Here is a 113,974-nt window from a genome sequence, read left to right on the forward strand (position 1 = left end):
AGCCGTTCAAGAGTTTGGGTACAGTTGGGCATTGAGGTCAGGTCAAGTCAAACGCGGCGCGTCTAATTGAGTTTTACTCGAACCGTTCGACACGCCAAGTTTTCCAATCGCCGCTGCCAGAGGCGCCATGATCCCGTTCTTCGAGAATTGCAAAAGCTCGTTCAGTCCATTATCGCTGCTTAGATAAACGCTTTCATATAAACAAATCGGTATTTCCCGATTGTCTTTGAAACGCCTATCAGGCCCTCCGCTTTTGTTGGGATGCTTCCAAGTACGTCCGACAATCTGCGTGTCGGAGGGCACGACGCCCTCTTCGATAAAATTTGAGTCTTCCCATCGAATTTTTAGGCGATCGTAAGGCACAGCCCCAACACTACGATCGTGAACCACCAATAGAAAATCCGGCAACAGATAAAGATACTCTTTTCCGCTCTTTATAAAAGGCGGCGTGATGTTACTTTTTATTACTCTTGGTAAAGAGTACCCTAATTCCGTTAGCCGCTTGTCCACCAAGTGGCTTGCGCCCGCGTTTCTTTTCCAAGTGTGAATGTCTTGTACGGCACCACCCGAATCGACATGCCAACAGCCTTCACAGGCTGCCAGCGCGTCGAAACGCTCGGTCATCTTACCGTAGTCCTCAGCAGCATCGTGGTCGAGTTCATACATTAACACTGACGTTCTTTTCACATCATCGAAAAAAGTTCCCGCTACAATTCCTACCAATATGAGAACAAGGCCAAATATGAAAGCTGGCGCGCCCGCTGTTATTGCTAGTAAGAAGGCGATCCCCGCAGCTGACCAACCGAGTACCGCCTTGATCGATGTCGACCGTTGCTTTTCATTCAGCTCATTGAGTAGATTGGAAAAGCGAGAATCTTCCATTTGCAGAACGTTTACAGACGAGACGTTGATCATCTCGACCTTTTGCTCATTGAAGCTTGGGGCAGGCGATTTTGGTGCTGGCTTGATCTCGAAATTCTGCTTGCGGCCATTTCGAGGTATTGACGCGCGATAATACAGGCCGCCGCGACCTGCATGAATGTAGTGGCCGCGAGGCCCCGTTCCTACACGAAAGCCTTTGACACCAGTCGAAACGCCGATGCCGCTTTTCGATAAGTTAAAGCGAAATGGACCGGCTTTCACCGATTTGCGAATATAGAACGGCAAGCGAATCTCCCCCCTTGGCATTACTGCCTGGCGACAGATTGCTTCGTGCTTACGTTAGCGACAAGCAAAACCTAACTTGCAAGGAGACTACCATGATCACCCTTCACCATCTGCGCATCTCGCGCTCTTCGCGCATCATCTGGCTGCTGGAGGAGATGGGTGCCAACTATGAGCTGAAATGCTATGACCGGACGCCGGAATTCCGCGCGCCGCCGGAGCTGGCCGAAGTTCATCCGCTGGGCAAGGCGCCGACAGTGGAGGTCGACGGCCGGGTGATGGTGGAGAGCGGCGCGATCATCGAATATCTGGTCGAGCGCCATGGCGGCGGCAAGCTGACGCCGCCGGACGATTGCCGCGCCGAATATCTGGAATGGCTGCATTTCGCCGAAGGCACGCTGGCGATGCCGCTGATCCTCAATTCGCTGGAGCCCATGTTCGGCGGCTATAGCGACCGGTTGAAGGGGTTCGTTTCGGCCGAAGTGACGAAGCAGCTCGATTATCTCGAAGATCACATGAAGGATCGGGACTGGTTGCTCGGCGATGTCTTCACCGGCGCGGACGTGAACATGGGCTATCTAGCCGAGCATATGCACGCGACCGGCCTCTTGAAGGATCGCCCGGCGCTCTCCGCCTATCGCGAACGCATGATCGCGCGCCCGGCTTATCAGACCATGCTGGACAAGGGCGGCCCGCTGCGTCCGTAAGCGAGAGAGAACAGCCCTTCCTTCCCCCTGGATGGGGGAAGGATACGAAGCCTTGCCCGCTTGCTGGCTAGGCGCAGTTGGACGGGGGTGGAGCCCCACTGAGCGACCGCTGGCGCAAATACCAACGTCATTGCGAGGCGCCCGTAGGGCAACGAAGCAATCCAGAGCGTATGCAGCGCCATGACGGCCCTGGATTGCCGCGTCGCTACGCTCCTCGCAATGACGAGGTGATCGAGGCCTTGCTTGGCTCTCCCCTTCCAAAGTAGGAATTTGTCTGTCACTCCCGACAGCATGACCCACCGTCCTTCCCTCCTCCCGCCTTTTCGCGCCGCGCCGCGGGCGGTTTGCGGGAAGGCAGAAAAACGCATCAGGACAGTGTGAAGCACTGTGAAGCACCGGAGACCCCTATGACCCGCACCGGCGGCCAGATCCTCGTCGACCAGCTTGCCATCCAGGGCTGCGATCGGCTGTTCACCGTACCCGGCGAAAGCTTCCTCGCGGTGCTGGACGCGCTGCACGGGCAGGACGCGATCGAAACCGTGGTGTGCCGTCAGGAGGGCGGCGCGGCGTTCATGGCGTGCGCGGACGGCGCGATGACGGGGCGGCCCGGCATCGCCTTCGCCACCCGCGGCCCGGGCGCCACCAACGCCTCGATCGGCGTCCATGTGGCCATGCAGGACAGCCAGCCGATGATCCTGTTCATCGGCGATGTGGACCGTAAGATGCGCGGGCGCGAGGGCTTTCAGGAAATCGACTTCCCGGCCATGTTCGCGCCCATGGCCAAATGGGCCGCGCGGATCGAGAGTGCGGCGCGCATTCCGGAGTTCGTCGCCAAGGCCTATGCCGTCGCCACATCGGGCCGCCCCGGCCCCGTGGTGCTCGCGCTGCCCGAGGACATGCTGCGCGACGAGGTGGAAGCGATCGACCGTCCGCTCGTCCAGCCGCCCACCCAGCCGCTCTGCGCCGAGGCGATGATGGCGCTGGTCGATACCATCCGCGACGCGACCGATCCGGTCTGCATCGTCGGCGGCGCGGGCTGGAACGCCAAGGCACGCCACTACTTCGCCGAATGGGCCGAACGGCTGGGCCTGCCCGTCGCTTGCGCCTTTCGCCGTCAGGACGCGATCGACTGGCAGAGCCCGGTCTATGCCGGCAATCTGGGCTACGGCCCCAATCCGAAGCTGGTGGAGCGTGTGAAAGCGGCAGACCTCGTCATCGCGGTCGGCGCGCGGCTGGGCGAGGCGACGACCGATGGCTATGAACTGATCACGCCCGACCATCCGGACCAGATCCTGGTCCATATCCATCCCGATCCGGACGAGCTGAACAGCGTCTACCGCGCGGACCTGCCAATCTGCGCGGCGATGGACGAATTCGCCGAGCAGGCCGCCTTGTGGGAGGACGATCTGCTCAGCTTCGATGCGGGCAAGGCCGCGCATGACGAATGGCTCGCCTGGAACGAACCGGAGGCTAATGACGCAGCGCTGGACCTCGGCCTGGGCGTCAAGGCGATGCGCGAGAGCTGGCCGGCGGATACCATTATCTGCAACGGCGCGGGCAACTTCTCCGGCTGGTGGCACCGTTTCTGGCGCTATGGCGACATGCCGAGCCAGCTTGCGCCGACCGCGGGCGCGATGGGTTATGGAGTCCCCGCTGCCGTCGCTGCCGCGCTGCGTTTTCCGGAACGCGCCGTGGTCGCGGTGGCGGGAGACGGCGACTTCCTGATGAACGGTCAGGAGCTGGCGACCGCTGCGCAATATGGCGCGAACCTCACCGTCATCGTGGTCGATAACGGCAATTACGGCACCATCCGCATGCATCAGGAGCGCGAATATCCAGGCCGCGTTTCAGGCACACAATTGACCAATCCCGACTTCGCGGCCTTCGGCGCCGCATTCGGTGCGCAGACATGGACAGCAGAAACCACCGACGCCTTCGTCGAGGCGCTGGAAGCCGCACGGGCGGCGAGCGGCCTGCGGCTGATCCACGCCAATACAGATATTGAGAAGTTGAGCGCCGGCGGAGCCACAGTAAGCGGGCTGCGGGCACGCGCCTAGCGCTCGTACCGTTCGCGGATAACCAGACCAGGCACGACATCCACACCTAAATCGGCAGGACCGCGCCCCTACCGGTAGCCAAGACTTCTGACGAACCCGAAGGACGCGAGCCTGAACGAAAAAAGCCGCCCCAGATGGAGCGGCTTTCTTCGAGACATTTCTCAGCCGATCAAATGTCGTCGCCGAGCTTGCCCTTCACTTCGCCCTTGAACTGCTGGCCCTTGCCCTGGGCCTGCTGTGCATTGCCTTCGGCTTCCATTTCCCGGTCGTTCGTCGCCTTGCCAACGGCGCTCTTGACCTTGCCGGCAGCCTCGTTGGCGTTGCCTTTGATCTTGTCGGTCAGTTCACCCATGGGGAAAATCCTTTCTCTCTCTGGATCACGTCGATCCATGTCAAAAAAAACGTCGATCTTTCCCCTTTGTTCCCGGTTTGCGGCCAACGGTTTGTCGCATTTATCCCCGGTTCTCCGCCATCCTCAGGATGATTTCCCATTCCTTCGCGCGAACCGGCGCTACCGAAAGACGCGACTGGCGGATGATCGCCAGATCGGACAGCGCGCCCTCCCCCTTCATCGCTTTCAAGGTCACCGATCGGGCCAGTTTGCGCACCGGCTCCACGCGTACCGCGGGCCACTTGCCACTCTCGTCGGTGGGATCGTCGAACGCCGCTTCGCTCACCTTCATGATGCCCACCGCCGCGGGCTGAGAGATCGCGCTGTGGTAGAAGAACGCTTCGTCGCCAACCTCCATCGCGCGCAGGTTGTTCGCAGCCTGATGATTGCGCACACCCTCCCAAATGGCAGAACCGTTCTCCACCAGATCGTCCCAGCCATATTCGTCGGGCTCAGACTTCAGGAGCCAAAATTGGGGCATGATTCAATCCTTCGATTTGCTATGGCGCGGCGATGACACAGATACCGCTGATTTCGCTCGATACACTGGATGCCGACGCGCTGGGACAGGCGCTTGGTGACAGTTTCCACCGCTTCGGCTTCGCCATGGTCAAGGATCATGGGCTGGACGCGCAGCTGGTGGAGAAAGCCTGGGACCTGACGGAACGCCTTTATGAGCAGGAAGATGCGGAAAAGCGCAAGTTTCACGATCCCGCAATCGGCGGCGCGCGCGGCTATACTCCCTTCAAGACGGAAATCGCCAAGGGCGCGGCACATCACGATCTCAAGGAGTTCTGGCATATCGGGCGTGAGCTGCCCGAAGGGCATCGGCTGGCAGGTTCGATGCCGCCCAATATCTGGCCGGATCGTCCGGACGGCTTCCGCCAGACGTTCGAGACGCTGTTCGCGGACATGGACGCGGTCGGCGCGCGTATCCTCACCTCGATCGCGCGCTATCTCGATCTGCCTGCCGACTGGTTCGACGACGCGATCGAGGACGGCAACAGCGTCCTGCGCTTACTGCATTATCCGCCCATCGAGGGCGATCCCGAAGGTGCGATCCGCGCAGGCGCGCATGAGGACATCAACCTCATCACGCTGCTTCTCGGTGCCGAAGAAGCAGGCCTGGAAATTCTCGGCAAAGATGGGGAATGGATCGCGGTCGATCCGCCCGAAGGCGCACTGGTAGTGAATGTCGGCGACATGCTGCAGCGGCTCACCAACCACGTCCTGCCCTCGACCACGCACCGCGTGCGCAACCCCAGCGGTGAGCGCGCGCATCACCACCGCTATTCGATGCCCTTCTTCCTGCATGCGCGCTCGGACTTCGCAATCGAGACGCTGCCCGGCTGCATCAGCGAGGATCGGCCCAATCGCTATCCCGATCCGATTACGGCAGACGAATATCTGCAACAGCGCCTGCGCGAAATCGGGCTGATCAAGGCGTAAAGGCGGAGCCCAAGCCCAACAGATTGCCTGCGCGGGGGTCGGCCAAAAACTGAACGAGCTGCTGGCCCCCGTCCGTCAGGACTAAAGCACGCTTTCCAGGGCATGCACGACGCCGTTTGTCGCTTCCATATCGGTAGCGGTCACCAGAGACGTGCCGCCGCCTTCCTCGCTCACCTGAAGCTCGTTCGTTGCTTCGCTGGGCACGGCTTCGGGCACGTCCGCCTCGCCCGCAGGCGGCGCTCCTGCCGTATTGAGATCGGTGCGCGTGACAGTCATCACCTTGCCCGCGAGCGTGCGGAACTGTGCGGGTTGACCCGTCTGCCCGGCGCGGCGGATTGCTTCCGAAAGATCGCGCGCACTGGCTCTCCCCACCAGGATATGGGCAGCCACGAACGCGGCGAGTGCCGGACGTTGCGCCGGATCGAGCAGCGCCTTGCGTCGCTCCTCGCTCAGCTTGTCGAAGGCGCTGTCGGTCGGCGCAAACACGGTGACCGGTGCCTTGCCGGTCAGCCGCGGCGTGAGCCCGGATCGACGGACAAGATCCGCAAAAATAGTAAAATCGGGGTGCTGCCGCAGCGTCGCGAGCGCATCCACAATCTTGATTTCGTGGACCACCGGCGTGACGACATCCTTGTCCTTGGGCTGCGCATTGGCGCCGCTGCCCGCCTCGATCGGGTCTCCGCCGCAAGATGCCAGCGCGCAGGCCCCAACCATCAGCAGAAACGCGCCTTTCATGACGGCTTCATATGCACGAAATCGCGCGTAAAATGAGTAAGATGCGCGCCGCCATCGACGAAGATCGTCTGTCCGGTCACCGCCCGTGCGCGCGCCAGATAGAAAACCGCCTGCGCAATATCCTCCGGATCGGGCAGCACCCCGAGCGGCATCTTGCCGGCGATATAATTGAGCTGCCCCTCCTCATAATCATCCGTCGGCAGGACGAGGCCGGGTGCCACTCCGCCGACGCGTGCGCGCGCGCCGAATTGTACCGCCAGCGTGCGCACCGATTCGGCCAGCGCCTGTTTGGACAAGGTGTAGCTGAGCTGATCCCGGTTGGGATTGCGCACACGCTGATCGAGGATGTGGACGATACACGGGGTGCTATCGTCCGGCGCAGCCTTCACCAGCGCGCGGGCGAGCAGCACCGGCGCATAGAGGTTCACCGCGAACAGATCGTCCAGATGGTCCACCTCGATATCGGTCCAGTCATCGTCTTCGAAACGCGACACGCTGTTGACGAGCAGGTCCGGCGCGCGGCCGAAATGCGTTGTCACCTGCCCTATCAGGGCCTCGGTCTCTTCGGTTACGGAAAGGTCGCAGTCGAAAAGCTTCCAGTCGGTTTCTTCGTCCTTCAGCACCGCCGCCAGATCGTCCTCCGGGTCGCTGCCGCTATGGCTGGTGAGCGCCAGTGCATAGCCCTCCCGCGCCAGCCGCGCCGCGATCGCTGCGCCCACGCGCTTGGTGCCGCCCGTTACAATGGCAAGCGGAGCTGCTCGGACTTCGCTGCTCATTTGCGCACCCTCTCCATGGTGATGCCGATCGCCTCGCCCGCTTCTGCGATGGCAAGCTTGATGATCTTCACCTTCACCCGCTCCACACGCTCGTCCCCTTCCATCACACGGTCGATGATATAGTCCGCGACGGCCTCCACCAGCGTGAAATGCACGCCCTTGGGCAGCTCAGTCGCCGCCTCGCGAAGGTCCATATAGTTTTTGGAGGCGGACAGCGGTGTGGCGGGCTCGTAATGCGGATGGATCGCCAGGTCCGCACTGATCGAGATGCGCAGCGGCTGCGGCAGGTGCGTTTCCTGGCTGTAGATGCCGGTCAGCACATCCACGTCGAGATCATGCACTTCAAGGGTGAGGCGGTCAGTCAAGGATTACCCGTTCGGATGGCGGTTGACGAAGCGCCACCGCTTAGCCGTTCGGGCCCGGTTTTGAAACTCGCTTCACCACCTTCTGAAAGGCTTCAGTCCCGGCTCCACCGCGCGAAGATGGCGGTCGGCAACAGCCGCCCCCTCGCCTCTTCGCGCACCGCGAGTTCGCCAAATTCCACCTTGCCGGGAAGATCACCGAAATGATCCTGCATCAGCCCGCCAATGGCGAGCGCGGACATGCGCACCGCATAAACGGTGAGGAAGCAGAAGCGGCTGTCCGCATCCAGCAGCGCGCGGCAATCGGCGATCAGGCCGGGCAGGCCTTCTTCCAACTGCCACACTTCGCCGCCCGGCCCCCGGCCATATTTGGGCGGATCGAGGATGATCCCGTCATAGCGCCGCCCGCGCCGCACTTCACGCGCAGCGAACTTGGCGGCGTCCTCGACGATCCAGCGGACGGGCCGGTCTTCCATGCCGGACAGCGCGGCATTCTCGCGCGCGGCCTTCACCGATTTCTTGGACGCATCGACATGCACCATGCGCGCGCCCGCGGCGGACAGCGCAAGCGTGCCGACACCGGTATAGCCGAACATGTTCAGGCATTCCGGATCGGCCTTGTCCGCGATGCGCGCACGCATCCAGTGCCACACCGGCGCCATGTCCGGGAAATAGCCGAGATGGCGAAACGGCGTGCAGTGCGCGGCGAAACGGACCTCTTCCCAGCCGAGCGTCCATTCGCCCGAGGCCTTGCCCCCGTGATGCTCCCAGCGTCCGCCGCCATCCTCGTCCGCGCCGGGCACGAACTCTGCATCGGCAGGCCAATCCTCCCCCGCCGGTGCCCACAGCGCCTGCGGCTCCGGGCGGATCACGCGGACGTCGCCATAGGCCTCCCATTTGCGACCACCGCCGCTGTCGAGCAGCCGGTAATCGCCGCGCGGCTCGGAGATCATTGTCAAAAAGTCGGCCATTAGACGGACGGCACGGCCTTGCCGGTGATGAAATCCTTCACCGCGTCATAGTCGGCGGGCAGGATATCGAAGCGCTCCTCTCGCTCGAACAGGTGGCCGACGCGGCCCGGCAGCGCGGGACGCACGCCCGTGGCACGCTCAACCGCCTCGCGGAACTTCGCGGGATGCGCGGTCGCCAGCGTCACCACCGGCACACCGTCCGGCAGATCGGCAGCGCGCGCGGCCTGGAGGCCGGCGGCGGTGTGCGGATCGATCAGCTCGCCGCAATGTTCCTGCGCCCAGCGCATCGCCATGGCCATATCGTCTCCGTCCGCACGCGCGGAGGAGAAGAGCGCGGCCTTTTCCAGCAGATCGGCACCGATCGCCATCTTCCCGCTGCCGTCGAAATCGGCCATGCGCGCCTTGGTCTTCCCGCCGTCGCGACCCTCCATATCGAACAGCAGCCGTTCGAAATTGCTGGCGATCTGGATGTCCATGGACGGCGCGACGGTGGCCTGCACGTCGCCCTTCGAGTAGTCGCCGCTCGAAAAGGCGCGGTGCATGATGTCGTTGGCGTTGGTTGCGACGATGATGCGCTCCACCGGCAGGCCCATTTGCGCTGCGGCATAGCCGGCGAACGCATCGCCGAAATTGCCGGTCGGCACGGAAAAGGCGATGCGCCGATGCGGCGCGCCCAGCTGAACGGCGGCCCAGACATAATAGACGATCTGCGCCATCAGCCGCGCCCAGTTGATCGAATTGACCGCCGAGATGGTGAACTTCGCGCGCATGTCCTCATCGCCGAAGACGCGCTTCACCATCGCCTGCGCATCGTCGAAGCTGCCCTGGATCGCGATATTGTGGACATTGGGCGCGTGGATCGTCGTCATCTGGCGGCGCTGCACGTCGGTGATCCGCTCATGCGGATGCAGCATGAAAATCTCGATATTCTCGCGGCCTGCCAGCGCCTGAATGGCCGCGGAGCCAGTATCGCCGGACGTCGCGCCGACGATGGTCAGCGCCTTGCCGCTGCGCGCCAGGAAGGTCTCGAACAGGCCGCCCAGCATCTGCAGCGCCACGTCCTTGAAGGCCAGCGTGGGGCCGTGAAACAGCTCCAGCAGCCACTGCCGCCCGTCGAGCTGCTTCAGCGGCGTGACCGCATCATGCGCAAAACCGGAATAGGCTTCGGTTGCCAGCGCCCGCAGTTCCTCTTCGGTAAGCGCATCGCCAGTGAACGCGCCCATGACGCGCACCGCGGTTTCGATATAGGATAGGCCGTGCAGCGCTTCGAAATCGGCCGCGCTCCATTTTGGCCATGTGCGCGGGACATAGAGTCCCCCATCGCTCGCGAGCCCCGCCAGCGTCACCTGCTCGAAATCGAGCGCCGGTGCGCTCCCTCTGGTGCTGATATAGTCCATGCGCGCCGGACTAGCCCCGACTCACCGGAGCGGCAAGTTTGCGCTTCATTCGGGTGCTATCGTCACGGCTGGTCGCTGCCGGAAGCTATGCTTCGTCCCGCTGTTTACGCCGCAGCGCCAATACGTAAATCAGCGCTGCAATCGCTGCGAAGAGGAACCACTGCACGGCATAGCTCAGATGGTTGTTCGGCACATCCTCCAACGAAGGCGGTGCCAGAGGTTTGGTGCCGGGGACCGCGCTATCGGAGACCAGCTTGATCTCCTTCCCGAAGGGAGCGATCACACCATCGACGATGCCGCCGGTCCATTTCGGCTGCTCCGGCCGCTCGGTCCAGCCAACAGCCACCTTCGCGCCCGGCCCTTCCATACCGCCGGTGCGACATTCCGCGATTTGCGCGAATCCCGCCTCCCCATCTACGCTGCGCCCGGCCACCGTCTGCCAGCCGACGACGCCGATGCAATTGACGCTGCTGCGGCGATAGAGTTTCGGCTCAGCGGGCGGCAGGCTCGCCTGCCAGCTGACCGGCGGCTGATTTTCGGCAGCGGCGTAGCTGGCGAGCAGCGCTTCCTTTTCAGCCTTGCGCTGGAGTTGCCAGATGCCGAGGCCGATCATCAGCGCCACCGCAGCGCCGACCAAGATCGTTGGAACCAGCGGGAACTTCATCCCGAGCGCCCCTCACCCGCATCATTCTTATATTCCAGCCACAGCATCGCGGCCTTGCTGCCGCGCAGCGCAAGAATGGTGGCTGCCGTCGCGAGAGGCACCCACAGGATGATGTGCACCCAAAAGGGCGGCGAAAAGCTGAGCTGAACGATGATCGCGGCGATCACGAACAGCGTCTCGATCAACAGGATCAGCGCGGCGGACGCGCCGTCGCCGACATTGAAGCGGCTATAGTCCAGGCCGCAGTTCGAACATTTGGGCGCGAAGCGCAGCAGCCCTGCATAAAGGGTCCGCGCTCCGCAACGGGGGCACAGACCCTTCAGGCTTGCATCGATCAGGCGTGGCGGCTCATCCGCCATCAGGCATTCCGACGCTGCGCGATCACCCGCCGTAGACGGGTGCGCCCCAGCCGCCCCACACGTAGATCACGATGAAAAGGAACAGCCAGACGACGTCAACGAAGTGCCAGTACCAAGCCGCCGCTTCGAAGCCGAAATGCTTTTCCGGGGTGAAGTCACCGCGGATCGCGCGAACCAGGCAGACAATCAGGAAGATGGTGCCGATCAGAACATGCGCGCCGTGAAAACCCGTCGCCATGAAGAAGGCCGAGCCGTAGTTGAGGCCGGCGAAGGAGAACGGCGCCTCGATATATTCGACCAGCTGGAAGGTCGAAAAGGCGATGCCCAGAATGATGGTGAGGCCCAGGCCGCGGATCAGGCCCTGACGATCTCCGTGCAGCAGCGAATGGTGCGCCCAGGTAACGGTGGTGCCTGAGCATAGCAGGATCAGCGTGTTGAGCAGCGGCAGCTTGAGCGGATCGAGCACTTCGACGCCTGCCGGCGGCCACTGGCCACCAACCACTTCTGCGGCCGACGGGAACAGGGAAAAGTCGAACCAGGCCCAGAACCAGCCCACGAAGAACATGACCTCGGAGGCGATGAACAGGATCATGCCGTAGCGCAGGTGCAGCTGAACCACCGGCGTGTGATCACCCGCATGGCTTTCCGCGATCACATCACCCCACCAGGCGAAGAAGGTGTAGATCACGCCGACGACGCCGACCGCCCAGATCGCCACACCATAAGGCATGTCGTGCATCCAGCGGACGAGCCCGAAGAACATGACCATCGCCGCCACGCTGCCGATCAGCGGATTGGGCGAGGTCGGCAGAATATGATAATCGTGGTTCTTGGTACCAGCCATGGTCTGTGTCGCTTCCCTGTGGTCCTTTTTCGCGCGTTCGTTCGATGCGCGCGTGCTGTGTTAATGGCAGCCTTAGCCGCCCTGTTTGTCCGGGTCTACCGGGTAGAAGGTGTAGCTCAGCGTGATCTCTTCCACCGTCTTGGTGTCAGGATCCGTCATGATCTTCGGGTCGATGTGAAAAATCACCGGCATGCGCACCTGCTCGCCGGGCTGCAGCGTCTGCTGGGTGAAGCAAAAACACTGAATCTTCGTGAAATATTTGGCCGCCTGCTCGGGCGTGACATTGTAGGTGGCCGTGCCGGTGACCGCATGGTCCGAATTGTTCTTGGCAATAAAGATCGCCATGTCGCGCGCGCCGATGGTGGCGGTGTCGGTCGGATGCTCGGGCCGGAAATTCCAGGGCAGATCGCCGCGATGATTGGCATCAAAGCGCACCTGCATGGTGTTGCCTTCAATGGCCTTGCTGAAGTCCAGCTCGCTCGCCTCGGCGCGGCTTACCGTGCCGTTGAGGCCGGTCGCCTGGCAAAAGATGCGGTAAAGCGGGACGGATGCAAAACCCAGGCCCACCATGCCCGCGGCAACCGTGGCCATGACGAAGCCGGTGCGCTTGTTACGGCGCGCGGCGGCGGAATCGACGGGCTGTGTGCTCATAGCCACCCTCCGATCTTGACGCAGGTGATCGCGAAAAACAGCACGGCGAGCGCCAGCAGGACAATGGCCAGCATGTTCGCGCGCGACTGCTGTCCGGCACGGATCCGCTCGGACTCTTCGCGGGTGAAGTCGTGATCGTCCGGTTCGGTCATGCAAAGATCATCCGGTCCGCCGCGAGCAGGGCGAACAAAGCGAAAAGATAAAGGATCGAATAGCCGAACAGCTTCTTTTCCGGCTTCATCTCGGACGTGCTTTCCGCCCGGTTGCGCCAGACGGCAAAAGCATAGACGAGGAACACCGCGTTTAGCGCGATCGAACCACCCAGATAAAGCCAGCCCGTCATGCCAAGGAGCCCGGGCGCGATTGCCGCGGCGGCCATGGGGAAGCTGTACCAGAAAATCTGATGGCGCGTCGCCTGACGGCCCTTCACCACCGGCAACATCGGAACACCGGCTTCGGTATAATCGGCGTTCACGAACAGCGCGAGCGACCAAAAATGCGGCGGCGTCCAGAGGAAGATGATCGCGAACATCAGGATCGGCAGCAGCGTGACGTCCCCCGTCACCGCGGCCCAGCCGATCACCGGCGGAAATGCGCCCGCCGCGCCGCCGATCACGATGTTCTGCGGCGTCGCGCGCTTCAGCCACATCGTATAGACGACAGCATAGAACCAGATCGAAAAGGCCAGCAGTCCGGCGGAAAGCCAGTTCACGGCCAGCCCCATCGTCGCGACCGAGAAGCCGGAGAGGATCAAGCCGAATTGCAAAGCGGCATCGCGGTTCATGCGGCCAGCGGGCAGCGGACGGCCCTTGGTGCGCTTCATCCTGGCGTCGATATCCGCCTCGTACCACATATTGAGCGCGCCGCTGGCCCCGGCGGCGACTGCGATACACAAAATCGCGGTGAAACCTAGAATCGGGTGGATATGGCCCGGCGCCGCAAGCAGGCCGCAAAGCGCCGTGAACACGACGAGGCTCATCACCCGGGGCTTGGTGAGCGCCCAGAAATCCCGCCAGTGAGACGGCATTGCGGCGTCGCGCGCCGACACGCCCGTCATGGCAAAAGGTTTCTCGCCTGTGTTCATACCTGTCGTACCGTAACCGCCGATGCCGGGCCTGTCGAACCTCTCACTCTCTGAAGAGTGAGCAGACTTCGACAGACCCGGCCCGAACGGCTTTAACTAGCGTTCGAGATGGCGCCTCACTTGACGTGCGGCAGCGTCTCGAACTGGTGGAACGGCGGCGGGCTGGACAGCGTCCATTCCAGCGTCGTTGCGCCTTCGCCCCAAGGATTGCCCTCAGCGCGGCGGCCGGCAGCCAGCGAATAGATGATGTTCACGAGGAAGATCACTACGCCCACCGCCATGATCATGTAACCGATCGAAGCGATGTTGTTGAAATAGGCAAAGGCCTGCGGATAGTCCGGGATACGGCGCGGCATACCCGACTGGCCAAGGAAGTGCATCGGGAAGAAGATGATGTTCACGCCGATGAAGAACACCCAGAAGTGCAGCTGACCGAGGAACTCGCTGTACATCTTGCCGCTCATTTTCGGGAACCAGTAGTAGAACCCGGCGAAGAGCGAGAACACCGCACCCAGCGAGAGCACATAGTGGAAGTGCGCGACCACATAGTAGGTGTCGTGCAGCGCATCGTCGATGCCGCCATTGGCGAGCACGACGCCCGTCACGCCGCCCACGGTGAACATGAAGATGAAGCCCAGCGCCCAGACCATCGGGGTCTTGAAGCTGATCGAACCGCCCCACATCGTTGCAACCCAGCTAAAGATCTTGATGCCGGTGGGCACCGCGATCACCATCGTCGCGGCCGTGAAGTACATCTTCACGTTCACGCTGAGGCCGGTGGTGAACATGTGGTGCGCCCAGACGACGAAGCCGATCACGCCGATCATCACCATGGCATAGGCCATGCCGAGATAACCGAAGACAGGCTTGCGGCTGAACGTCGCCACGATCTGGCTGATCATGCCGAACCCGGGCAAGATCATGATGTAGACCTCCGGATGGCCGAAGAACCAGAAGAGGTGCTGATACAGGATCGGATCACCGCCGGCAGCGGCATCGAAGAACGCACCGCCGAAGTTACGGTCCACCAGCAGCATCGTGATCGCCGCGGCGAGCACCGGAAGCGCCAGCAGCAGCAGGAAGGCGGTGACCAGAACCGACCATACGAACAGCGGCATCTTGTGCAGGGTCATGCCCGGCGCACGCATGTTAAGGATGGTGGCGATGAAGTTGATCGCACCGAGGATCGAGGCCGCGCCCGCAAGGTGGAGCGAGAAGATGGCCATATCCACGGCCGGTCCGATCGAGCCCGAGGTGGAGAGCGGCGCATAGACCGTCCAACCGGTGCCCGCACCCAAGCCCGTACCGCCCGGCACGAAGCTGGAACCCAGCAGCATCACGAATGCCACCGCAGTCAGCCAGAAGCTGACATTGTTCATGCGCGGGAACGCCATGTCCGGCGCGCCGATCATCAGCGGAATGAACCAGTTGCCGAAGCCGCCGATCATGGCTGGCATCACCATGAAGAACACCATGATCAGGCCGTGCGCCGTGATCAGGACGTTCCACATGTGATAGGCTTCGTCCAGGCTGGCGGCAGCACCGCCCATCATGCCGTTATGCCAGCTTGCCCAGGTCTGGAGATACTGGATGCCGGGCTCGGCGAGCTCGGCGCGCATCAGGCCGGAAATCGCGCCGCCGATCAGTCCCGCGGTAATCGCGAAGATCAGATACAGCGTTCCGATGTCCTTATGGTTGGTGGACATGAACCAGCGCGCGAAGAAGCTAGGCTTGTGGTCCGCGTCATGATGGTCGTGTTCGTGCGAAAAATCGCCCGGAGTGGCAGCGATGGTGGTCATGGCTTGCGGTCCTTACTCGGCTACGTTCGTGGCAGCGCCGGGCTGCCCGGCTTCCTGCTGGAGAGCCGCGGGATTGCTGGTGGAAACGCCTCCTTCCTTGGGCAGCGCATCGGCGGCCTCGGTGGTCGGCTGATCGGTCTCGTCGCCGGGCATGGTACCGCCCTGCGCGCGAACCCAGGCTTCGAATTGCGGCATCGGCAGCGCTTCGACCGTGATCGGCATGAAGCCGTGGCGGGCGCCGCAAAGCTCGGAACACTGGCCGTAATAGACGCCAGGCTTGGTGATGGTCAGTTCCTTCTCGTTCAGACGGCCGGGAACGGCATCGAGCTTAAACCAGAGCGAGGGAACGGCAAAGCTGTGGATCACGTCCGCACCGGTGGTCTGAATACGCAGCGGAACGCCGGCGGGCACGACCATGCGATTGTCAACCGCGAGCAGATAAGGCTCACCGCGCGCCTTGGCCTGGTCCTCGGGCAGCATGTTCGAGATTACCTCGAAACCGCCATTATCGGGATAGCTGTAACCCCAGTACCACTGATAGCCGGTCGCCTTGATCGTCACCGCATCCTTTGGCGCGGGATCATATTGCTTGGCCAGCAGGTCGATCGATGGGATCGCAATACCCACCAGGATCAGTGCGGGAACCAGCGTCCAGATCACCTCCACCAGCGTGTTGTGCGTGGTGCGCGAAGGCTCCTGATTGGCACCGCGGCGGTAGCGCACGATCACCCAGGCCAGAAGGGCAAGCACCACCAAAGAGATGATGATGCAGAGCGGCAGCAGCACATAGGTATTGATGTTCTTGGCATATTTGCCGTTGTCGCTGAACTGTTCCTGGAAGTTCAGCTCCTGCGATTCCGGCATGCCGATGCCGGGCGTCGGCTTCATCGGCGTATAACCGGGCAGCGCGCCGTCGGCCGCGGGATTGTCGCCAGGATTTTCCGCCGCAGGCTGCGTATCGATCGAACCCTCGGTAGCCTGGCCCGGCTGCGGCAACGGCGCTGCCGTTTCTTGCGGCGCAGCCTCAGCCGGCACGCTGTTGGCCGGCGAGACCGTGGCGCCAGCGGCCGCGGGCATCAAGGCCAGCGCGAAAGCGATCAATAGCGTCTTTGGACTTTTCATTCGGAAGATCCCGGTTCCCCGTTTTGATTCGTTGCCGCTTCCGACGCACCCATCCGCAGCCTTCAGGCGCGGACCATGGCACTGATGCGGAAGCGGAAGGCAAGCGGCCTATAGCCACGGTTGCATCCCGTCTCAAGCTTAACTAGGCGTTTTTTCGTCGGCGGGTAACCCCCGACTTTCCGCTGAAATCCGCGACTCGTTCCGTTGCGGAAACGTCATGAATCTTAATGGAGCGACGCTCTTACCATGGACGAAACCGAGGTCCTTGCCGAATTCCGCGCCTGCGATGCGCTGCTGGAAGGACATTTCCTCCTTTCCTCCGGTCGCCACAGTGCGCACTACCTTCAATGCGCGCGCGTGCTGATGAATCCGGAGCGTGCCGCTCGGCTTGCGCTGGCGACAATCCAGAAGATCCCGCGGGACATTCGCTCCGAGATCGACGTGGTGGTGTCACCCGCCATGGGCGGCCTCATCATCGGGCACGAGATCGGCCGCGCGCTGGGCAAGGACGCTATCTTCCTGGAACGACCGGAGGGTACGTTCGAGCTGCGCCGCGGTTTCTCGCTGGCGACTGGCGCGAAGGTGCTGATGGTGGAGGACGTCGTCACCACCGGCAAATCCTCGCGCGAGGCGATTGCCGCGGCCGAAGCTGCCGGCGGACGAGTAATCGCAGAGGCTTCTCTGGTCGATCGTTCTGCTGGAAGCGCAGACCTGGGCGTGCCCTTCTTCCCGTTGGTGGCGATCAACATGCCCACCTACGCGCCCGAAGAAGTGCCCGAAGAGCTTGCCGCCATCCCGGCGGAAAAGCCCGGAAGCCGCAAGAGCTGAGCCGGGACATCCTGCATGGCTAGCCCGGATCGCCTGCGCCTCGGCGTCAATATCGATCATGTCGCGACGGTGCGAAATGCGCGCGGCGGCGATCATCCTGATCCTGTACGCGCGGCCGAGATCGTGGCGCGCGTGGGGGGCGACGGCATTACCGCACATCTGCGTGAGGACCGGCGTCATATCCGCGATGCGGATATCGCGCGCATTCAGGAGGCCACCGCCCTCCCCCTCAATCTGGAGATGGCGGCCACCGATGAGATGCTGGAGATCGCGCTGCGCCACCGGCCGCATGCCGCCTGCATCGTTCCTGAAAAGCGCGAGGAGCGCACAACCGAGGGCGGCCTGGACGCTGCCGCCATGCACAACACGCTGGTGCGCTATGTCGATCGGCTGGGCGCCGCCGGCATCCGCGTAAGCCTGTTCATCGAACCCGAGGCCCGCCAGATCGAGGCGGCGATCCGTTTGGGCGCGCCCGTCGTCGAGTTCCACACCGGCGCCTACGCGCTCGCAGAAGGTGAAGAACGCACGCAGGAACTCACCCGGATCGCGAATGCCGCCGCATTGGCCGCGAAAAACGGTATCGAGCCGCATGCCGGCCATGGCCTGACCTATGACAATGTCACGCCGATTGCTGCGATACCGCAGCTCGCCGAACTGAATATCGGCCATTATTTGATCGGAGAGGCGATCTTTACCGGGCTCGAGCCCGCCGTGCGCCGTATGCGCGAACTGATGGACGAGGCACGCTGATGATCGTCGGCCTAGGTTCGGACCTCTGCAATATCGAGCGAATCCAGAATTCTCTGGACCGTTTCGGCGAACGTTTCGAAACTCGTGTATTCACCGAGACCGAGCGCGCCAAGGCGCGGCGGCGGCCGTTCACGATCGCAGGCACCTACGCCAAGCGCTTCGCCGCCAAGGAGGCGTTCTCCAAGGCGGTGGGCACCGGTTTTCGCCGGGGGGTGTTCATGAAGGACATCGGCGTGATCAACAAACCCTCGGGCGCGCCCACGCTGCATCTCGAAGGCGGCGCTAAAGCGGCGCTGGACAAAATGATACCCGATGGTCACGAAGCGCATGTTCATTTGACGCTCACCGACGATCATCCATGGGCGCAGGCCTTCGTGATCATCGAAGCGTTGCCCAAAGGGGGCTGATGCCGGTAAAGCGCGCGCTCCCCATCTTCTAGAAGGCTCGCAATTTCTTGTCGGACAAGGCCACAGACATCGAAACGACCGACGGCTCCGCGCCGACCGGGTCGAAAGGCGCCAAGAAGGAAAAGGCGCCGATCGACTGGTGGAGCGAGATCAAGGGACTGCTGATCCTGGTGATCGCGGTGCTCGCCTTCCACACGTTTGTGGCAAAACCGTTCTACATCCCGTCTTCTTCGATGATGAACACGCTCTTGGTGGGCGACCGTCTGATCGTTTCCAAATTTCCCTATGGCTATAGCTGGGTTTCGCCCAGCTTCCGCATCCTGCCGCCGATGAAGGGCCGACTGTTCGGCAGCGTACCGGAGCGCGGCGATATTGTGATCCTGAACCCTCCGGGGCCGCGCAAGGAAGACTGGATCAAGCGCGTCATCGGCCTGCCGGGCGACATCCTTGAGGTGCGCGAGGGGCAGATCATCCTGAACGGCAAACCCGTACCGCAGGAATCGGTGGCAAGCGATCCCATCCCGGTGGATGAAAACAATCCCTGCACCGAACAGGAATTTCCCGGCGCGCGTCAGCCAGGCCCGGACGGCAAATTGCTGTGTTATGTCAACACGGTGCGCGAGACTCTGCCGAATGGCGCCACCTACAATATCCTTGATGCACGCCGCCAGAGCACCGACAACGTGCCGCCGGTCGTTATTCCGGAAGGCCATGTCTACCTGATGGGCGACAATCGCGACAACAGCGCGGACAGCCGCGTACCTCTGCCCGAGGGACTGGGCGGACCGGTGCCGATCGAGAATATCGGGGGGCGTGCGGAGTTCATCACCTTCTCGCTCGACGGCAGCGAGACCTGGAACCCGCTCACATGGTTCGGCGCGCTGCGTGAGGGTCGCGCCTGGCGCAGCCTCCATCCCGCGCATGTGCCCGTACCGATAGACAATGGTCCCCAAGGCCAGGGGCAGCTTCCCGGATCGCCGCAGTGAACGAGCCGGAGGAGGCCGACGACCATATCGAATCGGTCGGCCCTACTGAGCTCTACGATCCGGTCCTGCGAACGGAATTCAAGCGCGCGCTCGTCTGGCTCGGCACCGCGCTGGCCATCGGCGTTGCGGCCTATCTCGCCCAGCCGATCCTGCTGATCATCGGCGGCATCGTCGTCGGTTCGATGCTCGACGGAGGCACGCGCCTTCTGGGACGCGTCATGCCTGCCCCGCGCGGCATACGCCTCGCCATCGTCGTGCTGGCCGCCACCGCCTTCATTCTCTGGACGGTGTTCCGCATGGGATCGGAGCTGAGCGCGCAGGCCAGCTCGCTGCAGGAGGTGATGCTCGTGCAGATGGAAGCGGCGGGCGACTATGCTCGCTCTCTGGGCTTCGCGTTCAAGCCGCAGGATCTGATGGGCTTTGCCGATCAGGCGTTCAGCTCGCTGGGCCCCGTCACCGCCGCTGTCACCAGTTTCGTGGGCGCGGTGGCCGGCCTCTCCATGATGCTGGTACTCGCGATCTTCTTTGCCGCCGAGCCGCGTCTTTACGAACATGGCCTCGCATGGATGCTGCCGATGGCCGAGCGCGAGCATTTCTACGGCACGATGGAAAAGATCGGCTGGACGCTGCGCCGACTCATGGCCGGCCGCCTGATCGGCATGGCGGTGGAGGGCATCGGCACCTGGGTGCTGCTGTGGGCGGGCGGAGTGCCGATGGCGGCGCTGCTCGGCATCCTGACCGGTCTGCTGGCGTTTCTGCCCAATATCGGGGCCATCATATCGGGAGCGCTCATCATTCTCGTGGGATTTTCCACCAGCACCGAAACAGGCCTCTATGCGCTTGTCGTCTATCTGATCGTGCAAGGGATCGACGGCTATGTAATCGTGCCGATGGTGGCCAAACGGGCGGTCGACCTTGCTCCTGCGCTGGTGCTCGGCGCGCAGATTCTTTTCGGTACGCTGTTTGGCCTATTGGGGCTCGCGCTGGCCGATCCGATCGTCGCGATGCTAAAGGTTTTCCTCGAGCGCCGTTCCAGCCGTGCCAAGCAGCGCGCGGCCGAGCGCAGAGCAGCGATCCGCAAGCGAAAACAACGCGAAGCGGTCAAGGCGGAGCTTGCCGCCGATAGCACAGGCTCCCTGCCCGCCACTTGAGCACGGCACCCCGCCGGTTTACCGCCCCTTACCATATGCGGATCCTTACCGGCCATTATGGCCGCCATCGGGGCGGCTCGGAGCGCGCGCTCGAACGTCTGGTCGCGGCATGGCGCGATCTCGGCCACGACGTGCGATGTCCAGTGGAGCAGAGCGCCAGTGCGCTAAAACTGGCGGCGCAGCTGCGTCATGACGCACAGAGCTTTGTCCCCGATATTCTGTTCGCAGGCGGCCAAACCTATGCGCTCCCCTTTGCACTGGCGCGGCGGCGCGGGGCGATCGGCAAGCTGCCCTTTGCCATGAAGTTATCCAACGCGCCGCTGCACCCCGGTCATCCCCTTGCGACGCGCGCGAGCCAGCTTTGGCTGAAAGCCCAAGGCGCCTGGACCGATTGCTTCGTCGCGCCAGATGGTGCGAGCGCGGCGCTGCTGGCAGATATCGGGATCGTCCCCGGCAAGATTGCTATCGTCGCCAATCCTGCGGCGGATGCGGTGCATCTGGAGAGGCTGCACAATGCCGGTGGCGGCTTCGCCGACACACCGAATGCCCCTCTATGTCTACTGACTGTGGGCCGCCTCGCCCCGCAAAAGAATGTCAGCCTGCTGATCGAAGCTTTTTGCCGCATTGCACGGCCCGATGATCGGCTGACGATCGTCGGCGATGGTCCTTTGCGCGAGCAACTCGAGGCGCAGGCCGCGCGGCATCAGGGCGATATTCGCTTCATCGGCCATCATCCCGACCCGGCCCCTGCTTTTGCGCAAGCCAACGCTTTCGCCCTTGCCTCGAATTATGAAGGATTGCCGGCGGTACTGGTCGAAGCGCTTGCCGCTGGCTTGCCGATCGCAACGACCAACAGCGCGCTAGGTATTGCGGACCTGATTGCCGGTTTCGGGACGCTCACGCCGGTGCAGGACGCAGCCGCCCTTGCCCGCGCCCTCGAATCGCTTCGCCATGCCAAGCCGGATCACGCAGCCATGCTGGAGCGGGCCATGCAATTCACCGCGCAGCGAGCCGCGCCGCTTTATATCGACCTATTCAAAAGATTGACGCTGTATTGAACTAGGTGAGACTGACCTGCCGAGCTGCTCAGGCCGCGTGCGTTCTTACGGTTGCGAAACCACGCAGTTCTGCAGCGACATGCGGATCGCAACCGGTCGTCAGACGCTCCACGCACTGCTCGAGATTTTCGCCGGGCGACATATAATGGCCCGCCATGGACCATTGGCCGAACTGGCGGCGGTCGGTTTCCTTCTCGCTCAACACCACCAGCGCGTAATGGCGTTCGTCCGCGCGGATGCGCGCGAGGGTGCGGCGCACTTGTGCCTCTTCGCCCTCCAGATACTGGAAGAAACGCTTTCCGTCGTAGATAAGCAGACCGGTCAGGCCGGCGCGATGATTGTTCTCCTGCGATTTGCGCAGGATCACATCAATCTCCGCATTGGATTGAACCCGGCGGCTGCTGCTGATGTAGATGACGCGATAGACCATAGGTCTTGTTCCTTCGAGATGCCGGCATCTGCGATATTTCAAGATGGTTTACACCCCCTTACCGATGCGCCACTTCTCTTCTTTGACACATGACCCGGCTTGCGCTTTAAGTCAGTTTCAATCCGCAATCGGTTTTAGGAGAGCCCATGTCCCTTCCCTCCCCGCTGTTCGACCATCTGCGCCTGCCGGTCATCGGATCGCCGCTGTTCATCGTTTCATGCCCGGAAATGGTCATCGCGCAGTGCAAGGCGGGGATCGTGGGGAGCTTTCCGGCGCTGAATGCCCGTCCGCAGGCGCAGCTGGACGAATGGCTGCACCAGATCACCGAAGAACTCGCCGCGCACAACCGAGACAATCCCGATCGACCGGCCGCGCCCTATGCGGTCAACCAGATCGTGCACAAAACCAACAACCGGCTGGAAGAAGACCTCGTCACCTGCGCCAAGTGGAAGGTGCCGCTGACGATCAGCTCGCTCGGCGCGCGCGAGGAAGTGAACGCGGCGATCCACGATTGGGGCGGTATCGTGATGCACGACGTGATCAACGACAAGTTCGCGCACAAGGCGATCGAAAAGGGCGCGGACGGACTTATTCCCGTGGCAGCGGGCGCAGGCGGCCATGCCGGCACGCTCTCCCCCTTCGCCCTTATGCAGGAAATTCGCGAATGGTTCGATGGGCCGGTGGCGCTCTCCGGATCGATCGCGCACGGTCGCTCGGTGCTCGCCGCGCAGGCAATGGGCGCGGACTTCGCCTATATCGGCAGCGCCTTCATCGCGACGGACGAGGCCAATGCGGCCGAGGGGTACAAGGACAATATCGTGGAGGCCAACGCCTCCGACATTGTCTATTCCAACCTCTTCACGGGCGTACACGGCAATTATCTGCGCCAGTCGATCGAGGCATCGGGCCTCGATCCCGACAATCTGCCCGAGAGCGATCCTAGCAAAATGAACTTCGGTTCGGGCGGCAACAGCAAGGCCAAGGCGTGGAAGGACATCTGGGGATCGGGCCAAGGCATCGGCGCGGTGCGCTCACGTGGCAGCGTGGCCGAGCTGGTGGATCGCATCGAGAGCGAATATCGCGCGGCCAAGGGTGCGCTCGACACCGCCTATCGCGCATGAAACTTTGCTGCCTCCGGCACATTGTGACGATGGGGCAACGGTGATGCGGCGAGAGGAAAATCACGTGATCAGGAAGAGCATGCTGGCGGCCGCGCTGCTGGCAATGACCTTGAGCAGTTGCGGCGATTCGCCGGCGATGAAAGCCGAGGACGCCAAGGACAACAGTGACATGACCGCGCTCGGCCCGGTGCCGACGCAGGCCGCGAAGGAGGAGCTGAACTTCCAGCAGAAGCGGCTGGAAGGCTGCACCGCACGCCAGAAATATTATCAGGATCTGGGCGTCTGGATCTCGGGGGGCGTCAATCCCATTGTCGACCGGGAGAGCTGGGATGCGCTGAGCCAGGATGCGCGTGACGAGATCTTCGAAATCGCCGCCTGCCTTGCCGCCAGCGGCAAGACCGGCCCACAGCAAATCACCATCGGTGCGCAGGGGTTCGATGCCCCGGTCGTGACGCGGATGGTGCCCAACCAACGCGAATGGCAGGTTCCTCAATGATCGATTTCTACACCGCCGCCACGCCCAACGGGTACAAGATCGCCATCTATCTGGAGGAAGCGGGCATCGAATATCACCCGCATTTCCTGTCGCTGTCCGACAATGATCAGAAGACGCCGGAATTTCTGGCCATTAATCCCAATGGCCGCATTCCGGCCATCGTCGATCGGGACGCGGGCGATTTCGCAGTGTTCGAGTCCGGCGCCATTCTGCTCTATCTCGCCGAAAAGACAGGCAAATTCTGGCCGTCCGATCCCAAGGAACGCTCGGTCCAAACGCAATGGCTGATGTGGCAGATGGGCGGGCTTGGCCCCATGATGGGCCAGCTCAACGTCTTCAGACGCTACTTCCCGGAAAAGCTACCCGCCGCGATCGAGCGTTATGAGCGGGAGAGCTACCGGCTCTTCGGCGTCCTCGAAAAACATCTCGGCGAAGACGGCTATATCGGTGCCGATTACGGCATCGCCGATATGGCCTGCTTTCCTTGGGTCGCGGCCTATAAGTGGCCCGAATTGTCTTTGGAAGACTATCCCAAGCTGAAAGCCTGGCATGATCGCATCCGCGCCCGCCCCGCCGTTGAGCGGGCGATGCAGGTGCCGCCGCGTGCCGATGTTTCGAGCAAGGAAGGCACGGACAAATTCGTGAAGGGCGCGCGCTCGATGCTCGCCTGAGCGGGGCGCGTCCTTTCGCCATGATCCTGCGCGACGCCCGCCCCGAAGACGCCCCCGCTTTGGCCGATTTGGGCCGCGACAGCTTCCGCGCTGCGTTCGAGCATCTCTACGACCCCGCCGACCTTCAGACCTTTCTGGAGACGGTTTATGATGTCGACGCGGTGGCGAGCGAAATTGCCGATCCACGGCTGCTTCATCGACTTGCGGAAGATGGCGGCGGCCTGGCGGGCTTCTGTAAGATCGCGCTCGACAGTGGATTTCGCGAACATAGCGACGCCGCGCAGCCGATTGCGCTGAGCCAGCTTTATACTGCACCGAATCGCACCGGACAGGGCATCGGAGCATCGCTTACCGCCTGGGCGCTGGCTGAAGCGCGGCTGCGCAGCGCGGACGCGGTACAGCTCTCTGTCTGGGCGGAAAATGTGCGCGCGCAGGCCTTCTACGCGCGCTTCGGTTTCAAGAAGATCGCCGATATCGACTTCTGGGTCGGCAATCACCGTGACGACGAGTTCCTGCTGGAACTGCGGCTGTAACGCTTCCCCCCGAACGCGCGGGGAAGCCTTCTTTAAATCCGAACCTGGCTGCCCAATTCCACCACGCGGTTAGTGGGCAGACGGAAGAACTCCATCGCCGTGGCCGCATTGCGGAGCATCCAGGCGAACAGCTTTTCGCGCCATACCGCCATTGCCGGCTTTTCGGACGGCAGCAGCGTCTGGCGTGACAGGAAGAAGCTCGTCTGCATCATGTCGAACTCGCCGCCGCAATGGTCGATGTTGAGCAGCGCCAGCGGCACATTGGTTTCCTGCATGAAGCCATAATGCAGGATCATGCGATAGAAGCCGTCGCCCAGATCGGTCATATTGTACCGCTCGCTTTCATCGACGAACGGCACGTCCTGGATTTCCACGGTCAGGATGACCACGCGCTCATGCAGCACCTTGTTGTGCTTGATGTTGTGGAGCAGCGCCGATGGCACGCCGCGGGTGCTCGACGCCATGAAGATGGCGGTGCCGGGCACGCGCGTCGCGCTGCTTTTCGCGGACTTGGTGAAGATCTCGATCGGCAGCGCAACCTCCATCATCCGCTCCCGCATCAGCTTGCGGCCCTTGGACCATGTGGTGAGCAGCGTGAAGGCGAAGGCACCGACCAGCAGCGGGAACCAGCCGCCATCGGGGATCTTGGTGGTGTTGGCGGCGAAATAGGCGCCGTCGACGATGAAGAAGATGCCGACCAAGGGTACCACCCACCACAGCTTCCAGCGCCATACGCTGACGAGCAGCACCGCGAGCAAGCAGGTGTCGATCAGCATCGCCCCCGTCACCGCAATGCCGTAGGCCGAGGCGAGGTTGGAGCTGTTGCGGAAGGTAACGACCAGCAGCAGCACCGCGATCATCAGCACCCAGTTGATGATCGGGATGTAGATCTGGCCCTGTTCGGAGACGCTGGTGTGCTGCGTCGAAAGGCGCGGCACGAAGCCGAGCTGGATTGCCTGATGGGTGACGGAGAACGCGCCGGAGATCACCGCCTGGCTGGCAATGAAGGTGGCCATGGTGGCAAGGATTACCATCGGCAGGCGCAGCATATCGGGCGCCAGCAGGAAGAACGGGTTTTCCATCGCCTGCTGCGCCGCCGCGCCGTCCAGCGCGTCGATCATCGCGCCCTGGCCGAAATAGTTGATGAGCAGCGCGGGCATCACGAAGCCGAACCAGCTGAGGCGCAGCGGCCCTTTGCCGAAATGGCCCATATCCGCATAGAGCGCCTCTGACCCGGTCACCGCGAGGACGACCGACCCCAGCGCCAGGAACGCGATCCACTTGTCCACCAGGAAGAACTGCAACGCGTAATAGGGGTTGATCGCATAGAGGATCACCGGATTCTGGACGATCTGGATGATCCCCAGCACCGCCAACGTCACGAAATAGACGATCATTACCGGCGCGAAGAGCGCACCCACTTTGCTGGTGCCGCTCTTTTGGATCATGAACAACATGATCAACAGTACCACCGCGATGGGCACTACCAGCGGCTCCATGCCAGCCTGCACGACGGTGATCCCCTCGACCGCCGATAGCACCGATATGGCCGGCGTGATCATCGAGTCGCCATAAAACAGGGCAGTCGCGAAAACACCCAGGATCACGATCAGTGATCCGCGCTTGGCCGAATTCACCTGCCGCATCAGCAGCGCGAGCAGGGCGAGCGTACCGCCCTGCCCCTTGTTGTCGGCGCGCATCAGGATGATGACATATTTGATCGCCACCACCAGCACCATCGACCACAGGATCAGGCTGACGACGCCGAAGATATGGATGCGGTCAATCGCGAGCGGGTGCGGCCCGACAAAGGTTTCGCGAAAGGCGTAGATCGGACTGGTGCCGATATCGCCGAAAACGATGCCCACCGCACTGAACGCGAGCTTCGCCTTGGCACTGGGGGCGTCTCGGCGCGTGTGGGCGCTCACCATCTGCGAATCGTCAGGCACGAAGTGTCCAGCCAGTCATGTAAGAAATTGCCCCGAGGACCATGGATCGGCTCGCTTTATCGCTTGCCATTGCGTTGCGCCGCCAAGGGCGGAGAAGCGCGGCAATTAGCACGCCGCGATGGTCTGTGCAATTGCGCGCTAACGGGGGCTGTCCGCGGCTGTCCCGCTCTGTGACGGCGCTTGCTGTACGGCCTGTTGGGCCGCCATGGCGCCCGATAGCATCTGTGCCAGCGCCTCGGCCTGCGGCCGCACCTTTTCGCGCCATTCGCCCGCGCGGTAGTCGCCGCTGAGCAGGCTGGACCAGAGGATCAGCGCATCCTCCGGATTCCCATCGCGCAGGGCGGCAAGCCCGGTGAAATAGACAGGGCCGGGATGGCGCGGATCAAGTGCACGGGCGCGCTCGAAAGCGAGCTTGGCTGCTGGTGGCAACTTACCGTCCGATGCCATCATGAGATCGAGGCCCACGGCCGTCCACAGGTCCGCATTTCGCGGATCGGTCTTGAGGCCGCCACGCAGGATTTGCACCGCCCCCTCATAATCCCCGCGCCGGGCATAGCCGTCCGACGGCAGAATATAGCGTTTGGCCGGCGTGAAGTTGCGATCCATCAGGCTGCGCATGTCGATGAGCGAGGCCGTCACCTCTTCGCGCGCTTCTTCGGGCTGTCCGGGCGCGCCGGGAAGACTAGGCCGTCCCTGCCATTGATAACCGGCAAAAGCGAGCAGGATGGCCGCGGCGACCAGCTGGAACACCGGGCGCGTCATGCCGCCGACGAGCCAGAGGCCCGCAAACACCATGAGCGCCAGCGCAATCATGATGGCCCAGCCGATCATCGCTTGAACCGTCCCCAGGCAAGCCAGATGCCGAAGCCGATAATCAGGATCGGCGCGAACCAGAGCGGCCAGGTAAGCGGGCTGACCGGCGGATCGTAAGTGATGTAATCGCCATAGCGCTGGATGAGATAGCCGCGCACATCGTCGGCGGACTGCCCCGCGGCGATGCGGCTGCGCACCTCACTGCGCATGGCACCGGCAATCGGTGCGTCGCTATCCGCGATCGACTGGCTCTGGCACTGCACGCAGCGGATTTCATACATCAGATCGCGCGCGGCAGTTTCCTGCGCGGGATCGGACAATTGTTCATTGGCGAACGGCGCGTCGACGCCGCCGTCATTCTGTGCGGCCAGCGGCGCGGCGACGCAGAAGGCGAGCGCCAACAGGGCGAAAAGCCGCATCATGCCGCGTCCTTCCAAGCCCGGAGGAGTTCGGGCACATCCTCCGCTCGGATATCGCCGATATGCTGCAGGAGGATCGTGCCGTCGGGCGCGACGAGATAGGTTTCCGGCACACCGCTGGCGCCGAAGACCACCTGCAAGCGCCCGTCGCGATCTGCGCCGATCCGCGTGAAGGGATCGCCATATTGATCGAGGAACTTACGGACGTTCGCCGGATCGTCGCGCAGGGCAATCCCGGTGATCGGCACGCCCGCCGCCGCCAGCGCCGCCAGTTGCGGAGCTTCAGCGCGGCAGGGAATGCACCAGCTGCCGAAGAAGTTCACGAACTGCGGCTTGCCATCATCCAGATCGCTGCTGGCAAGGCCCGGCTTGCCCTCTACGGCGGGCGGCAGGCTGAATTCGGGAACCGGCTGTCCGATCAGGCGGGATCGCACGAAGTCATCGCGATCCCGGTTCATACCCCACAGAACCAGCATGACGATCAACCCGAACAGGACGAGCGGGAACCACAGGACCCAGCGGCGGCTCATGCGAAACCCTCCTGCTGCGTCTTCGGGAAGCGGGCGCGGAAACCGCGCCAGACACGGCCAAGCAACGCCAAGCCGCCGCCCAGCGCGATCATTACACCGCCCAGCCAGATGAGCGAGACGAACGGCTTCCACCAGAGGCGGAGCTGCCAGCGTCCTTGTTCATCCTGCGCGCCCAGAGTGGCGTACAGCTGCCCGTTCCAACGGCTCAAAAGCGCCGCCTCATTGGTCTGCATGACGGGCGAGGAATAGCTGCGCGACTGCGGGTGCAGGATCCAGCGCGCGTCGCCGTTCTTGGCGAGCACGCGCGCCTCGATCGCGGTCCAATTCGGCCCTGCCACCGGATCGAGACCGAGCAGCTGCACCTTCCAGCCGCCAACTTGCAGCTCCTCGCCGTAACGCACGGCAGCAAGACGTTCCTGCGTGAACCCGCTTTCAGACGCCATGCCCACAACCGAGACGGCAACGCCCAGATGCGCCAGCACCATGCCCCAGATGGGCAGCGGCGTGCGCAGCAGCTTGCGGCCCCATAGCGGCACGATGCTCGCCACCGCGAGTCCGGCGGCAAAGACCAGCCCGAGCAGCGGCAGGATCCCCGTTCCGGGCGCCAGCACCAGCAGCAGGATCAGCGCGACGACGCTCGCCCCTGCGGGCAGCACCAGCTTTCTCGGCAAGCTGCCCGATCCGTCGCGCCGCCAGCGCAGCAACGGCCCGGCGGCCAAGAACAGCATCAAGACCAGCGCGACCGGCACCGTCGTCTTGTCGAAATAAGGCGGGCCGACCGAGAGCTGCTCGCCGAACAGACCCTCTGCAATCAGCGGATAGAGCGTGCCGATCAACACGATTGCCAAGATCGCGGACAGCAAGATGTTGTTGGCGACCAACCCGCCCTCGCGGCTGAACAAATGGAACGGCGCGCCCTGTCTTACACTGCCGATGCGCGTGCCGAAGAGGACGAGCGCCCCGCCGATATAAAGCGCAAGGAGGACTAGGATGAAGGTGCCGCGCTCCGGGTCCACGGCGAAAGCGTGGACGCTCGTCAGGATCCCCGAGCGGACCAGAAACGTGCCGATCATCGACATGGCAAAGGCGGTGAGAGCGAGCATGATCGTCCAGGCGCGCAGCGCATCGCGCGCGGCGAGGACGGAAACCGAATGCAAGAGCGCCGTCGCCGCGAGCCAGGGCATCAGCGATGCGTTCTCGACCGGGTCCCAGAACCACCAGCCGCCCCAGCCAAGCTCGTAATAGGCCCAGTAACTGCCCGCGGTGATGCCGAGGGTGAGGAATATCCAGCTGATCAGCACCCAGGGCCGCATCGCGCGGGCAAAAGCCGGGCCCGCCTTGCCGGTCAGCATCGCGCCCACAGCAAAGGAAAAGGCCACCGACAGGCCGACATAGCCGATGTAGAGCGTAGGCGGGTGGAAGGCGAGGCCAGGGTCCTGCAGCAGCGGATTGAGCCCCTGCCCCGTCGGCGCAGGCGGGCTGAGCCGCGCAAACGGGTTCGAGGAGAACAGCAGGAAGGCGTAGAATCCGAGCGCGATGACACCCTGCGCACCCAGCGTGGCGGCAAAGCTGCGCGCATCGAGCTTGCGCTCCAGAAGCGCGATCAATCCACCGGTGAGCGACAGCACCGTGACCCATAGCAGCATCGAGCCTTCATGATTGCCCCACGCGCCGGCGATTTTATAGAGCATCGGCTTGTCGATATGGCTGTTAAGCGCGACCAGTCCGACCGACAGATCCGTGCGCGCGAAAAGCCAGAGCAGCATCGCGAAAGCGGTCAGGCTCAGTAGCCCCTGCGCCACGGCGAAGCCGCGCAGCGATGCGGTTAGCTGGGCCAGCCGATCCCCAAGACCGCCAAAACCCGCGAAGGTCTGCAGCAGCGCCATCGCCGCGGCGAGCCACAGGGCGGCAAGGCCGGCCTCGGCGATCATGAGGTAGAGACCATCATTTGACCAGCGTCTGACTCTCGCTGATTACTGCCGCCTTGTCGATATTGCCAAGCTCACGCGGGACGTAATTCTCGTCATGTTTGGCAAGCAAGTTGTCCGCCACGAATGTGCCCGTACCATCCATGCGGCCGGTAGCAACCACGCCCGATCCTTCGGTGAACAGATCCGGCACGATGCCGCGATAGGTGACCGGCACCGTCGCTTCTCCGTCGCCCACGCGGAAATCGGTGGTGACGCCGTCTGCGGCATGTTTGATCGTGCCTGGCATGACGAGCCCGCCCAGGCGGATCGCCTGGCCCGGCGGCACGTCGGCCTTCACCAGCGCGGCGGGTTGATAGAAATAGGCGGCCTGATCCTTGAGACCGAGCATGGCAAGCAGCCCCGCGCCGATCAGCGCGACCACGGCGAGGACGACAAGCGTGAGACGCTGATGCTTCGCCTTCATTTGCGCTTCAAAGCCTCCGCGCTGCGCTCCGCCTTGCGCATCGCGCCATAGCTGGCGACCACCAGCCCGGCCATTCCGACCAGCACTGCGCCATAAGCGAGGATGACATAGGTCCACTGGGTCATGCCGCCGCGAGCCTCTGCAACCGCGCCTCGACGCGGATATCGGCTAGCGCGGCACGCATGCGCATCAGCACGATCGCGCCGAAAAGGAGCGAAAAGCCCAGCACGCTGGCGAGCAGCGGCCACAGGAAGGAGCTGTCGATCGTGGAGCCGGACAGGGTGATGCTGGGCGGCTGATGCAGGGTCTGCCACCACACCACCGATCGGTTGATAACGGGGATGTTGACCGCGCCGATGATGCCGAAAATAGCGGCGATGCGGCTGGTCTGCCCGCGCTCGCTGGTCGCGCTGACGAGCGCGATATAGCCGATATAAAGGAAAAACAGCACGAGCATCGAGGTCAGCCGCCCGTCCCACACCCACCAGGTGCCCCAGGTCGGCCGGCCCCAGATCGAACCGGAGAGCAGGCACAGCCCCGCAAACACCGCGCCCGGCAAGGCCGCCGCGCGCGCGGCGATGCCGGCCAGCGGATGCCGCCAGACCAGCTGGACCACGCTGGCAATGGCAATGGCCACCCAGCCGCCCATGCCAAGCCATGCGGTCGGCACATGGATGTAGAGGATACGCACCGTCTCGCCCATCAGTCTGTCCGCAGGTGCGACGGCCAGCCCCCAGATGCAGGCACCGACGGTCAATGCCAGCCCGCTCCAGAACAGGGCCGCGGTCATCGGACGGGCGATTTTCAGAAATCTGGCGGGGTTGGCGAAACGATGCATGAGCTTGCGCCGAAACTAGGCGGTTTTGCGCGCCAAGGAAAGGCGGATGGGGCGGAATCAACGACCAATCGAACGAAGCTGCCGTCATGGTCCCGCGCCGCCGCCGGAGCAGAGGCGCGGGGCATGGGTTCAGCGTCCGATCAATTCCCGTGCCATGCGGTCCGCGACATTGGCGGAGGGAACGCCCTCGGACTCGCTGCGCTGCCAGATCGCTTCCAGACGCTCGGGGATCTTGTCGATCCGCGCATTGACCTCGTCTACCGAGGCTTCGCCCAGATATTCCAGGCCGATATTGATGACGCCGCCGGCGTTGATCACATAATCCGGCGCATAGAGGATGCCGCGATCCATTAGGCGCTGCGCATCGTCGGGACGGGCGATCTGGTTGTTCGCGCCGCCAGCCACGATCGGCACGTTGAGGTTCGCAATCGAAACCTCGTCCAGGATCGCGCCAAGCGCATTGGGGCTGAACACATCCGCCTCCACGCGCATAATGTCTGACAGACCAACCTGCTCGGCGCCGGTTTCAGAAGCGAGCGCGGCGGCGCGGTCCTTGTCCATATCCGCGATGGTCAGCTTCGCGCCGTCCTTGGCGAGCAGACGGGCAAGCCCGCCGCCCACGCTGCCGACGCCCTGGATGGCGACATGCACGCCGTCCATCGATTCGCGGCCCAGCTTGTGGCGCACCGCTGCGCACACGCCCAGATAGACGCCGCGCGCGGTGAACGGGCCGGGATCGCCGCCCGCCTCGCTTGCATCTTCCTGCGGCAGGCCGGAGACATATTTGGTCTGCTTGGCGATCTCGACCATGTCGCTGTCGTTGATGCCGACGTCTTCCGCCGTGACGTAGCGACCGCCAAGCGAATCGATGGCGCGGCCATAGGCGGCCAGCATATCTTTGGTCTTCTCGCGCGCTTCGCCCGCCAGAATCACACCCTTGCCGCCGCCGAGCGGCAGACCCGCCATGGCGTTCTTGTAGCTCATACCGCGCGAAAGACGCAGCACATCGGTCAGCGCGTCGGCCTTGTCGGCATAATGCCAAAAGCGCGTACCGCCGGTGCCGGGCCCGAGATGGGTGGAGTGCACCGCGACGATCGCCGACAGGCCGGAGCCGATGTCGTTGGCATAATGCACGGTCTCGTGCGCGTCGTAATCCTTATGTGACCAGAGCGATTGCATCGGCGGGTTCCCTGTCGTGATCGAAATTAACGGTCTCGAACGCGCAATAATCATACCGACGCGGTTTGTCACCGCTTTGTCGCCATCCGTTGCGCACGGACGTCGTCATCGAAATCTACGAACAGGAGAAAAATGGGGCGATCGAGGGGTCTCGAACCCCCGACCTCCGGTACCACAAACCGGCGCTCTAACCATCTGAGCTACGATCGCCACGGGCAGTCCATGCTGCCGAGAAGGGCGCTCTGTAAGGCCGTGCGGGCCGGAGCGCAAGACCGTTGCCGAGCATGGGTGCATCAGGCTACCCCGAAGCGGGTTCGAACGAGGGGGCAGACAATGCAGAGGGGAACCGATGGCGCGCTATAAACCGGGGCCCGGCATGCTGGTGGCCGCCGCGTTCATCGGCCCCGGTACCGTCACCGCCTGTTCCGTGGCGGGTGTCGATTTCGGCATGACGCTGCTTTGGGCGTTGGTGTTTGCGGGCATCGCGACGATCACGCTGCAATATGCCGCCGCGCGGGTCGCCGTGCTGCGCGGACAGGGCTTGGCACGCGCCATGGTGGACAGCGCCGGTTCCGCGCCCACCAAGCTGGCGCTCGGCCTCCTCATCGTCGTCGCCTTGGGCCTCGGCAATGCCGCCTATGAAAGCGGTAATATCGGGGGTGCGGCGCTGGGCCTCGGCGCTATCGGCTGGAACGCGCCCGCCCCCTGGCCGGCGCTGTGCATCGGCGCGGTGGCCGCAGGCCTGCTCGCTTTCGGACAGGTGAAATGGCTGATGCGCCTGCTGGTGGCGCTCGTCATGCTGATGAGCCTCGCCTTCCTCACCGCCTGCATCGCAGTGCGGCCCGATCCGGGCGCGCTTCTGGCGGGCCTCGTGCCGCGCATTCCCGAAGGCGGCCTGTTCACCGCGATCGCGCTGATCGGCACCACCATCGTGCCCTACAATCTGTTCCTGCACGCCGCGGCCTCGCGCGAGCGCTGGAGCGCGGACGAAAACCCTGCCGAAATGCGGCTGGAGACGATCGTTTCGATCGGCCTCGGCGCGCTCGTCTCGATCGCGATCCTGATAACGGCGGCGGCGAGCGGCGTGGGCGGCGGCATCGGCAACGCCGCCGACATCGCGCGGCAGGTGGAGCCGGTCTACGGCCCCCTCGCCCGCTACGCCATCGGCGCAGGGCTGTTCGGCGCGGGACTTACCTCATCGGTCACCGCACCGATGGCGACGGGCTATATTCTGTCCGAACTGTGGCCCGGCGGCGATCCGAAGCGCCTCGTCTTCCGCATTACGGCGACGCTGATCGTCCTGATCGGTACCCTCGTGGCGGCAACCGGGGCGGATCTGGTGGCCATCATCCTGGTCGCGCAGGTGGCCAACGGGCTGCTGCTGCCGATCGTCGCGGGCATCCTCGTCTGGTTGATCCACCGTTCGCGCAGCACGGGCGCGCCTCTTCTATGGGGAGCGGGGCTGGTGTGGCTGATCTGCCTGCTTCTCGGAACCCGTCTCGTCCTCCGCGCGCTAGGGTTATGGCCATGACAGCACAGATCGATCTCAATGCAGACCTTGGTGAGATGCCCGAATCGGCCGCGCGCGACATTGCGATCCTGGACATCGTAACCAGCTGCAACGTCGCATGCGGCGGCCACGCCGGCGATGCGAAGAGCATGGCGGCGATGCTGGCAGCGGCGAAGGAGCGCGGCGTCGCAGCGGGCGCGCATCCGAGCTATCCGGACCGGGAGCATTTCGGGCGCCGATCGCTCGACATTTCTGCCGAGTCGTTGACGGACAGTCTGCGCGCGCAGATCGCCGCCTTTGCTGCCGCGGCAGATCAAGCGGAGGTGCCGATCCACCACATCAAACCGCATGGCGCGCTCTATAACGACATGGCAGACGATGCGGCGCTCGCGAAGCTGATGGCCGATATCTGCGCCGCCGCTTCGCCCGGCACGCCGCTGGTAGGCCTTGCCGATTCGCACGTTGAGGCGGCGGCGCGCTCTGCGGGCCTTCCGTTCATTGCCGAGGCTTTTGTGGACCGGCGCTACACCGATGCCGCGCGTCTCGTCCCCCGCGGCCGGGACGGCGCCGTAATCGCCGATCCCGCTGCCCGCGCCGCGCAAGCCCGCGCTTTCGCCACGGGCGATGCCATCGAGGCAGAGGGCGGTACGTCGCTGCGCATCCGGGCCGACACGCTTTGCCTTCACAGCGACAGTGATGCCGCGCTGGAAAGCGCCGCCGCGATCCGCGCGGCGCTGGAGGAGGCAGGCCTCACGATCGAACCGGCGGCCGGTCGATGAGCAGCTTCTTCACCGCCGACGACTGGGTTAGCGCGCCAATGCCGGATCGCAGCCGCCGTCACGCCGCCACCGAACATTTGCTGCGCGCCGATGACTGGGAGGAGGTCGTGCCCGGGCTGGACAGCCTGAGCGTCCGGTTCGATCCGGAACGCACCGATCCCGCTACGGCGCGCGCCCTATTCTCCCGGCAGCTCGATCGGTCCGATGCGCGTGCCGCCGCTGCGGCGCGCGAGCAGGTGATTGCAGTATGTTACGATGCGCAGTTCGCACCCGATGCGGGCATAGTGGCGGACCGGCTTGGCATCCCGGTGGACGATCTGCCCTTTTGGCACGCCGCGCAGGCGTGGACGGTGGACATTATCGGCTTCCAGCCCGGCTTCGCCTATTGCCGCGCGGAAGGCGATATTCCGGATATCGACCGCCTAAGCGAGCCGCGCCAGTCTGTTCCCGCCGGCTCGATCGGGCTGCTTGGCGGACTGTGCGGACTTTACCCGTTCGAGGGGCCGGGCGGTTGGCCGCTGATCGGACGGACGCCGATGGCGCTGTTCGATGCGTCGCGGGATCAACCCGCCCTGCTCTCCGCTGGCACTAGCGTGCGGTTTGAAGCGATCGATCGCGCGCAATTTGACGAAATGGCAAGCCGCTGATGGCGCGGATGCACATTCTTGATGGCGGCCTGCAGACCAGCCTGCAGGGTCGGCCAATGGCGGGGCGGCGGCACATCGCCCTCCCCGGCGCAGGCCCGGCCGACCCCATCAGCCATGCGCTTGCCAATTGGTGCGTGGGCAATGCGCCAGATGTGGCAGCGCTGGAAATCACGCTTTCGGGCGCCAGCTTCCGATTCGATTCGCCTGCGACCATCGCGGTCTGCGGCGCGGCCGACAGCGCGGATATCGATGGGCGCGGCGTAGACACGCAGCGCAGCCACCGACTCGACGCGGGATCGGTGCTGCATGTTCACAGCGCGCGACACGGCGTTCGCAGCTATCTGGCCATCACAGGCGGCTTCGACGCGCCCGAACTGCTCGGCGGCACCTCCTCCTATCTGCCCGCGGCTATCGGCAAGCCGGTGTTGCGCGCGGGAATGGAGCTAGGCTTTACCCGCGACGATGCGGGCGAGGAGCGGCATGTGCCGGACAGCTACCGACTGACAATGACGGACGAGATCGGGCTCCACGCCGTGCCCGGGCCCGAATACGATCGGCTGGATGCCGAGGGGCGGCGCGCGCTGTTCGAACATGCCATCACGATCGGCAACCGTGCCAATCGCATCGGTTGCGAGCTGGAGTGCACGGCCTTGCGCCCCGCCCCTTCGGGTATCGCCAGCGCGGCGGTATTTCCGGGCACCGTACAGGCGCCGCCTTCGGGCAAGCCCTTTTTGCTGGGCGTCGATGCGCAGACGACGGGCGGCTATCCGCGCATTGCGCAGGTGATCCGTGCGGACCGGCACAGCATCGGCCAGCTACGGCCCGGAACCCGCGTGCGGTTCCTGCGCACGGACCCGGAGCGCGCCTCCGAAATCTTGCGGCGCAAGCTGTTGCTGTGGCGCGCGCTGATGCCGGGGCTGCGCCTATAAAGAAACCGCCACCGCGGGCAGCCCAAGCTTCCGCGATGGCGGTTTTGAAAGATACCGGGGGTTCGCGAAGAACCCGCGCCGGATTACTTCTTGAGGCTGAGCCCGCCGAAGCGCTTGTTGAAGCGTGCTACCTGGCCGCCCTGATCCATCAGGCGCTGGTTGCCGCCGGTCCATGCCGGGTGCGAGGTGGGATCGATATCCAGCTGCAGCGTGTCGCCTTCCGCGCCCCAGGTCGAGCGGGTCTCGAACACGGTGCCGTCGGTCATCTGGACCTTGATCATGTGGTAATCGGGGTGAAGATCTTTTTTCATGCGCTTAGGCTCCGATTGCAGGCCGGTTTCCGAACGGCCATGGGGAGGAAAGCGCGCGCCTTAACGGCGCGCGCAGGAATTGGCAAGCGGTGTGCTACGCTCTGGGCGGGTCAGCTGGCGGAAGGCGGGTCCGCGATCATCGCGGTGAAGCTGGCTTCGGCGGCAAGCTGATCGCCGATCATGGCCTTGCCTTCGAACCGGCACACGCGCGCGCGCTTCTGCAGGAAGGAGACGTTGAGCTCCAGCAAACAGCCTGGTTCTACCGGCGCACGGAACTTCGCGTTCTCAATCGCCATGAAATAGACGAGCTTGTTCGATCCGACCAGATCGAAGCTTTCCATCGCCAAGACGCCCGCGGCCTGCGCCAGCGCCTCGACGATCATCACGCCGGGCATGATCGGACGGCCGGGGAAGTGTCCCTGGAAAAAGCCTTCGTTCATCGTGACGGCCTTCACCGCCTTGATGCTTTCGCCTTTTTCCAGTTCGACCACGCGGTCGACCAGCAGCATGGGATAACGGTGCGGGAGCACCGCCATCACCTTTCGAACGTCATAATCCAGCGCGTCAGCCATGGTCAGTCGCTTCAGCGGCTTTCGGGCTGTGCCGCGGCGGCGGCGGGCTGTGCCTGCTGCTGCGCGGCGAGACGCTCCCGCTGGGCACGCGGCAGCCAGCCGGCGGGCGGCACGATCTGCGCGGCGGGGATCAGGCGGTTGAGCTGCGCCGTGATCTCATCGGTCAGGTCATATGCGTCATCGCCATCGATTACCGAACCGGCGCCGAGCAGGAGGCTCACCTTCGCCTGGGCGCGCGCGGCGTCCACGGCGGCCTTCAGCTGATCGCTGATCTGCTCATTCACATAAGCTTCGGACAAAGCGACCGGCTGCAGGATCTGCTGCAGCTGCTGCTCGCTGTCGTTCTGAATCTGCTGGATCTGGCCGTAGAGCGTCTGCAGCTGGGTCTGATCGGGCGTTGCCGACTGGCGCGCAGTGTTGAACTGATTGGCCAGCGGCTCGAGGCGCTGCGCAGCGGCCTGGCGGGCGGACTGCGCCTGCGAAATCTGAGCAGCATAGGTGGTCTGACGCTGCTGGGCGGCGGTGGTGTAAGCGCTCGACTGACGGGCGGCGGCTTCCAGATCGGCAAAGGCGATGCCCTTCACCTGCTGCGCGGCCACGGGGGCAGCGAGCGAAACGGTGGCCGTGGTTGCCGCAAGAGCCAGCGACGCGGCTTTGATCAGATGTTTCATCAGAATTGGGTTCCTACGTTGAACGTGAAGGTCTTGGTATCGTCGCCCTCCTGCTTCAGCAGCGCCGTCGCGACGTCGATGCGAAGCGGGCCGAAGGGCGAGTTCCAGTTGACGCCGGCGCCGATCGAAACGCGCGGGCTGGCGCTGTCCCCGACGAACCGTTCCTGGAACGGCGTGCCGGTGCTGGTGAGAACGGTGGCACCGGCCGGGCAGGTATCGCCCATGCCTTCCACCGTGCTCGCCGGATTGTCACCCGACGCCGGAACCGCGCAGGCGACATTGCCCGACGGGAAGCGCTGAGTCGTGGTCAGACGCGGATCGCCGGGCAGGAAGCTGTCCACCAGCGGCCGAGTGATATCGAAGACCGAGCCGATGTCGACGAAGACCGACGGGCGCAGGCCCAGTTCGCGCACGCTGGAGCCCAGCGGAACTTCCAGTTCGAACCGGCCCAGATAATAGGCCCGGCCACCAATGGCGCTGTCCTGAATGCTGTTGCGATCGGTTGGGAAGAGCGGCTCGCCCTGATCGTTGAGTACGATATCGGCCGCGCTGCTGTTCGAATTGCAGGCCACGGGATCGCCGCCGCCTTCGGCAGTGTTCATGCAAAGCACCGGGCCGCGCTGCACGCGGGGGCCGATGCCGCGAATGTCGAAGCCGCGGATCTGGGGTTCACCCAGGAAGAAGCGGTCGGTCAGACGGATATCGTCGACCCCTTGCGACTCGAGCCCGCGATTTTCGAGCGGGTGGATGTAACCACCCTCGGCGCGAACGGAGAAGATGAAGCCGTTATAGACGTTCCACCATTTGCCGCTTTCAACCTTGGTTCGGATGAACTTCACATCACCGCCCAGACCGGCGAAGTCCTGCGTCAGCGTGACATAGTGGCCACGGCGCGGACGGATGCGGTTGTCGCGCGTGTCGTAGTTCAGCGAATAGCTGAGCTGCGAGGTGATGCGGTTGCCCTCGGCATCGCAGAGATAACGGTTGATCAGGCTGGGATCGCACTCCAGCACGCCGTCGCCATTGATGTCGGACCGGAAACGATCGTTCACCGTCACATCGTCGTTGACGAGGCTGTAGCGCAGCGAGCCGTAGAGATATTCGTTGATCGGCACGCCCACGCCGACCTGCGCACCGGTGGAGACCTGGTTGAAGTTCGTCTGCCGGTCGTTGTTAACGCCGAAGAAGAAGTTGCTGTAATCCTTACGGAAAATATCGCCGCTGATCGCGATGTTCTTGTCGAACAGATAAGGCTCGGTAAAGCCCAGCTGGACCGATTTGTTGAACTGCGAATAGCTGGCCGAGGCGCGCAACGTCTGGCCCTTGCCGCGGAAGTTGCGCTGCTGGATCGAGCCCTGGAAAATGAAGTTCTCGATCGAGGAGAAGCCCGCCGACAGCGTCAACTCGCCGGTCGAGCGTTCCTGAACGTCGGTCGACAGGATGATCCGGTCGGGCTCGCTGCCCTGGCGCTGCTTGATCTCCAGATCGTCCTGGAAATAGCCGAGCGACTTGATGCGGTTGGCCGAACGCTGCACCTGGAAGCTGTTGAACGCATCGCCCTCGGCCAGACGGAATTCACGGCGGATCACCTTGTCTTCGGTGATGCGGTTGCCGTTGATCTCCACCTCTTCCACATAGGTCCGATCCGAGTCGGCGACCTGGAAGGTGATGTTCATCACATGGTCTTCGCGGTTCGGATCATATTGCGGCCGGACATCGGCAAACGCATAACCGAACAGGCCGGCAGTCTCGGTCAGGCTCTCGACCGTGTCTTCCACCAGCTTGGCGTTGAACCAATCACCCTTCTTGATCGCGAGATTGCGCGTCAGCGCCTCGCTATCGAAGTCGCGGATTTCGCTCTCGACCTTCACATCGCCGAATTTGTAGCGATCGCCCTCCTCCACCACATAGGTGATGATGAAGTCCTTCTTGTCGGGCGTCAGCTCGGCAACCGCGGAAACGACGCGGAAATCGGCATAGCCTTCGGTCAGATAGAACTGGCGCAGCTTCTGCTGGTCGGCGGCAAGCCGATCCGGATCGTAGCTGGTGTTCGACGAAAAGAAGCGGAAAAAGCGCGACTGCTTCGTGTACATCTCGCTGCGAAGTTCGCTGTCCGAGAACTCCTCATTGCCGATGATGTTGATCGCGCGGACCTTGGACTTGGGGCCCTCGTTGATCTCGAATACGATATCGACGCGGTTCTGATCGAGCTGCACCGCCTTCGGCTCCACGCTCGCGGCGAAGCGGCCCTGGCGCTTGTAGAGCTCGATAATGCGCGCAACGTCCGCGCGCACCTTGGACCGGGTGAAGATCTGGCGCGGCGCCAGCTTGATTTCGGGCGTGATCTTGTCGGTCTTGAGGCGCTTGTTGCCCTCGATCAGGATGCGGTTGATCACCGGGTTCTCGACCACGGTGATCAGCACATTGCCGTTATCGTTGCGGATCGAATAATCGGCGAACAGCTCGGTCTCGGCCAGATCGCGCAGCGCCTGGTCGGCCGCTTCCGGCGTGTAGACCTGGCCCGGACGCAGCTTGATATAGGTAAGCACCGTATTGGGCTCCAGCCGCTGGGTGCCCGCGACGGAAATGGTGCGGATCACATCCTGTCCGGGGCGCGTTGCGTCCGTCTGGACGGCCTGCTGCGTTGCCGGCGCGGTCGCGGCCGGCTGGGCGGTCTCGCTCTGCGCGGAAGCTGGCGCGGCAATGCCCGCCAGGATGGTGCCGCTGAGGAGCGCCGCAGCGAAGCGCGTGCGACCGTTCGTGCAATGACGTGCTGTCACCTGGATCAATCCCGTTCCCTTACCGGCGGCGCGCGCCGGTCCCAATTCCGCCGGCATGGGGGCCGGCTCCTATTCAATCGGGCGCCGCCTTGCACGAAGCAGGCGGTCCGATCAAGAAAGCTTCGCCTTAGAAGAGGCCGAAGGACGACAGATCGTTGAAGGTCACCAGCAGCATGAAGGCGATGACGACGGCAAAACCCGTCCTGTAGGCCCATTCCATGGCCTGCGGACCGACGGGCTTTCGCCGCACGGCCTCCACCGCATACATCAGGAGGTGCCCTCCATCGAGCATCGGAATTGGCAGCAGGTTAATGAACCCCAAGTTAATCGAGATCAGCGCGATAAAACCGATGAAAGCGTAAAGACCAAGGCTCAGTTGTTCGCCCGAAACCTGCGCGATCTTCAGCGGCCCGCCCAGCTCCTTGACCGAACGGCGCCCGGTGAAAACCTGGCCGAGCGTGGTCACCATCAGACGAACGACATCGCCGGTCTGCTTCGTCGCTGCGATCGGGGCCTCCCACAGCGGCACATCGCGCATCACCTGCTGCGGCCAGGGAATACCCAGAAGCCCCAGCTTGTATTCGTTGCCGAACCGATCCTGCTCGATGCGCACGCCGAGCGTACCCTGCAATTGCAACTCGCGCCCTGCCCGTTCGACGGCGATCGTCACCGGCTCGGCAGGATGGATCGAGACCTCGCGCGCCATCGCGCCAAAGGTTTCGGTGCGGTTGCCGTTGATGGCGAGGATCTCATCGTCCGGCTGAAGACCGATTTCGGCCGCCGCGGTGTTGGCGGGGACTTCCGGTACCACGCTGGGAGTTACCGGCTGGCCGAAGCCGATGAAGAAGCCTGCAAAGATGGCGATCGCCACGGCGAAATTCGTGACCGGCCCCGCCGCGACGATGATCGCGCGTTGCCATAAGGGCTTGGACTGGAACATCTGCGATCGCTCGGCCTCAGGCAGACGCTCGAACTCCGGATCGGGCTGGCTCGCCGCACCCATATCGCCGGCGAACTGCACATAACCGCCCAGCGGCAGCATCGCGATCTTCCAGCGGGTGCCGCGCTTGTCTGTCCAGCCGGTCAGTTCCTTGCCGAAGCCGATCGAGAAGGCATCCGCCTTCACCCCGAACAGCCGCCCCGCCCAATAATGCCCATATTCGTGCACGAACACGAGCGAGCCGATCACCACCGCAAAGGCGAACAGCGTCAACAGCAGGCCGGGGCCTTCAGTCACCACGCGCAAACTCTCCAATCATTTCAGAAGCACGCGCTCTGACTGCCCGGTCCACGGTGAATATGTCCTGAAGGTCGCGCGGCTCGGCGATGTCTGCTTCGTCAAGCACCCGCTCGACCAGCGCGGCGATATCCAGAAACCCGATGCGCTCTTCCAGAAAGGCCGCGACCGCGATCTCGTTCGCCGCATTCATCGTGGCAGGCGCGGTGCCGCCGCGCCGGAGCGCGGCACGGGCGAGCCGCAGCGCAGGAAAGCGTTCCTCATCGGGCGCTTCGAAATCGAGCCGGCCAATCGCGGCCAGATCGAGCGGACCGCAGCCGGTCTCGATCCGCGCGGGCCAGGCCAGCGCGCTGGCGATCGGCACCTTCATATCGGTCGGCCCCATCTGCGCCAGCGTGGAGCAGTCCTTATACTCGACCATGGAATGCACCACCGATTGCGGGTGGACCAGAATGTCGATCCGCTCGTCGCCCACCGGAAAGAGATGATGGGCCTCGATCAGCTCGAGCCCCTTGTTCATCATCGTCGCGCTGTCGACCGAGATCTTTGCGCCCATCGACCAGTTGGGATGGGCCACCGCCTGCGCCGGCGTCATGCCGCGCATTTCGTCCAGGCTTTTCGTGCGGAACGGCCCACCGCTCGCGGTAAGGATCAGGCGGCGCACCTCTTCGATCCGTCCGCCCACGAGGCACTGGAACAGCGCATTATGCTCCGAATCGACCGGCAGCAGCGTCGCGCCGCTGCGCTCCACTGCGGCCATCATCAGCGCGCCTGCGGATACCAGCGATTCCTTGTTGGCGAGCGCGACCGTGCGGCCCTTCTCGATCGCCGCCATCACCGGCTCCAGCCCGGCACAGCCCACGATCGCGGCCATCGTCCAGTCCGGATCGAGATCGGCCGCATCGACCAGCGCCTGCGCGCCTGCGGCCACCCCGATATTGGTATCGCTCAGCGCGTCCTTCAGCGCGCCGAAGCAATCCTCGTCGCCGATCACGACGAAGCGCGCCTCGAACTCGCGCGCCAGCTTCGCCAATCCCTCGACATCGCGATGCGCCGTCAGCGCCTGTACGTCGTAGGCATCCGGATCGCGCCGGACGAGGTCCAGCGTCGAGGTGCCGACCGAACCGGTCGCCCCGAAAATGCTGATCGTCCGCTTGTTCACATCATCCACCATAGCCAAAGCAATGCCACGAGCGGGGCCACCGGCACCAGCCCGTCGAGCCGGTCCATCACCCCGCCATGGCCGGGCAGCAGATCGCCGCTGTCCTTCACCCCTGCCCGGCGCTTCAGGAAGCTTTCGAAGAAATCACCGGCCTGCGCCACAACGGAAAGCAGGCCGCTCGCCAGCGCCAGCTCCAGCGGGAGCCGACCGAAATAATGAAATAGCAGGCCCGCGCCGATCGCCGCCAGAACGCCGCCGATGCCGCCGGACCAGGTTTTTTTCGGGCTGATGGCGGGCCAGATCTTGGGTCCGCCGAGCGACTTGCCGACGAAGAAAGCGCCGATGTCCGTCGCCCAGACCAGCGAGAGCGCCCACATCGCGATCTCATGCCCGAAATCGAGCTCTCTCAGGAACACCAGCGCCACGGCTGGCAGGCCGGCGTAAAAGATGCCGAGGGCCAGGCGGATCGATTGCGCTCCGATGGCGAGCGCACCTGCCATGCCGGCGAAGACAAGGATCACGATGATCGACGGCCCCGGAAACGGTGCCTGCGGTGCCAGCAGGATCAACGGCACGGTAATGGCGGCCTGCGCAAGACGGCGCTTATAGCCCTCCTTCACCAGGTCCGACCATTCGCCCATCATCAGGATGGAGCCGAGCGACACCAGCGCCCAGAAATACAGCCAGCCCAGCCAGATATCGCCCAGTGCCAGCGCAATCAGCGCAATGCCGACGGTGATCCGCCGGGTAAGTTCGCGCTGGAAGCGCGGACGGATATGGGCGGCCAGGCTCATCGCCCTCCGAACCGCCGTTCGCGGGCGGCGAAATCGGCCATGGCCTCGGCCAGATGCGCCGGCGTGAAATCGGGCCACAGCGTTTCGGTGAACCACAGCTCCGCATAGGCGCACTGCCAAAGGAGGAAGTTGGAAAGCCGCTGCTCCCCTGATGTACGGATCAAGAGGTCGAGCGGTGGCATGTCCGCGGTATCGAGCCCTGCGGCCAAAGCATCGGCGTCCGCGTTCTCGGGCGAAAGCGAACCATCGGCGATGCGCTGCGCCATTGCCCGGGCGGCGCGCACCAGCTCGTCCTGCCCGCCATAGTTGAGCGCAACGGCCAGCGTGGTGCGGGTGTTGTGCGCGGTCTTTTCTATAGCATCATCGATCAGCGCCACGATATCCGGCGCCAGATCCTTGTAACGGCCGATCACCTTCAGCCGCACGCCATTGGCGCGGAATTCTTCCAGATCCGCGATGATGAAGCGCTTCAGCAACCCCATCAGATCGCCGACCTCGTCGGGCGGCCGTTTCCAGTTTTCCGAGGAAAAGGCGTAGAGGGTGAGCGCTTCCAACCCCAGATCGCCCGCTGCGCGGACAATCTCGCGCACCGCTTCCACGCCGCGGCGATGGCCCATCACCCGCGGCAGATGGCGTTTCTTGGCCCAGCGGCCATTGCCGTCCATGATGATGGCGACATGCCTCGGGCCCGCGTCTCCGCCGCCCCTTTCGGTCGCTGATGCACCCTGTTCCAATGGCTAAGCCCGGCTACCCTTCCAGCGCTTACTGGGTCAGGATTTCCTTTTCCTTATGCTCGGCGGCGGCATCGGCCTCGGCGATGTGATCGTCGGTCATCTTCTGAACCTCGGTCTCAAGACGCTTGGCATCGTCTTCACCGATTTCCTTCTTGTTCTCGTCCGCCTTGATCATGTCCATGCCGTCGCGGCGCACATTGCGGATCGCGATACGCGCCTTTTCGGCATAGCTGCTGGCCAGCTTGGCCAGCTCCTTGCGGCGCTCCTCGGTCAGATCCGGGATCGGCAGGCGGATGGTGGTGCCGTCGTTAATCGGGTTGAGGCCGAGCCCGGCGGAGCGGATCGCCTTTTCCACCGGCGTCACGTTCGACTTGTCCCACACCTGCACCGAAAGCATGCGCGGCTCGGGCACCGAAACGGTGGCCACCTGATTGAGCGGCATGTTGGAGCCGTAGACTTCCACGGTCACCGGATCGAGCAGCGCGGTATTGGCACGGCCCGTGCGCAGGCCGGCGAGATCGCCTTTGAGCGATTCGACCGCCCCATTCATGCGCCGCTCGAGATCGGCCTTGTCATATTGCGCCATCAGTTGGTCTCCTTGCTTCTGACGATCGTCGCCGTCCCCTCGCCCGCCAGTACCTTGGCGAGATTTCCGCGTTCGCGGATCGAGAACACAACGATCGGAATGTCGTTATCGCGGCACAGCGCGACAGCGCTGGCGTCCATGACCTTCAGGTTATCGCTCAGCACCTGATCGTAACCCACGGATTCGAAACGCACCGCATCGGGATTTTTCTTGGGATCGTCATTATAGACGCCGTCGACGCTGGTGCCCTTGAACAGCGCATCGCATTTCATTTCGGCCGCGCGCAGAGCCGCCCCGCTATCGGTGGTGAAATAGGGGCTGCCCACGCCGGCGGCAAAGATCACGATGCGCCCCTTTTCCAGATGGCGCAGCGCGCGGCGGCGGATCACCGGCTCGCACACCTGGTCCATCTCGATTGCGGACTGCACGCGCGTGCCCACGCCCAGCTGCTCCAGCGCGTTCTGCATGGCGAGCGCGTTCATCACCGTTGCCAGCATGCCCATATAATCGGCCTGCGCGCGGTCCATGCCCTTGGCGGCGCCTGCCATGCCGCGGAAGATATTGCCGCCGCCGATGACGAGGCAGATCTCACTGCCATTGTCCTTGGCGGCCTTCACCTCCTTGGCGATGGCGGCGACGGTTTCGGGATCGATGCCGAACTGCCCGTCTCCCATCAATGCTTCGCCCGACAATTTCAGCAGGATGCGGTTGAAGCCGCCCATGAGATCCCCTCGTGTTACGCGTTCCGCAGCGGCGCCGCGCCAATGACGCGCCCCTACCCCGGACATGATGAAGGCGCGCACCTTAGGGGGCACGCGCCTTCAGGCCAAGTGGCCGCGGTGGAAAATTCACCGCTTCGTTTTGTGCGATCGATTCGCCCGATCAGTTGCCTACCGCGGCAGCCACTTCGGCGGCGAAATCGCTCTCTTCCTTCTCGATGCCTTCACCGAGCTGGAAGCGGACATAGTCGGTCAGCGTGATTGGCTTGCCGGCTTCCTTGCCGGCCTGCGCGACGACATCCGCGATCGCGGTCTTGTTGTCGATCACGAACACCTGGCTCAGAAGCGCGTTTTCCTTCGCGAACTTCTTCATCGAGCCTTCGACCATCTTTTCCACGATGTCGGCAGGCTTGCCGCTCTCGGCAGCCTTTTCGCGCGCGATCTGCGCTTCGCGGTCCATCGTGTCCTTGTCGAGGCCTTCTGCATTCAGCGCCAGCGGGAAAGCCGCGGCGATGTGCATGGCAAGCTGCTTGCCGAGCGGCTCCAGCACGTCTTCGCCGGCTTCGCTTTCCAGCGCCACGAGCACGCCGATCTTGCCGAGGTTCGGCGCAGCGGCGTTATGCACGTAGGAAACCACCGCACCCTTCTCGACCGAAATGGTCTGAACGCGGCGCAGCGTCTGGTTTTCGCCGATGGTCGCGATGTTGTCGGTCAGCTTCTCGGACAGCGTGCCGCCGCCGGGATAGCCTTCGTCCTTCAGCGCATCGACGTCGTTCGCGCCCTTCTTCAGCGCGATCTCGGTGGCGTTACGCACGAATTCCTGGAACTTGTCGTTCTTGGCGACAAAGTCGGTTTCGCTGTTCACTTCCAGGGCGGTGCCCTTGGTGCCTTCGGTGGCGACGCCAACGAGGCCCTCGGCCGCGGTGCGGCTGGACTTCTTCTGCGCAGCGGCAAGACCCTGCGTGCGCAGCCAGTCGACCGCCGCTTCGACGTCACCGTCGGTCTGGGCGAGCGCCTTCTTGCAATCCATCATGCCCGCGCCCGAACGGTCGCGCAGCTCTTTAACGGTGGCGGCGGTAATGGCCATGGCTGTTACATCCTTCTTCATCTGTCGATACGGAAAATGGCGCGCGGGGGAGATCCAACGATCGTCACCCCGCGCGCCCTGTTAGGCGGTTATCTGGTCATTCGTGCGACGGTTTGAAAGGGCCGCACGAACGATGCCGTTACGTTCGGCTCAACCTTCGCTCTTGGGCGCGTTTTCCAGCACCTTGGCCGCTTCCTCGGCGGATTCCGCCTTGGGCTCGGTCTCGGTGGCCGGATGCTCGGCGGAAGGTTTCTCGCCCTCGGGCACGGCGGAAGGAGCGGGCGCAGCCTGCTGGGCATTGCCTTCGTTCTTCTTGGCCAGCGCCTCGATCTTCTGGGCAGCTTCCTCGGCGGCATAACGCTCGGCAGCCGTCGCGGGCTCTGCCGGCGGCTCGGCCATCGCGCCGAAGTCCTGACCGGACGTTTCCATCTGGCCCTGCTTGCCGCCCTGGGCGGCCTGAGCGATCGCTTCGCAATACAGGCGGATGGCGCGCGCGGCGTCATCGTTCGCCGGAACCGGGAAGGCGATGTTCGAGGGATCGACATTGGTGTCGAGGATCGCGACCACCGGAATGCCGAGCACATTGGCTTCCTTGATGGCCAGCTCTTCCTTGTTCGCGTCGATCACGAACATGACATCGGGGATGCCGTTCATGTCGCGGATGCCGCCGAGCGAAAGCTCCAGCTTGTCACGCTCACGCGTGCGCTGCAGGACTTCCTTCTTGGTAAGGCCCGAGGTGTCGCCCGAAAGCTGCTCTTCCAGGGTCTTCAGGCGCTTGATGGAACCGGACACGGTCTTCCAGTTGGTGAGCATGCCGCCCAGCCAGCGATGGTTGACGAAGTGCTGGTTGCAGGCGCGCGCGGTATCGGCGATCGGCTGCTGTGCCTGGCGCTTGGTGCCGACGAACAGGATCTTGCCGCCTGCGGCAACGGTCTGCTGCACGAAAGCGAGCGCACGCGCGAACAGCGGCACGGTCTGCGACAGGTCGATGATGTGAACACCGTTGCGGTCGCCGAAGATATACGGCTTCATCCGCGGGTTCCAGCGGTGGGTCTGGTGGCCGAAATGCGCGCCGGCCTCAATCAATTGCTGTAGCGTGACGACAGGGGTCGCCATAATCTTTCTCCTTACCGGTTATACCTCTGGGCCGCTGAAGAACCGACAATCCCCGCCTGAAAGGCCGGGGCCGGCACCGGATATGGTGCGTCCCATGTGGAATGGTGCGGGCCGTTATCGGGCCACTGCCGTCTTGGCAAGCGATAAATATGGAACAAAATGGAAACTTCAAGCTTGACGAGGCGGAACGTTTGCGGAACATTGCAGAAATCGTCGGTAAACCGTTGGTTAAGCTCGACGAGCCGTAAGATGGACCGGAACCAACAGCCGTTCCACATATTATCCACAGGTCTGTAACGCAGCAGACACGTTTGAAAGATACGGAAATGGTTTCGACAATCGCTGCCGCCCTGTTCCTCACCGCCATTTCGCTGGCGGTCTGGACAATCGCTCACACGTTGCGCACCCATGCTGGGCAGATTGCCGCGCTCTACGGCAGGCAGTCCAGTGTTCCGGCTCTTTCGATGAAGACACGACGCGTCAACGACGTGCGTCGGCCAGTAAAGGTCAGCCCGCTTCGCCCGGCTTCGCACCGCGCCGCCGCATAGCCTTTTTGTAGCTGAGATACGCTAGCGGAACGAGCGCCAGATATACGACGCAGATCACACTCAAAGTGATGAAGGGCGCGCCGATCAGCGCTGCTACTAGAAGCACGAACACTGCAATCGCCTCGAACCGGATGCTCCGACGCAGGCGCAGCGATCCCCAGCTGAATGTCGGCAAACTCGATACCATGAGGGCGGCTGAAGCAAGTAGCCAAGGCCCGGTAACTACCCAGCTTCTGGACTCCTCAATGCCGAAAGCCAGCCAGATAAAGATCGGCAAGAGCGCCAATCCCGCGCCGGCAGGTGCCGGCACCCCGGTCAAAAATCCCATTTCCTTGCGCGGGTGGGCTTCCATATCGATCCGCGCATTAAAGCGTGCGAGGCGCAAGGCGCAGGAAACCGCATAGAACAGTGCAATCGTCCAGCCGAATTTGGGCATATATTGCAGCGACCACAAATAGGTGATGAGTGCAGGGCTGACCCCGAAAGCGATATTGTCCGAAAGCGAATCGAGTTCGGCGCCGAATTTGCTCTGCCCATTCAGAAGCCGCGCGATGCGGCCATCCATCCCGTCCAGAATACCGGCGACGATAATGGCGCCTACCGCCATGTCCCAGCGCTCCGAAATGGCGAACCAAACACCGGACAGACCGGTGCAGAGCGCCAGCGCCGTTACCGCGTTGGGAACTAGCGCCCGTAGCGGAATGGCATTCGTAAAGGCCGTACCCTTGGCCATGGTCAGTTTGCCCCCCTGCCCCGTTCGGCACCCTGCCGAATCACTGGGCGATGCCCTCGATCAACTTGTTCTGCCCCAGTTCGGCGATGACTGTTTCGCCCGCCACCGCGCGCTGCCCCTTTACGATGCGCGGCGTCGTGCCTGCAGGGAGATACACGTCGACACGACTGCCGAATCGGATCAGCCCGATGCGCTGGCCGGCCGCCAGCGTGTCGCCATCCTTGATGTAGGTGACGATCCGGCGCGCCACGAGGCCGGCAATCTGCGTCATACCGATGCGCGTACCGTCCGCACGCTCGATCAGCACATGCTGACGCTCATTCTCCTCGCTTGCCTTGTCGAGATCCGCGTTCACGAACTTGCCCGCGATATAAGCGACGCGCTTCACCGTCCCGCCGATCGGCGCGCGGTTCACATGAACGTCGAACACGCTCATGAAGATGGAGACGCGGATCATGGGCTCCTCGCCCAGCCCATCGGCCCCGCGCATTTCCGGCGGTGGCGGCACTTCGGTGATCAGGGTGACAAGGCCATCGGCCGGGCTCGTCACCAGATGGTCGCCTTGCGCGGTTACGCGCACCGGATCGCGAAAAAAGGCGACCGTCCACACCGTCACGCCTACCATCAGCCAGCCGAAGATGTCGGGCAGCAAGATGAAGAACAGCGCGGTAATGGCCGCGGCGATCAGACCGAACTTGCGGCCCTCGGGATGGATCGGGGGGAAGGACCATTTGGCATCGCCATCGCCCCGGTTCGTCAACATACGGTCTTTCATCGATCGGGTTCTAAACGCCCCCCGCCAAGCCTGCAACCGCGTCATCGCCTTCCGCTACGTTAGCGCGCACGTCCCGATGGATCGTCCGCCCGCTCAAATGGTTGAAAATGGCGAGGCGGTTGCATAGAGCCCGCAGCAACCCGAAATCCAGCGTGCGAGCCCGGCTCGCACGCCCCATTCCAGCGGAAGATAGCAGCACATGGCGAAGATCAAGGTAAAGAACCCCGTCGTCGAACTCGATGGCGACGAGATGACGCGGATCATCTGGGAATGGATCCGCGAGAAGCTGATCCTCCCCTATCTCGATATCGATCTGAAATATTACGATCTGTCCGTGCAGAAGCGCGACGAGACCAATGACCAGATCACGGTCGATGCCGCCAACGCCATCAAGGAGCATGGCGTCGGCGTGAAGTGCGCCACCATCACGCCGGACGAAGCGCGCGTCGAGGAGTTCGACCTCAAGAAGATGTGGAAGAGTCCCAACGGCACCATCCGCAACATCCTGGGCGGCGTGGTCTTCCGCGAACCGATCGTGATCGACAATGTGCCGCGCCTGGTGCCCGGCTGGACCGACCCGATCGTGATCGGCCGCCACGCCTTCGGAGACCAGTACCGCGCCACCGACATGCTGATCCCCGGCCCGGGCAAGCTGCGCCTCGTCTATGAAGGCGAAGACGGCAGCGTGCAGGACGAAGAGGTGTTCCAGTTCCCGAGCTCGGGCGTCGCCATGGCGATGTACAATCTGGACGATTCGATCCGCGACTTCGCCCGCGCCAGCTTCAACTACGGTCTGCAGCGCGAATGGCCGGTGTATCTTTCCACCAAGAACACCATCATGAAGAAATATGATGGCCGCTTCAAAGACCTGTTCCAGCAAGTGTTCGAGGAAGAAGGCTTCAAGGAGAAGTTCGACAAGCTCGGCATCGTCTACGAACACCGCCTGATCGACGATATGGTCGCCAGCGCGCTGAAATGGTCCGGCAAGTTTGTCTGGGCCTGCAAGAACTATGACGGCGACGTACAGTCCGACACGCTGGCGCAGGGCTTCGGCTCGCTCGGCCTGATGACCTCGCTCCTCATGGCGCCCGACGGCAAGACCGTGGAATCGGAAGCCGCGCACGGCACCGTGACCCGTCACTACCGCATGCACGAGCAGGGCAAGGCCACCTCGACCAACCCGATCGCCTCGATCTTCGCCTGGACAGGCGGCCTGCGCTATCGCGGCATCTTCGACGAAACGCCCGAGGTTTCGAAGTTTGCCGACACGCTGGAGGCCTGCTGCGTCGAAGCGGTGGAAAATGGCGAGATGACCAAGGACCTCGCCATCCTGATCGGCCCGGACCAGAGCTGGATGACGTCCGAACAGTTCTTCGAAGCCGTTCGCAAGCGTCTGGAAGACAAGATGGGCAACTGGGCCTGATCTCTCGCCCGCTGCCATTTAAGCCATGATCATGGCCCCGAGCGCGTCGAAGGTCGCTTCTCTATTACGGAGACACCTTCCGGCACGCTCGGGGCTTTCGAATTTCTGAAATAGGAACGCTCCATGTCCAGCACCGCCAAGGCCCGGCTCGAAGTCCGGCAGGCCAAGATTTCCGATATCCCCGCGATCGCGCAGCTGATCCGGCGGGTGTACAAGGACATGCCGCCCTATACCCATGGCGAGCTGCGCGGGCAGATGAACAATTTCCGCGAAGGCCAGTTCGTCGCGGTGCTCGATGACGAGCTGGTGGGCTATTGCGCGTCCTCCCGCATCTCCGGCTCGATCGCGCTGCAACCGCATGACTGGGAAGAGATCAGCGGCAACGGCTTCGGCTCGCGCCACAATCCGGCGGGCGACTGGCTCTACGGCTATGAGATGTGCGTCGACCCCAAGACACGCGGCACCCGCATCGGCAAGCGCCTGTACGAAGAACGCCGTACGCTGGCCGAACGTCTGGAACTGCGCGGCATCGTCTTCGGCGGCCGCATGCCCGGCTATGCCCGCGCCAAGCGCCTGAAGAAGGTGGAAAGCCCGGAAGACTATATCGAACAGGTGCAAGCCAAGAAGCTGCGCGATCCGGTGATCGGCTTCCAGCTCGCCAACGGGTTCGAGCCGATGGGCGTGCTGAAAAACTATCTGCCCGAGGACAAGGCGTCCAAGGCCAATGCCGCGCACATGGTCTGGAAGAACCCCTATGTGGACCATGACAGCCCCAAGCAGTTCCGCGTGCCGCGCGATGTGGAACAGGTCCGCCTTGCCACCGTGCAGCTGCAGGCGCGCGCGGTGAAGGATTTCGAGGACTTCATCGGGAATATCGAATATTTCGTGGACGTTGCCGCCGACTATGAAAGCGATTTCGTCGTTTTCCCGGAGCTGTTCACGCTGATGCTGCTCTCCTCCGAGGAAAAGGAGCTTTCGCCGCAGGAGGCGATCGAGGCCCTGTCGCGCTGGACGCCGCGCATCCGCGAAGAACTGTCGCGCATGGCGATGAGCTACAACATCAATATCATCGGCGGATCGCACCCCACGCGCACCGATGACGGCGAGATCCAGAACGTCGCCTATATCTGCCTGCGCGACGGCGCGATCCACGAGCAGGAGAAGATCCACCCCACGCCGAACGAGCGTTACTGGTGGAACATCAAGGGCGGCGACAGCATCGACGTGATCCAGACCGATTGCGGCCCGATCGGTGTGCTTATCTGCTATGACAGCGAATTCCCCGAACTCGCCCGCCGCCTGGTGGACGAAGGCGCGCGGATCATCTTCACGCCGTTCTGCACCGACAGCCGCCAGGGCTATCTGCGCGTGCGCTATTGCTGCCAGGCGCGTGCGATCGAAAATCAGTGCTTCGTCGTAATGAGCGGCAATGTCGGCAATCTGCCGAACGTGCACAATATGGACATCCAGTACGCACAGAGCTGCATTTTGACGCCCTGCGACTTCCCCTTCGCGCGCGACGGCATTGCCGCCGAAGCCACCGAGAATGTCGAGACGCTGACAATCAGCGACGTGAACCTGGCCGATCTCGCCTGGGCGCGAAGCGAGGGCACGGTGCGCAACCTGACCGACCGGCGTTTCGACCTCTACCATATCGAATGGGACAAGAGCGTGGGCAAGGAACGCCGCCCGCGTACCGGGCGCGAGCCGATCGGCCCGGCCACCCCCGGCGGCGGCTGAGCGGAGACCCGGCGCGCTGTCCTACAGGCCGCGCGACGGGTAAAATGGCGGCGTGACGATCCAGCCGCCCGCCCTCCCCGCTATTCCATTCGCCGGCACAGACCCTCGTCTCACCGGACTTGCGAGGGGGGTGTCCCCGGACCCGTGCGACCTTTCGCAGCTGCCCCGAAAACGTCCCGCGGGCGTTGCGCATTCGGCCTGCGCGGGTAAACAAGCCCCATGATGCACGGTGGATTGAGCGACCAGGTCAGCGATGCCCTGGTGATTTTGGGCGCGGCCGGGATCGTGATTCCGCTGTTCGCGCGGTTCCGGATCACGCCGATTATCGGCTTCATCCTGGTCGGTGTGCTCGTCGGCCCGGCAGGGCTGGGCTCCCTGACCGATCAGGCACCATGGCTCTATTACATCACGATCACGGACCGTGAGGCGATCGCCCCGTTCGCCGAGTTCGGGATTATCCTTCTGCTCTTCACCATCGGTCTGGAGCTAAGCTTCAAGCGATTGTGGGAGATGCGCGCGCTCGTCTTTGGCGTCGGCGCGGCGGAGCTGATCGGATCGGGCCTGATCATCGGCCTGGCGCTGTTCGCCATGGGCCAGAACGCAGCCGGCGCGCTGGGCCTTGGCCTCGCACTCGCCCTCTCCTCCACTGCGCTGGTGCTGCCGATTTCGGGCACCACCAGTCAGGTCGGGCGCTCGGCGCTCGCCATGTTGCTCTTTGAAGATGTCGCCATCGTGCCGATCATCTTCATGCTCGGCGCGTTGGCACCTTATGCATCCGCCGACGGCGTCGAAGGGCTGATGACCACCGTGTGGATGGGTGCCGCCGTAATTGCCGCCATGCTGGTGCTGGGACGCTTCATCCTGCCCAAGTTGTTCGGCCAGGCCGCGCGCACCAAAAGCCCGGAGCTGTTCCTGGCCGCATCGCTGCTTGTCGTGATCGTCGCCAGCCTCGCCACGAGCGCGGTCGGCCTTTCGCCCATCGTGGGCGCGCTGATCGCGGGCCTGCTGATCGCGGAAACCGAATATCGCAGCGAAGTCGAGGTGATTACCGAGCCGTTCAAGGGCCTGGCACTCGGCGTGTTCCTCATCACCGTCGGCATGCAGATCGATCTCGCGGTCATCGCCGACAACTGGGTGTCGCTGGTCACCGCGGTCATCGGCGTGGTGGTGGTGAAGACGATCGTCACCGGCGCGCTTCTTAAAATCTCGGGCGCGCGCACCGGCACTTCGGCAGAAGCGGGTCTGTTGATGTCGAGCCCGTCGGAAACAACGTTGATCGTGCTCACCGCCGCTGCCGAAGCCGCGCTGATCCAGCCCGAAACCGCCGCTTTCTGGACCATCGTTACCGCCATCGGCCTCACCATCACGCCGATCCTCGCGCGCGTCGGCCACGACGTGTCCCGCCGGATCGAACTGAAGCAGCATGATCAGCCGGACGAAGTGCCGGAGGACGAACCGCGCACCATCGTAATCGGCTTTGGACGGGTCGGGCGGCTGGTCGCCGACATGCTGAAAACGCACAAACAGCCCTTCCTGTGCGTCGATTCGGACATCGATTGCGTGGCTGGTGGCCGGCGGGAAGGCTATCCGATCATTTTCGGCGATGTCGCCCGGCCCGAAATGGTGGACCGGCTGAAGCTGGGTCATGCCCGCGCGCTCATCATCACCATGGATGAGCCCGTGCTGGCCAATGCGGTGGTGAAGCGTGTGCGCGGCTGGGTGCCCGACCTGCCGATCATCGCCCGCGCGCGCGATGTCGATCACGCCGCGGAGCTATATCGCGCCGGGGCCACGGACGCGGTACCGGAGACGCTGGAATCCTCGTTGCAATTGTCGGAGGCGGTGCTGGTGGACTTGGGCGTGCCTATGGGTCCGGTGATCGCATCAATCCATGACAAGCGCGATCAGTACCGGCGTCAGATTATGGAAAGCGGCGGGTTGACCGAAAAACCGACGCTGAAGACGCAAACCCTGCGCGACAGCGCGCCCGGCGCCACGCCCGCCGAAGCTTGAAGGACATTACCGCATGACCGCCATTGGAATCGTCGGCAGCCAGGGCCGCATGGGCCGCGCCATCGCCGCCGCCATCGAGGAAACGCAAGGCGCCGAACTGGCGGGCGGGGTCGATCATGAAGGCGATGTCGGCGCGCTCGCCAAGGCGGCAGACGTTTTGGTCGATTTCTCTTCCCCCGATGCGCTGGAAGTGACGCTGGACGCCTGCGCCGCTGCGGGCACGCCGATCCTGATCGGCACCACCGGGCTGGCGGAGCGCCATCACTATCTGATCGACGACGCGGCGCGCGATATCGCCATCATCCAGACCGGCAACACCTCGCTGGGCGTCACAATGCTCGCCGCCCTCGTGCGCGATGCAGCGGAGCGACTGGGCGAGGATTGGGACATCGAAATCCTGGAAATGCACCATCGCCACAAGGTGGATGCACCATCCGGCACCGCGCGCCTTCTGGGCGAGGCGGCGGCGGAAGGCCGCGGCGTTTCGCTGGCCGAGGTTACCGAGGAAGGCCGCGCAGGCCTTACCGGACCCCGCGCGGACGGAGCGATCGGCTTTGCGTCCCTACGCGGCGGATCGGTGGCGGGCGACCACCGCGTCATCTTTGCGGGGCAGGACGAGCGCATCGAACTGGCCCACATCGCGGAGGACCGCGTCATCTTCGCGCGCGGCGCCGTGAAGGGCGCGCTCTGGCTGCCCGGCCGCGATGCCGGACGCTATGACATGACAAATGTGCTGGGGATATGAGGGCAAAAAAGCGGACTGGAATGAAGTGTCGATAGCATGAAAAAAGCCGATATTGTCGATCTCTTCTCCCGGCTTGCCGAGGACAATCCCGAGCCCGAGACCGAGCTGGAATATGGCAATGACTACCAGCTCCTCGTCGCGGTAACCCTGTCCGCCCAGTCCACCGATGTCGGCGTTAACAAGGCCACGCGAAAACTGTTCGAGGAGGTGAAGACCCCGCAGGCGATGGTCGATCTCGGCGTCGACGGGCTGAAAGAGCATATCAAGACGATTGGGCTTTATAACAACAAGGCAAAGAACGTCGTCGCACTGTCCGAGGCGCTGGTGGCTGATCATGGCGGCGAAGTGCCGGAGGACCGCGACGCGCTCACCGCCCTGCCCGGAGTCGGGCGCAAGACCGCGAATGTGGTGATGAATTCGGCCTTCGGGGCGGAAACCTTCGCCGTCGATACGCACATCTTCCGCGTATGCAATCGCACCGGCCTGGCGCCCGGCAAGACGGTGCTGGCGGTGGAGAAGAAGCTCGACAAGGCGGTGCCGGCGCCCTTCCGCGTCCATGCGCATCACTGGCTGATCCTGCACGGCCGCTATGTCTGCAAGGCGCGCACCCCCGAATGCTGGCGCTGCCACATCGCGGACCTGTGCCGCTACAAACCCAAGACACCGTCGCCCGAGGAGCGGAAGGCATCGAAGACGAAGGCCTGATCTGCTGGCTGTGCGGGCGCCCGCTGGGACGCAAGGTGGAATATCACCACCCCGTGCCCAAAAGCCGCGGCGGACGGGCCACCGTCCCGGTGCACCCGATCTGCCATCGGACGCTGCACGCCACATTTTCGAATGCTGAGCTGGAGCGGCAGTTCAGCGAACCGGACAAGCTACGCGCGCACCCGGATATCGCGAAATTCCTGCGCTGGATCGCTCGAAAACCGCCCGATTTCCACGCGCCCACCCGCAGAAGGAAATAACCGCTCAGCTTGGCTGTGCCTCATCCCCCAGGTCTGCACCATCGCGCGAGGCCTTTCGCGCAGCCCGGTTCGCCCGGCGCACCCGGCGCTTTTCGAGCACCTTGGCATCAACCTCGTCGGCCAGATGCAGGTCAGCCAGCACCGCCCCGCGATCGCCCGCAGGCCGCGCCGGCCCGACCGTGCTGTCAAACGCGGTCTGCCGTTCCGCTTCGGCGTTCAGCAGTGCGCCCAGCAGCAGCGAGTAGCAGGAGAGGAAAAGCCACATCAGGAACACCACGATGCCCGAGAGCGAACCATAGGTGGCGTTGTAGTCGGAAATGAATGCGACATAGAGGCTGAAACCGAAGCTCACCACGATCCAGAGCAGCGTGGACATCAGCGACCCCGGCGTCAGCCACTGCCACTTTGCCGCGCGCCGATCCGGCCCGAATCGGTTGATCAGACCGAAGCCGAAGCTTCCCAGCAGCAATGCGAATACCCAGGTGAGGATCTGGATCAGGCCGGAGACCGCCCTGTCCGCCACGCCGATGTCGATGGTCCGCAAGACCGCGAAAACCGACGCCGAACCGATGCCGACGACCGCGACGAAAATCGCCGCCACGGTCAAGCCCAGTGCGGTAAGGTTGAAGCGGATGATGGAGCGGGTCTCATGCTCCTCGTTGATGATGTTGAGCGCGCCGATCAGCCCTTTCGATGCGCGCGATGCGCCAAAAATCGCGAGGAAAAGACTGACGCCAAGGGCGAGGCCTGCCACACCGCCGCTGGTTTCCACCGCAGAGCTCAACTGTTCCTGAATCAGCCGGGCGGCATCGCTGGGAACCACCTGAATGATCGCCTGCATCGATTTTTCCACCGTCTGGGCATTACCGATCAGGCCGTAAAGCAGGACGGTGGAGGCAAGGAGAGGAGTAACGGAAAGGAAGGTATAAAAAGCAACGCCTGCCGCCAGCAGCGGAAGATTATGAAAGCCGTTCATGACAAAACAGCGCTTCAGAATTTGCCACCATGCGCGCATCGGCAATTGCCAGGGCGTGCGCGCTTCCATGCCATATTCAAGCTGCGCCCTCTCCCGATTGTTGCCTTCCGGCGCCGCAGCTTCTTCCATTCACAATTCCCCGTTTTTTTGCGTAGTTGCTTACGAAACCCCATGCTAAGAGCCTAAGTTCCATGCAAGCAGGGGTGAGGTTGTGGCCGGTGTATGACGGCGAGGGAGCAGGTCGCTCCATAAAGTTGCTTCTTGCCTGTGCGATTGCCACCGCGCCATCAGCGCTTCTGGCGCAGCAGGACGGCGGTGCTAGCGCATCCACGGACAGTCCAGCGCAGCAGCCGGAGAATCCTTCCGGGCAGCAGCCGGCCGACCCGATCATTTCGAACGAGGAGTTCGAAAAGGTCGTGCCCGAACTCGATCCGGCGATGAACGGTCCGCTGGAATCGATGGAAGAATTCACCGCGCGCCAGGATGCGCTCGATGCCGAGGAGGAGCAGAACCGGAAGGCAGCCGATGCCGACAGTGCCGAGGCGCTACCTGCCGCGCAGGATGGCGATGCCAATGAACAGCTTGCCGATGCGCCGATTACCGATCCCGCGATCGACGCCCCCCTCCCCGCGCTGGCCGACTTCCAGGTCGAGCCGGTAACGATCGAGGGTGAGACGCCCGACGATCAAGACGTCGAAATCAAATATGCCTACCGCATCGAAGGGCTGGAGCCGGTCGAAAAGGCGGTGGAAGACAACAACGTCCGCGATACCTTTGCCGAGCTTTCGGCGCTGAAGGACGGAGACGGTACCGCCGCCAATGCCGCGCAGGTGCAGGCGCGCCTCACCAGCGACCAGCAGTTGATGGTCACGATCCTGGAGAGCGAAGGCTATTACGATGCCAGCGTGACCGGCGGGATCGAGCTTCCGCAGCAGGCGGGAGGCGAAGCGACCGCCATTCTGAATGTGCAGCCAGGCGAGCGTTACACTTTCGGTTCGATCACGCTGGATTCGCCGCCGATCGTGCCGCCGGATTTGCTCACCAGCAATTTCGGGCTGAAGGTCGGCAATCCGATTATTGCGGCCAACGTCCTGGCGGCCGAAGCCAATCTCTCGGTCACCGCGCCGCAAAACGGCTATCCTTTCTTTGAGATCGGCCAGCGCGATATCCTGCTGGATTCCGTGCCCGCTACCGGTGCCTACACGCTTCCCATCACGCCCGGGCCCCGTTCCAGCTTCGGCGGGTTCGAAACCAGCGGCGATCTGGCTTTTGATTCCGAACATGTTGCGCTGCTCGCCCGGTTCGAGCGCGGAGACCTGTACGATAGCCGCAAGACCGACGATCTGCGACAGGCGCTGGTCGCGACCGGGCTGTTCAACACTGTCACGGTGGAGCCGAAACAAACCGGCGAAACCGCACCCGATGGCACCGAATATGTGACGCTGGATGTCGTGCAGAACGCGGGGCCGCCGCGCACCATCGCGGGAAGCGCGGGTTACGGCACCGGCCAAGGCTTCCGGGTGGAAGGCAGCTGGCAGCACCGCAATCTCTTTCCGCCGGAGGGGGCGCTCATCGCCCATGCGGTGGCGGGAACGCAGGAACAGGGCGCGGGCGTCACCTTCCGCCGCTCCAATGCGGGCAAGCGGGACCGGACGGTCGAGCTGACGCTGAACGCCCTGCGCAACGACTTCGACGCTTATAACGCGCTCACCGGCCGCCTTGCCGGACGGATCAGCTATGACAGCACGCCGATCTGGCAGAAGCCGCTCACCTATGGCTATGGCTTCGAACTCGTCGGCTCCTATGAAGAGGGTTATAACGAGGCGCTGGGCGCACGTGAGAAGGAGCTTTACTTCATCGGCGCGCTGCCGGGCCAGGTGACGTTCGATCAGTCGAACGATCTGCTGAACCCCACCAAGGGCTATCGCCTCACCGCACGCCTTTCGCCCGAAGTCGCGCTGAACGACGGAACGCGCACCTACGCGCGCACGCTGCTGGAGGCGACCGCTTATCAGCCGTTCGGCGAAAGTTTCGTGCTAGCGGGCCGCGTGCGTGCAGGCGCGATCGCCGGGATCGATCGCAACGATCTTGCGCCCTCACGCCGTTATTATGCGGGCGGCGGCGGATCGGTGCGCGGATATGGTTATCAGCAGCTTGGTCCCAAAGACCCGAACGGTCGCCCGATCGGGGGACGCAGCCTCAATGAAGCCTCGATCGAAGGACGCTACCGGTTCGGCAATTACGGCATCGTCGCCTTCGTCGACGCGGGTCAGGTCTATGAAAGCGTTCTGCCGAAGGGCAAGGATCTACGCTACGGCGTGGGCATCGGCGGGCGGTTCTATACCAATTTCGGCCCCTTCCGTCTGGATGTGGCAACCCCGATCAATCGCCAGCCGGGTGAAAGCATCGTGTCCGTCTATGTTTCGATCGGGCAGGCCTTCTGATGGCCAAGGATAGCGAGATGGAACCCGGAGCGCCCGAAGGCGAACCAGTCGAAGTAACCGAGACCGTCACCGAATATGATGAGCCGCGCGCCCATCGCGGACGCCGCCGAGCGCTAAAAGCTGCGAAATGGCTCGGCATCATCGTGGCCGCTCTCATCCTGCTGGTGGTGGCCGCTATCTTTGCGCTGAACACCCAGCCTGGCCGCGATTTTGCGGTGAACAAGATCAACAATCTTGAGCTCGCCTCCGGCCTCGATATCCATGTCGATAAGATCGACGGCTCGCTTTACGGCGATATGACGCTGGTCGGCCTGACGCTGCGCGATCCCAACGGCGTCTTCGCCACCTCGACGCGCGTGCGCGTCGACTGGAGCCCGCTCCATTTCGTTACACAAAACCTGCTCGACATCCACGCGCTGGAATCGCCGCAGGTCCGCCTGCTGCGTCTGCCAGAGCTTATTCCCTCCGAAGACAAAAGCGGCCCGCTGCTGCCGGGCTTCGACATCACGGTCGACAAGCTCAACGTCGATGAGTTGATCCTGGAACAACCGATTGCCGGCAAGCGGAGCATCGCCGCGCTCGATGGTAGCGTGAATATCCGCAACCAGGTGGCCAAGCTTGCCCTGAACGCGCGGACGCTGCGCAAGGAAGGGCTTGCCGGCGGTGACCGACTGATGGTGAACCTCGACGCTGCGCCTGAACAGAACAAGCTGGATATCGCGCTCGATCTGAGCGCCCCGGCGGACGGTCTCGTCGCCAGCTATACCAATATCGCGCAGCCGATCACCGCGCAGCTGAAAGGTGCAGGCGATTGGCAGCGCTGGAATGGGCGTCTGCTCGCCAATCTGGGTGGAGACCGCATCGCGGCGCTGGACCTTGCCGCGCGAAACGGCACCTTCCGCGTGCGCGGCGACACCAATCCCGGCCTGATCATGACCGGGCCGACGCAGGCCCTGCTCTCCCCTGTCACGCGGATCGATCTGACAACCGCGGTCGATAACAGCCGCTACGATCTGAAGGGCACGCTGTCGTCCGACAATTTCGCGCTTGCCACCAATGGCGTGATCGACCTTGGCAAGAACGCGTTCGACAGCCTCAAGCTTGATTTCCTGCTGAACAAACCTTCCACGCTGGCGCCCAATCTGAATGGCCGCGGCATTCGCGCCAATCTGGTGCTCGACGGCGATTTCCGGACGCCCGCCATCGCCTACAAACTCAATGCCGCCGCGCTTGGCTTCAACGATATCGTGGTTGAGCGCCTCTCTGCCGAAGGCTCGGCAAAAGTGGACTCGAACCGCATTCTTGTGCCGGTCAATGCCAGTGCGGCGCGGATCACGGGGCTGAACGCCACGGCGGGTGAACTGCTCACCAACGTACGCCTGAACGGCGACATCGCGATCGATGGCCCGCGCATTCTCAGCGACAATCTGCGCATCCGGTCCGATCGTCTGCAGGCAACAGCGCTGATCCTCGCGAACCTGGAGACCGGACTTTATACCGGCGCGCTGCAGGGTCAGCTCAACAATTACCGGATCGACAGCGTCGGCATCTTCAACATCAGGACCGATGCAGATCTGAAGGCGAACAATCAGGGCGGCTTCACGCTGGGCGGCAAGGTCCGCGTGCAATCCACGCAGATCTTCAACCAGAGCGCGCGCGACTTCCTGGGCGGCAACACGCTGGTGTCTACCGATTTCGCCTTTGGCAGCGACGGCGTGGCGCGGGTACGCAACCTCAATATCGCCTCCCCATCCTTCCGCCTGACCGGCGGATCGGGCAGCTATTCGCCCGACGGCCAGATCAGCTTCAGCGGTCAGGGGGTGTCCCGCCAATATGGTCCGCTGGGCCTCCAGCTTACCGGCACGCTCACCAACCCGACGGCGGTACTGACCGCAGACCGTCCAGGTTTCGGGATCGGCCTCGCCAACTTCCGGGCACAGGTGAAGGGTAGCAATGCAGGTTATGCCGTGCTGGCCAAGGGTGACACCGATTACGGCCCGTTTGACGCAGACCTCAACGTCATCACCGGTAATGCGCTGACGATCGATATTGCCCGGGCAAACTTCGCCGGCATCGCCTTCGACGGGCGGGTGCAGCAGACCGCCGCGGGTCCGTTCGCGGGACAGCTCAACGCTAATGGATCGGGTATCAACGGCGTTGTACGGCTGGCGTCGGTTTCCGGCGTCCAGCAGGCCGTCATCAATGCGCGCGCCAACAATGCCCGGCTGCCCGGCCAGAACAATGTGTCGATCGGCAGGGCGATTATCGATGCCACCGTTACGCTTTACGCCCAGCCATCGGTGGTCGCCGACGTGCAGTTTGCAAACACCAGCTATGGCGAACTGGATATCAATGCCGCGCGTGCCAAGGTGAACTATCAGGGCGGCAGCGGACAGGCGCAGCTTTATGCCGAAGGGCGCAATGGCGTCCCGTTCCGGATTGGCGCCAATGCGGATCTGCGCCCCGATCTGTGGCGCGTTGCGCTGGACGGGCGCGCCAACGGCATCGATTTCAAGACGAAGAATCCGGCACGCATCATTCCGGGCAAGGGTGGCTATCAGCTGCAGCCCGTCACCGTGCTCCTTTCGAGCGGATCGCTGCAACTCGCGGGCCAGTATGGCGACGGACTGAAGATTCAGAGCCGCCTCAACGGGGTGGACCTGTCGATTGCCAACACTATCAGCCCCGGCCTGGGTCTGGGCGGCAAGGCGAACGGCAGCCTTGATTTCAGCCAGCCTTCCGGTGCCAGCTTCCCCAGCGCCGATGCGCGGCTCAGCATCGACAATTTTACGCGCACCAGCTTGTCCGCCGTCTCCACTCCTGTCGACATCAACTTCGTCGGCAAGCTGCTGCCCGATGGCGGTGATGCGCGCGCGGTGCTGCGGCAGGGTTCCACCGTGATCGGCCGCATGGTGGCCACGCTCAATCCGCTTCCCCCCGGTGCGGGCAGCTGGACCACGCGTCTCTTGGCCGCGCCGCTTGGCGGAGGCATCCGCTACAATGGCCCTGCGAGCACGCTGTTCAGCTTCGCCGCGGTGCCGAACCAGACGCTTAAAGGCACGATCGGACTTGCCGCCGATTTCGCAGGCCGGGTGCAGAGCCCGCAGCTCAACGGCCTCGTGCGCGCCAACGATCTTACTTATGAGAATGAGGTTTACGGCACGCGCCTCAGCCAGATGAAGCTGGCGGGCAGCTTCAGCAATGATCGCTTCCAGCTCGATACGCTCCGCGCGGTGGCCGGCAATGGCACCGTCGAAGGATCGGGCTTCGTCAGCCTGAGTTCGGATAAGGGTTTCCCGCTCGATCTGCAGCTGAACCTGAACGATGCCCGCTTGGCACGCAGCGACAATATCAGTTCGACGGCCACCGGTAATATCCGGATTACCAACCAGCCGGGATCGAACGCGAAGATCGCTGGCACCATCCGTCTGCCGCAGACACGGTATCGCATCATCCGCCAGGGCGGCCCTGAAGTGCCCAAGCTGACAGGCGTGCGCCGCATGCCGCCCACCGGCCGGAAGAAGGTAACCGGTGATCCGGAGCCCGGCGCCGCGCTGCCGACGGTGTTCGACCTGGCCGTCACGATCAAGGCCGACGACCAGATTTACATTTCCGGCATGGGGCTGGAGTCGGAATGGGCGACGGACCTGCGGATCACCGGTACCACCGCCAATCCGGTCATTGCAGGCGATGTGTCGCTTGTACGCGGCACCTATGGCTTTGCCGGCAACAGCTTCACGCTGACCGAGGGCCTGATCACCTTCAATGGCGGCCAGCTTACCAATCCGACGATCAAGATAGCCGCCTCCGCCGATGTCAGCGGTGTCACCGCGATCTTGAACGTCACCGGCCGCGCGCAGAACCCGCAGATTTCCTTCACCTCGACGCCCGCTCTGCCGCAGGACGAGATTATCAGCCGCATTCTTTTCGGCAGTTCGGTTGCCAATCTCTCGGCCATTCAGGCGGTTCAGCTCGCTTCTTCGCTCAACAGCCTGCGCGGCAGCGGGGGCGGGTTCAATCCGCTGGGTGAGCTGCAGGCTGCAACCGGCATCGATCGCCTGCGCATCCTTGGCGCGGACAACAATTCAGGCCGCGGTACCGCGCTGGCGGCAGGCAAATATCTGACGGACGATGTCTATATCGAGATCATCACCGATGCGCGTGGCTTCACCGCGACGCAGCTGGAAGTGACGCTCACCCCCGCCCTCTCGGTGCTCAGTAGCTTCGGCAATTTCGGCCAGTCCAATGTCAACGTGCGCTACAAGAAGGACTATTGATGCGCGCCGCGCCGTCTGGATTGCTACTCTTGGTTCTCCTTGCAGCCTGCAAGGAGAAGGAGCCCGACTTCGATGCGCAGTACGATAACACCGCCAAGGAAATCGAAGCGCGCGCCCGGAAGCTCGACGCGAAAATGAACGAGCAGATGCAGGTGATGGACCGGGAGTTGGAGGTGCGCGGCATGACCACTCCCCCCACCACGCAAACACCGGCTGAGACCACCGAACGCAACTAATCCGTTCGTCGCACAGCCACGTCGGTTCATCGCGCAGCATTATGGTAATGATGTATCATTGCGTAACGGCTGCCGGATCAGTCTTTCCACCCAAAGAACGGTCGATCCTACATGAAATTCGCTTATTTCCTGCTTGCAGGAACCGTCCTCACGTCTCCGCTTGCCGCCGCCGAAAAGGCGCCCGACGTTCCCGCCGCAGCCCCGGACGCCGCCGCGCCGGCTCCTGTCTCTGCCCCGCAGGCCGGTACGACTGCGCAGACGCAAGACGCTTATCATGATGAGCCGTCCACCGAGATCATCGTCACCGCGCCGTTCCAGCGTAACCGGCTCGACGTGCTTTCGGGCACCTCGGTCCTCACCGGGACCGAGCTGACGCGCGAACTGCGCCCGACTATCGGTGATACGCTGGCAAAGCAGCCGGGCGTTTCGGCCACCTCCTTCGGCCCCAACGCCTCGCGTCCGGTATTGCGTGGCTTCCAGGGAGACCGCGTGCGCATCCTGACCGACGGCATCGGCAGCTTCGACGTATCGAATACCAGCGTGGATCACGCCGTCGTTATTAACCCGCTAACCGCGGACCGGATCGAGGTGCTGCGCGGCCCGTCGGCCTTGCTGTACGGATCGTCCGCGATCGGCGGCGTCGTCAATGTGATCGATTCGCGCATTCCGCGCCGCGTACCGGAATCGCCGCTGCACGCGGAGGGCCTTGCCACCTATGGAAGCGCCGCGGACGAGCGCGCGGTTTCCGGTGCGGTCGACGTGCCCTTCGGCGGCAAATTCGTGGCCCATGCCGATGCGAGCTACACCAAAACGGGCGATCTGGAGACCGGCGGCTATATTCTGGCCCCCGCCTTGCGCGCCGAGGCTGCGGCTAGCGCCGACCCCGAAATCCGCGCACTGGCGGACCTCAAAGGCAAGCTGCCCAACAGCGCGGCGGAAACGTCCGATCTGGCTGCCGGCCTTGCCTTTATCGACGAAGGCGGTTCGATCGGCTTCTCGGTCAACCAGTATGACAGCCTCTACGGCGTTCCGATCCGTTATGCTTTGCAGCCCGGCGAAGATGCCGAAGCCGTGCGTCTGGACGTCAAGCAGACCCGTGCGGACCTGCGCGCCGAAGTCGATACCGGCGGTGGTTTCCTGCGGCAGATCAAGCTGCGTGCGGGCTTCGCCGATTACGAGCATAGCGAGATCGAGGATACCGGCGAAGTCGGCACCACCTTCTACAATCAGGGCATCGAAGCGCGTCTGGAGCTTGTCCAGGCCCGTCGCGGCAACTGGGAAGGTGCCATCGGCGGCCAGATGCTGATCCGCGACTTCAACGTGGTGGGCGAAGAGAAATTCCTGCCGCGCAACCGCACCCAGCAATATGGCATCTTCACGCTGCAAAGCTTCGATCTTGGCCCGCTGCGCGCCGAAGCAGGTGGGCGCTACGAACATAGCATCCTCAACGCTTTCCCCGACACGGACCTCGGCAATCCCTTCATCGAGCGGCGATTTGACGCATTCTCCGGATCACTCGGTGCGAGCTACGGCCTTTCCGATGCATGGCGCCTGGGCCTAAGCGGCACCTATACGGAGCGCGCACCGGCTGCCGAGGAGCTATTCCCCAACGGGCCGCACGCCGGTACGCAGGCCTTCGAAATCGGCAACCCGAATTTCGACAAGGAACGCAGCAAGGGGCTGGAAGCCTCGCTGCGGGGCAAGGGCGACGGCTATAACCTGTCGGTTTCCGGCTTCTACAACTGGTTCGATAACTTCATCTACGATCAGCAGACCGGCGAGCTGGAGGACGGCCTGCCCGTCTACCAGTTCATGCAGGCCGAGGCGCGCTATTACGGCTTTGAAGTCGATGCGTCCGCGCGTCTCGCGCAGTTCGGCGAATATGCGATCAATGTCGACGGTATTGCCGATTATGTGCACGCCACCATCGTCGATGTCGGCCCAGCGCCGCGCATTCCTCCGCTCCGCCTCCTCGGCGGCATCGAAGCGCAGTCTGACCGGCTGACCGGCCGCATCGAGGCCGAGTATAATGCAAAACAGACCCGCGTGGCCCCGATCGAGACGCCGACCGACGATTTCACGCTGGTCAACGCCTCGCTCGCCTTCCGTCCGTTCGACAGCAACCGCACACAACTCATTGTGTCGGCGAACAACATCTTCGACGTGACGGCCCGCCGTGCGGCGAGTTTCCTCAAAGACTATGCGCCGCTGGCTGGGCGTGATTTCCGGGTTAGTCTGCGCCTCTCGCTCTGACGCGCGCTGGTTTCCTGCCCGGTTGGGGCTGGACGCGGCGGCGCATCTGAATAGAAGCGTCGCCATGACCCAATTCGATCTGACTGAAGAGCAGCGCGCCATCCAGGAGATGGCGCGCAAATTCACCGCCGATGAAATCACGCCCCATGCGGGCAAATGGGACGAAGAGCATATCTTCCCGCGCGAAACGATCGTGAAGGCGGCCGAGCTCGGCTTCGCCTCGATCTACGTCTCTGAGGAATCGGGCGGTATCGGCCTCGGCCGGCTGGACGCGGCCCTGATTATGGAGGCCATGGCCTATGGCTGCCCTTCCACCAGCGCGTTCATTTCGATCCACAATATGGCGAGCTGGATGATCGACGCGTTCGGCAGCCAGACGGTGAAGGACAAATACCTCCCCTCGCTCGTCACGATGGACAAGATCGCCAGCTACTGCCTTACCGAGCCGGGCTCCGGCTCCGACGCCGCGGCGTTGAAGACCACGGCCAAGCGCGACGGCGACCATTATGTGCTGAACGGCTCCAAGCAGTTCATCTCGGGCGGCGGCGAGAATGAGGTTTATGTCTGCATGGTCCGCACGGGCGATGCGGGCCCCAAGGGCATCAGCTGTCTCGTGGTCGAGAAGGACATGGAAGGCGTCAGCTTCGGCGCGCCGGAGCGAAAGCTCGGCTGGCATTCGCAGCCCACCGCGCAGGTGAATTTCGATGATGTCCGCGTGCCGGTGGAAAACCTGGTCGGCGCAGAGGGTCAAGGCTTCTCGATCGCGATGCAGGGCCTCGACGGCGGCCGCCTGAATATCGGCGCCTGCTCGCTGGGCGGTGCGCAGCGCTGCCTAGACGAGGCGATTGCCTATACCAAGGATCGCCAGCAGTTCGGGAAGCCCGTTGCGGAATTCCAGAACACCCAGTTCATGCTCGCCGATATGGCGACCGATCTGGAAGCCGCGCGTGCGCTTCTTTACCTCGCCGCCGCCAAGGTGACGGAGGGCGCGCCCGACAAGACCCGCTTCGCCGCCATGGCCAAGCGCCTCTCCACAGACAGCGGCTCCAAGATCGTCAACGACGCGCTGCAGCTGTTCGGTGGCTACGGTTATCTCATGGACTATCCGATCGAGCGTTTCTGGCGCGACCTGCGCGTGCACTCGATCCTGGAAGGCACCAACCAGATCATGCGGCTGATCGTCTCGCGCGATCTGCTCCGGCAATAATCATTACCGTAAGTCCCAAGGCTCACGGCAATTGGAAAAGTGACATGACCGACCAACTCATCATCCGCACCGAGGGGTTCGCAGGCCGCATCAGCCTGAACCGTCCGGCCGCGATCCATGCGCTCACCACCGATATGTGCTTTGGTATGACCGAGGCCCTCAAGGCCTGGGAACATGACGACGCAGTGCAGGCGATCCTCATCGACCACAGCGAAGGCCGCGGCTTTTGCGCGGGCGGGGACATCCGCATGCTCGCCGAAAGCGGGGCGAAGGATGGGAAGGAAGCACGCGAGTTCTTCTGGAACGAATATCGCCTGAACCACCAGCTGTTCACCTATGACAAGCCGGTGGTTGCGTTCATGGACGGCATCACCATGGGCGGCGGCGTAGGCATTTCTCAGCCCGCGCGCTTCCGCGTGGCGACCGAGAATACCCGCTTCGCCATGCCGGAGACGGGCATCGGCCTGTTCCCGGACGTGGGCGGCGGCTGGTATCTTCCGCGCCTGGAAGGGCGCGTCGGCCAGTTCCTCGCGCTTACCGGCGCGCGCATCGACGGCGCGGAGTGCCTCGCCCTCGGCCTCGCCACCCATTATCTGCCTGCCGAAAAGCTGGAAGAAGCCAAGGAACGGATTGCCGAGCGTCCGGGCCGCATCGCCGGTATTTTGGGCGATCTTTCGGTCACCGCGCCGGATGCGCGCATCACTGCGAACATCGACAAGATCAACCGCCTGTTCGCCAGCGATCGCTATGAGGACATTCTCGAAGCGCTGGAGAAGGACGACAGCGATTGGGCGCAGAAGGAACGCGATACGCTCGGCACCAAGAGCCCGCAGACTTGCAAGGTAGCGCTGCGCCAACTGAAGGAAGGCGCTGAGATGCCCGACTTCGCCAGCCAGATGAAACAGGAATATGCCATCGGCGCGCATGTCGTCGGGCGGCACGATTTTCTGGAAGGCGTGCGCGCGCTGATCATCGACAAGGACAACGCGCCCAAATGGGACCCGCCGACGCCCGAGGGCGTCACCGATGCGATGATCGACGAGATTTTCGCGCCCATGCCTGCGGGCGAGGAATGGCGCCCGCTGGAAGACTGATCCGGAGAAACCCGATGACCTACGAAACCATCACGACCGAAACCCGCGATGCCGTGACTCTGATCACGCTCAACCGCCCCAAGGCGCTGAATGCGCTCAACACGCAGGTGCTGGAGGAGTTGATCGACGCTTTCTCAGCCTATCAGTCGGATGACAGCCAGCGCTGCGCGGTATTGACGGGGTCGGGCGAAAAGGCCTTTGCCGCCGGTGCGGACATCAAGGAAATGGCCGACAAGCCGAGCGCCGAATTCTACGCCGAAGACTTCTTTGCCAAGTGGACCAGCCATATCGTAAAGGCGGTGCGCAAACCCTGGATCGCCGCGGTGAACGGTTTCGCGCTCGGTGGCGGCTGCGAACTTGCCATGATGGCCGACTTCATCCTGGCGAGCGACAGCGCGAAATTTGGCCAGCCGGAGATCAAGCTGGGCGTGGCGCCCGGCATGGGCGGATCGCAGCGCCTTACCCGCGCGGTCGGCAAGTCGAAGGCGATGGAAATGTGCCTGACGGGCCGCATGATGGATGCCGAAGAGGCCGAGCGCGCCGGTCTTGTGGCCCGTGTGATCCCCGCGGCGGACCTGATGGACGAAGCGATCAAGAGCGCCAAGGCGATCGCCGCCATGCCCCCGCTCGCCGCGATGGTGAACAAGGAAATGGTGAACGCGGCCTATGAAACCACGCTCGACCAAGGGCTGCTGCACGAACGTCGCCTGTTCCAGATCCTCACCGCCACCGAAGACAAGGTGGAAGGCATGAACGCGTTCATCGAGAAGCGCGACGGAAACTGGAAGGGCCGGTAAGCCTACAGACCACCGTCATTGCGAGGCGCCCGAAGGGCAACGAACCAATCCAGGGCGGTTGCAATGCCGCAACCGCCCTGGATTGGTTCTTCACCCCTTCCCTTCCAGCACCTCCAACGCCGCGGCATCGATCCGGCGCAGCATCGCCTCGAACGCCGCCAGTTCCTCCGCTTCGAACCGGCCGAAAATTGCGCGCTCCATCGCGCGCGCCTGTGCCCCGATTCGCCGGTGCAATTCTTTACCCTGATCGGTCAGCACCAGTGCGTGACTGCGCCTGTCCTCCTCACGAACCTGCCGCGCCACTAGCCCGCGGCCTACCAGCACTTTGGCAGCTCGGCTGACCGTCACTTTGTCCATGCGCGTGCGGTGGACGATGTCACGTTGGGTCATCCCCTCGCCTTCGGCAATCACCGCCACGATCCGCCATTCCGGTATCGTCAGCCCGAAATGGGATCGATAGGTCGCAGCGATCGTTTCACTGACGAGATTGGACGCAAGCGACAGCCGATAGGGCAGGAACTGGTCCAGCCGCAATTCGTCCGCCGCAGCGTCTCCGGATTGATCTTCGGTGCTCATTGCGATAAGATAGTTGCAAATGTAACGATATTGGAGTCTCGACCCATGCCAACCGATGTAACGCAGCTCCCCGAGAATGTCGCCGGTCTCGACGGCTTCGAGTTCCTCGAATTTGCTGGCGATCCTAAGCAGATCGACAAGGTGTTCACGCAGATGGGTTTCGTGCCAGTTGCGAAGCACCGCTCCAAGGACGTGACGCTCTATCGTCAGAACGGCATCAACTTCCTGTTGAACAATGAGCCCGGCAGCCAGGCACAGCATTTTGTACGCGAGCATCACACCGGGGGTGCCTGCGCCATGGGCTGGCGCGTGAAGGACGCCGCTGCGGCTTACCAACATGCTATCGACAATGGCGCGGAACCGGCGACCGGCGATCTCGGCTGGATGGAGCTGAAGATCCCCGCCATTCGCGGCATCGGCGGCAGCCTTATCTATTTCGTGGACCGCTACGGCCAGGATGGTAGCGCGGACATCTACGACATCGATTTCAAATTTTTCGACGGCGTCGACAAGAACCCGGAAGGTGCCGGCCTCGCCATCGTCGATCACCTCACCCACAATGTCTATCGCGGCCGCATGAAGTTCTGGGCGGAGTTCTATGAACGCCTCTTCAACTTCACCGAAATCCGTTATTTCGACATCAAGGGCGAATATACCGGCCTAACCAGCAAGGCGATGACCGCGCCCGACGGCAAGATCCGCATTCCGCTGAACGAGGAAGCCGAAGGCGGCGGCGGGCAGATCGAGGAATATCTGGTCGATTTCAACGGCGAAGGCATCCAGCACATCGCGATGTCGACGCCCGATATCTACAAGACCATCGACCAGCTGCGCGCCAACGGCCTGCCCTTCATGGACCCGCCGCCGGACACCTATTACGAAATGCTGGCCGAGCGCCTGCCCGGCCATGGCGAGCCGGTGGACGAGATGAAGGCCCGCGGCCTGCTGCTCGACGGATCGACCGAGGAAGGCGATCCGCGCCTCCTCCTCCAGATCTTCACCGGCAACATGTTCGGCCCGGTGTTCTTCGAGATCATCCAGCGCAAGAAGGATGAAGGCTTCGGCGAAGGCAATTTCAAGGCGCTGTTCGAAAGCATCGAGCGCGATCAGATGCAGCGCGGCAAGCTGAAGGGCAAAGGCGAGAAAGCGGAGGCCTGAGGCTGACGGCTTGCGCCCTCTGAACCGTTCGCCCTGAGCCTGTCGAAGGGCCGTACTTTTCACGTAAAAGCGCGGTGCGATCAAAAAAGACAGGGCTTCGACAGGCTCAGCCCGAACGGGGCCGGGGGATGGCGTAAAATACTGCGGAGAGGATCATGAACGTCGAACGCACTATCGCCGCCAAGGCGCGCGAAGCGGATTACATGACCGGATTCGGATCGCATTTCGCAACCGAGGCGGTGCCCGGCGCGCTGCCGCAGGGCCAGAACAGTCCGCAGCAACCACCGTTCGGCCTCTATGCCGAGCAGCTGTCCGGCACCGCCTTCACTGCGCCGCGCCATGAAAACCACCGCAGCTGGCTGTACCGCATGCGCCCGAGCGCGGAGCATCCGCCCTTCGTGCGCTATGAGGGAGCCAGCCGTTTCAGCGCCGCCTCTCCGGACGGACCGCTGGCGCCCAATCGCCTGCGCTGGGATCCGCAGAGCGAAAGCGCGCCCGATGTCGATCTGATCGACGGCATGATCACCATGCTCACCAACCGCGATCCGTCCGAGCTGACGGGCGTCGCGGTGCATCTCTACGCCGCCAACGCGGACATGGAGACGCGCGTGTTCGTGGATGCGGACGGCGAGCTGCTGTTCATTCCGCAGGAAGGTCGGCTGGAGCTTCTGACGGAGCTTGGCCGCATGGTCATCGGCCCCGGTGAAATCGCGCTGATCCCGCGCGGCGTGCGATTCCGCGCGCTGCTGCCGGACGGGACCGCGAAGGGTTATGTCGCCGAAAATCACGGCGCGCTCTTCCGCCTGCCCGATCTCGGGCCGATCGGAGCCAACGGCCTCGCCAATCCGCGCGATTTCGAGACGCCCGTGGCCTGGTACGAGGATCGCGACGAGGAGATCGAGCTCGTCCAGAAATATCTGGGCACCCTGTGGACCACCACGCTCGATCACAGTCCGCTCGATGTCGTCGCCTGGCACGGCAATCTCGCGCCCTTCCGCTACGATCTGTCGCGCTTCAACACGATCAACACGGTCAGCTTCGATCACCCCGATCCCAGCATCTTCACCGTGCTGACCAGCCCCAGCGAGACGCCGGGCCGCGCCAATGCGGATTTCGTGATCTTCCCGCCGCGCTGGATGGTGGCGGAAAAAACCTTCCGCCCCCCCTGGTTCCACCGCAATGTGATGAGCGAGGCGATGGGCCTGATCCACGGCGAATATGACGCGAAGGAAGGCGGCGGCTTCCAGCCGGGCGGGCTATCGCTCCACAACCTCCTCGCCGGCCACGGCCCGGACAAGGCAAGCTGGGAAAAGGCAAGCGCCGCGGACCTGAAACCGATGAAAATCGACGGCACCATGGCGTTCATGGTCGAAAGCTGTTGGCCCTATCGTCCAACGCCTCATGCGATGGAGCATGCGCAGCCCGATTATGACGAGGCCTGGGCCGACTTCCCCAAGGCGCAGCTCCCCTGAATTTCCTGGAAAGGCTATCATGACCGATCAGACCCACAGCCCCGATCTCACCAGCTGGGTGAAAAGCGCCAACGGCCATGCGGATTTCCCGATCCAGAACCTGCCGCTCGGCATTTTCAGCGTCGGTACCGAAGGGCCCCGCGCCGGTACCGCCATCGGCGACAAGGTTCTCGATCTCTGGGCGGTTGCCGAACTCGGCCTGCTGCCGCGCGCCGATGTGGTGCCGCTGGAAGATCCGACGCTGAACGCCTTCTTCGCGCTGCCGAAGGAAACCCGCGTCGCCTTCCGCGCGCGCCTGTCCGAGCTTCTGAGCGATGAGCAGTATCGCGATCAGGTCGAACCGCTGCTGCACGACGCGGCGGACTGCACGCTGCACTTGCCAGCGCGGATCGGCGATTACACCGATTTCTACGTCGGCATTCATCATGCGATGAACATCGGCAAACAGTTCCGCCCGGATAACCCGCTGCTGCCGAACTATAAATATGTGCCGATTGGCTATCACGGCCGGGCCAGCTCGGTACGCGTATCGGGTGAGTCCGTCGTGCGCCCGCTCGGCCAGCGGAAAGCGCCGGACGAGGATGTGCCCACGCGCGGCCCCTCCCGCCGCCTCGATTACGAGCTGGAACTGGGCGTCTGGATCGGCCCGGGCAACGACCTCGGCCATCCCATCGACATCGCCGATGCGGGCGATCATGTCGCGGGCTTCGGCCTACTCAACGACTGGTCGGCGCGCGACTTGCAGGGTTGGGAATATCAGCCGCTGGGGCCATTCCTCGCCAAGAATTTCCACAGCACCGTTTCCCCCTGGGTGGTGACGGCGGAGGCGATGGACCCCTTCCGCAAGCGCCAGGCGCCGCGCCCCGAAGGCGATCCGGCACCGCTGGATTATCTGCACGACGCGGACGATCAGGCGCGCGGCTCACTGGCACTGGAGCTCGACACTTTCCTGCTGACTGCCAAAATGCGCGAAGCCGGTGACGCACCGCACCGCCTGAGCAAAAGTGCGGCGGAACATATGTATTGGACGGTCGCGCAAATCGTGACGCACCACGCGTCCAACGGCTGCGATCTGAGGCCCGGCGATCTTCTCGGCACCGGCACGATTTCCGGCTCGGATGAAGAGAGCCTGGGCAGCCTGATGGAAATCTCGCAGGGCGGGAAAACTCCGATCACGCTTCCGAATGGCGAAACGCGCAGCTTCCTGGAGGATGGCGACGAGATCATCCTGAAAGCCACCGCGCGGGCGGACGGGGCGGTGCCTATCGGCTTCGGCGAATGCCGCGCGGTCGTGATGCCGGCGCGCGCGTAAAGCGCTTTTTCAGACAGGAGAGCGCCGATGACCGACTTGATCCTCCACGGTTATTGGCGCTCGGGCACCAGCTACCGCACGCGGATCGCGCTGGGACTGAAAGGCCTGCGCTACGAATATCGCGCGGTAAACCTTCTGGCCGGTGAGCAGCGCGGCCATGGCTATCGCTCGCTCCAGCCGCAGGGTCTTGTACCTGCGCTGGAGGTGGATGGGCATGTGCTGGCGCAGAGCCCGGCGATCATCGAATATCTGGAAGAGCGCTGGCCGGAGCCCGCTCTGCTGCCCGCCGATCTGGAACAGCGCGCCGTGGTGCGCGCCATGGCGGCGGTGATCGGGTGTGACGTCCATCCGCTCGGCAATCTGCGCATCCTGCAATATCTGAAAGGCGAACTCGATGCGCCGCCGGAAGCCGTCAAAGCCTGGATCGCGCGCTGGATCGGCGACGGATTTGCGGCGCTGGAAGTCATGGTTAGCCACCATGGCGGCGCGTTCGCCTTCGGGGACGAGCCCGGCCTCGTCGAATGCTATCTGTTGCCACAAGTCTACGCCGCCGAGCGGTTCGAGGTGGACATCACGCCCTATAGACGCCTGCGCGCGGTAACGGAGCGCGCATTAGCGGACGAACGCATCGCGGCTGCGCATCCCGATCGCCAGCCGGATGCGAGCTTGAGCTAAACGGCCGGTTTTAAACCCCGGTCGTCCTGAGCCTGAACGGAAGGAAGGACGGCGGCGCCTTACCCCTCCATCTTCTTCTTGCGGCGATATTCGTGCAGCAGCGGCTCGGTGTAGCCGCTCGGCTGTTCCTCGCCCTCGAATACCAGCGCGCGGGCGGCCTGATAGGCGATACCGTCCAGCCCCGGCGCCATTGGACGATAGTTGGGATCGCCCTCATTCTGCATATCGACCTTTTCCGCCATGCGCCCGAACACCGCATCCACCTGTTCGCGGCTGGCGACGCCGTGCTTCAACCAGTTGGCGACATGCTGGGATGAAATGCGCAGCGTCGCGCGGTCTTCCATCAGGCCGACATCATGGATGTCCGGCACCTTGGAGCAGCCCACGCCCTGATCGATCCAGCGCACGACATAGCCGAGAATGCCCTGAATGTTGTTCTCCAGCTCGCGCTCCACCGCCTCTTCGGGGAAGTTCGTGTCGGTGGCGAGAGGCACGGTCAGCAGCTTGTCGAGCCCCGGCGTTTCCCGGCCCGCGACGTCGTTCTGAACATCGAACACATTCACGCGGTGATAGTGGACGGCGTGAAGCGTCGCGGCGGTCGGGCTCGGAACCCAAGCGGTGTTGGCGCCGGTCTTCGGATGGCCGATCTTCTGTTCCAGCATCTCGGCCATGCGATCGGGCGCGGCCCACATGCCCTTGCCGATCTGCGCCTTGCCGGAGAAACCGTGGGCTAGGCCGATCTGGACGTTGCGATCCTCATAGGCCGATATCCACGCGCTCGACTTCATCTCGCCCTTGGGCACCACTGCTCCCGCCACCATGCTGGTGTGCATCTCATCGCCCGTGCGGTCGAGGAAGCCGGTGTTGATGAAGAAGATGCGGTCCTTCACGGCGTGAATGCAGGCGGCAAGGTTCGCGGAGGTGCGCCGCTCTTCGTCCATCACGCCCATCTTGATGGCGTTGCGATCCAGGCCCAGCATGTCCTCGACCGCCGCGAACAGTGCATCGGCGAAGGCCACTTCTTCGGGCCCGTGCATCTTGGGCTTCACGATGTAGATCGATCCGGCACGACTGTTCGTCACCGAACCAGTGCCGTCGCGCTTGCCGATCAGCGCGGTGACGGCAGCGTCGAGAATGCCCTCGGGCGCCTCGCCGCCGTCCGGCAGCTGCACCGCGGGCGTCGTCATCAGATGGCCGACATTACGCACCAGCAGCAGGCTGCGGCCGGGCAGCGTGAATTCGCTGCCGTCGGGCGCGGTATAGCGCCGGTCCGGGTTCAGCGTGCGCGTCAGCTGCTCGCCGCCCTTTTCGAAGGTCTCGCTGAGTTCGCCCGTCATCAGGCCGAGCCAGTTAGTGTAACCCAGCACCTTGTCTTCCGCGTCCACCGCGGCGACGGAATCCTCCAGGTCCACGATGGTCGAAAGCGCCGATTCGAGTATGACGTCGGCGATGCCGGCAGGATCGTCCTTGCCGACCGGATGGTCGCGGTCGAAGCGTACTTCGATATGCAGTCCGTTGTGGCGGAAGAGGCGGCCCTTGCCGTCTTCGCTGGTACCGACGAACTGGCTGTCATCGGCCAGCGCGATGTCCCCTTCGGTCAGATCCGCCCAGCTGCTGCCGGCCAGCGGCACGGCTTCGTCGAGAAAGGCCTTGGCCCACGCGACCACCTTTGCGCCGCGCTTGGCATCGTAGCCGCGCCCTTCGGGCTCGCCGGAGATCGCGTCGGTGCCGTAAAGCGCATCGTACAGGCTGCCCCAGCGGGCATTGGCGGCGTTCAACACGAAGCGGGCGTTCAGTGCGGGCACCACCAGCTGCGGACCGGCCATCGTCGCAATTTCCGGATCGACATTCGCGGTGCCGATGTCGAACGCAGCCGGCTCATCGACCAGATAGCCGATCTCGCTCAGGAACGCGCGATAGGCCTCGCCTTCGCTGCGCACATCATGTTCGCGGTGCCAGGCGTCGATCTGCCGCTGCAGTTCCTCGCGCTTGGCCAGCAGATTGCGGTTCTGCCCGGCAAACCGATCATACAGACCGGCAAGACCGTTCCAGAAGTCCTGCGGCTCCACGCCGCTTCCGGGCAGCGCCTGCCCTTCGATGAAGTCCGCCAGCTGCTCGTCGACCTGAAGGCCTGCCCGTTCGATCATGATATCTGTCCTTTATCCGGTCTGGCCCATACGGCGCATGAAGTCCGCGCCCGCGAAATGCGCGTGACCACCCAATTGCTCTTCGATGCGCAGCAGCTGGTTGTACTTGGCCGTCCGGTCCGAACGGCTGAGCGAGCCGGTCTTGATGAGCCCGCAATTGGTGGCGACGGCGAGGTCCGCGATCGTCGTGTCCTCGGTCTCGCCCGAGCGGTGGCTCATCACCGCGCTGTACCCGTGGCGGTGCGCGATATCGACCGTCTCCAGCGTCTCGGTGAGCGAGCCGACCTGGTTCACCTTGATCAGGATGGAGTTGGCAAGGCCGCGATCGATGCCGTCGCGCAGGCGCTTTTCCTGCGTCACGAACAGATCGTCGCCGACCAGCTGGCATTTCGCCCCGATCCGGTCCGTCAGCTTCTTCCAGCCTTCGAAATCGTCCTCGTCCATGCCGTCTTCGATGGAAAGGATCGGATAGGCGCCCTGAAGCTTTTCCAGATAGGCGACCTGTTCGTCGATCGAGCGGGTCACGCCTTCGCCTTCATAGACATAAGCGCCGTCCTTGAAGAACTCGCTGGCCGCGACGTCGAGCGCGATCACCATGTCCTTGCCCGCCTCGAAACCGGCATCGCCCATGGCGCCCATGATGAAATCGAGCGCTTCCTCGGCAGAAGCAAGATTAGGCGCAAAACCGCCTTCGTCCCCCACCGCGGTATTCTGCCCTTTCTTGGACAGCGCAGATTTCAGCCCGTGAAACACCTCGGTGCCCATCCGCAGCGCCTCGGCAAAGCTGTCCGCCTTCACCGGCATGATCATGAATTCCTGGAAGTCCAGGCGATTGTCGGCATGCGCGCCGCCGTTGACAATGTTCATCATCGGCACCGGCATGGTCTTGGCATTCGCCCCGCCGACATAGCGATACAGCGGAAGCCCGAGGAAATTGGCCGCCGCATGCGCGGTGGCGAGCGACGCGCCGAGGATGGCATTAGCGCCCAGCTTGGACTTGTTATCGGTGCCGTCGAGCGCGAGCAGCGCGCGGTCGATGCCCACCTGATCCGTCGCGTCCTGATCGATCAGCGCATCGCCGATCGGCCCGTTGATCGCCTCGACCGCTTTCAGCACGCCCTTGCCGCCGTAGCGGCTCTTGTCGCCGTCACGCAGCTCGATCGCTTCATATTTGCCGGTCGATGCGCCTGAAGGCACCGCGGCGCGGCCCACCGTGCCGTCATAGAGATGCACCTCCGCTTCCACCGTGGGATTGCCCCGGCTATCGAGGATTTCGCGTCCGACGATCTTGGCGATACTGGTCATGGGAGGGCCTTCTTGGTGCGTGTGGATTCGATGCGCGTCGTCCTGACGCACCGGGCCGCAATAGGCAAGGCGGGGCCTACCCTTCGACGCAAGAAAATGGCGTCAGCGCTGGCAATCGGCGCAATAGAAGGTCGAACGGCCGCCCTCTGTCCGCCGCCGAACGGTGCCGCCGCAGGGACAGGTTTCTCCCTCCCGCCCGTAGACGCGCCACTGTTTGGCGAAATACCCAAGCTCGCCATCCGGCCGGGCATAATCGCGCAAGGTGCTGCCGCCCGCCTCGATCGCCGCCAGCAGGACGGTGCGGATCGCCTCCACCAGCCGCTCCAGCCGCTTGAGGCCAATCTTGCCCCCCTGCCGCCCCGGCGCGATGCCGGCCATGTTCAGCGCCTCGCAGACATAGATGTTGCCCAGCCCCGCTACGATGCGCTGATCGAGCAGCAGCAGCTTGATGGACGCAGTGCGGCCTGCCAGCGCCTGTTGCAGATGCCTTGCGGTAAAGTCCGGTCCTAGCGGCTCCGGCCCCATGGCGGCAAAGGGCGGCCAGGCGTCGATATCGGCCGTGGGCACCAGGTCGACCGAGCCGAAACGGCGCGGATCGTTAAGACTGAGGATGTGGCCACTGTCGACACCGACGATCAAATGATCGTGCGTGCCCAGTTCTTCCGGATCGATCCGCCAGCGCCCGGACATGCCGAGATGGAAGATCATCGTATCGCCACGGTCGGTTTCGATCAGCCCATATTTGGCGCGGCGGCCGAGCGCGGACACGGTCGCGCCGGTGAGGCGCTGGCGCAGGTCCTCAGGAAAAGGCCGCCGCAGATCCGCACGGCGCGCCTCGACGCCTGCGATACGCTCCCCCTCCATTACGGCAGCGAGCCCGCGCACGGTGGTTTCGACTTCGGGTAACTCCGGCATGCAAGCGATATAGACCTCACGGCGATCAATTCCATCGCCCGCATCGACGACGGCATTGTTCACAAAGCTCGCCCCACCCATCTAGCAAAAGCGCGCCCGCCTCCCTAAGGCGCTATCCACCGCTTTTACTTGAGGACCACGCCATGACCGACACCGTCTCCTTCGGCTATGAAGAGGTCGCACCCGAGGAGAAGACCCGGCGCGTCGGCGGGGTCTTTTCTAACGTGGCCTCCAGCTACGATGTGATGAACGATGCGATGTCGGGCGGCATGCACCGTCTGTGGAAGGACCGGTTCGTGCGCCTGGTCAAACCGCGCGAGGGCGAGGATATTCTGGATATGGCGGGCGGCACCGGCGATATCGCCTTCCGCCTGCAGGATCGCGGCGCGAACGTGACGGTCGCGGACATCAACCCGGAGATGCTGGCCGTGGGCATGGAACGCGCAATGAAGCGCGGGCGCGACGGGCTGGTCTGGACCGAACAGAATGCCGAGACACTGACCTTTCCGGACCGGCATTTCGATGCCTACACCATCGCCTTTGGTATCCGGAACGTCACCGACATTCCCGCAGCGCTGGCAGAGGCGCACCGCGTGCTGCGCTTCGGTGGGCGCTTTTTCTGCCTGGAGTTCTCGACCACGTTGTGGCCGGGCTTTGCCGATGTCTATGACTGGTATTCGATGAACCTCGTACCCAAGATCGGAAAGGCGATCGCGCGCGATGAAGACAGCTATCGTTATCTCGTCGAATCCATCCGCCGCTTTCCGGACATGGAGCGTTTCAAGGGCATGATCCAGGATGCCGGTTTCACCCAGGTGAAGGCCGAGCCGATCCTGGGCGGACTGGTCGCGATCCACAGCGGCTGGAAAGCGTGACAGGGGGCCACGCGCCAGCATGACCGCCGCCCGCACCCATATCTTCCGGCTTCTGAAATGGGGCCGCATTCTCGCACGCCACGGGGCGCTGCGCGATATCGAGAACGCACGCCAGACGCCGCTGCCGGTCAGGCGCCTATGCCGCATCGCGCGGTTCGGCACGATCCAGCCCAAACATCCAGATTACGCCGCGGCTTTTCGTGAGATCGGCCCGGCGGCAATCAAGTTGGGCCAGACCCTCGCCACCCGGCCCGATTTGGTGGGCGAAGATGCGACGCATAATCTTTTAGGCCTTCAGGATGCCCTGCCGCCCGAACCCTTCGACAAGATTTGCGAGCAGATCGAGCGCGCGCTCGATGCCCCGTGGGAAAAGTTTTTCCAGTCGATCGATCCCGAACCTATCGGTTCCGCATCGATCGCGCAGGTCCACAAGGCGGTGACGACCGACGGGCGAACCGTGGCCGTAAAGGTACAGCGCCCGGGCATCGACAAGCGCTTCCTGCGCGATATCGAAACCTATGAATGGGCCGCCGCGCATTTGGAGGCGTTCGGCGGAGAGGCCGCGCGCCTGCGCCCGCGCCTCACCATTGCCAACTTCAAGCGCTGGACGCTGCGCGAGCTTGATCTGCGGCGCGAGGCCGCTTCGGCGAGCGAACTGAAGGACGCCATGCAGTCCGAGCCGTTTTACGAGGTGCCCAAAATCGATTGGGACCGGACGGCGGGCAAAGTGCTGACGCTCGACTGGATCGACGGCATCAAGATCGCCGACCGCGAGGGCATTCTGGCCGCCGGCCATGATCCGCATGTGCTGGCCAACCGGCTGGTCCACGCCTTCCTCCGCCAGGCAATTTCGGAGGGTTTTTTCCACGCCGACATGCACCAGGGCAATCTGCTGGTGCGTTCCGACGGCACGATCGTCGCGATCGATTTCGGCATCATGGGCCGCATCGACCGCAAGGCGCGGGTCTGGCTGGCCGAAATTCTCTATGGCCTCATCACCGGCAATTATCGACGCGTCGCCGAAATTCATTTCGAGGCGCAATATGTGCCCGCGCACCATAATATGGAGGAGTTCGCCACGGCCCTGCGCGCGGTAGGCGAGCCAATGCGCGGCAAGCCGGTAAGCGAATTGTCGGTCGGCATGATGCTGGACGGCCTATTCGCCATCACCCGCGATTTCGACATGCAGACGCAGCCGCATCTCCTGCTTCTGCAGAAGACGATGGTGATGGTGGAGGGCGTGGCCACATCGCTCGATCCGGGCATCAACATGTGGGACACCGCCGCCCCGTTCGTGCGCGAATGGATCCGCACCGAGCTGGGCCCCGAAGCGAAGGCGGCGGACGGAATCCGGCGGCAGTTCGAAACGCTGGCGCTGCTGCCCGATCTCGTCCGGCGGCTCGATGCGCAATTGCCGCGTGAAGGCGGCGCCCCGCCCGCCCCGCCGCTGCCAGAGGTCAAGCTGATCTGGGACCGCGATCGTCCGCGCAGCACCGCGCTTGCGTTCACCGTCACGGCGATCATCGCCGCAGCCGCTGGCGCTGCGGGCATGGCCTGGCTGGGCTGATCGGGATGAGCAGCCCCTCCATCCTCCTGATCGTCGGCGGCGGCATTGCGGCCTACAAATCGCTGGAACTCACCCGCTTCCTGAAGCGGCAGGGCATCGCCGTTCGCGCGGTGATGACGCGGTCCGCGCATGAATTCGTGACGCCGCTCTCGCTGGGTGTGATGACCGAGGATCATGTATATTCGGACATGTTCGATCTGAAGGACGAGCGGGAGATCGGCCATATTCAGCTCTCGCGACAGACGGACCTGATCGTCGTTTGCCCGGCCACCGCCAATCTGCTGTCCAAGATGGCCGCGGGCCTGTGCGACGATCTGGCGACCACCGTTTTGCTGGCCACCGACAAGCGGGTGCTCGCCGTACCAGCGATGAACGTGCGCATGTGGCAGCATCCCGCCACGCAGCGCAATATCGCGCAGCTGCGCGCCGACGGGGTCAGCGTGATGGAGCCCGACAGCGGATCGATGGCTTGCGGAGAATATGGCCCCGGCCGCCTGCCCGAACCGCCAGACATCGCTCGCACCATCTGCGACATGCTGGGCCATCCGTTCGATCCCGCGCTGGCACAGCCGCGCTCCCCATCGACGGAGCCTGCCGATCCGCTGGCGGACCAGCCCGCCTTCGCGCCTGATGCGCACCGACCGCTTCATGGCAAGCACGTGCTCGTCACTGCGGGACCGACGCATGAGCCGATCGACCCGGTGCGCTACATCGCCAATCGCAGCTCGGGCCGTCAGGGCTTTGCGATTGCCGAAGCAGCAGCGGCGCTGGGCGCGGACGTCACCCTGGTGGCAGGCCCGGTCTCTCTCCCTACGCCGCCCGGCGTGATCCGCATCGATGTGGATACCGCGCGCGAGATGCAAGCGGCGGTCGATGACGCCCTGCCTGCCGATGCCGCCATCCTCGTCGCCGCAGTGGCCGATTGGCGCGCTGCCGAAGAGGCCGATCGCAAGATCAAGAAATCGGGCACTGGCCCCGCCCCGTTGGCGCTGACAGAAAATCCGGACATTCTGGCCGGGCTAGCGAGGAGCGAGCACCGCCCTGCCCTGCTCGTCGGCTTCGCGGCGGAAACCAACGACGTAATCGATCACGCCCGCGCGAAGCTGGAAACAAAGGGATGCGACTGGATCGTCGCAAATGACGTATCCGGTGACGTGATGGGCGGCGAAAACAACGCCGTACATCTGGTCACATCCAGCGGCGTCGAGAGCTGGGATAATGCGCCCAAAGGCGTGGTTGCGCGCAAGCTGATGGAAAGGATCGCCGATGCGCTTCGAACCGATTGAGATCGCGGTCAAACGCCTGCCCAACGGCGCAGGCCTGGACCTGCCGGGATATGCCACGGACGGCGCGGCGGGCATGGACGTGTGCGCCGCCGAAAGCCTTACCATCCGTCCGGCCGCCCGCGCGCTGGTCGCCACTGGCTTCGCTTTCGCCATCCCGCCAGGGTATGAGATTCAGGTGCGCCCACGCTCCGGCCTCGCCTTCAAGCAAGGTATCAGCGTGCTCAACACACCAGGCACCATCGACAGCGACTATCGCGGTGAGGTGAAGGTGCTGCTCGCCAATCTGGGCGAGGACGATTTCGCCATCCGCAAGGGAGACCGGATCGCCCAGCTCGTCGTCGCGCCGGTTCAACGCGGCCTCATGCGCGAGGTGGAAAATCTGGACGATACCGCTCGCGGCGACGGCGGATTCGGATCGACCGGGGTGTGATCGGTCTGCGTCTTTCCCTATCTCCCGCAGCATGACCACCCTCACCGACAACCAGCTGGACCGCTACGCCCGCCACATCGTGCTGCGCGAGATCGGCGGCTCCGGGCAGAAGAAGCTGCTCGGCGCCCATATTCTGATCGTTGGCGCGGGTGGTATCGGCTGCCCGGCGATCCAGTATCTGGCGGCGGCGGGCTTGGGCAAGCTGACTATCGTCGATCCGGACGCGGTCTCCCTCTCCAACCTCCAGCGCCAGCCGCTTTATGGCGAAAGCGACATCGGCGCGTCCAAGGCGCAGCGGGCAGCGGACGCGGTGCAGCGGCTCAATCCCGATGTGGCCGTCACCGCCTTAACGGAGCCGATCACGGCGGAGAATGCCGCCACCCTGCTCGCCGAAGCCGCGCCCGACATCGTGCTCGACGGCACCGATAATTTCGCCACGCGCCTGGTGGTTTCCGACGCCTGCGTGGCCGCGCGCATCCCGCTGGTGTCCGCCGCGATCGGTATGTTTCAGGGTCAGGTTGGAAGCTTCTACGGCCATGAAGCGGAGGCACCCTGTTATCGCTGCTTCGTCGGCGATGCGCACGACTCGGACGATTGCGATACTTGCGCGGACCAAGGCGTTCTCGGCGCGATGTGCGGTATGGTCGGCGGCATGGGCGCGATGGAGGCGATCCGCGCCGTCGCCGGGTTCGGGGAGGATGCGCGCGGAAAGCTGCACGTGATCGATGGCCTCAAGCCCTCGATGTACACTATGCGCTTGCCGAAGGACCCGAACTGCCGGGCCTGTGGAACCGGCAGCTGAGGAGCCGGCGCGACGCTTCAATAACCGCATCAACCCTTACATAGGCTTGCACACCGCCTTTCTCCGGCTATCCTGAAGCAATCATCAGGGGGGCGATTTCATGAGACTATTTCAGAACCGATGCTGGCTTACGGCTGCGGGCGTTGCCACCGTCGCGGCAGGTTTTTCAGGAACACCGGCGCTTGCCAAGGCTGATCCCCTGATACTCAAGCCGTCTTCGAAGTGGCACCTCGATTATTCCCCCGATAGCTGCCGCCTCGCCCGCCAATATGGCGAGGGCGACGATGAGGTTCTGATGGTTCTCACCCGCTACGATCCGGGTGTGGAGGCCGAAATGTTGCTGAGCGGAAAGCCGCTGCGCCCTATCCAAGACCGCAGCGAGGCGGACATTACCTTCGGTCCGCAGGAAGAAACCCTGGAGCGCGATTTTGTGCGCGGTGAGCTGGGCGATCGACCGATGATGCTGGTCCTCGGCACCTTCGCGCCCTGGAAGCTGAGCGAAGAGGAAGAAAAACGCCGCGAAGCGGCTCAAGACGAAGGCATACCTTTTGTAGAGGACGAAGCCAGCAATGCTGCGCGCTTTGCCTCAATGCAATGGATCGAGGTCGATGCATCTTTCATTAAGCCGATCCGGATGGAAACTGGGCCGCTGGACAAGCCGTTTGCGGCTTTCAACAAATGTATGGACGAACTCGTCCATCATTGGGGCGTCGACGTCGATCGTTATAAAGCCCGGATCCGAAATCCAAAGCCAGTGAACAGTCCCGGCAAATGGGTGGTCTCAAAAGACTATCCCAGCGAGGCGTTGCGCAGCGGCCAACAAGCGGTCATCCACTTCCGGCTGTCGGTCGACGCAGAAGGGCGGGTAAGCGATTGCCATATCCAGGGGGCAACGGCAGGCGACGGATTCAAGGAAGCCGTTTGTTCCGGCATTACCAAGCGCGCCCGCTTCGAACCCGCGCTAGACGCAGACGGCAATGCCATGGCGGGCTACTTTATCAGCACCGTCCGTTTCGAAATGCCGAGCTAAAATCGAACTGACGGCGGGAGCCAGCCGGACTGCGGGACAACCGCAGCCCGGCCAATCGGGTCACGCGCGCGCGGGAGCGGGTTCACTGGTGTCGGCTACGTCGCCATCCGCGTCCTGCTCCGCCGCTTCTTGCGCCTCGATCTCGTCATGCTTCTCATGCAGCGGGGTGAAGCGCAGGATCGCGTAGCCTACCAGGGCTGAGAGGATCGAGCCCATCAGGATGCCCACCTTTGCTTCTTCGCGCAGCAACGAGCTGCCCGCGAACGCCAGTTCGCTGATGAACAGGCTCATCGTGAAGCCGATACCGCAGAGCATCGAAACGCCGTAGATCTGCGGCCAGGTCGCCCCGCGCAGCTTGTGCGCCAAGCCAACCTTCACCGACAGCCAGATCGAGGCAAAAATACCCAGTTGCTTGCCGAAGAACAGTCCCGCAGCGATGCCGAGCGGCAGCGGCGCGAAGATTTCCTTCAAAGTCAGGCCGCCAAGTTCCACGCCCGCATTGGCAAAACCGAAGATCGGGATGATGACATAGGCGCTCCACGGTGAGAGATAATGTTCCAGCCGGTGAACCGGACTAACCTCTGAATCGGGTGCGCCGGGCGTGACGATGATCGGGATCATCAGCGCTGCAAGAACACCGGCGATGGTCGCATGGACACCCGACAGCAGCACGAAAAACCACAGGACCACGCCCAGGATAATGTACGGCCACAGAACGTGCACCTTCATCCGGTTGATGAAATACATCACCGCCATCGTGGCAGCGGCGAAGAACAGGAAGATGGTCTTCAGATTGGCGGTATAAGCGATGGCGATGATCGCAACCGCGCCCATATCGTCGACAATCGCAACGGTGAGCAGGAACAGCTTCAACGATGTCGGCGCGCGCTTGCCCAGAAGGGCAAGGACCCCGATGGCGAAGGCAATATCGGTGGCCGCGGGGATGGCCCAGCCGTTGACAATCTCGGAATTGCCGGTCGCGATGACGAGATAGATCACCGCCGGTGCCACCATGCCCGCAAAGGCTGCGATCACGGGCAGTCGCCGCTTTTCCCAGGTGGACAGGCGCCCGTCGACGAACTCGCGTTTGATCTCCAGCCCCACATAGCAGAAGAAGATCGCCATCAGGCCGTCGTTGATCCAAAGATGCAGCGTGTCGAGCTTCTGGATCGGCGTCCAGGGCAGCGTACCATGCAGGATCTCGTGATAATCGCGGTAGAGCCCGATATTGGCGATCAGCATCGCCAGCGCAGCCGCCAGCATCAGCAGCACACCGCCCGATGCCTCGCTGCGCAGAAACTGGCGCAGCGCCGAAATTACCTTATCCGGCACCACTTCGGCTTGTTCGAGTTCGGGTGTGGTGATCTTGTCGGGGCCATCTTCCATTCCCTCTCCTTAATCGCTGGCGAAACGATGTCCAGATTTCCGGGCCACAAGCGTTAACCCGATTGACATTCCATCCGAAACGGCGTGAATTTTCTGTCCATTCCGGGGGGAATCGAAATGGGGGAATGGCTCTTCTGGGCCGAGGCCGCGCAGCACGAATTGCTGCTGTTCTGCGGCATCTGGTTTCTGGTCGGCGCGGCCGACGATCTGGCGATCGATGTGCTGTGGCTCACGCGGCGCGCATGGTTTGCGTGTCGCGGCACGAAGCTGGCGCAGCATCTTCACCAGCTGGAGCCGCCGCGCGATCCGGGGCTGATCGCCATCTTCATTCCGATGTGGGACGAAGGAGCCGTCGCAGCACAAATGCTCGCGCGTTGTAGCGAGCGTTGGGCAGGCGCGAACTACCTCCTTCTGGTGGGCTGCTACCCGAATGATTTCGCCACGCTGGCCGCCGTCGACGCAGCTGGCCGATCGAACCCGCGCATCGTCGGCGTCGTCAATGCACGCCCCGGCCCCACCACGAAGGCCGATTGCCTGAACAGCCTCTGGAAAGAGCTGCTACGGCGGGAACGGATCGCGGGCGAGACTGCCAAAGCCGTGGTGCTCCATGACGCCGAGGATTTGGTCCATCCGGATGAGATTGCGCTCTATGATATCCTGATTGAGCGGTTCGACCTCGTCCAGCTTCCGGTGCGCGCGATAGCGGTTCCCGGTTCCCCGCTCGTGAGCGGCCATTATTGCGATGAGTTCGTGGAGGCCCATGACAAGGTCCTTGTGGTGCGCAGCTGGCTGGGCGCAGGGCTTCCCGCTGCCGGGGTCGGATGCGCCTTCTCGCGCAGCATGCTGGAGACGATCGCCATGCGGGAAGGCGGCGATCCTTTCTGCGCGGAGAGCCTGACCGAGGACTATGAGCTTGGCCTCAAGGTCCGCGCTTTGGGTGGGCGGCAGACTATCGCCCATATTCGGGGCCGCGACGGCAGCCTGATCTGCACCCGCTCCTGCTTCCCCGACAATTTCCGCGCCAGCGCACGGCAGAAGGCCCGCTGGCTCACTGGTATTGCGCTGGCCGGTTGGGACAGGCTGGGTTGGAGCGCCCACCCTTCGGAGCTCTGGATGCGCGTCCGTGATCGGCGCGCGATATTCGCCGCCTATTTGCTGCTGGCAGCCTATGTAGCGGGCCTTCTGACACTGGCGCTTCTGCTGACGAGACTGATCGTACCGAACCAGCCTTCGATCGGGGTGAGCGACCAGCTTTTGGTTCTAACCGGCATCACCTTTTCGGCGCTCCTCTGGCGGCTGCTCGTCCGATCGATCATGGTAGCGAGAGTTTATGGCCTCCGCGCCGCCTTATGGTGCGGGCCGCGCCTGCTGATGGGCAATCTGATCGCGATCGTCGCGGCAACCAAGGCGCTGCAAAACTACATCTCTTATTGCTTCGGCGGCGTGCTGCGCTGGGACAAAACGACACATCATTTCCCCCCTGATCCCCAGGACGTGCGATGAGAATGCAGCGCGGACGTGCGCTGCGTTTTCTGTTTCTGCTCATGGCGCTGTGGATCGGCGCGCGGATCTATCTGCTCTGGGGGCCGGGCGATGCGCCGGTCGCGGCGACGGAGCTTCTCAGAGTGACGACGACACCGAAGCCGAAAGCTTATCGCGCTGTTCCCGCGATGGCGATCATCACCGTCCCTTGGCAGCCTGCCTCGCCTGCTGCAGACCGATTAAGGCCGAAGCCGGCACCCGCCGCGCTTTTTCGCGCTTTCTCACCCAGAGAAGCGGATCGAATGCCACTTCTTTCCGGCACCGCGGTATCGTCTGGAGAGCGCCCTGCCTTGCCGTTAGAGCCCAGCAACGTCGCGCCGCCGCCGCTGCCGGTCATCATTGGAGAGGCTCGAAAAACGGACGACTGGTCGGTCTATTCCTACGCCTTTCTGCGCTTTGCCAGAGGCCAGGCCGATCTGGCCCAGACCCGCTATGGGGGCTCGCAGATCGGCGCGATCGCTTATCGCCGCCTTGTGCAGGCTAGCGCCGGGCGGATCGATGCGCTGGTGCGGCTGAACTACGCCCCGGACGATCCCCGCTCGCTGGAGGCGGGTGCCGGACTGCGTTTGTCGCCGCGGCAAAACCTCTCGGTCGCAGCCGAATATCGCCGCCGCGCGGACGGGACCGGCACCGCGATCGCTTATGCCGCGGGCGGCACGCAGGCCAAGCTGCCCGCTGGCTTCACCCTCGCCGCTTATGGTCAGGCAGGGCTATACCGGCAGGACGGGACGCGGGCCGAAGCAAGCACGCGCGTCTTCGCGGACGCCCAGATCACCGCCACACGCCCGCTTGCCGAGATCGGCGGCCTCGCGCTGGAAGCGGGTGCCGGAAGCTGGGCCGGCGGCACCGACAAGACCCTGCGCCTCGACATCGGCCCCCGCCTGTCCGCCAGCGCACCGCTGGGCGACACCCGCATCACCCTCGCCGCTGACTACCGCCTGCGCATCGCGGGCAACGCAGAGCCGGCCAACGGCCCCACGCTGACGCTATCGGCGGGGTTTTAGGGGCCGGTGCGCGGGCCTCGCGGCGCTCCGCGATCTGATACAGTCCGCTACGCGGCTTCACCGCTTTATCGCGCCGCAAAACACGGCTAGTCGGTCCTTGGAAGGACGGCCCCCTTGGACATCTACCTGCCGATCGCGAACCTGTCCGTGAACGGACTGGTGATCATCCTGCTGGGCGGGCTGGTCGGCTTTTTGTCGGGTATGTTCGGCGTGGGCGGGGGGTTTCTGACCACGCCGCTCCTGATCTTCTACGGCATTCCGCCCACTGTCGCCGCCGCGTCCGCCTCCACGCAGGTGACCGGGGCTAGCGTCTCCGGCGTGTTCGCGCATCTGAAGCGCGGAGGCGTCGATTTCCGCATGGGCGCGGTGCTGGTCTGCGGCGGTATCTTCGGCACGGGCGCGGGCGCATGGCTGTTCGCGCTGCTCACCCGGCTGGGGCAGATCGATACGGTGATCAACATCGTCTATGTCGTGATGCTGGGAAGTATCGGCGGATCGATGGCGGTGGAAAGCTTCCGCAGCGTGCGCGCCCTTCGCGGCGGCAAGCCCCTGCCCGCGCGCAAGCGGCGACACCATCCGCTGGTGGCGAACCTGCCCTGGCGCTGGCGTTTCTATCGCTCGGGCCTCTACATATCGCCGATCGCGCCGCTCCTACTGGGCTTTGCGACCGGCATCCTTACCATGCTGCTGGGCGTGGGCGGCGGGTTCATCATGGTGCCGGCCATGCTCTATATCCTGGGCATGGGAGCGCGCGTGGTCGTGGGCACCTCGCTGTTCCAGATCCTGTTCGTCACCATGACTTCAACGATGATGCACAGTCTCACCACCCATGCGGTGGACATCGTGCTGGCAATTTTGCTTCTGATCGGCAGCGTTACCGGGGCGCAGATCGGCGCGCGGTTCGCGCAGAAGTTGCCGCCCGAATATCTGCGCCTCGCCTTGTCCTGCATCGTGCTGCTGGTGGCGATCCGCATGGCGATCGGCCTTACCTGGCGTCCGTCCGAGATTTTTACGGTGGTGCCGCTGTGAAGCGTCTGCTGCTCCTCGCGCTCACACTATTGGCCGCCGCGCCCGCCGCCGCGCAAAAGGCACCGATCCTTGTGCCGGACGTCAGCCAGCACCGGATCGATCTGCAATCCGGCTTTACCGGCGCTGAGCTGCTTCTGTTCGGGGCCATCGCCTATCCCGGCGGACGCATTCCGGAAGGGCAAATCGATATCGCGGTGGTGATCGAGGGGCCGCGCAAGCCCATCACCGTGCGCGAGAAAGCGAAGCTCGGCGGGGTCATCTGGGTGAACGCGGAATCGAACAGCTATCGCACCGCACCCAGCTTCTACGCCGTCGCCTCCAGCCGCCCGATTGCCGACATCATCGATGAACGCGAAGCCTATGTCTACGAAATCGGGCTGAAGCATCTCCAGCTATCGCCGATCCAGGTGGGCGATACGCGCGAGCAACTGCGCTTCCGCGACGGCCTGATCGCCACCAATGTGGAGGACGGAAGCTATTCGCAATCCTCCGGCAGTGTCCAGATCACGCGCAAGCTGCTCTATCAGGCGCGCATAGAAATCCCGGCCAGTGTGCCGGTGGGCACCTATGATGCCAGCACCTACCTGATCCGGAACGGAAAGGTGGTGTCGGTGGCGGAAACCGAAGTGGTGGTGGGCAAGCGCGGGTTCGAACAGTTCGTTTCGATCGTCGCGGCCCGTTACGGCCTTGCCTACGGGCTGGTCGCGGTGTTGATCTCGCTCGGCCTTGGCTGGGCGGCGGGTGCCCTCTTCCACCGACGCTGACGCCGCCCAGCGGGGCGGTGCTGGCGCGTCCCAAGGGCGCTAAAGTCTTTGTTTACGCTAACACAATATAGCGTGCCGCATATCTGGGTATTCAGGATGTGCAGGATGGACATGAGCGGTCGCAATTTCGAGAATGCTGAGCCGGTCCGTGGGCCAGTGCTCCACCCCGATGCGCCCGCCTCCACCAAGAAACCCCAAGGCGCGCGGCCGATAACCGATGTCCATATCGGCTACGTCATCGAAATCGCCGGATCGGGTTCATCGATCCTGCTGGATGGCGATATGCTGAAGAAACTTGCCAGAAACAGCGATAGCAGCATCGCGATGGCCGGCCAGGTCGGCAGCCAGGTGAAGGTTCGCGTGGGCGATAGTTGGCTGCTGGCCAGCATCCGTACGCAAAAGCTCGATCATGAAAGCGACGGCGCGATCATCGCCAAGGTCGATTTTCTCGGTGAGGGCGAAGAGGAAAAGCTCACAGGCCGCATCTACAAGTTTCGCCGCGGCGTCACCCGCTATCCCGTGCCCGGAAGCGAGGTATTTGCTGTCACCTCCGGCGATATGAAGCAGGTCTATGCCGCCGATGCACGCGCGCATATCGAGATCGGCACCGTCTTCCCCACCAGCAATATCCGCGGCGCGCTGTATGTCGACGCCATGCTGGGCAAGCATTTCGCGCTGCTTGGCTCCACCGGTACCGGCAAATCGACCGCCGCCGCACTGATCCTTCACCGCATCTGCGATTTGGCGCCGCAGGGCCATATCGTCATGGTCGATCCCCACGGCGAATATTCGGCCGCCTTCAAGGGCAATGGCAAGATCTTCGATGTGAACAATCTCGCCATGCCCTATTGGCTGATGAACTTCGAAGAGCATTGCGAGGTGTTCGTCACCACACGCGGCAATGAGCGGCAGACCGATATGGACATTCTTGCCCGCTGCCTCATCCAGGCGCGCGCGAAGAACCGTATTGCCGAGACCATCGGCAAGCTGACGGTCGACAGCCCCGTGCCCTACCTTGTGTCCGATCTGATCAATATTCTGCAGAACGAGATGGGCAAGCTCGACAAAGCGACTTCCAGCGCGCCCTATATGCGGCTGAAGTCGAAGATCGAGGAGATGAAGAACGATCCGCGCTACAACTTCATGTTCTCCGGCATGCTCGTCGGCGACACGATGGCGCAGTTCATCGCCAAGATTTTCCGCCTGCCGAGCGAAGGCAGGCCGATCTCCATCATCGACGTGTCCGGCGTGCCCTCCGACATCACCTCAACCGTGGTCGCCGTGCTCAGCCGGCTGGTGTTCGACTATGCCATCTGGTCGCGCAACGAACCGCAGCGCCCGATCCTGCTGATGTGCGAGGAAGCGCATCGCTACATCCCGTCCGACAGCAAGATGGAACATAGCGCCGTGCGTGACGTGCTCAGCCGGATCGCCAAGGAAGGCCGTAAATATGGCGTATCCCTGGGCCTGATCACGCAGCGGCCGTCGGATCTGTCCGAAGGCGTGCTGTCGCAGTGCGGCACCATCATCTCGATGCGCCTGAACAACGATCGCGATCAGGCCTTCGTGCGCGCAGCCATGCCCGAAGGATCGCGTGGGTTCCTCGATTCGATCCCGGCGTTGCGCAACCGTGAGTGCATCGTCTGCGGCGAAGGCGTCGCGATTCCGATCCGCGTCTCGCTCGACACGCTCGCCGAGGAAAAGCGCCCCGCCTCCGAAGATCCGATCTTCTCGGCTCTCTGGCAGCAGTCCGGCGGGGAAGAGGAAATGATGCCGCGCATCGTCAAGCGCTGGCGCAGCCAGGGCCGCTAAGGCCAATCCCCCGCTGGGCCTGGTTGATCAGCTGAGCCTGGCCAGCGCCGCTTCCAGCCGCTCCGCCTCGCCCGCCTTTTCGGCATGGTCCGCGCGGGCCTTTTCCACCGCTTCCGGCTTCGCCTTTTCGACGAATTGCGGATTATCCAGCCGCTTGGCGAGGGAATCGCGTTCCTTGATGGCTGCATCGCGCGCCTTGGCCAGACGCGCGCGCTCCGCATCCAGATCGATCACCCCTTCCAGCGGCAGCGCGAAGGTAGTGCCGTCCACCAGGATCTGCACCGCCGCGCCCTCCGGCTGCGCCTCGAACCGCACCGCATCGAGCCGCGCAAGCCGGTCGATTGTCGGCTGCTGCCGCTCCACCAGCGCGCGCACACGCTCGTCTGCTTCCGCGGCGTAAGCCGTCATGCGCGTGCCGGGCGGGATGCCGAGTTCGGACTTCGCGCCGCGCAGTTCGCGTACCAGCGCGATCAGCCACTCGACCTCGCGCTTCGCCTCCTCATCGACGCTCGCCTCCGGATCGCACCAGCGCGCGGTGATCAGCGGATGATCGCCCTGATCGCCCATGGCGTGCCACAGCTCTTCGGTGACGAACGGCATGAACGGGTGGAGCATGACCAGAATCTGGTCGAATGCCCAACCGGCGACGCGGCGGGTTTCGTCCGCACCGCCCGCATTGCCCGCCAGCACCGGCTTGATCAGCTCCAGATACCAGTCGCAGTAACGATCCCACACGAAATGGTAGATCGCATCCGCCGCCGCATCGAAGCGCAAGTCGGCGAGCGCACGGTCCAGCTTGGCCACTGTCTCCGCCACCTCGCCGATGATCCAGCGATTGACCGCCAGCTTCGCCTCAGGCGCGGCCACGCTGTCACTCGCGCCGATGCCGTTCGCCTGCGCGAACCGCGCTGCGTTCCACAGTTTGGTCGCGAAGTTGCGGTAACCCTCGACGCGGCCCTCATCCATCTTGATGTCGCGGCCCTGGCTCTCCATCGCCGCCATGAAGAAGCGCAGCGCATCCGCACCATATTGATCGATCAGGCCCAGCGGATCGACCGTATTGCCCTTGGACTTGGACATTTTCGAACCGTCTGCGGCGCGCACCAGCCCGTGCAGATAGAGCCGCTTCCAAGGCGGCGTGCCCATGAATTCGATCCCCTGCATCAGCATCCGCGCGTCCCAGAAGAACAGGATGTCGAAGCCGGAAATCAGGAGATCGTTGGGATAATGTTTCTGGACGAGCGGCGCGCCATCCTCGGGCCAGCCCAGCGTAGCAAAGGGCCAGAGGGCCGAGCTGAACCAGGTATCGAGCACGTCCTCGTCGCGCGTGAGTTCGGCCCCTTCGCCCGCCTGCGCCCGCGCTTCTTCCTCAGTCTCCGCGACAAAGACGTTGCCGTCGGCATCGAACCAAGCCGGAATCCGGTGCCCCCACCAGAGCTGACGGCTGACGCACCAGGGCTGGATGTTTTCCATCCAGTTGAAGAACGTCTTCTCCCAGCTTTTGGGTACCACCTCCACTTCGCCCGAACGCACCGCGTCCATCGCGGGGCCGGCGAGCTTTTCGGCATCGACATACCATTGATCGGTCAGCCAGGGTTCGATTACCACGCCGCCGCGATCGCCGAAGGGCGTCTGGATCACGCGGTCCTCGACCTCGCCGAGCAGGCCGAGTTCGTCCATCGCCGCGACGACTTTCTTGCGCGCGTCGAACCGATCCATGCCGAGATAATCGTCCGGGATCGCGCCATCGGCCACCTGCACCACGCGCGCTTCGGCATCCAGCATGTTCAGCATGTCGCCCGCGGCAATTCCCGCGCGCCGTCCGACCTCGAAATCGTTGAAGTCATGCCCCGGCGTGATCTTCACCGCGCCCGATCCCAGTTCCGGATCGGCATGCTCATCGGGCACGATGCGAATGCGCCGCCCGGTAATCGGCAGCTCGACCTCGGCCCCTGCGGCCACCAGCGAGGCATAGCGTTCGTCCTCGGGATGTACCGCCACCGCCATATCGGCGAGCATGGTTTCGGGCCGCGTCGTCGCCACCACGATATGGTCCGCGCCGGCGGCCGTTTTTGCGCCGTCCGCCAGCGGATAGCGGAAGTGCCAGAACTTGCCCTGCACCTCGCGCTGCTCGACCTCCAGATCGCTGATCGCGGTCTTCAGTGCCGGGTCCCAGTTCACCAGCCGCTTGTCCCGGTAGATCAGCCCGCGCTTGTGCAGCTCCACGAACACATGGGTCACCGCCTTGGAAAAATGCGGGTCCATCGTGAACTGCTCGCGGCTCCAGTCCATCGAACAGCCCAGGCGGCGCAGCTGGCGCGTGATCTGGCCGCCGCTATCGTCCTTCCACGCCCAGACGCGCGCGAGGAAATCCTCACGGCTGAGGTCGGTCCGTTTTTCGCCTTGCGCAGCCATATTGCGCTCCACCACCATCTGCGTGGCGATGCCGGCATGATCGGTGCCGACCACCCAGAGCGCATCCTTGCCGCGCAGCCGCTCATAACGGACCATGATGTCCTGCAGCGTGTTGTCGAGCGCATGGCCGATGTGCAGCACACCGGTAACGTTCGGCGGCGGGTTGACGATGGTGAACGGCTCGGCGTCGCCGCGCTCGGGGCGAAAAAGGCCGTTCTTTTCCCAATGCGCGTACCAGCGCGTTTCCAGCTCGGCGGGATCGAAGGTTTTGGGCAGGGTCTGGTCGGTCATGTCCGCAGCAATGGCAGCGCGCCCGCGCCATCGCAACGGTGATTAGCCGTCGAAGATCGTCGTCATTGCGAGGAGCCGCAGGCGACGCGGCAATCCAGGGCGGTTGCAGCGCGGCAGCGGTCCTGGATTGGTTGATCTACGGTCGCCTCCGGCCCCGCTTCGCTCGCAATGACGAACGCTTACTGGGCAGGCGTCCCCCGCCCCGTCCACTTGTCCAGCCAGTCGAACACGTCGCGATGCCATTGGATCGAGTTTTGCGGTTTGTTGATCCAGTGGCTTTCCTCCGGAAACACCAGCAGGCTGGACGGAATGCCCTGGCGCTGCGCAGCGGTGAAGCCCATCAGCGACTGGGTGTAGGGGATGCGGAAGTCCTTCTCGCCATGGGTGAACAGAACGGGCGTCTTCCAGTTGGTGACGAAGTTCACCGGGTTCCATTTCTCGTACAGTTCCCGCTGCGCGTAATAAGGCCCGCCGAAATCCCATTCGGGGAACCACAGCTCCTCGGTGGAATAGTAGAAGGCGCGCGTGTCAAAAATGCCGGCATGGTTGACGATGCACTTGAACTGATCGGGCCAATTGCCCTCGATCCAGTTCATCATATAGCCGCCATAGCTGGCACCCAGCGCGCAGGCATTGTCCGGCGTCACCGCACTGTCGAACTTCGCCGCGGCGGCAAGGCCCAGCTTCAGGTCCGTCAGCGGCTTGCCGCCCCAATCCTTATTGATCGAATCGGTGAAGGCCTGGCCGTATCCGGTGCTGCCGTGGAAATCGATCGTCACCACGCTCATGCCGTGGCTGGCGAAGATTTTCGGGTTCCAGCGGAAACTCCAGCTGTCGCCGAAGCTGCCCTGCGGCCCGCCATGCACCAGAAACGCGGTCGGCGTGCCCTTGGGCGCGCCTTCGGGCTTCACCACCTGCCCCCACACGGTGTCGCCGTTCGCGCCCTTGAAGCTGAACCGCTCGACCACAACCGGGTCGATCTCGGCGAACAGATCGGCGTTCACCGCCGTCAGCTGCCGTTCGTTGCCGCCGGGCAGCATACGATACAGGTCGTTCGGCGCCTGAATCGAGTTCTTGGTGTAGAGCATCGATCCATCGGCCATCGGGATCACATCGCCCACATTGCCGCGCTGCGTAAGGCGGCTGACCGTGCCGTCCAGCGCGATCATATAGGCCGGATGGTCCAGCGTATCGCCCGCGGTGACGATCAGGTGACTGCTGTCCGGCGCCCAGGCGATGGAGCCCACCGAGCGGTCCCACCCCTGCGTGAGTGCCTGCGTTTCGCCGCTCGCCAGATCGCGCAGCATCAGCACCAGCCGGTCGCTCTCATAGCCAGGTCGCGCCATCGCGGCATAAGCGAGGTAGCGCCCGTCCGGCGAGGGCGTGGGCATGGTATCGGTGGCCTGATTGGCGTCCGTCAGATTGTCGAGCCGACTGCCGTCCGCCGCCGCAGCGTAGATATCCAGATCGGTCGAGCGCGGCTCCATCGCGTTCGCCTCGCGAAGCGTGTAGAACAGCGTGTCGCCGTCGGCGCTCCAGTTCAACTCCTCGCCGCCGCCAAACGGATCGCTGGGCGCGTTGCCGGTGATCGAGCCGTCGAGCGGGGTGCCGAGGCCTGCAATCTTCCCGTTCGCCACGTCGAAGGCGAAGATGCGGTTGTACACACCGGGCTCGCGCCAGCTGGTCCAGTGCCGCACGAAATACTCGTCATATTCGCGGCCCGTCGCCTTGGCTTCCTCCGGCGAGACGGTGGGTGCCGGGCAACCGAATTCGGCGCAATCGCGTGGGATCGCGCTCCACACCGCCACGCGGTTGCCGGTCGGGGCCAGCTTGAATCCGGCCACTCCGATGGAAAAGTCACTCGTCTGCACCGGGGTGCCGCCGGGCATGGTCATGCGCCAGAGCTGATCACTGCCCGACTTGTCACTGATGAACCAGAGCGATCCGTCCGGCGCGAAGGCGGGCGAGCTTTCCGAGGCGCCCTCCATATCCGCAATCAGCACCGGCTGCGATTCCGGGCGGGTCAGATCGAGCATGTAGAGCTGAGTCGAGCGGCTATTTTCCGCGATGTCGGTGCCGGTCACCTGATAAACCGCCATCGTACCGTCCGGACTGACCGCAGGCGCGCCGAGGCGTTTCATTTCGTTAAGATCGATCGCGGTCATCGACCGGGCGGCAGCGGGGGACGGTGCGGCGGCGATCGCGATCGCGGCGGCAGCGGCGGACAGAAGAAGCGTTTTCATGGGGGCCCACGCTAAGCCGGGCCAGGCAGGCGGGCAAGCCGGTTCGAACGCTCAGGCGGCAAGTGCCGCCGGTCTTCGATTCTCATCGTCATTGGCGGCAAGTTTTGGCGGCGTGCGGAACTGCCTGCGCTTCGCTCTTGCCTTTGCGCGCCGCGCCGGACGGATCGCACCGATCCATGCGCGCATCATGCCGCGCGACCGCACCGACCATGCCAGGAGGCCAGCCATCGCCAGATCGGCGGTGGTGGCGATATCGAAGGCGGCGATCCAGCCCATCAATTCGGGCGTCGCCAGTCCCAACAGCCGCAGCCCCTCACCCGACTCGGCGTAGATGAGCAGCCCCGCCACGATTACCGATGCCAATGTTACAAGCACTTGGCCACGAGAGACGCGGTTGAGCGCATCGGCGGGCTGGCGCACCAACCAGCGATTTAGAAAGCGCGCCAACGCGGTATCGGGCGCAGCCTTGAGGATGAGGAATACGCCGAAAAGGACGGCGACCAGGGTCATCAGCCTTTACGGGTAATCCGCTGGATTTCCTTGCGCACCATGGATTCGACCAGCGGCGGCAGGTTCTGGTTGAGCCATTCTTTCAGCATGGGCCGCAGCATTTCGCGCAGCAGCTGCTCGATGGACGTTTCGCCGGAGCGCACGATTTTCGGCTTCGCGCTGGGCTCCGCCAACGTCGCCAGCGCGCTGAGAGACGCGCTAAGCGCTTCCGCATTCGCTGTATCGAGCAGATCGTCGTCGCCCGCTTCGTCACGATCGAAATCCTCGACGCTGTCGCCTTCAGTCAGCTCAAGCACCGAGTCGTTGGACGTTGGCGCCGCGGATGATGAGCGCGCGGCGCTTTCGCGGCGATTGTCTTCGGCGATGATGCGTTTGATCGAGGAGAGAATTTCTTCCATCGAAGGTTCGTGCTCGCTCACGCCTTATCCCCTGTCGGCCAGGCCCCGCCCCCGGAGACCATCGGCCCTCAATCGATCGGCTGGCGCGGCCCATAAAGGTTACGCGCGGCTGCTTCCGGCCCGATCGTTTCCGGAAGCGGTTCTATTGGAGCCGCCTGGGGCTCGGTGTCAACGGTGCGCGTGGCAGACGGCACCGGATCGGGGCGCGACGTCCAGTCGCTGCGCCGTCCGCGCACATCCTCATAATAATCGAGCGGATCGTAGAAGATGCCGCCGTCGAGGCCGAGGTCCGCCGCCTCCGCGCGCCCCATCGCGGCCAGCAGCGAGAAGCCGGCGACATAGGCGTTGCGCCGCGCCGCGACGAGCTGAACCTGCGCGTTCAGAAGCTCCTGCTCGGCATTCAGGATATCGAGGATGGTGCGGTTTCCCACGCTGTTTTCCGCGCGCACACCTTCCAACGCGAGCTGGTTCGATTCGACCGCGATCTGGCTAGCCTGGATGACCTCCTGCGAGGCGCGCCAGCTGGCATAGGAAGCACGGACCTGCGCGATCACCGATCGCTCGACCTCGATCTCCTGCTCTTCGGCCTGCCCCAGCAGTGCTTGTGCGCGCCGCACCTGCGCGGGCACCCGCCCGCCCTGATAAAGCGGAAGGTTGGCGCGCACGCCGACGGCGAGATTCTGCTGCGAATTGGGGATGGCAGGGATCGTGATATTCGGCTGGCCCGGATTTTGCGGACCGATCGGGGTGAAATCGGGTGTGATCACCGATCCCAGGAAATTGGCGTAGGAGCCTTGCGTAAAGGCGGACACCCGCGGCAACCGCCCGGCTTGCGCCACGCGCACATCATAGGCAGCGGCCTTGCGCCGTTCATGGGCGGCAATCAGATCGGGATTGGAATCGAGCGCAATATCGACGGCGGCGCTCGCCGTTTCCGGCAGGTTCGGCAGCGGCGGCGGCGGCTCCAGCGCGTCGGGCGCTTCGCCCACGAGCTGGATGTAATTTTCCTTTGACTGGATCAGGTTGGACCGCGCGGTCTCCAGATCGCTCGTCGCGATGGCAAGGCGCGCCTCGGCCTGCGCCACGTCGGTGCGGGTGAGATCGCCGATCTGGAACCGATCGCTTGTCGCCTCCCGGTTTACCGTCAGCACGCCGACATTGGCGCGGTTCAGCCGCACGATCGCCTCGTCGCGAATCACGTTCATATAGGCCGCGACGATCTGACTGAAGATGCTGCTCTCGGTCCCGCGCAGTGTGGCGCGGCCCGCCTCCACGCGCTTGTCCGCGGCTTTCACGCCATATTTCACCGCGCCGCCGGAATAGACCGGTACGCTGAGATCGATCGCCGCCACCGCCTGTCGGTTGGAGAACGGGTTCGAATTGTCGACACTCTCCTGATAGGTGCCCTGCCCGCCGAGCTGCGGGCGGCCGTCCGCCTTCGTGATCGGCACGGTCTCGTCGGTCGCGCGCAGCTGGGCGCGCTGCCCGGTGATCGTCGGATTGTTCAGATAGGCCTGGGCCAGCGCCTCGCGCAGCGTGTCGGCCGCTGCAGGCGCAGCAAGCAGCGTCGCGGCGGAGGCGGCGAGGAGCAGTCGGCTGCGCTTGCGCATGATTAGAACCGGAACGCTTTCGCGCGCTCGAAGCCGGGCAGCACCGGCACTTCGCTATCCTCGAACGCCACCGGACTTACCACGCCGCCACGCTTGCGCGCGATGGCGAGGCGCGTCAGGCCCTTATCGGCGATGCCGCAGACCAGCCGCCCGCCTTCGGCCAGCTGATCGGCAATCGCATCGGGCACGGTCTCGACCGCGCCGTCTATAAGGATGAGATCATAAGGGGCGCCGTCAGGATGCCCCTGCGTCAGGTCACCCTCGACCAGCTGGATCAGGCTCGCGTCATCGAAATTTCCGCCCTCCAGGCGTGGGCGCGCGATGGCGGCTAGTTCTGCGTCTGATTCCAGCGCGGTAACGGGGCCCGCCAGCCGCGCCAGAACCGCGGCGGAATAGCCGGTGCCCGCCCCTACGATCAGCGCGATGTCGCTACGCTGTGGTTCGGCAACCACCAGCATGCGGCCAAGCGCGACGGGCGGTGCCAGATAACGATCATTGCCCAGCGGCACGGAGCGATCGGCATAAGCCACCGAGGCCCGAACCTCCGGAACGAACTCCTCGCGCGGCACGCTAGCCATCGCACGGATCACATCGCGGTCGTTGACGCCTGATGGGCGCAACTGGCTGTCCACCATCGCGTCGCGCATCGCCTGAAAACTCTTATCGTTGGTCATGATCCGAAGCCCTACAACAGCTGTGTTAGTATTGCAATACAGCTAATCCCTGTTTTGTCATAACGAGGGGTCCGGGCAGCGCCAAGCCGCTTTTGGACGAACGTACGCCGCGCGGGGGCAAACGCCGCGGGAGGCTATCGCGTGCCGCAGCAGCGCTTGACAAGCACGCGCCATTTCCACAATGGCGGGCGCTCGCAAGCTCCGAGGCCCGATGGCGGAGTGGTTACGCAGAGGACTGCAAATCCTTGCACGCCGGTTCGATTCCGGCTCGGGCCTCCACTTTCCGGCACTGCGCCGACTTCCCAAACATTCCGAATAGACCGGCTGCTTCGAAGAGGCGGCTGACATGCGTGCGTTCGCGCCCCGCGCGAATCTCGCTGCGGACGCGGACCTGCTGATTTACTGGAGAATTATGGTGCCCGGGGGCGGGATCGAACCACCGACACTACGATTTTCAGTCGTATGCTCTACCAACTGAGCTACCCGGGCATATCCGTTCGAACTCGGCGGGCGCGGGGCCGGCCGGCGAGCGGGAGATGGGCCTATAGGCGTGGGTACCGGGGCTTGTCCAGCCCCGATTAAACCTCTTCTTCTCCTGCGCGCAGGCTTTCCGGCGGAACGGCCGGGCCCGGGATGCGATAGCCGTCGCCAAGCCAGTTCAGAAGATCGCGATCCTTGCAGCCGCGCCCGCAGAAAGGCGCGTGATCCGGGTCAACGGGCTTACCGCAATTGGGACATTTGGGTTCGCTCATGTTTCCACCTCGTTCACCGCCTCGCCTTGCCACAGGCCGCGGGCGGGATCGCTTTCCATCACCACCGGGCGGCCGATGCGCTGCGCCAGTTCCTCCACCAGATGGAAACGCCGCTCGAGCCGATCGATGACCGCGGGAGCGGCCGACAGCATCAATTGCCCGCGCCCACCGGATCGCTCACCGATGCGCAGCAGCGCCAGCGCTGCGGAAGCGACGTCATTGCCCTGAAGCTCTTCGACCACGGAAGGGCGCACCCGGCGGCGCACGATCTGGAGCAGGCCAAAGCCGTTCACCGCCGTCCGTTCGCAGTCGAACGCGGCGGCCTCGTCAAACAGTTCGACGCTGCGGGCACGGTCCGCCTTGGCCGGGAGCGTTGGAAAATCCACCGCGATGCTGCCCTGCAGATCGAACAGGCGAATCGCGCGGGCCACCTCAGGCGCTGCGGCAAAGGCAAGCTCACGCGGGGAGAGATCGCCATCGATATCGATCGCGATGAAGGCGGAGGTGCTTTCGATTCGAAGCGATCCGCCGGCAAAAGGAACGAGCCCCTGACGCGCCTGCTCGAACAGATCGTGCCAGCCATGATCGTCCAGCGTCTCGGCCCCCGCAGCGCGCACGACGCGCACCGCATGATCGCCCATGATGCGTTCACGCAATGTCGGGCCGTCGCGACGCGGCTCTTCCGTCGGGCGTACGAGGCCGAGCTTCAGCCTTCCCCGTTCACGCATCAATTCGCGCGTCACCTCGACCCGCAGCCGCTGCCCCTCGCTTGCGCCTTTGGGCAGCGGGGCGAGCAGCATCTGCTGGCCGCATTCCATTTCGACAAGACCGCGTGCGCCCAGTTTCTTCACCAGCTTGGCATGATCGCGCACCGTACCGGCCCGCGCGGGGCTTGGGCGTTCGATCCGCATCTCGACCGGACGCCCCCCTTCCAGCATCAGCGCGCGCGCTTCCCCGATCCCGTCTTCATAAAGCCACTCAGCCAAGGGGATACCCTCCCTGCTTCAGCAGCAACCGCGTCTCATAGAGCGGCAGACCCATGATGGCCGAATGGCTGCCCGACATCCATGTTATCAACGATTCGGCGCGGCCCTGAATGGCATAGCCGCCGGCCTTCCCGATCCCCTCCCCGCTTTCCACATAAGCGGCGATTTCGTCGGCATGGAGCGGCTTGAACTTGACGATATTTTCCGAAACCTTGGTGCGCTGCGTGCCGTCCGGCGCGATCACGCTGACCGCGCTGTAGACGCGGTGGCGGCGGCCCGAGAGCAGCTCCAAGAAGCGCCGGTTCATCGCCTCATCTTCGGCCTGCTGCAGAATGCGCCGTCCGGGCGCCACGGCGGTATCGCCGGCCAGCACCATTTCGCCATCGGAGCGCGCGACGGCGCGGGCCTTTTCCTCGGCCATGCGCAGCGCATAGACGCGCGACAGCTCGCCCTTCAGCGGCGTCTCATCGATATCGGGGGAGGCGATCCTGTCCGGCGTCACGCCCAGACGCCCCAGCAATTCGCGGCGGCGCGGGCTGGAGCTGGCGAGGATCAGCGTGGGCGCTGTTTCACCCACCGGAACTTATCGCGGTGCCGGGCCGCCGCGTCCCGGCATGAAGCGATAGGTGATGCGCGCCTTGGTGAGATCGTACGGGGTCATCTCGCACAGCACCTCGTCCCCCACCAGCACGCGGATGCGGTTCTTGCGCATCTTGCCGGCGGTGTGGCCGAGCACTTCGTGGCCGTTCTCCAGCTCCACGCGGAACATCGCGTTGGGAAGGAGTTCACGGACCACGCCGCGCATTTCGAGAAGTTCTTCTTTCGCCATTCTTGTCCTGATCGCTTGCGGCCCCGCTTGGCGGCGCCGTCGGTTTCGCTCGCCCCCCTAGCCGCCTTGGGAACAAAAGGGAAGCGGGCCACTATTCGATGAACATGGGATGAGAAGCCACCAGCGACAATTGGTTACAGAATATCGCGCGACTTTTCGATCATTGCCGGGTTAAGCCATGGGCCAACGGGGCAGATGATAACAGGCGGGCCATCCCCGCCCCACGCCAGCAGAGTTCTCCCGATCATGACGCAAGCCGCACCCTCTAGCCTGCCCAAAGGGTTCCTTATCTGCTCGGCGGCGCCGATCGCGCTGCTGATGGCAGCGCCCCTTGCCGCGCAGGAGCAGGACGAGGCCGTGCCCGCCCAGGGCGAGCAGCAAGAAAGCGGGGATGAGCAGGACACCCCCGATCAAAGCGTCTATAGCGGCGGGGATATTGTGGTGCGCGCCACGCGGCTGCGCGGCGAGGTGGATACCGACATCCCCGTGCTGGACGAGATCGGTGCGGAGGAAATCGCAGGCTATGGCGCGTCCTCGATCGGCGATCTGATCGATCTTCTGGGCCCGCAAACCGGATCGGCGCGCGGGCGCGGCGGCGGGCGGCCGGTGATCCTCCTGAACGGACGGCGCATCTCCAGCTTCCGCGAACTGCGCGATCTTCCGCCCGAGGCGATCGAGCGGGTGCAGGTGTTCCCCGAAGAGCTGGCGCTGCAATATGGCTATCGCCCCGATCAGCGCGTCATCAACATGATCCTGGTCGATAATTTCAAATCCGTGACGGCGGAGCTGAAATATGGCCAGCCTTCGCAAGGCGGGCGCGCGAAATGGGAGACGCAGGGCGGCCTCACCCGCATCGGCGACGATTTCCGGTTCAACATCAACGGCGAATATACGAGCCAGTCCTCGCTGACCGAGGCGGAGCGCGGCATTGCGCGCGCGGCCACCAATATCGTGGTGCCGGACGGCGTTGATCTTGGCCGCTTCCGCACCCTGCTGCCGCAAAGCGACCAGTTCTCACTGAACGGCAGCTACAGCAAAAGCCTGACCGAAAAGATCCAGCTCTCGCTCAACGCCGCTTACGAGCTGACCGATTCCAATTCGCTCAACGGCCTTGGCACGGTGGATTTGTTCGTGCCGGGCACCAGCCCCTTTTCGCAGACCGGGCAGGACGCCGTCCTAACGCGCGCCTTTACCGATCCCCGCCCCCTCGCCGGATACTCGACCGTGCAGACCCGGTCGGCCAGCGCGGGGCTCAACAGCGATTCTTCAGGCTTCCGCTGGTCGGTGAACGGCAATTATTCGGAAAATCAGACCGACATCACCACCAACCGCGCGCTGGACAGCGCAGCGCTGGAGGCCATGGTGGCCGCCGGCGCCGTCGATCCCTTCGGCGCGGACATCGGGCGCGGCCTGTCCTTCGCCTATCCCGATCGCAGCACCAGCCTGTCGAGCACCGCTTCGCTGATTGCCGAGGGATCGCGCGAGCTGTTCGCTCTGCCCGCCGGCGGGGTGCAGCTGAGCCTCAACGGCGGCTACACGCGCGAAGATATCCGGGGAACCGCCCTGCGATCGGGCGAGGCGTTCGCCACCGATCTCGGTCGCGGCACGGCCAGCGTAGGGGGCAATGTCTCGCTGCCCGTCAGCAGCCGGCGCGAAGGCGTGTGGGACGCGATCGGCGATCTCACACTGAACGCCAATGCGGGTTACAAGCACCTCACCGATTTTGGGAGTATCACTAGCTACGGCGGCGGCTTCAACTGGTCCCCGGCCGAGCGGCTGAGCATCCTGTTCAGCTATATCGGCGAGGAAAGCGCGCCGGGCATTTCCGATCTGGGCGCGCCGATCATCGTCACGCCCAATGTGCCGATATTCGATTTCACCACCGGCCAGTCCGTGCTGATCGACCGGACGACGGGCGGCAACCCGCTGCTGCTCGCCGAACGCCGCAATGACATCAAGTTCAACATCGGTTGGGAGCCGCCCTTCCTCGACGATTTCCGGATTGAGGCGGAGTATAACCGCAACCGCTCTCGCAACGTCACCAACGCCTTTCCGCTGCTTACCCCCGCCATCGAAGGCGCATTCCCGGACCGCGTGACGCGCGGGCCGGACGGCACGCTGCTGGCGCTCGATGCCCGCCCCGTCACCTTCAGCGAAGTGAATGCCGAGCGTATCCGCTGGGGCCTCAACTATCGCGGCGAATTCGGCGGCAACAAGGATGAAGGCGAAGGACGGCGCGGCATGCCCGGCGGCGATCGGCCAGCGCCCCCGCAGCGCGAGGCACAACAAGGAAGCACGCAGACCGGCGAACAAAATGGACGCGCCGAAGGACAGTCCGAGGGCAAACCGGCAAACGGCGAAAAGGCGGAGGGCGAAGGCAGCGAGAAACAGGCCGAGCGGCCCCAGCAGCGGCAGCAGCGGGGCGGCGGGCGCCGCGGCGGCGGCATGTTCGGCCGCGGCAATGACGGCAAGGCGCGCTGGAACGTCTCGCTATACCACACCTATACGCTGCAGGACGAAGTCGTGATCCGGCCCGAACTGCCGACGCTCGACCTTCTGGACGGAGACGCGATCGGCGCCAGCGGCAGCCCGCGTCACAAAGTAGAGCTGCAGGGCGGCATCTTCTACAAGGGCATGGGCATGTTCCTGCGCGGCAACTACGCCTCTGCCACCCGCGTCAACGGCGATCCGCTGACCGGCTCGAGCGATCTGTTCTTCGGCGATCTCGCCACTTTCGATCTGCGGCTGTTCGCCAATCTGGAGCAGGTGCTGAAGAAGAAGGAGGGCTTCTTCAAGGGTACGCGCGTTTCCTTGCGCGTCGATAATCTGTTCGGCGGCATCCAGAATGTGCGCGACGCGGACGGCAACACCCCGCTGCGTTACCAGCCCGGCTTCGTCGATCCCGTGGGCCGCTTTATCGAGATCAATTTCCGCAAGCAGTTCTGATCGGCGCAAACGCGCTCAGGAAGGCCGAGCGCCCTTTGCCACCGCCTCTGCACGAGCCGCCGCCTTTGGCGCCACCCGCCACACGGTGTTCGATACATCATCCGCCACGTACAGCGCGCGCCTCGTTGGATCGAACGCAACGCCGACCGGGCGGCCGCGCGCATGATCGCCCTTCAGGAAACCACCCACCAGATCGATTGGCTTGCCCGAAGGGCGGCCACCACGAAACGGCACGAACACAACCTTGTAGCCCGAGGGGTCGCGGCGGTTCCAGCTTCCATGCTCGCCGACGAACGCACCTTCGCTCATCGCGCCGCCGAACCCTCCTTGCTTCGCGAAATCCAGCCCCAGCGCGGCGACGTGGGAGCCCAGCGCATAATCGGGCGCAATCGCCTTGCGAACGAGGTCGGGCCGCTGCGGCTGAATGCGCGGATCCACATGCTGGCCGTAATAGCTGTACGGCCAGCCATAGAACGCGCCGTCCTTCACCGAGGTGAGATAGTCGGGCACCAGCTGCGGCCCCAACTCATCCCTCTCGTTCGCGACCGTCCACAGCTGGTTCGTCGCCGGATTGATGGCGAGCGCCGTCGGGTTGCGAACGCCCGAAGCATAAATGCGGCTGGCACCCGTGGCCCGGTCGATCTCCCAGATCACCGCGCGGTCTTCTTCCACATCCATACCACGCTCGCCGACATTGCTGTTGGAACCGATGCCGACATAGAGCTTGGAGCCGTCGGGACTCGCGGTCATGGACTTTGTCCAGTGATGGTTGATCCGCGACGGCAACTTCGTCAGCTCGCGCCCCGGCCCGGCGACGCTCGTGGCGCCTTCGGTGTAGGGAAAGCTCACCACATTGCCCTGATTGGCGACGTAAAGCGTGCCGTCCACCAGTGCCATGCCATAGGGCGCATCGAGCCCGCTGATGAAGGTGGTCTGCAGATCGGTCTTTCCGTCACCATCGGCATCGCGCAGCAGCGTGATGCGGTTACCGCCCTTTACGGAGCTGGTTCCCTGCTTCTTGATGATCCCGGCGATCACGTCCTTCGGTCGCACCGGCGAAGCATGGCCTCCGCGCCCTTCGGCGACGAGGATGTCTCCATTGGGCAGCACCAGCATCTGGCGCGGAATCTTGAGGTCTTTGGCGATCGGCGCGATGGTGAAGCCATCGGGTACCGTCGGCAGTTCGCCGTCCCACCCTGCGGGCGTGGGAATGGTCATCGCCGGGATCAGCGCATCATTCTGGGCGGGCAGCTGCGGCTGCTCCCCCATCTGATCGAGCGAAGGATTGCTGTCCTTCTGACAGGCGGCAAGCGCCAGAACGAGGGTGAGCGAAAAAGCGGCCTGGCGGATCACGAGCGGACCTCCTTGTGCACATATCCTGAAAAAGCGATCCACGCGGCGGCAAGCGCGAACAGGGTGGACAGCGCAGACAGCGTCACGCCCAGCGTCCCGACCGAATCCCAGCCATCGCGCGCATGCTGGAATGCGTTGACCAGGCCCGTTACGAACATCAGCGCCACCAGCGCCAGATAGATAAGACCGCGTCCGCGCGCCTTGCTGGTGCGGCCGACGAACAGCCCAATCAACGCCCATGCAAGCACCAGGCCGGCGAACACATCCGCCCCCGCGATCAGCCAGGAGGAGAAGTTGGTCCACTGGACGACGGCAGTGTTGAGATAGGTAATGTCCGACAGCAGTGCCGAGCTATACAGCGCCAGCGGAAAGGCCAGCAACATGGCGTGTAGAGGATGAATGAAAGATCGGGCGTCGTGCATGGTCCTGGCCATGGCAATGTTCTCCTAGATCATGGGCTTCGCGCGCTACCAATTGGTTTGCCCCGGACAGCACGATCGGTGTGATGATCCAAACCAACGGTGGACGGAAAAGTGCCGCGGGTGACCAAATCGGAAATAGGACGAAAGTTGACAGGCAGCCCGTAAAGAAAAGGCCCCGCATCGCTGCGGGGCCTTTCGTGATCTACAAACCGGAAGCGGGCCTTATTCGGCGGGTTCCATTTCCGGCGTCGTCGCCTTCGCGGAGGCCATGCCGGGCTCCTCCGACGTGCCGCCGATCATGTCGCGCACCGATTTCTCGATCCGCTCTCCGATCTTCGCATCGACATTGCGCCAATATTCGAAGGCGCGAGTGAGCACCTTTTCGCTGACGCCGTCGGCCAGATGGCCCGAGACGTTGGAGACGAAGCGATCGCGCTGGGCATCGTCCATCACGTCATTGATCAGCGCGGCGGCCTGGCTCCAGTCGTCGTCATCCTCTCGCAGCGTATAGGCCTGACGCACCATATCGCCATCGGCATACCAGGTCGCCTCGCCGCCCACTTCGGGCTGCGCGGCGGGGCCGCCATAGCTGTTCGGCGCATAGACCGGATCAACCGCGTTCTCGACGCGCATATGCCCGGCACGCGAATAGCTATGCACTTCCGTCTTCGGCTTGTTGACGGGGATCTGCTTATAGTTGACGCCCAGGCGCGCACGGTGCGCATCCGAATAGGAGAAGCCCCGGGCCAGCAGCATCTTGTCCGGCGACAGGCCGATGCCTGGCACCATATTGTTCGGCTCAAACGCCAGCTGCTCGATCTGCGTATCCCAGTCGACCGGGTTTTCGTTCAGCGTCAGCTTGCCGACCTCGATCAGCGGGTAATCCGAATGCGGCCAGGTCTTGGTCAGGTCGAACGGATTGATGCGATAGGTTTTCGCATCCTCGAACGGCATGATCTGGAACTTCAGCGTCCAGCTCGGCCCATTCCCCTCGGCAATCGCGTTGAACAGATCGCGGCGGTGATAGTCGCTGTCCTTGCCCGCCATCTCGACGGCCTCATCCTGCGTGAAATGCGCGTTGCCGCCTTCATCGCCCACATTGGTGTGGAAGTGCCACTTCACCCAGAACTTCTCGCCGTCTTCATTGATCAGCATATAGGTGTGGCTGGAATATCCGTTCATCTCGCGCCAGTTCTTCGGCACGCCGCGATCACCCATCAGATAGGTCACCTGATGCGCGCTTTCCGGGCTCAGCGTCCAGAAGTCCCACATCATGTCGTGATCGCGCAGGCCGTTGTCCGCCCGGCGCTTCTGCGAGCGGATGAAATGCTGGAACTTCAGCGGATCGCGGATGAAGAAGATCGGCGTGTTGTTGCCGACCATGTCGAAATTGCCGTCATCGGTGTAGAACTTCACCGAAAATCCGCGCGGATCGCGCCAGGTGTCGGGGCTGCCCCGCTCGCCCGCCACGGTAGAGAAGCGCATGGCCGTTTCGGTCTTCGCACCTGGCTGCAAAAACTTGGCCTTGGTGTATTTCGAAACGTCGTTGGTGACTTCGAAATGGCCGAACGCGCCCGAGCCCTTGGCATGCGGCTGCCGCTCGGCAATCCGCTCGCGGTTGAAGTTCGCCATTTGCTCGATCAGGTAATGATCGTTGAGGACGATCGGGCCGTCCGGTCCCAGCGTCAGAGAATGCTCGTCGCTCTGTACGGGAATGCCGGCGTCGGTGGTGGTGGGGGGAACCTTGTTGGCCATGGCGCGGTCGCCTTTCTTACATATGTAGGGGTCTTTCTGCATACGTTTCGGCGACCGTTTCGGTTCCTCGAAAAGCTGCGGAAAACGGGCGCGTTTCGCATTGCTCCGCCGCCCCGGGCCAAGCCGATTGCGCGGGCGGGCGCGGTCTGCCACATTATCGATCGATGAGTTCTACGCTTTCCAAGATCGTCATGGTCATCGCGATCGCTTGCCTCGGCAATTACGGGCGCGAATGGGCGCGGCTGATGCTGGCGGAATTTCGCATCGCCACAGAAGAGGGTCGCCCGCTCTCCTTCGCTTTCCAATGCCTGTGGCGCGCGCTTCGCGAAATGCCCAAGCATCAGGAAGGACGGCTTGCGCTGGGCCGTTACGGCGTGGCGCTGTTCCTGATGTTGCCGATCGCGGCGATCCTCACCGCCGGGGCGATCGGCGGATATCCGTTCATCAACCTGCCAGGCCTGCATCCGCACGCGGCGAGCGAATGGGCGCCGGGCGGGGTGAACGAAGGCAACCGCTTCGCGATGCAGACGCTTACCACCATGTTCGCCATTCTGGCAGTGCGCATGCTGATGGTGGCATGGCTCGTTACGGAGCGGAACTGGTCCCGGATCGGCAATCTGCAGCGCCTCGCCGCGGCGATCATCACAACGATCGCGATCTTTACCAGCGTGTTGATGCGCGAAGCGTTAAGCGCCGCTCTGCCCGCGCTGCTGCTGGGCCTGGAATTCGCAGCGGTCGCAACGCTCGCCCGCTGGCACGCCGCTACAGGCGGCAGGGCGCAAGATGCGGAGGAGGAACGGGAACCGGCCTACGAACAGGCGCGCGCGTTCATTTCCGGCTGAGCGAAGCGCGTGAGGCTCCAAGAGTGATCCGCTGATCTACAAAAGCGGGCCCCATCGGCGATCCGGCCAACCAGCCCCCTTCCCCGCTTGACCGCGCGCAGCTACAGCATGGCCCATGTGGCGTCTTTACCAGTTCCCTCTCTGTCCCTTCTCCCGCAAGGTACGCCTGCATCTGGGAGAAAAGGGCGTGGGCTATGAGCTGGAGCGCGAAAACCCTTGGGCGCAGCGTGACGAATTTCTCGACATGAACCCCACCGGCCGGACGCCGGTGATCGAGGACGAAGAGCGCGGACTGGTGATCGCGGATAGCCGCGCGATCTGCGAATATTTCGAGGAAACCGTCGAAACCAACAAGATGATCAGCGGCAGTTCGGCCTATCGCGCCGAAATCCGCCGCCTGGTCGCTTGGTTCGACGAGCAGTTCTACGGCGATGTCACTGGCCCGCTGATGCACGAGCGGATGTACAAACGCCTTGTCCACCGTCAGCCGCCCGATGCGCGCGTGCTGCGCGAAGCGATGAAGCTCGCCAACACGCATCTCGATTATATCGATTATCTGATCGACCATCGCAGCTGGCTCGCCGGATCGACGCTGAGCCTCGCCGACCTCGCCTGCGCAGCGCAGCTATCGGTGGCGGATTATCTGGGCGGGATCGACTGGAGCGGGCACGAACAGACCAAGGGCTGGTACTCGATGTTCAAAAGCCGCCCCAGCTTCCGCCCGCTGCTGAGCGAACGCATGGAAGTGGTGAAACCACCTGCGCATTACGAAGAAGTGGATTTTTGACGCTTCGCAGGGTTCACCGCCCGATGCTTCTGCCGCGAAAGCATCCCACGCCTTTTTAACCCTACGTCGCCCCGGACTTGATCCGGGGCCCAGCTTGTAAAGCCTACGTCGCCAGAGCAGCTGGCCCCCCGGGTCAAGCCCGGGGTGACGCGGGCTGGGGCGCAAACGGAGCGCCACGGCGCGCTCGTTCTTACCGACGTACCGTTACCCAGCCTTCACCGCCGCCAGGATATAGTTCAGCCTCTGATCGTCGCTGAGGTGCAGGCCTTGTCCCGGACCGAAGGCGATGCCTTCGCGGTCGATCACGTCGAGTCCGGCGTCGGCCAGCAGCGTCTCGCATTCTTCGGGGGTGAGAAACTTGTCCCAGTCATGCGTGCCGCGCGGGATGCGGCCCAGGCGTTCGGCGCCTTCCACCAGCAGCAGCTTGGATGCGGGCGTGCGGTTGGGGGTGGAGAGGATCAGCAGCCCGCCCGGCGCCAGCTTGCCCGCCAGCTCGGCGGCAAAGCGCGCCGGATCGTCGACATGCTCGATCACCTCCAGGCAGGTGACGAGATCGAACGGCCCCGCGTCCAGCTCTTCCACCGCGACCGCTCGGTAATCGATATCGAGCCCGGCCCCGGCGGCATGCGTCTTGGCCGCGGCGATATTTTCCGGAGCGGCGTCGATCGCGGTCACCGCCGCGCCCAGCCGCGCCAGCGGTTCGGCGAGCAGCCCCGCTCCGCAGCCGACATCGAGCGCGCTGCGACCTTGAAGCGGCGTCCATTCGCATTTGTCGCAGGCGAAATGCCGGTCCACCTGCCGCCGGATATAGCGCAAGCGCACCGGGTTCAGCTTGTGCAGCATGGCGCTGGAGCCTTTGGGGTCCCACCAGTCGGCGGCCATCTTGCCGAAATGCGCGGCTTCGTCCGCATTGATCGTGGACGGCGATTTAGCGGGGGCGGACAGGGTTTCGACGCTTGAATTGCTCATTTTCGCTGCCTATCAGGTGCGCCGCTTGCCCCCAAGATAATTTCGCCGAACTCGTTTCTTTCGTAACTTTCCATCACGCCGAGGAGCAGACCGAACCGACATGGCCCGCATCGTGATGAAATTCGGCGGCACCTCCATGGCCGGGACGGAGCGCATTCGC

General features: G+C 63.6%; 109 protein-coding genes, 3 tRNA genes and 1 pseudogene (2 of these 113 running past the window's edge). 51 read left to right on the forward strand and 62 right to left on the reverse strand.

Annotated features, from left to right (window positions below; genetic code table 11):
• Positions 1-35, forward strand: the 3' portion of a protein-coding gene (locus I6A82_RS13205; protein WP_198095248.1) for a SulP family inorganic anion transporter. The gene continues 1,447 nt to the left of window position 1, outside the view; 35 of the gene's 1,482 nt are visible here — the last part of the coding sequence; its start codon lies off the left edge, out of view; the stop codon is at positions 33-35.
• 7 nt (positions 36-42) lie between these two features.
• Here the strand turns inward: I6A82_RS13205 and I6A82_RS13210 are convergent, their stop codons facing one another.
• Positions 43-1,167 (reverse strand): DUF4236 domain-containing protein, encoded by a 1,125-nt coding sequence (locus tag I6A82_RS13210; RefSeq protein WP_198095249.1) that lies wholly within the window; start codon positions 1,165-1,167, stop codon positions 43-45.
• Positions 1,168-1,259: 92 nt separating this feature from the next.
• On the opposite strand from I6A82_RS13210, the gene I6A82_RS13215 reads away from it, so the two are divergent.
• Positions 1,260-1,871 carry a glutathione S-transferase family protein gene (locus I6A82_RS13215; RefSeq protein WP_198095250.1) on the forward strand — a complete coding sequence of 204 codons (612 nt, stop codon included), beginning with the start codon at positions 1,260-1,262 and terminating at the stop codon, positions 1,869-1,871.
• Between the two features lie 407 nt (positions 1,872-2,278).
• A complete protein-coding gene (locus tag I6A82_RS13220; protein ID WP_198095251.1) occupies positions 2,279-3,928 on the forward strand; it encodes a thiamine pyrophosphate-binding protein in 1,650 nt (549 codons plus the stop codon).
• Between the two features lie 169 nt (positions 3,929-4,097).
• Here the strand turns inward: I6A82_RS13220 and I6A82_RS13225 are convergent, their stop codons facing one another.
• Positions 4,098-4,280, reverse strand: coding sequence for a CsbD family protein (locus I6A82_RS13225; RefSeq protein WP_198095252.1), 183 nt, complete (start codon positions 4,278-4,280; stop codon positions 4,098-4,100).
• A gap of 100 nt (positions 4,281-4,380) precedes the next feature.
• On the reverse strand, positions 4,381-4,800 hold the full coding sequence (locus I6A82_RS13230) for an EVE domain-containing protein (protein WP_198095253.1): 420 nt from the start codon (positions 4,798-4,800) through the stop codon (positions 4,381-4,383).
• 32 nt (positions 4,801-4,832) lie between these two features.
• Between I6A82_RS13230 and I6A82_RS13235 the strand changes: the two genes are divergently transcribed.
• The gene (locus tag I6A82_RS13235; RefSeq protein ID WP_198095254.1) at positions 4,833-5,768 is read left to right on the forward strand and encodes an isopenicillin N synthase family dioxygenase; all 936 of its coding nucleotides are present in this window, start codon (positions 4,833-4,835) and stop codon (positions 5,766-5,768) included.
• A gap of 81 nt (positions 5,769-5,849) precedes the next feature.
• Here the strand turns inward: I6A82_RS13235 and I6A82_RS13240 are convergent, their stop codons facing one another.
• The 13 genes from I6A82_RS13240 to coxB all read right to left on the reverse strand — a co-directional run bounded on the left by I6A82_RS13240 (position 5,850) and on the right by coxB (position 16,532).
• Entirely contained in the window at positions 5,850-6,503 is a 654-nt protein-coding gene (locus tag I6A82_RS13240; protein ID WP_198095255.1) for a fasciclin domain-containing protein, read from the reverse strand.
• Positions 6,500-7,279, reverse strand: coding sequence for an SDR family oxidoreductase (locus I6A82_RS13245; protein ID WP_198095256.1), 780 nt, complete (start codon positions 7,277-7,279; stop codon positions 6,500-6,502). Before I6A82_RS13245 ends, I6A82_RS13240 begins: the two co-directional genes overlap by 4 nt.
• Complete coding sequence (locus I6A82_RS13250; RefSeq protein ID WP_198095257.1) at positions 7,276-7,644, reverse strand: dihydroneopterin aldolase; 369 nt, start codon at positions 7,642-7,644, stop codon at positions 7,276-7,278. Before I6A82_RS13250 ends, I6A82_RS13245 begins: the two co-directional genes overlap by 4 nt.
• A 92-nt stretch (positions 7,645-7,736) precedes the next feature.
• On the reverse strand, positions 7,737-8,612 hold the full coding sequence (locus I6A82_RS13255; RefSeq protein ID WP_198095258.1) for a class I SAM-dependent methyltransferase: 876 nt from the start codon (positions 8,610-8,612) through the stop codon (positions 7,737-7,739).
• Positions 8,612-10,009: a threonine synthase gene (gene thrC / locus I6A82_RS13260; protein ID WP_198095259.1), complete on the reverse strand. Its 1,398-nt coding sequence runs from the start codon at positions 10,007-10,009 to the stop codon at positions 8,612-8,614. Before thrC ends, I6A82_RS13255 begins: the two co-directional genes overlap by 1 nt.
• Positions 10,010-10,094: 85 nt before the next feature.
• Entirely contained in the window at positions 10,095-10,673 is a 579-nt protein-coding gene (locus I6A82_RS13265) for an SURF1 family protein (protein ID WP_198095260.1), read from the reverse strand.
• A complete protein-coding gene (locus I6A82_RS13270; protein WP_187336824.1) occupies positions 10,670-11,032 on the reverse strand; it encodes a DUF983 domain-containing protein in 363 nt (120 codons plus the stop codon). Before I6A82_RS13270 ends, I6A82_RS13265 begins: the two co-directional genes overlap by 4 nt.
• 22 nt (positions 11,033-11,054) lie before the next feature.
• A complete protein-coding gene (locus I6A82_RS13275) occupies positions 11,055-11,876 on the reverse strand; it encodes a cytochrome c oxidase subunit 3 (protein WP_187336825.1) in 822 nt (273 codons plus the stop codon).
• 72 nt (positions 11,877-11,948) lie between these two features.
• Positions 11,949-12,527: a cytochrome c oxidase assembly protein gene (locus tag I6A82_RS13280; RefSeq protein ID WP_187336826.1), complete on the reverse strand. Its 579-nt coding sequence runs from the start codon at positions 12,525-12,527 to the stop codon at positions 11,949-11,951.
• Complete coding sequence (locus I6A82_RS13285; RefSeq protein ID WP_187336827.1) at positions 12,524-12,679, reverse strand: hypothetical protein; 156 nt, start codon at positions 12,677-12,679, stop codon at positions 12,524-12,526. The genes I6A82_RS13280 and I6A82_RS13285 overlap by 4 nt, the downstream gene beginning before the upstream one ends.
• Positions 12,676-13,611: a heme o synthase gene (locus I6A82_RS13290; RefSeq protein ID WP_232343451.1), complete on the reverse strand. Its 936-nt coding sequence runs from the start codon at positions 13,609-13,611 to the stop codon at positions 12,676-12,678. Before I6A82_RS13290 ends, I6A82_RS13285 begins: the two co-directional genes overlap by 4 nt.
• A 116-nt stretch (positions 13,612-13,727) precedes the next feature.
• On the reverse strand, positions 13,728-15,410 hold the full coding sequence (gene ctaD, locus I6A82_RS13295; protein ID WP_187336828.1) for a cytochrome c oxidase subunit I: 1,683 nt from the start codon (positions 15,408-15,410) through the stop codon (positions 13,728-13,730).
• A 12-nt stretch (positions 15,411-15,422) separates the two neighbouring features.
• Positions 15,423-16,532 carry a cytochrome c oxidase subunit II gene (gene coxB, locus I6A82_RS13300; RefSeq protein ID WP_187336829.1) on the reverse strand — a complete coding sequence of 370 codons (1,110 nt, stop codon included), beginning with the start codon at positions 16,530-16,532 and terminating at the stop codon, positions 15,423-15,425.
• 246 nt (positions 16,533-16,778) lie between these two features.
• On the opposite strand from coxB, the gene pyrE reads away from it, so the two are divergent.
• Genes pyrE through I6A82_RS13330 form a run of 6 tightly spaced genes read left to right on the forward strand, consistent with a single transcriptional unit; the run spans position 16,779 to position 21,712 of the window.
• Positions 16,779-17,360 carry an orotate phosphoribosyltransferase gene (gene pyrE, locus I6A82_RS13305; RefSeq protein ID WP_198095261.1) on the forward strand — a complete coding sequence of 194 codons (582 nt, stop codon included), beginning with the start codon at positions 16,779-16,781 and terminating at the stop codon, positions 17,358-17,360.
• Positions 17,361-17,375: 15 nt separating this feature from the next.
• Positions 17,376-18,110, forward strand: coding sequence for a pyridoxine 5'-phosphate synthase (locus I6A82_RS13310; protein WP_198095262.1), 735 nt, complete (start codon positions 17,376-17,378; stop codon positions 18,108-18,110).
• On the forward strand, positions 18,110-18,517 hold the full coding sequence (gene acpS / locus I6A82_RS13315; RefSeq protein ID WP_187336832.1) for a holo-ACP synthase: 408 nt from the start codon (positions 18,110-18,112) through the stop codon (positions 18,515-18,517). The genes I6A82_RS13310 and acpS overlap by 1 nt, the downstream gene beginning before the upstream one ends.
• A 47-nt stretch (positions 18,518-18,564) precedes the next feature.
• Positions 18,565-19,503 carry a signal peptidase I gene (gene lepB, locus I6A82_RS13320; protein WP_198095263.1) on the forward strand — a complete coding sequence of 313 codons (939 nt, stop codon included), beginning with the start codon at positions 18,565-18,567 and terminating at the stop codon, positions 19,501-19,503.
• On the forward strand, positions 19,500-20,654 hold the full coding sequence (locus I6A82_RS13325) for an AI-2E family transporter (protein WP_198095264.1): 1,155 nt from the start codon (positions 19,500-19,502) through the stop codon (positions 20,652-20,654). Before lepB ends, I6A82_RS13325 begins: the two co-directional genes overlap by 4 nt.
• Positions 20,651-21,712: a glycosyltransferase gene (locus I6A82_RS13330; RefSeq protein ID WP_198095265.1), complete on the forward strand. Its 1,062-nt coding sequence runs from the start codon at positions 20,651-20,653 to the stop codon at positions 21,710-21,712. The genes I6A82_RS13325 and I6A82_RS13330 overlap by 4 nt, the downstream gene beginning before the upstream one ends.
• A gap of 28 nt (positions 21,713-21,740) precedes the next feature.
• Here the strand turns inward: I6A82_RS13330 and I6A82_RS13335 are convergent, their stop codons facing one another.
• Positions 21,741-22,142 (reverse strand): BLUF domain-containing protein, encoded by a 402-nt coding sequence (locus I6A82_RS13335; RefSeq protein WP_198095266.1) that lies wholly within the window; start codon positions 22,140-22,142, stop codon positions 21,741-21,743.
• 146 nt (positions 22,143-22,288) lie between these two features.
• On the opposite strand from I6A82_RS13335, the gene I6A82_RS13340 reads away from it, so the two are divergent.
• The 4 genes from I6A82_RS13340 (at position 22,289) to I6A82_RS13355 (ending at position 24,963) form a co-directional block, all read left to right on the forward strand.
• Positions 22,289-23,263: an NAD(P)H-dependent flavin oxidoreductase gene (locus I6A82_RS13340; protein WP_198095267.1), complete on the forward strand. Its 975-nt coding sequence runs from the start codon at positions 22,289-22,291 to the stop codon at positions 23,261-23,263.
• A 64-nt stretch (positions 23,264-23,327) separates the two neighbouring features.
• Positions 23,328-23,759 (forward strand): hypothetical protein, encoded by a 432-nt coding sequence (locus I6A82_RS13345; protein ID WP_198095268.1) that lies wholly within the window; start codon positions 23,328-23,330, stop codon positions 23,757-23,759.
• On the forward strand, positions 23,741-24,430 hold the full coding sequence (locus I6A82_RS13350) for a glutathione S-transferase family protein (protein WP_232343452.1): 690 nt from the start codon (positions 23,741-23,743) through the stop codon (positions 24,428-24,430). The genes I6A82_RS13345 and I6A82_RS13350 overlap by 19 nt, the downstream gene beginning before the upstream one ends.
• A 20-nt stretch (positions 24,431-24,450) precedes the next feature.
• On the forward strand, positions 24,451-24,963 hold the full coding sequence (locus tag I6A82_RS13355; RefSeq protein ID WP_198095269.1) for a GNAT family N-acetyltransferase: 513 nt from the start codon (positions 24,451-24,453) through the stop codon (positions 24,961-24,963).
• A 32-nt stretch (positions 24,964-24,995) separates the two neighbouring features.
• Here the strand turns inward: I6A82_RS13355 and I6A82_RS13360 are convergent, their stop codons facing one another.
• From I6A82_RS13360 to I6A82_RS13405, 10 genes are all read right to left on the reverse strand, one after another.
• A complete protein-coding gene (locus I6A82_RS13360; protein ID WP_198095637.1) occupies positions 24,996-26,894 on the reverse strand; it encodes a potassium transporter Kup in 1,899 nt (632 codons plus the stop codon).
• Between the two features lie 156 nt (positions 26,895-27,050).
• Positions 27,051-27,743 (reverse strand): tetratricopeptide repeat protein, encoded by a 693-nt coding sequence (locus I6A82_RS13365; protein WP_198095270.1) that lies wholly within the window; start codon positions 27,741-27,743, stop codon positions 27,051-27,053.
• A complete protein-coding gene (locus I6A82_RS13370) occupies positions 27,740-28,147 on the reverse strand; it encodes a cytochrome c-type biogenesis protein (protein ID WP_198095271.1) in 408 nt (135 codons plus the stop codon). Before I6A82_RS13370 ends, I6A82_RS13365 begins: the two co-directional genes overlap by 4 nt.
• Entirely contained in the window at positions 28,144-28,674 is a 531-nt protein-coding gene (locus I6A82_RS13375; protein WP_198095272.1) for a DsbE family thiol:disulfide interchange protein, read from the reverse strand. Before I6A82_RS13375 ends, I6A82_RS13370 begins: the two co-directional genes overlap by 4 nt.
• Positions 28,671-30,605 carry a heme lyase CcmF/NrfE family subunit gene (locus tag I6A82_RS13380; protein WP_198095273.1) on the reverse strand — a complete coding sequence of 645 codons (1,935 nt, stop codon included), beginning with the start codon at positions 30,603-30,605 and terminating at the stop codon, positions 28,671-28,673. The genes I6A82_RS13375 and I6A82_RS13380 overlap by 4 nt, the downstream gene beginning before the upstream one ends.
• 13 nt (positions 30,606-30,618) lie before the next feature.
• Entirely contained in the window at positions 30,619-31,068 is a 450-nt protein-coding gene (ccmE, locus tag I6A82_RS13385; protein ID WP_198095274.1) for a cytochrome c maturation protein CcmE, read from the reverse strand.
• Positions 31,065-31,193, reverse strand: coding sequence for a heme exporter protein CcmD (ccmD, locus tag I6A82_RS13390; RefSeq protein ID WP_198095275.1), 129 nt, complete (start codon positions 31,191-31,193; stop codon positions 31,065-31,067). Before ccmD ends, ccmE begins: the two co-directional genes overlap by 4 nt.
• The gene (gene ccmC / locus I6A82_RS13395; protein WP_198095276.1) at positions 31,190-31,906 is read right to left on the reverse strand and encodes a heme ABC transporter permease CcmC; all 717 of its coding nucleotides are present in this window, start codon (positions 31,904-31,906) and stop codon (positions 31,190-31,192) included. The genes ccmD and ccmC overlap by 4 nt, the downstream gene beginning before the upstream one ends.
• Positions 31,907-32,035: 129 nt before the next feature.
• The gene (locus I6A82_RS13400) at positions 32,036-33,085 is read right to left on the reverse strand and encodes a Glu/Leu/Phe/Val family dehydrogenase (RefSeq protein ID WP_198095277.1); all 1,050 of its coding nucleotides are present in this window, start codon (positions 33,083-33,085) and stop codon (positions 32,036-32,038) included.
• A gap of 133 nt (positions 33,086-33,218) precedes the next feature.
• Positions 33,219-33,295, reverse strand: a tRNA-His gene (locus I6A82_RS13405).
• A gap of 139 nt (positions 33,296-33,434) precedes the next feature.
• Between I6A82_RS13405 and I6A82_RS13410 the strand changes: the two genes are divergently transcribed.
• Genes I6A82_RS13410 through I6A82_RS13425 form a run of 4 tightly spaced genes read left to right on the forward strand, consistent with a single transcriptional unit; the run spans position 33,435 to position 36,950 of the window.
• Positions 33,435-34,616: an NRAMP family divalent metal transporter gene (locus tag I6A82_RS13410; RefSeq protein WP_198095278.1), complete on the forward strand. Its 1,182-nt coding sequence runs from the start codon at positions 33,435-33,437 to the stop codon at positions 34,614-34,616.
• A complete protein-coding gene (pxpA, locus tag I6A82_RS13415; RefSeq protein ID WP_198095279.1) occupies positions 34,613-35,374 on the forward strand; it encodes a 5-oxoprolinase subunit PxpA in 762 nt (253 codons plus the stop codon). Before I6A82_RS13410 ends, pxpA begins: the two co-directional genes overlap by 4 nt.
• On the forward strand, positions 35,371-36,021 hold the full coding sequence (locus I6A82_RS13420; protein ID WP_198095280.1) for a 5-oxoprolinase subunit B family protein: 651 nt from the start codon (positions 35,371-35,373) through the stop codon (positions 36,019-36,021). The genes pxpA and I6A82_RS13420 overlap by 4 nt, the downstream gene beginning before the upstream one ends.
• Positions 36,021-36,950: a biotin-dependent carboxyltransferase family protein gene (locus tag I6A82_RS13425; protein WP_198095281.1), complete on the forward strand. Its 930-nt coding sequence runs from the start codon at positions 36,021-36,023 to the stop codon at positions 36,948-36,950. The genes I6A82_RS13420 and I6A82_RS13425 overlap by 1 nt, the downstream gene beginning before the upstream one ends.
• Before the next feature lie 83 nt (positions 36,951-37,033).
• Here I6A82_RS13425 and rpmE read toward each other — a convergent pair whose 3' ends face one another.
• The 14 genes and pseudogenes from rpmE to I6A82_RS13495 form a co-directional block, all read right to left on the reverse strand.
• Entirely contained in the window at positions 37,034-37,261 is a 228-nt protein-coding gene (rpmE, locus tag I6A82_RS13430) for a 50S ribosomal protein L31 (protein WP_187336851.1), read from the reverse strand.
• A 110-nt stretch (positions 37,262-37,371) separates the two neighbouring features.
• On the reverse strand, positions 37,372-37,833 hold the full coding sequence (gene fabZ / locus I6A82_RS13435) for a 3-hydroxyacyl-ACP dehydratase FabZ (RefSeq protein ID WP_198095282.1): 462 nt from the start codon (positions 37,831-37,833) through the stop codon (positions 37,372-37,374).
• 11 nt (positions 37,834-37,844) lie between these two features.
• Positions 37,845-38,504: an OmpH family outer membrane protein gene (locus tag I6A82_RS13440; protein ID WP_198095283.1), complete on the reverse strand. Its 660-nt coding sequence runs from the start codon at positions 38,502-38,504 to the stop codon at positions 37,845-37,847.
• Complete coding sequence (bamA, locus tag I6A82_RS13445) at positions 38,504-41,341, reverse strand: outer membrane protein assembly factor BamA (protein WP_198095284.1); 2,838 nt, start codon at positions 41,339-41,341, stop codon at positions 38,504-38,506. The genes I6A82_RS13440 and bamA overlap by 1 nt, the downstream gene beginning before the upstream one ends.
• Positions 41,342-41,411: 70 nt before the next feature.
• Positions 41,412-42,521, reverse strand: coding sequence for a M50 family metallopeptidase (locus I6A82_RS13450; protein WP_198095285.1), 1,110 nt, complete (start codon positions 42,519-42,521; stop codon positions 41,412-41,414).
• On the reverse strand, positions 42,514-43,683 hold the full coding sequence (locus tag I6A82_RS13455; protein ID WP_332310975.1) for a 1-deoxy-D-xylulose-5-phosphate reductoisomerase: 1,170 nt from the start codon (positions 43,681-43,683) through the stop codon (positions 42,514-42,516). Before I6A82_RS13455 ends, I6A82_RS13450 begins: the two co-directional genes overlap by 8 nt.
• Positions 43,680-44,477, reverse strand: a complete 798-nt coding sequence (locus I6A82_RS13460) for a phosphatidate cytidylyltransferase (RefSeq protein WP_187336856.1) — start codon at positions 44,475-44,477, stop codon at positions 43,680-43,682. Before I6A82_RS13460 ends, I6A82_RS13455 begins: the two co-directional genes overlap by 4 nt.
• A complete protein-coding gene (gene uppS / locus I6A82_RS13465; RefSeq protein ID WP_198095287.1) occupies positions 44,474-45,142 on the reverse strand; it encodes a polyprenyl diphosphate synthase in 669 nt (222 codons plus the stop codon). Before uppS ends, I6A82_RS13460 begins: the two co-directional genes overlap by 4 nt.
• 97 nt (positions 45,143-45,239) lie before the next feature.
• Positions 45,240-45,797, reverse strand: coding sequence for a ribosome recycling factor (frr, locus tag I6A82_RS13470; RefSeq protein WP_187336858.1), 558 nt, complete (start codon positions 45,795-45,797; stop codon positions 45,240-45,242).
• Complete coding sequence (gene pyrH, locus I6A82_RS13475; protein ID WP_187336859.1) at positions 45,797-46,519, reverse strand: UMP kinase; 723 nt, start codon at positions 46,517-46,519, stop codon at positions 45,797-45,799. The genes frr and pyrH overlap by 1 nt, the downstream gene beginning before the upstream one ends.
• Before the next feature lie 160 nt (positions 46,520-46,679).
• The gene (gene tsf / locus I6A82_RS13480; protein WP_187336860.1) at positions 46,680-47,603 is read right to left on the reverse strand and encodes a translation elongation factor Ts; all 924 of its coding nucleotides are present in this window, start codon (positions 47,601-47,603) and stop codon (positions 46,680-46,682) included.
• A gap of 366 nt (positions 47,604-47,969) precedes the next feature.
• Positions 47,970-48,719, reverse strand: a pseudogene (gene rpsB, locus I6A82_RS13485) (30S ribosomal protein S2); the annotation flags it as partial.
• A gap of 507 nt (positions 48,720-49,226) precedes the next feature.
• The gene (locus tag I6A82_RS13490; protein WP_198095288.1) at positions 49,227-50,000 is read right to left on the reverse strand and encodes a CDP-alcohol phosphatidyltransferase family protein; all 774 of its coding nucleotides are present in this window, start codon (positions 49,998-50,000) and stop codon (positions 49,227-49,229) included.
• A gap of 40 nt (positions 50,001-50,040) precedes the next feature.
• Positions 50,041-50,775, reverse strand: a complete 735-nt coding sequence (locus I6A82_RS13495) for a phosphatidylserine decarboxylase (RefSeq protein ID WP_198095289.1) — start codon at positions 50,773-50,775, stop codon at positions 50,041-50,043.
• Positions 50,776-50,974: 199 nt separating this feature from the next.
• Here I6A82_RS13495 and I6A82_RS13500 point away from each other — a divergent pair, with 199 nt between their 5' ends.
• The 6 genes from I6A82_RS13500 to I6A82_RS14600 all read left to right on the forward strand — a co-directional run bounded on the left by I6A82_RS13500 (position 50,975) and on the right by I6A82_RS14600 (position 57,661).
• Positions 50,975-52,198 carry an NADP-dependent isocitrate dehydrogenase gene (locus tag I6A82_RS13500; protein ID WP_187336865.1) on the forward strand — a complete coding sequence of 408 codons (1,224 nt, stop codon included), beginning with the start codon at positions 50,975-50,977 and terminating at the stop codon, positions 52,196-52,198.
• A 123-nt stretch (positions 52,199-52,321) separates the two neighbouring features.
• Positions 52,322-53,938, forward strand: coding sequence for a GNAT family N-acetyltransferase (locus tag I6A82_RS13505; RefSeq protein WP_198095290.1), 1,617 nt, complete (start codon positions 52,322-52,324; stop codon positions 53,936-53,938).
• Positions 53,939-54,160: 222 nt separating this feature from the next.
• Positions 54,161-55,951, forward strand: a complete 1,791-nt coding sequence (locus tag I6A82_RS13510; protein WP_198095638.1) for a cation:proton antiporter domain-containing protein — start codon at positions 54,161-54,163, stop codon at positions 55,949-55,951.
• 13 nt (positions 55,952-55,964) lie between these two features.
• Positions 55,965-56,696, forward strand: a complete 732-nt coding sequence (gene dapB / locus I6A82_RS13515) for a 4-hydroxy-tetrahydrodipicolinate reductase (RefSeq protein ID WP_198095291.1) — start codon at positions 55,965-55,967, stop codon at positions 56,694-56,696.
• A gap of 36 nt (positions 56,697-56,732) precedes the next feature.
• A complete protein-coding gene (nth, locus tag I6A82_RS13520; RefSeq protein ID WP_198095292.1) occupies positions 56,733-57,401 on the forward strand; it encodes an endonuclease III in 669 nt (222 codons plus the stop codon).
• Complete coding sequence (locus tag I6A82_RS14600) at positions 57,383-57,661, forward strand: HNH endonuclease signature motif containing protein (RefSeq protein WP_332310992.1); 279 nt, start codon at positions 57,383-57,385, stop codon at positions 57,659-57,661. The genes nth and I6A82_RS14600 overlap by 19 nt, the downstream gene beginning before the upstream one ends.
• Before the next feature lie 4 nt (positions 57,662-57,665).
• On the opposite strand, the gene I6A82_RS13525 is transcribed toward I6A82_RS14600, so the two are convergent.
• Positions 57,666-58,766, reverse strand: a complete 1,101-nt coding sequence (locus I6A82_RS13525) for a YihY/virulence factor BrkB family protein (RefSeq protein ID WP_198095293.1) — start codon at positions 58,764-58,766, stop codon at positions 57,666-57,668.
• Positions 58,767-58,828: 62 nt separating this feature from the next.
• Between I6A82_RS13525 and I6A82_RS13530 the strand changes: the two genes are divergently transcribed.
• The 7 genes from I6A82_RS13530 to I6A82_RS13560 all read left to right on the forward strand — a co-directional run bounded on the left by I6A82_RS13530 (position 58,829) and on the right by I6A82_RS13560 (position 70,945).
• Entirely contained in the window at positions 58,829-61,081 is a 2,253-nt protein-coding gene (locus I6A82_RS13530; protein WP_198095294.1) for an autotransporter assembly complex protein TamA, read from the forward strand.
• Positions 61,081-65,358: a translocation/assembly module TamB domain-containing protein gene (locus I6A82_RS13535; RefSeq protein ID WP_232343454.1), complete on the forward strand. Its 4,278-nt coding sequence runs from the start codon at positions 61,081-61,083 to the stop codon at positions 65,356-65,358. The genes I6A82_RS13530 and I6A82_RS13535 overlap by 1 nt, the downstream gene beginning before the upstream one ends.
• Positions 65,358-65,594, forward strand: a complete 237-nt coding sequence (locus I6A82_RS13540) for a hypothetical protein (protein ID WP_198095295.1) — start codon at positions 65,358-65,360, stop codon at positions 65,592-65,594. The genes I6A82_RS13535 and I6A82_RS13540 overlap by 1 nt, the downstream gene beginning before the upstream one ends.
• 111 nt (positions 65,595-65,705) lie before the next feature.
• The gene (locus I6A82_RS13545) at positions 65,706-67,847 is read left to right on the forward strand and encodes a TonB-dependent receptor (protein ID WP_198095296.1); all 2,142 of its coding nucleotides are present in this window, start codon (positions 65,706-65,708) and stop codon (positions 67,845-67,847) included.
• 64 nt (positions 67,848-67,911) lie between these two features.
• Entirely contained in the window at positions 67,912-69,054 is a 1,143-nt protein-coding gene (locus I6A82_RS13550) for an acyl-CoA dehydrogenase family protein (RefSeq protein ID WP_198095297.1), read from the forward strand.
• A 44-nt stretch (positions 69,055-69,098) separates the two neighbouring features.
• Positions 69,099-70,148, forward strand: a complete 1,050-nt coding sequence (locus I6A82_RS13555; RefSeq protein WP_198095298.1) for an enoyl-CoA hydratase/isomerase family protein — start codon at positions 69,099-69,101, stop codon at positions 70,146-70,148.
• A gap of 14 nt (positions 70,149-70,162) precedes the next feature.
• Positions 70,163-70,945 carry an enoyl-CoA hydratase-related protein gene (locus I6A82_RS13560; RefSeq protein WP_198095299.1) on the forward strand — a complete coding sequence of 261 codons (783 nt, stop codon included), beginning with the start codon at positions 70,163-70,165 and terminating at the stop codon, positions 70,943-70,945.
• 90 nt (positions 70,946-71,035) lie between these two features.
• On the opposite strand, the gene I6A82_RS13565 is transcribed toward I6A82_RS13560, so the two are convergent.
• Positions 71,036-71,521 carry a MarR family winged helix-turn-helix transcriptional regulator gene (locus I6A82_RS13565; RefSeq protein ID WP_187336877.1) on the reverse strand — a complete coding sequence of 162 codons (486 nt, stop codon included), beginning with the start codon at positions 71,519-71,521 and terminating at the stop codon, positions 71,036-71,038.
• A gap of 45 nt (positions 71,522-71,566) precedes the next feature.
• On the opposite strand from I6A82_RS13565, the gene hppD reads away from it, so the two are divergent.
• From hppD to maiA, 4 genes are all read left to right on the forward strand, one after another.
• Entirely contained in the window at positions 71,567-72,679 is a 1,113-nt protein-coding gene (gene hppD, locus I6A82_RS13570) for a 4-hydroxyphenylpyruvate dioxygenase (RefSeq protein WP_198095300.1), read from the forward strand.
• A gap of 155 nt (positions 72,680-72,834) precedes the next feature.
• On the forward strand, positions 72,835-74,151 hold the full coding sequence (gene hmgA, locus I6A82_RS13575) for a homogentisate 1,2-dioxygenase (protein ID WP_198095301.1): 1,317 nt from the start codon (positions 72,835-72,837) through the stop codon (positions 74,149-74,151).
• Positions 74,152-74,170: 19 nt separating this feature from the next.
• Positions 74,171-75,463 (forward strand): fumarylacetoacetase, encoded by a 1,293-nt coding sequence (gene fahA / locus I6A82_RS13580; protein WP_198095302.1) that lies wholly within the window; start codon positions 74,171-74,173, stop codon positions 75,461-75,463.
• Between the two features lie 27 nt (positions 75,464-75,490).
• Positions 75,491-76,138: a maleylacetoacetate isomerase gene (maiA, locus tag I6A82_RS13585; protein ID WP_198095303.1), complete on the forward strand. Its 648-nt coding sequence runs from the start codon at positions 75,491-75,493 to the stop codon at positions 76,136-76,138.
• Positions 76,139-76,197: 59 nt separating this feature from the next.
• Here the strand turns inward: maiA and I6A82_RS13590 are convergent, their stop codons facing one another.
• From I6A82_RS13590 to mutM, 3 genes are all read right to left on the reverse strand, one after another.
• On the reverse strand, positions 76,198-78,285 hold the full coding sequence (locus I6A82_RS13590; RefSeq protein WP_198095304.1) for a malate synthase G: 2,088 nt from the start codon (positions 78,283-78,285) through the stop codon (positions 76,198-76,200).
• Positions 78,286-78,297: 12 nt separating this feature from the next.
• Positions 78,298-79,590, reverse strand: a complete 1,293-nt coding sequence (gene eno, locus I6A82_RS13595; RefSeq protein ID WP_198095305.1) for a phosphopyruvate hydratase — start codon at positions 79,588-79,590, stop codon at positions 78,298-78,300.
• 102 nt (positions 79,591-79,692) lie between these two features.
• On the reverse strand, positions 79,693-80,505 hold the full coding sequence (mutM, locus tag I6A82_RS13600; protein WP_198095640.1) for a bifunctional DNA-formamidopyrimidine glycosylase/DNA-(apurinic or apyrimidinic site) lyase: 813 nt from the start codon (positions 80,503-80,505) through the stop codon (positions 79,693-79,695).
• A gap of 143 nt (positions 80,506-80,648) precedes the next feature.
• Here mutM and I6A82_RS13605 point away from each other — a divergent pair, with 143 nt between their 5' ends.
• From I6A82_RS13605 to I6A82_RS13630, 6 genes are all read left to right on the forward strand, one after another.
• Complete coding sequence (locus I6A82_RS13605; protein WP_187336884.1) at positions 80,649-81,380, forward strand: class I SAM-dependent methyltransferase; 732 nt, start codon at positions 80,649-80,651, stop codon at positions 81,378-81,380.
• Between the two features lie 19 nt (positions 81,381-81,399).
• Entirely contained in the window at positions 81,400-82,947 is a 1,548-nt protein-coding gene (gene ubiB, locus I6A82_RS13610) for a 2-polyprenylphenol 6-hydroxylase (RefSeq protein WP_198095306.1), read from the forward strand.
• Between the two features lie 5 nt (positions 82,948-82,952).
• Positions 82,953-84,233, forward strand: coding sequence for a bifunctional phosphopantothenoylcysteine decarboxylase/phosphopantothenate synthase (locus I6A82_RS13615; RefSeq protein WP_198095307.1), 1,281 nt, complete (start codon positions 82,953-82,955; stop codon positions 84,231-84,233).
• Complete coding sequence (gene dut / locus I6A82_RS13620; protein ID WP_198095308.1) at positions 84,214-84,663, forward strand: dUTP diphosphatase; 450 nt, start codon at positions 84,214-84,216, stop codon at positions 84,661-84,663. The genes I6A82_RS13615 and dut overlap by 20 nt, the downstream gene beginning before the upstream one ends.
• A gap of 31 nt (positions 84,664-84,694) precedes the next feature.
• Complete coding sequence (locus tag I6A82_RS13625) at positions 84,695-85,465, forward strand: HesA/MoeB/ThiF family protein (RefSeq protein ID WP_198095309.1); 771 nt, start codon at positions 84,695-84,697, stop codon at positions 85,463-85,465.
• Between the two features lie 295 nt (positions 85,466-85,760).
• Entirely contained in the window at positions 85,761-86,495 is a 735-nt protein-coding gene (locus tag I6A82_RS13630; protein WP_198095310.1) for a TonB family protein, read from the forward strand.
• A gap of 60 nt (positions 86,496-86,555) precedes the next feature.
• Here I6A82_RS13630 and nhaA read toward each other — a convergent pair whose 3' ends face one another.
• On the reverse strand, positions 86,556-87,881 hold the full coding sequence (nhaA, locus tag I6A82_RS13635) for a Na+/H+ antiporter NhaA (RefSeq protein ID WP_198095311.1): 1,326 nt from the start codon (positions 87,879-87,881) through the stop codon (positions 86,556-86,558).
• 117 nt (positions 87,882-87,998) lie between these two features.
• Here nhaA and I6A82_RS13640 point away from each other — a divergent pair, with 117 nt between their 5' ends.
• The 5 genes from I6A82_RS13640 (at position 87,999) to I6A82_RS13660 (ending at position 94,032) form a co-directional block, all read left to right on the forward strand.
• Positions 87,999-89,384, forward strand: a complete 1,386-nt coding sequence (locus I6A82_RS13640) for a glycosyl transferase family protein (RefSeq protein ID WP_198095312.1) — start codon at positions 87,999-88,001, stop codon at positions 89,382-89,384.
• Positions 89,381-90,427, forward strand: a complete 1,047-nt coding sequence (locus tag I6A82_RS13645; RefSeq protein WP_198095313.1) for a hypothetical protein — start codon at positions 89,381-89,383, stop codon at positions 90,425-90,427. Before I6A82_RS13640 ends, I6A82_RS13645 begins: the two co-directional genes overlap by 4 nt.
• A gap of 114 nt (positions 90,428-90,541) precedes the next feature.
• Positions 90,542-91,456: a sulfite exporter TauE/SafE family protein gene (locus I6A82_RS13650; protein ID WP_187336893.1), complete on the forward strand. Its 915-nt coding sequence runs from the start codon at positions 90,542-90,544 to the stop codon at positions 91,454-91,456.
• Positions 91,453-92,220 (forward strand): TIGR02186 family protein, encoded by a 768-nt coding sequence (locus I6A82_RS13655; RefSeq protein WP_332310976.1) that lies wholly within the window; start codon positions 91,453-91,455, stop codon positions 92,218-92,220. Before I6A82_RS13650 ends, I6A82_RS13655 begins: the two co-directional genes overlap by 4 nt.
• 111 nt (positions 92,221-92,331) lie before the next feature.
• Positions 92,332-94,032 (forward strand): ATP-binding protein, encoded by a 1,701-nt coding sequence (locus I6A82_RS13660; protein ID WP_198095314.1) that lies wholly within the window; start codon positions 92,332-92,334, stop codon positions 94,030-94,032.
• A 27-nt stretch (positions 94,033-94,059) separates the two neighbouring features.
• Here I6A82_RS13660 and I6A82_RS13665 read toward each other — a convergent pair whose 3' ends face one another.
• The 6 genes from I6A82_RS13665 to I6A82_RS13690 form a co-directional block, all read right to left on the reverse strand.
• Positions 94,060-96,738 carry a valine--tRNA ligase gene (locus tag I6A82_RS13665; RefSeq protein ID WP_198095315.1) on the reverse strand — a complete coding sequence of 893 codons (2,679 nt, stop codon included), beginning with the start codon at positions 96,736-96,738 and terminating at the stop codon, positions 94,060-94,062.
• A 179-nt stretch (positions 96,739-96,917) separates the two neighbouring features.
• Positions 96,918-98,981, reverse strand: coding sequence for a dipeptidyl-peptidase 5 (locus I6A82_RS13670; protein WP_198095316.1), 2,064 nt, complete (start codon positions 98,979-98,981; stop codon positions 96,918-96,920).
• Between the two features lie 51 nt (positions 98,982-99,032).
• Positions 99,033-99,491, reverse strand: a complete 459-nt coding sequence (locus I6A82_RS13675; protein ID WP_198095317.1) for a hypothetical protein — start codon at positions 99,489-99,491, stop codon at positions 99,033-99,035.
• Positions 99,491-99,910 carry a DUF2497 domain-containing protein gene (locus I6A82_RS13680; protein WP_281385125.1) on the reverse strand — a complete coding sequence of 140 codons (420 nt, stop codon included), beginning with the start codon at positions 99,908-99,910 and terminating at the stop codon, positions 99,491-99,493. Before I6A82_RS13680 ends, I6A82_RS13675 begins: the two co-directional genes overlap by 1 nt.
• A 47-nt stretch (positions 99,911-99,957) precedes the next feature.
• A complete protein-coding gene (locus tag I6A82_RS13685; RefSeq protein WP_198095318.1) occupies positions 99,958-101,499 on the reverse strand; it encodes a TolC family outer membrane protein in 1,542 nt (513 codons plus the stop codon).
• A 2-nt stretch (positions 101,500-101,501) separates the two neighbouring features.
• Positions 101,502-102,173 (reverse strand): protein-L-isoaspartate O-methyltransferase family protein, encoded by a 672-nt coding sequence (locus tag I6A82_RS13690; protein ID WP_198095319.1) that lies wholly within the window; start codon positions 102,171-102,173, stop codon positions 101,502-101,504.
• 205 nt (positions 102,174-102,378) lie between these two features.
• Between I6A82_RS13690 and I6A82_RS13695 the strand changes: the two genes are divergently transcribed.
• Positions 102,379-102,452: transfer RNA gene (locus I6A82_RS13695), tRNA-Cys, on the forward strand.
• 134 nt (positions 102,453-102,586) lie between these two features.
• Here I6A82_RS13695 and I6A82_RS13700 read toward each other — a convergent pair.
• From I6A82_RS13700 to infA, 5 genes are all read right to left on the reverse strand, one after another.
• Positions 102,587-102,662, reverse strand: a tRNA-Phe gene (locus I6A82_RS13700).
• Positions 102,663-102,751: 89 nt separating this feature from the next.
• A complete protein-coding gene (locus tag I6A82_RS13705; protein WP_187334334.1) occupies positions 102,752-102,925 on the reverse strand; it encodes a DNA gyrase inhibitor YacG in 174 nt (57 codons plus the stop codon).
• Positions 102,922-103,911 (reverse strand): ribonuclease E/G, encoded by a 990-nt coding sequence (locus I6A82_RS13710; protein WP_198095320.1) that lies wholly within the window; start codon positions 103,909-103,911, stop codon positions 102,922-102,924. Before I6A82_RS13710 ends, I6A82_RS13705 begins: the two co-directional genes overlap by 4 nt.
• A complete protein-coding gene (locus tag I6A82_RS13715; RefSeq protein ID WP_198095321.1) occupies positions 103,904-104,488 on the reverse strand; it encodes a Maf family protein in 585 nt (194 codons plus the stop codon). Before I6A82_RS13715 ends, I6A82_RS13710 begins: the two co-directional genes overlap by 8 nt.
• 6 nt (positions 104,489-104,494) lie before the next feature.
• Positions 104,495-104,740, reverse strand: coding sequence for a translation initiation factor IF-1 (infA, locus tag I6A82_RS13720; protein ID WP_187334337.1), 246 nt, complete (start codon positions 104,738-104,740; stop codon positions 104,495-104,497).
• Positions 104,741-104,986: 246 nt separating this feature from the next.
• Between infA and I6A82_RS13725 the strand changes: the two genes are divergently transcribed.
• Positions 104,987-107,686: a TonB-dependent receptor plug domain-containing protein gene (locus I6A82_RS13725; protein ID WP_198095322.1), complete on the forward strand. Its 2,700-nt coding sequence runs from the start codon at positions 104,987-104,989 to the stop codon at positions 107,684-107,686.
• A gap of 15 nt (positions 107,687-107,701) precedes the next feature.
• Here the strand turns inward: I6A82_RS13725 and I6A82_RS13730 are convergent, their stop codons facing one another.
• The 3 genes from I6A82_RS13730 to I6A82_RS13740 all read right to left on the reverse strand — a co-directional run bounded on the left by I6A82_RS13730 (position 107,702) and on the right by I6A82_RS13740 (position 111,216).
• Complete coding sequence (locus tag I6A82_RS13730; protein ID WP_332310977.1) at positions 107,702-109,039, reverse strand: PQQ-dependent sugar dehydrogenase; 1,338 nt, start codon at positions 109,037-109,039, stop codon at positions 107,702-107,704.
• A complete protein-coding gene (locus tag I6A82_RS13735) occupies positions 109,036-109,473 on the reverse strand; it encodes a DUF2231 domain-containing protein (RefSeq protein ID WP_198095323.1) in 438 nt (145 codons plus the stop codon). The genes I6A82_RS13730 and I6A82_RS13735 overlap by 4 nt, the downstream gene beginning before the upstream one ends.
• Before the next feature lie 210 nt (positions 109,474-109,683).
• Positions 109,684-111,216, reverse strand: coding sequence for a catalase (locus I6A82_RS13740; protein WP_187334340.1), 1,533 nt, complete (start codon positions 111,214-111,216; stop codon positions 109,684-109,686).
• A gap of 164 nt (positions 111,217-111,380) precedes the next feature.
• Between I6A82_RS13740 and I6A82_RS13745 the strand changes: the two genes are divergently transcribed.
• Both I6A82_RS13745 and I6A82_RS13750 read left to right on the forward strand, forming a co-directional pair.
• Entirely contained in the window at positions 111,381-112,058 is a 678-nt protein-coding gene (locus tag I6A82_RS13745) for a hypothetical protein (RefSeq protein WP_198095324.1), read from the forward strand.
• A 115-nt stretch (positions 112,059-112,173) separates the two neighbouring features.
• Positions 112,174-112,845 (forward strand): glutathione S-transferase family protein, encoded by a 672-nt coding sequence (locus tag I6A82_RS13750; protein ID WP_187334342.1) that lies wholly within the window; start codon positions 112,174-112,176, stop codon positions 112,843-112,845.
• Positions 112,846-113,049: 204 nt separating this feature from the next.
• Here I6A82_RS13750 and ubiG read toward each other — a convergent pair whose 3' ends face one another.
• Positions 113,050-113,814: a bifunctional 2-polyprenyl-6-hydroxyphenol methylase/3-demethylubiquinol 3-O-methyltransferase UbiG gene (gene ubiG, locus I6A82_RS13755; protein ID WP_198095325.1), complete on the reverse strand. Its 765-nt coding sequence runs from the start codon at positions 113,812-113,814 to the stop codon at positions 113,050-113,052.
• Positions 113,815-113,914: 100 nt separating this feature from the next.
• Here ubiG and I6A82_RS13760 point away from each other — a divergent pair, with 100 nt between their 5' ends.
• A protein-coding gene (locus I6A82_RS13760) for an aspartate kinase (protein WP_198095326.1) crosses the window boundary here: on the forward strand, positions 113,915-113,974 show its 5' end (the start). Its footprint extends 1,212 nt past the window's final position; the window shows 60 of its 1,272 coding nt (coding positions 1-60); the start codon lies at positions 113,915-113,917; its stop codon lies off the right edge, out of view.

This window comes from Novosphingopyxis sp. YJ-S2-01 (assembly GCF_016093175.1).
In the GTDB taxonomy this organism is placed as follows: Bacteria; Pseudomonadota; Alphaproteobacteria; order Sphingomonadales; family Sphingomonadaceae; genus Novosphingopyxis; species Novosphingopyxis iocasae.

Bases quoted from the DNA above. Each gene is read 5' to 3' on its own strand.
- I6A82_RS13215 (WP_198095250.1), top strand. From the start codon at position 1,260: ATGATCACCCTTCACCATCTGCGCATCTCGCGCTCTTCGCGCATCATC.
- I6A82_RS13220 (WP_198095251.1), top strand. From the start codon at position 2,279: ATGACCCGCACCGGCGGCCAGATCCTCGTCGACCAGCTTGCCATCCAG.
- I6A82_RS13225 (WP_198095252.1), bottom strand. From the start codon at position 4,280: ATGGGTGAACTGACCGACAAGATCAAAGGCAACGCCAACGAGGCTGCC.
- I6A82_RS13230 (WP_198095253.1), bottom strand. From the start codon at position 4,800: ATGCCCCAATTTTGGCTCCTGAAGTCTGAGCCCGACGAATATGGCTGG.
- I6A82_RS13235 (WP_198095254.1), top strand. From the start codon at position 4,833: ATGACACAGATACCGCTGATTTCGCTCGATACACTGGATGCCGACGCG.
- I6A82_RS13240 (WP_198095255.1), bottom strand. From the start codon at position 6,503: ATGAAAGGCGCGTTTCTGCTGATGGTTGGGGCCTGCGCGCTGGCATCT.
- I6A82_RS13245 (WP_198095256.1), bottom strand. From the start codon at position 7,279: ATGAGCAGCGAAGTCCGAGCAGCTCCGCTTGCCATTGTAACGGGCGGC.
- I6A82_RS13255 (WP_198095258.1), bottom strand. From the start codon at position 8,612: ATGGCCGACTTTTTGACAATGATCTCCGAGCCGCGCGGCGATTACCGG.
- thrC (WP_198095259.1), bottom strand. From the start codon at position 10,009: ATGGACTATATCAGCACCAGAGGGAGCGCACCGGCGCTCGATTTCGAG.
- I6A82_RS13265 (WP_198095260.1), bottom strand. From the start codon at position 10,673: ATGAAGTTCCCGCTGGTTCCAACGATCTTGGTCGGCGCTGCGGTGGCG.
- I6A82_RS13270 (WP_187336824.1), bottom strand. From the start codon at position 11,032: ATGGCGGATGAGCCGCCACGCCTGATCGATGCAAGCCTGAAGGGTCTG.
- I6A82_RS13275 (WP_187336825.1), bottom strand. From the start codon at position 11,876: ATGGCTGGTACCAAGAACCACGATTATCATATTCTGCCGACCTCGCCC.
- I6A82_RS13280 (WP_187336826.1), bottom strand. From the start codon at position 12,527: ATGAGCACACAGCCCGTCGATTCCGCCGCCGCGCGCCGTAACAAGCGC.
- I6A82_RS13285 (WP_187336827.1), bottom strand. From the start codon at position 12,679: ATGACCGAACCGGACGATCACGACTTCACCCGCGAAGAGTCCGAGCGG.
- I6A82_RS13290 (WP_232343451.1), bottom strand. From the start codon at position 13,611: ATGAACACAGGCGAGAAACCTTTTGCCATGACGGGCGTGTCGGCGCGC.
- ctaD (WP_187336828.1), bottom strand. From the start codon at position 15,410: ATGACCACCATCGCTGCCACTCCGGGCGATTTTTCGCACGAACACGAC.
- coxB (WP_187336829.1), bottom strand. From the start codon at position 16,532: ATGAAAAGTCCAAAGACGCTATTGATCGCTTTCGCGCTGGCCTTGATG.
- pyrE (WP_198095261.1), top strand. From the start codon at position 16,779: ATGGACGAAACCGAGGTCCTTGCCGAATTCCGCGCCTGCGATGCGCTG.
- I6A82_RS13310 (WP_198095262.1), top strand. From the start codon at position 17,376: ATGGCTAGCCCGGATCGCCTGCGCCTCGGCGTCAATATCGATCATGTC.
- acpS (WP_187336832.1), top strand. From the start codon at position 18,110: ATGATCGTCGGCCTAGGTTCGGACCTCTGCAATATCGAGCGAATCCAG.
- I6A82_RS13335 (WP_198095266.1), bottom strand. From the start codon at position 22,142: ATGGTCTATCGCGTCATCTACATCAGCAGCAGCCGCCGGGTTCAATCC.
- I6A82_RS13340 (WP_198095267.1), top strand. From the start codon at position 22,289: ATGTCCCTTCCCTCCCCGCTGTTCGACCATCTGCGCCTGCCGGTCATC.
- I6A82_RS13350 (WP_232343452.1), top strand. From the start codon at position 23,741: ATGGCAGGTTCCTCAATGATCGATTTCTACACCGCCGCCACGCCCAAC.
- I6A82_RS13355 (WP_198095269.1), top strand. From the start codon at position 24,451: ATGATCCTGCGCGACGCCCGCCCCGAAGACGCCCCCGCTTTGGCCGAT.
- I6A82_RS13360 (WP_198095637.1), bottom strand. From the start codon at position 26,894: ATGGTGAGCGCCCACACGCGCCGAGACGCCCCCAGTGCCAAGGCGAAG.
- I6A82_RS13365 (WP_198095270.1), bottom strand. From the start codon at position 27,743: ATGATCGGCTGGGCCATCATGATTGCGCTGGCGCTCATGGTGTTTGCG.
- I6A82_RS13370 (WP_198095271.1), bottom strand. From the start codon at position 28,147: ATGATGCGGCTTTTCGCCCTGTTGGCGCTCGCCTTCTGCGTCGCCGCG.
- I6A82_RS13375 (WP_198095272.1), bottom strand. From the start codon at position 28,674: ATGAGCCGCCGCTGGGTCCTGTGGTTCCCGCTCGTCCTGTTCGGGTTG.
- I6A82_RS13380 (WP_198095273.1), bottom strand. From the start codon at position 30,605: ATGATCGCCGAGGCCGGCCTTGCCGCCCTGTGGCTCGCCGCGGCGATG.
- ccmE (WP_198095274.1), bottom strand. From the start codon at position 31,068: ATGAAGGCGAAGCATCAGCGTCTCACGCTTGTCGTCCTCGCCGTGGTC.
- ccmD (WP_198095275.1), bottom strand. From the start codon at position 31,193: ATGACCCAGTGGACCTATGTCATCCTCGCTTATGGCGCAGTGCTGGTC.
- ccmC (WP_198095276.1), bottom strand. From the start codon at position 31,906: ATGCATCGTTTCGCCAACCCCGCCAGATTTCTGAAAATCGCCCGTCCG.
- I6A82_RS13400 (WP_198095277.1), bottom strand. From the start codon at position 33,085: ATGCAATCGCTCTGGTCACATAAGGATTACGACGCGCACGAGACCGTG.
- I6A82_RS13410 (WP_198095278.1), top strand. From the start codon at position 33,435: ATGGCGCGCTATAAACCGGGGCCCGGCATGCTGGTGGCCGCCGCGTTC.
- pxpA (WP_198095279.1), top strand. From the start codon at position 34,613: ATGACAGCACAGATCGATCTCAATGCAGACCTTGGTGAGATGCCCGAA.
- I6A82_RS13420 (WP_198095280.1), top strand. From the start codon at position 35,371: ATGAGCAGCTTCTTCACCGCCGACGACTGGGTTAGCGCGCCAATGCCG.
- I6A82_RS13425 (WP_198095281.1), top strand. From the start codon at position 36,021: ATGGCGCGGATGCACATTCTTGATGGCGGCCTGCAGACCAGCCTGCAG.
- rpmE (WP_187336851.1), bottom strand. From the start codon at position 37,261: ATGAAAAAAGATCTTCACCCCGATTACCACATGATCAAGGTCCAGATG.
- fabZ (WP_198095282.1), bottom strand. From the start codon at position 37,833: ATGGCTGACGCGCTGGATTATGACGTTCGAAAGGTGATGGCGGTGCTC.
- I6A82_RS13440 (WP_198095283.1), bottom strand. From the start codon at position 38,504: ATGAAACATCTGATCAAAGCCGCGTCGCTGGCTCTTGCGGCAACCACG.
- bamA (WP_198095284.1), bottom strand. From the start codon at position 41,341: ATGCCGGCGGAATTGGGACCGGCGCGCGCCGCCGGTAAGGGAACGGGA.
- I6A82_RS13460 (WP_187336856.1), bottom strand. From the start codon at position 44,477: ATGAGCCTGGCCGCCCATATCCGTCCGCGCTTCCAGCGCGAACTTACC.
- uppS (WP_198095287.1), bottom strand. From the start codon at position 45,142: ATGGACGGCAATGGCCGCTGGGCCAAGAAACGCCATCTGCCGCGGGTG.
- frr (WP_187336858.1), bottom strand. From the start codon at position 45,797: ATGGCGCAATATGACAAGGCCGATCTCGAGCGGCGCATGAATGGGGCG.
- pyrH (WP_187336859.1), bottom strand. From the start codon at position 46,519: ATGGGCGGCTTCAACCGCATCCTGCTGAAATTGTCGGGCGAAGCATTG.
- tsf (WP_187336860.1), bottom strand. From the start codon at position 47,603: ATGGCCATTACCGCCGCCACCGTTAAAGAGCTGCGCGACCGTTCGGGC.
- I6A82_RS13490 (WP_198095288.1), bottom strand. From the start codon at position 50,000: ATGGCCAAGGGTACGGCCTTTACGAATGCCATTCCGCTACGGGCGCTA.
- I6A82_RS13495 (WP_198095289.1), bottom strand. From the start codon at position 50,775: ATGAAAGACCGTATGTTGACGAACCGGGGCGATGGCGATGCCAAATGG.
- I6A82_RS13500 (WP_187336865.1), top strand. From the start codon at position 50,975: ATGGCGAAGATCAAGGTAAAGAACCCCGTCGTCGAACTCGATGGCGAC.
- I6A82_RS13505 (WP_198095290.1), top strand. From the start codon at position 52,322: ATGTCCAGCACCGCCAAGGCCCGGCTCGAAGTCCGGCAGGCCAAGATT.
- I6A82_RS13510 (WP_198095638.1), top strand. From the start codon at position 54,161: ATGCACGGTGGATTGAGCGACCAGGTCAGCGATGCCCTGGTGATTTTG.
- dapB (WP_198095291.1), top strand. From the start codon at position 55,965: ATGACCGCCATTGGAATCGTCGGCAGCCAGGGCCGCATGGGCCGCGCC.
- nth (WP_198095292.1), top strand. From the start codon at position 56,733: ATGAAAAAAGCCGATATTGTCGATCTCTTCTCCCGGCTTGCCGAGGAC.
- I6A82_RS13525 (WP_198095293.1), bottom strand. From the start codon at position 58,766: ATGGAAGAAGCTGCGGCGCCGGAAGGCAACAATCGGGAGAGGGCGCAG.
- I6A82_RS13530 (WP_198095294.1), top strand. From the start codon at position 58,829: ATGCAAGCAGGGGTGAGGTTGTGGCCGGTGTATGACGGCGAGGGAGCA.
- I6A82_RS13535 (WP_232343454.1), top strand. From the start codon at position 61,081: ATGGCCAAGGATAGCGAGATGGAACCCGGAGCGCCCGAAGGCGAACCA.
- I6A82_RS13540 (WP_198095295.1), top strand. From the start codon at position 65,358: ATGCGCGCCGCGCCGTCTGGATTGCTACTCTTGGTTCTCCTTGCAGCC.
- I6A82_RS13545 (WP_198095296.1), top strand. From the start codon at position 65,706: ATGAAATTCGCTTATTTCCTGCTTGCAGGAACCGTCCTCACGTCTCCG.
- I6A82_RS13550 (WP_198095297.1), top strand. From the start codon at position 67,912: ATGACCCAATTCGATCTGACTGAAGAGCAGCGCGCCATCCAGGAGATG.
- I6A82_RS13555 (WP_198095298.1), top strand. From the start codon at position 69,099: ATGACCGACCAACTCATCATCCGCACCGAGGGGTTCGCAGGCCGCATC.
- I6A82_RS13560 (WP_198095299.1), top strand. From the start codon at position 70,163: ATGACCTACGAAACCATCACGACCGAAACCCGCGATGCCGTGACTCTG.
- I6A82_RS13565 (WP_187336877.1), bottom strand. From the start codon at position 71,521: ATGAGCACCGAAGATCAATCCGGAGACGCTGCGGCGGACGAATTGCGG.
- hppD (WP_198095300.1), top strand. From the start codon at position 71,567: ATGCCAACCGATGTAACGCAGCTCCCCGAGAATGTCGCCGGTCTCGAC.
- hmgA (WP_198095301.1), top strand. From the start codon at position 72,835: ATGAACGTCGAACGCACTATCGCCGCCAAGGCGCGCGAAGCGGATTAC.
- fahA (WP_198095302.1), top strand. From the start codon at position 74,171: ATGACCGATCAGACCCACAGCCCCGATCTCACCAGCTGGGTGAAAAGC.
- maiA (WP_198095303.1), top strand. From the start codon at position 75,491: ATGACCGACTTGATCCTCCACGGTTATTGGCGCTCGGGCACCAGCTAC.
- I6A82_RS13590 (WP_198095304.1), bottom strand. From the start codon at position 78,285: ATGATCGAACGGGCAGGCCTTCAGGTCGACGAGCAGCTGGCGGACTTC.
- eno (WP_198095305.1), bottom strand. From the start codon at position 79,590: ATGACCAGTATCGCCAAGATCGTCGGACGCGAAATCCTCGATAGCCGG.
- mutM (WP_198095640.1), bottom strand. From the start codon at position 80,505: ATGCCGGAGTTACCCGAAGTCGAAACCACCGTGCGCGGGCTCGCTGCC.
- I6A82_RS13605 (WP_187336884.1), top strand. From the start codon at position 80,649: ATGACCGACACCGTCTCCTTCGGCTATGAAGAGGTCGCACCCGAGGAG.
- ubiB (WP_198095306.1), top strand. From the start codon at position 81,400: ATGACCGCCGCCCGCACCCATATCTTCCGGCTTCTGAAATGGGGCCGC.
- I6A82_RS13615 (WP_198095307.1), top strand. From the start codon at position 82,953: ATGAGCAGCCCCTCCATCCTCCTGATCGTCGGCGGCGGCATTGCGGCC.
- dut (WP_198095308.1), top strand. From the start codon at position 84,214: ATGCGCTTCGAACCGATTGAGATCGCGGTCAAACGCCTGCCCAACGGC.
- I6A82_RS13625 (WP_198095309.1), top strand. From the start codon at position 84,695: ATGACCACCCTCACCGACAACCAGCTGGACCGCTACGCCCGCCACATC.
- I6A82_RS13630 (WP_198095310.1), top strand. From the start codon at position 85,761: ATGGTTCTCACCCGCTACGATCCGGGTGTGGAGGCCGAAATGTTGCTG.
- nhaA (WP_198095311.1), bottom strand. From the start codon at position 87,881: ATGGAAGATGGCCCCGACAAGATCACCACACCCGAACTCGAACAAGCC.
- I6A82_RS13640 (WP_198095312.1), top strand. From the start codon at position 87,999: ATGGGGGAATGGCTCTTCTGGGCCGAGGCCGCGCAGCACGAATTGCTG.
- I6A82_RS13645 (WP_198095313.1), top strand. From the start codon at position 89,381: ATGAGAATGCAGCGCGGACGTGCGCTGCGTTTTCTGTTTCTGCTCATG.
- I6A82_RS13660 (WP_198095314.1), top strand. From the start codon at position 92,332: ATGAGCGGTCGCAATTTCGAGAATGCTGAGCCGGTCCGTGGGCCAGTG.
- I6A82_RS13665 (WP_198095315.1), bottom strand. From the start codon at position 96,738: ATGACCGACCAGACCCTGCCCAAAACCTTCGATCCCGCCGAGCTGGAA.
- I6A82_RS13670 (WP_198095316.1), bottom strand. From the start codon at position 98,981: ATGAAAACGCTTCTTCTGTCCGCCGCTGCCGCCGCGATCGCGATCGCC.
- I6A82_RS13675 (WP_198095317.1), bottom strand. From the start codon at position 99,491: ATGACCCTGGTCGCCGTCCTTTTCGGCGTATTCCTCATCCTCAAGGCT.
- I6A82_RS13685 (WP_198095318.1), bottom strand. From the start codon at position 101,499: ATGCGCAAGCGCAGCCGACTGCTCCTCGCCGCCTCCGCCGCGACGCTG.
- I6A82_RS13690 (WP_198095319.1), bottom strand. From the start codon at position 102,173: ATGACCAACGATAAGAGTTTTCAGGCGATGCGCGACGCGATGGTGGAC.
- I6A82_RS13705 (WP_187334334.1), bottom strand. From the start codon at position 102,925: ATGAGCGAACCCAAATGTCCCAATTGCGGTAAGCCCGTTGACCCGGAT.
- infA (WP_187334337.1), bottom strand. From the start codon at position 104,740: ATGGCGAAAGAAGAACTTCTCGAAATGCGCGGCGTGGTCCGTGAACTC.
- I6A82_RS13725 (WP_198095322.1), top strand. From the start codon at position 104,987: ATGACGCAAGCCGCACCCTCTAGCCTGCCCAAAGGGTTCCTTATCTGC.
- I6A82_RS13735 (WP_198095323.1), bottom strand. From the start codon at position 109,473: ATGGCCAGGACCATGCACGACGCCCGATCTTTCATTCATCCTCTACAC.
- I6A82_RS13740 (WP_187334340.1), bottom strand. From the start codon at position 111,216: ATGGCCAACAAGGTTCCCCCCACCACCACCGACGCCGGCATTCCCGTA.
- I6A82_RS13745 (WP_198095324.1), top strand. From the start codon at position 111,381: ATGAGTTCTACGCTTTCCAAGATCGTCATGGTCATCGCGATCGCTTGC.
- I6A82_RS13750 (WP_187334342.1), top strand. From the start codon at position 112,174: ATGTGGCGTCTTTACCAGTTCCCTCTCTGTCCCTTCTCCCGCAAGGTA.
- ubiG (WP_198095325.1), bottom strand. From the start codon at position 113,814: ATGAGCAATTCAAGCGTCGAAACCCTGTCCGCCCCCGCTAAATCGCCG.